This is a genomic window from Nocardia acididurans, from assembly GCF_016741815.1.
GTDB classification, from domain to species: Bacteria; Actinomycetota; Actinomycetes; order Mycobacteriales; family Mycobacteriaceae; genus Nocardia; species Nocardia acididurans.
In genome coordinates, this window is the sequence record NZ_JAERRJ010000009.1 from 1 (window position 1) to 114,665 (window position 114,665).

The 114,665-nt window shown below is 68.4% G+C and carries 110 protein-coding genes, 1 tRNA gene and 1 riboswitch (1 of these 112 running past the window's edge); of the genes, 73 read left to right on the plus strand and 38 right to left on the minus strand.

The features are described 5' to 3' along the window. A partial coding sequence (locus tag JK358_RS23135; protein WP_201950320.1) for an AMP-binding protein occupies nt 1-1,078 on the minus strand: 1,078 nt, incomplete at its 3' end. A gap of 375 nt (nt 1,079-1,453) precedes the next feature. Here JK358_RS23135 and JK358_RS23140 point away from each other — a divergent pair. The 5 genes from JK358_RS23140 to JK358_RS23160 all read left to right on the plus strand — a co-directional run bounded on the left by JK358_RS23140 (nt 1,454) and on the right by JK358_RS23160 (nt 7,703). Beyond that, on the plus strand, nt 1,454-2,965 hold the full coding sequence (locus JK358_RS23140; RefSeq protein WP_201951338.1) for a peptide ABC transporter substrate-binding protein: 1,512 nt from the start codon (nt 1,454-1,456) through the stop codon (nt 2,963-2,965). Between the two features lie 31 nt (nt 2,966-2,996). Beyond that, nucleotides 2,997-3,923: an ABC transporter permease gene (locus JK358_RS23145; RefSeq protein ID WP_201950323.1), complete on the plus strand. Its 927-nt coding sequence runs from the start codon at nt 2,997-2,999 to the stop codon at nt 3,921-3,923. A 13-nt stretch (nt 3,924-3,936) separates the two neighbouring features. Then, the gene (locus JK358_RS23150; protein ID WP_232851770.1) at nt 3,937-4,899 is read left to right on the plus strand and encodes an ABC transporter permease; all 963 of its coding nucleotides are present in this window, start codon (nt 3,937-3,939) and stop codon (nt 4,897-4,899) included. Next, nucleotides 4,896-6,569: a dipeptide ABC transporter ATP-binding protein gene (locus JK358_RS23155; RefSeq protein WP_201950331.1), complete on the plus strand. Its 1,674-nt coding sequence runs from the start codon at nt 4,896-4,898 to the stop codon at nt 6,567-6,569. The genes JK358_RS23150 and JK358_RS23155 overlap by 4 nt, the downstream gene beginning before the upstream one ends. 387 nt (nt 6,570-6,956) lie before the next feature. Next, a complete protein-coding gene (locus tag JK358_RS23160) occupies nt 6,957-7,703 on the plus strand; it encodes a Fic family protein (RefSeq protein WP_201950332.1) in 747 nt (248 codons plus the stop codon). A 774-nt stretch (nt 7,704-8,477) separates the two neighbouring features. Here the strand turns inward: JK358_RS23160 and JK358_RS23165 are convergent. Further along, nucleotides 8,478-9,395, minus strand: a complete 918-nt coding sequence (locus tag JK358_RS23165; protein WP_372440719.1) for an HAD family hydrolase — start codon at nt 9,393-9,395, stop codon at nt 8,478-8,480. Nucleotides 9,396-9,638: 243 nt separating this feature from the next. Here JK358_RS23165 and ssd point away from each other — a divergent pair, with 243 nt between their 5' ends. From ssd to JK358_RS23200, 7 genes are all read left to right on the plus strand, one after another. Next, nucleotides 9,639-10,856 carry a septum site-determining protein Ssd gene (gene ssd / locus JK358_RS23170; RefSeq protein WP_201950333.1) on the plus strand — a complete coding sequence of 406 codons (1,218 nt, stop codon included), beginning with the start codon at nt 9,639-9,641 and terminating at the stop codon, nt 10,854-10,856. Between the two features lie 175 nt (nt 10,857-11,031). Then, nucleotides 11,032-12,216, plus strand: a complete 1,185-nt coding sequence (locus JK358_RS23175) for a TadA family conjugal transfer-associated ATPase (RefSeq protein ID WP_201950341.1) — start codon at nt 11,032-11,034, stop codon at nt 12,214-12,216. Between the two features lie 978 nt (nt 12,217-13,194). Further along, nucleotides 13,195-14,145 (plus strand): hypothetical protein, encoded by a 951-nt coding sequence (locus JK358_RS23180; RefSeq protein ID WP_307817688.1) that lies wholly within the window; start codon nt 13,195-13,197, stop codon nt 14,143-14,145. Nucleotides 14,146-14,391: 246 nt separating this feature from the next. Beyond that, the gene (locus tag JK358_RS23185) at nt 14,392-14,994 is read left to right on the plus strand and encodes a type II secretion system F family protein (protein ID WP_201950350.1); all 603 of its coding nucleotides are present in this window, start codon (nt 14,392-14,394) and stop codon (nt 14,992-14,994) included. A 144-nt stretch (nt 14,995-15,138) separates the two neighbouring features. Continuing rightward, entirely contained in the window at nt 15,139-15,327 is a 189-nt protein-coding gene (locus JK358_RS23190) for a DUF4244 domain-containing protein (protein WP_201951348.1), read from the plus strand. A 35-nt stretch (nt 15,328-15,362) separates the two neighbouring features. Then, nucleotides 15,363-15,677, plus strand: a complete 315-nt coding sequence (locus tag JK358_RS23195; protein ID WP_201950352.1) for a TadE family type IV pilus minor pilin — start codon at nt 15,363-15,365, stop codon at nt 15,675-15,677. Next, the gene (locus JK358_RS23200) at nt 15,674-16,048 is read left to right on the plus strand and encodes an Rv3654c family TadE-like protein (protein WP_201950355.1); all 375 of its coding nucleotides are present in this window, start codon (nt 15,674-15,676) and stop codon (nt 16,046-16,048) included. The genes JK358_RS23195 and JK358_RS23200 overlap by 4 nt, the downstream gene beginning before the upstream one ends. A gap of 363 nt (nt 16,049-16,411) precedes the next feature. Here JK358_RS23200 and sftH read toward each other — a convergent pair whose 3' ends face one another. Next, nucleotides 16,412-18,808, minus strand: a complete 2,397-nt coding sequence (gene sftH, locus JK358_RS23205; RefSeq protein WP_201950358.1) for a DEAD/DEAH box helicase — start codon at nt 18,806-18,808, stop codon at nt 16,412-16,414. A 434-nt stretch (nt 18,809-19,242) separates the two neighbouring features. Between sftH and JK358_RS23210 the strand changes: the two genes are divergently transcribed. The 6 genes from JK358_RS23210 (at nt 19,243) to JK358_RS23235 (ending at nt 26,331) form a co-directional block, all read left to right on the plus strand. Next, nucleotides 19,243-19,446, plus strand: a complete 204-nt coding sequence (locus JK358_RS23210; RefSeq protein WP_033089373.1) for a cold-shock protein — start codon at nt 19,243-19,245, stop codon at nt 19,444-19,446. Nucleotides 19,447-19,687: 241 nt separating this feature from the next. Beyond that, complete coding sequence (gene topA / locus JK358_RS23215; protein WP_372440705.1) at nt 19,688-22,609, plus strand: type I DNA topoisomerase; 2,922 nt, start codon at nt 19,688-19,690, stop codon at nt 22,607-22,609. 83 nt (nt 22,610-22,692) lie between these two features. Continuing rightward, on the plus strand, nt 22,693-23,193 hold the full coding sequence (locus JK358_RS23220; RefSeq protein WP_201950361.1) for a DinB family protein: 501 nt from the start codon (nt 22,693-22,695) through the stop codon (nt 23,191-23,193). Nucleotides 23,194-23,262: 69 nt separating this feature from the next. Next, nucleotides 23,263-24,477: a DNA polymerase III subunit delta' gene (locus JK358_RS23225; protein WP_201950363.1), complete on the plus strand. Its 1,215-nt coding sequence runs from the start codon at nt 23,263-23,265 to the stop codon at nt 24,475-24,477. Between the two features lie 147 nt (nt 24,478-24,624). Beyond that, nucleotides 24,625-24,700, plus strand: a tRNA-Thr gene (locus JK358_RS23230). A 212-nt stretch (nt 24,701-24,912) separates the two neighbouring features. After that, nucleotides 24,913-26,331, plus strand: coding sequence for a pyridoxal-phosphate dependent enzyme (locus JK358_RS23235; protein ID WP_201950365.1), 1,419 nt, complete (start codon nt 24,913-24,915; stop codon nt 26,329-26,331). A 17-nt stretch (nt 26,332-26,348) separates the two neighbouring features. Here JK358_RS23235 and JK358_RS23240 read toward each other — a convergent pair whose 3' ends face one another. Beyond that, complete coding sequence (locus JK358_RS23240; RefSeq protein ID WP_201950368.1) at nt 26,349-27,137, minus strand: SDR family oxidoreductase; 789 nt, start codon at nt 27,135-27,137, stop codon at nt 26,349-26,351. Nucleotides 27,138-27,259: 122 nt separating this feature from the next. Here JK358_RS23240 and JK358_RS23245 point away from each other — a divergent pair, with 122 nt between their 5' ends. Continuing rightward, nucleotides 27,260-27,709, plus strand: a complete 450-nt coding sequence (locus JK358_RS23245) for a DUF2752 domain-containing protein (RefSeq protein ID WP_307817689.1) — start codon at nt 27,260-27,262, stop codon at nt 27,707-27,709. Nucleotides 27,710-27,764: 55 nt separating this feature from the next. Next, on the plus strand, nt 27,765-27,950 hold the full coding sequence (locus JK358_RS23250; RefSeq protein WP_201950370.1) for a hypothetical protein: 186 nt from the start codon (nt 27,765-27,767) through the stop codon (nt 27,948-27,950). A gap of 54 nt (nt 27,951-28,004) precedes the next feature. Here JK358_RS23250 and JK358_RS23255 read toward each other — a convergent pair whose 3' ends face one another. Next, the gene (locus tag JK358_RS23255; protein ID WP_201950371.1) at nt 28,005-29,318 is read right to left on the minus strand and encodes an aminotransferase class V-fold PLP-dependent enzyme; all 1,314 of its coding nucleotides are present in this window, start codon (nt 29,316-29,318) and stop codon (nt 28,005-28,007) included. A gap of 51 nt (nt 29,319-29,369) precedes the next feature. Next, a riboswitch (SAM riboswitch) is annotated at nt 29,370-29,484 on the minus strand. Nucleotides 29,485-29,663: 179 nt separating this feature from the next. Here JK358_RS23255 and JK358_RS23260 point away from each other — a divergent pair. Both JK358_RS23260 and JK358_RS23265 read left to right on the plus strand, forming a co-directional pair. Beyond that, nucleotides 29,664-30,341: a biliverdin-producing heme oxygenase gene (locus JK358_RS23260; protein WP_201950372.1), complete on the plus strand. Its 678-nt coding sequence runs from the start codon at nt 29,664-29,666 to the stop codon at nt 30,339-30,341. A 97-nt stretch (nt 30,342-30,438) separates the two neighbouring features. After that, nucleotides 30,439-31,074 carry a LysE family translocator gene (locus tag JK358_RS23265; RefSeq protein WP_201950373.1) on the plus strand — a complete coding sequence of 212 codons (636 nt, stop codon included), beginning with the start codon at nt 30,439-30,441 and terminating at the stop codon, nt 31,072-31,074. 19 nt (nt 31,075-31,093) lie between these two features. Here JK358_RS23265 and JK358_RS23270 read toward each other — a convergent pair whose 3' ends face one another. The 3 genes from JK358_RS23270 to JK358_RS23280 all read right to left on the minus strand — a co-directional run bounded on the left by JK358_RS23270 (nt 31,094) and on the right by JK358_RS23280 (nt 32,548). Further along, entirely contained in the window at nt 31,094-31,558 is a 465-nt protein-coding gene (locus JK358_RS23270) for a flavin reductase family protein (RefSeq protein ID WP_201951354.1), read from the minus strand. Between the two features lie 152 nt (nt 31,559-31,710). Then, nucleotides 31,711-32,187 (minus strand): YbaK/EbsC family protein, encoded by a 477-nt coding sequence (locus tag JK358_RS23275; protein ID WP_201950376.1) that lies wholly within the window; start codon nt 32,185-32,187, stop codon nt 31,711-31,713. A gap of 40 nt (nt 32,188-32,227) precedes the next feature. Beyond that, nucleotides 32,228-32,548 (minus strand): 2-oxo-4-hydroxy-4-carboxy-5-ureidoimidazoline decarboxylase, encoded by a 321-nt coding sequence (locus JK358_RS23280; protein WP_201950380.1) that lies wholly within the window; start codon nt 32,546-32,548, stop codon nt 32,228-32,230. Nucleotides 32,549-32,692: 144 nt separating this feature from the next. Here JK358_RS23280 and JK358_RS23285 point away from each other — a divergent pair, with 144 nt between their 5' ends. Together JK358_RS23285 and JK358_RS23290 are read left to right on the plus strand one after the other, a co-directional pair. After that, nucleotides 32,693-33,514, plus strand: coding sequence for a crotonase/enoyl-CoA hydratase family protein (locus JK358_RS23285; protein ID WP_201950383.1), 822 nt, complete (start codon nt 32,693-32,695; stop codon nt 33,512-33,514). Nucleotides 33,515-33,738: 224 nt separating this feature from the next. After that, nucleotides 33,739-35,307: an MDR family MFS transporter gene (locus tag JK358_RS23290; protein WP_201950386.1), complete on the plus strand. Its 1,569-nt coding sequence runs from the start codon at nt 33,739-33,741 to the stop codon at nt 35,305-35,307. Nucleotides 35,308-35,316: 9 nt separating this feature from the next. On the opposite strand, the gene ppa is transcribed toward JK358_RS23290, so the two are convergent. Continuing rightward, nucleotides 35,317-35,808, minus strand: coding sequence for an inorganic diphosphatase (ppa, locus tag JK358_RS23295; protein WP_201950389.1), 492 nt, complete (start codon nt 35,806-35,808; stop codon nt 35,317-35,319). A 154-nt stretch (nt 35,809-35,962) separates the two neighbouring features. Here ppa and dacB point away from each other — a divergent pair, with 154 nt between their 5' ends. The 6 genes from dacB (at nt 35,963) to JK358_RS23325 (ending at nt 41,530) form a co-directional block, all read left to right on the plus strand. Continuing rightward, nucleotides 35,963-37,399 carry a D-alanyl-D-alanine carboxypeptidase/D-alanyl-D-alanine endopeptidase gene (dacB, locus tag JK358_RS23300; RefSeq protein ID WP_201950398.1) on the plus strand — a complete coding sequence of 479 codons (1,437 nt, stop codon included), beginning with the start codon at nt 35,963-35,965 and terminating at the stop codon, nt 37,397-37,399. 13 nt (nt 37,400-37,412) lie between these two features. After that, the gene (locus tag JK358_RS23305) at nt 37,413-38,525 is read left to right on the plus strand and encodes an Rv3626c family coenzyme F420 biosynthesis-associated protein (RefSeq protein WP_201950400.1); all 1,113 of its coding nucleotides are present in this window, start codon (nt 37,413-37,415) and stop codon (nt 38,523-38,525) included. Between the two features lie 168 nt (nt 38,526-38,693). Then, nucleotides 38,694-39,656, plus strand: coding sequence for a tRNA lysidine(34) synthetase TilS (gene tilS, locus JK358_RS23310; RefSeq protein WP_201951363.1), 963 nt, complete (start codon nt 38,694-38,696; stop codon nt 39,654-39,656). A gap of 16 nt (nt 39,657-39,672) precedes the next feature. Beyond that, the gene (gene hpt / locus JK358_RS23315) at nt 39,673-40,230 is read left to right on the plus strand and encodes a hypoxanthine phosphoribosyltransferase (RefSeq protein ID WP_201951388.1); all 558 of its coding nucleotides are present in this window, start codon (nt 39,673-39,675) and stop codon (nt 40,228-40,230) included. A gap of 124 nt (nt 40,231-40,354) precedes the next feature. Further along, entirely contained in the window at nt 40,355-40,609 is a 255-nt protein-coding gene (locus tag JK358_RS23320; RefSeq protein WP_201950402.1) for a hypothetical protein, read from the plus strand. A 12-nt stretch (nt 40,610-40,621) separates the two neighbouring features. Further along, on the plus strand, nt 40,622-41,530 hold the full coding sequence (locus JK358_RS23325) for a LysR family transcriptional regulator (protein WP_201950405.1): 909 nt from the start codon (nt 40,622-40,624) through the stop codon (nt 41,528-41,530). Nucleotides 41,531-41,704: 174 nt separating this feature from the next. On the opposite strand, the gene JK358_RS23330 is transcribed toward JK358_RS23325, so the two are convergent. Beyond that, nucleotides 41,705-42,268 (minus strand): TetR/AcrR family transcriptional regulator, encoded by a 564-nt coding sequence (locus JK358_RS23330; protein WP_201950407.1) that lies wholly within the window; start codon nt 42,266-42,268, stop codon nt 41,705-41,707. A 110-nt stretch (nt 42,269-42,378) separates the two neighbouring features. On the opposite strand from JK358_RS23330, the gene JK358_RS23335 reads away from it, so the two are divergent. Continuing rightward, a complete protein-coding gene (locus JK358_RS23335; RefSeq protein WP_201950408.1) occupies nt 42,379-43,821 on the plus strand; it encodes an FAD-dependent monooxygenase in 1,443 nt (480 codons plus the stop codon). 110 nt (nt 43,822-43,931) lie between these two features. Here the strand turns inward: JK358_RS23335 and JK358_RS23340 are convergent, their stop codons facing one another. After that, nucleotides 43,932-45,455: an amidase gene (locus JK358_RS23340; protein ID WP_201950410.1), complete on the minus strand. Its 1,524-nt coding sequence runs from the start codon at nt 45,453-45,455 to the stop codon at nt 43,932-43,934. 729 nt (nt 45,456-46,184) lie between these two features. On the opposite strand from JK358_RS23340, the gene JK358_RS23345 reads away from it, so the two are divergent. Genes JK358_RS23345 through JK358_RS23355 form a run of 3 tightly spaced genes read left to right on the plus strand, consistent with a single transcriptional unit; the run spans nt 46,185 to nt 51,193 of the window. Next, on the plus strand, nt 46,185-48,323 hold the full coding sequence (locus JK358_RS23345) for a serine/threonine-protein kinase (protein WP_372440720.1): 2,139 nt from the start codon (nt 46,185-46,187) through the stop codon (nt 48,321-48,323). A gap of 3 nt (nt 48,324-48,326) precedes the next feature. After that, complete coding sequence (locus JK358_RS23350; RefSeq protein WP_307817690.1) at nt 48,327-50,519, plus strand: serine/threonine-protein kinase; 2,193 nt, start codon at nt 48,327-48,329, stop codon at nt 50,517-50,519. Then, nucleotides 50,516-51,193 carry a nucleoside/nucleotide kinase family protein gene (locus tag JK358_RS23355; RefSeq protein ID WP_307817691.1) on the plus strand — a complete coding sequence of 226 codons (678 nt, stop codon included), beginning with the start codon at nt 50,516-50,518 and terminating at the stop codon, nt 51,191-51,193. The genes JK358_RS23350 and JK358_RS23355 overlap by 4 nt, the downstream gene beginning before the upstream one ends. Nucleotides 51,194-51,228: 35 nt before the next feature. Here the strand turns inward: JK358_RS23355 and JK358_RS23360 are convergent, their stop codons facing one another. After that, nucleotides 51,229-52,176: a PfkB family carbohydrate kinase gene (locus JK358_RS23360; protein ID WP_201950423.1), complete on the minus strand. Its 948-nt coding sequence runs from the start codon at nt 52,174-52,176 to the stop codon at nt 51,229-51,231. Between the two features lie 63 nt (nt 52,177-52,239). Here JK358_RS23360 and JK358_RS23365 point away from each other — a divergent pair, with 63 nt between their 5' ends. Next, a complete protein-coding gene (locus JK358_RS23365) occupies nt 52,240-53,541 on the plus strand; it encodes a TerD family protein (RefSeq protein WP_201950425.1) in 1,302 nt (433 codons plus the stop codon). A 63-nt stretch (nt 53,542-53,604) separates the two neighbouring features. On the opposite strand, the gene JK358_RS23370 is transcribed toward JK358_RS23365, so the two are convergent. Beyond that, on the minus strand, nt 53,605-54,438 hold the full coding sequence (locus tag JK358_RS23370; protein ID WP_201950427.1) for an SDR family oxidoreductase: 834 nt from the start codon (nt 54,436-54,438) through the stop codon (nt 53,605-53,607). 2 nt (nt 54,439-54,440) lie between these two features. Beyond that, nucleotides 54,441-55,985: an aldehyde dehydrogenase family protein gene (locus JK358_RS23375; protein ID WP_307817723.1), complete on the minus strand. Its 1,545-nt coding sequence runs from the start codon at nt 55,983-55,985 to the stop codon at nt 54,441-54,443. A 308-nt stretch (nt 55,986-56,293) separates the two neighbouring features. Between JK358_RS23375 and JK358_RS23380 the strand changes: the two genes are divergently transcribed. Then, complete coding sequence (locus tag JK358_RS23380; RefSeq protein WP_201950429.1) at nt 56,294-57,550, plus strand: PucR family transcriptional regulator; 1,257 nt, start codon at nt 56,294-56,296, stop codon at nt 57,548-57,550. An 8-nt stretch (nt 57,551-57,558) separates the two neighbouring features. Here JK358_RS23380 and JK358_RS23385 read toward each other — a convergent pair whose 3' ends face one another. Beyond that, on the minus strand, nt 57,559-57,927 hold the full coding sequence (locus JK358_RS23385; RefSeq protein ID WP_307817692.1) for a DUF2277 domain-containing protein: 369 nt from the start codon (nt 57,925-57,927) through the stop codon (nt 57,559-57,561). Nucleotides 57,928-58,075: 148 nt separating this feature from the next. Here JK358_RS23385 and JK358_RS23390 point away from each other — a divergent pair, with 148 nt between their 5' ends. Further along, on the plus strand, nt 58,076-58,918 hold the full coding sequence (locus JK358_RS23390) for a DUF1266 domain-containing protein (RefSeq protein ID WP_201950431.1): 843 nt from the start codon (nt 58,076-58,078) through the stop codon (nt 58,916-58,918). A 129-nt stretch (nt 58,919-59,047) separates the two neighbouring features. Here the strand turns inward: JK358_RS23390 and JK358_RS23395 are convergent, their stop codons facing one another. After that, nucleotides 59,048-59,932: a hypothetical protein gene (locus JK358_RS23395; protein WP_307817693.1), complete on the minus strand. Its 885-nt coding sequence runs from the start codon at nt 59,930-59,932 to the stop codon at nt 59,048-59,050. A gap of 358 nt (nt 59,933-60,290) precedes the next feature. On the opposite strand from JK358_RS23395, the gene ftsH reads away from it, so the two are divergent. The 20 genes from ftsH to JK358_RS23495 all read left to right on the plus strand — a co-directional run bounded on the left by ftsH (nt 60,291) and on the right by JK358_RS23495 (nt 80,127). Then, nucleotides 60,291-62,669 (plus strand): ATP-dependent zinc metalloprotease FtsH, encoded by a 2,379-nt coding sequence (ftsH, locus tag JK358_RS23400; protein ID WP_201950436.1) that lies wholly within the window; start codon nt 60,291-60,293, stop codon nt 62,667-62,669. Between the two features lie 213 nt (nt 62,670-62,882). Next, a complete protein-coding gene (folE, locus tag JK358_RS23405) occupies nt 62,883-63,503 on the plus strand; it encodes a GTP cyclohydrolase I FolE (protein WP_201950437.1) in 621 nt (206 codons plus the stop codon). Nucleotides 63,504-63,705: 202 nt separating this feature from the next. Beyond that, nucleotides 63,706-64,566: a dihydropteroate synthase gene (gene folP / locus JK358_RS23410; protein ID WP_201951398.1), complete on the plus strand. Its 861-nt coding sequence runs from the start codon at nt 63,706-63,708 to the stop codon at nt 64,564-64,566. Then, entirely contained in the window at nt 64,563-64,937 is a 375-nt protein-coding gene (folB, locus tag JK358_RS23415; RefSeq protein WP_201950441.1) for a dihydroneopterin aldolase, read from the plus strand. The genes folP and folB overlap by 4 nt, the downstream gene beginning before the upstream one ends. Beyond that, a complete protein-coding gene (gene folK / locus JK358_RS23420; protein WP_201950444.1) occupies nt 64,938-65,471 on the plus strand; it encodes a 2-amino-4-hydroxy-6-hydroxymethyldihydropteridine diphosphokinase in 534 nt (177 codons plus the stop codon). After that, nucleotides 65,468-65,938 carry a DUF3180 domain-containing protein gene (locus JK358_RS23425; RefSeq protein WP_201950451.1) on the plus strand — a complete coding sequence of 157 codons (471 nt, stop codon included), beginning with the start codon at nt 65,468-65,470 and terminating at the stop codon, nt 65,936-65,938. Before folK ends, JK358_RS23425 begins: the two co-directional genes overlap by 4 nt. Nucleotides 65,939-66,007: 69 nt before the next feature. Further along, the gene (locus JK358_RS23430; protein ID WP_201950452.1) at nt 66,008-67,048 is read left to right on the plus strand and encodes a DUF6779 domain-containing protein; all 1,041 of its coding nucleotides are present in this window, start codon (nt 66,008-66,010) and stop codon (nt 67,046-67,048) included. Between the two features lie 166 nt (nt 67,049-67,214). Continuing rightward, a complete protein-coding gene (locus tag JK358_RS23435; protein ID WP_201950455.1) occupies nt 67,215-68,219 on the plus strand; it encodes a Rossmann-like and DUF2520 domain-containing protein in 1,005 nt (334 codons plus the stop codon). Beyond that, nucleotides 68,219-69,145: a pantoate--beta-alanine ligase gene (panC, locus tag JK358_RS23440; RefSeq protein WP_201950460.1), complete on the plus strand. Its 927-nt coding sequence runs from the start codon at nt 68,219-68,221 to the stop codon at nt 69,143-69,145. The genes JK358_RS23435 and panC overlap by 1 nt, the downstream gene beginning before the upstream one ends. 13 nt (nt 69,146-69,158) lie before the next feature. After that, the gene (panD, locus tag JK358_RS23445) at nt 69,159-69,578 is read left to right on the plus strand and encodes an aspartate 1-decarboxylase (RefSeq protein ID WP_201950467.1); all 420 of its coding nucleotides are present in this window, start codon (nt 69,159-69,161) and stop codon (nt 69,576-69,578) included. A 32-nt stretch (nt 69,579-69,610) separates the two neighbouring features. Further along, complete coding sequence (locus tag JK358_RS23450) at nt 69,611-70,405, plus strand: type III pantothenate kinase (RefSeq protein WP_201950469.1); 795 nt, start codon at nt 69,611-69,613, stop codon at nt 70,403-70,405. Between the two features lie 246 nt (nt 70,406-70,651). Continuing rightward, nucleotides 70,652-71,272, plus strand: a complete 621-nt coding sequence (locus tag JK358_RS23455; RefSeq protein ID WP_201950470.1) for a cupin domain-containing protein — start codon at nt 70,652-70,654, stop codon at nt 71,270-71,272. A gap of 5 nt (nt 71,273-71,277) precedes the next feature. After that, nucleotides 71,278-71,700: a rhodanese-like domain-containing protein gene (locus tag JK358_RS23460; RefSeq protein WP_201951400.1), complete on the plus strand. Its 423-nt coding sequence runs from the start codon at nt 71,278-71,280 to the stop codon at nt 71,698-71,700. 154 nt (nt 71,701-71,854) lie between these two features. Beyond that, on the plus strand, nt 71,855-73,321 hold the full coding sequence (lysS, locus tag JK358_RS23465) for a lysine--tRNA ligase (RefSeq protein WP_201951403.1): 1,467 nt from the start codon (nt 71,855-71,857) through the stop codon (nt 73,319-73,321). A 117-nt stretch (nt 73,322-73,438) separates the two neighbouring features. Next, nucleotides 73,439-73,801, plus strand: a complete 363-nt coding sequence (locus JK358_RS23470; protein WP_201950471.1) for a histone-like nucleoid-structuring protein Lsr2 — start codon at nt 73,439-73,441, stop codon at nt 73,799-73,801. A 197-nt stretch (nt 73,802-73,998) separates the two neighbouring features. Further along, nucleotides 73,999-74,622, plus strand: a complete 624-nt coding sequence (locus tag JK358_RS23475; protein WP_201950484.1) for an FHA domain-containing protein — start codon at nt 73,999-74,001, stop codon at nt 74,620-74,622. Between the two features lie 161 nt (nt 74,623-74,783). Then, the gene (locus tag JK358_RS23480) at nt 74,784-75,347 is read left to right on the plus strand and encodes an anthrone oxygenase family protein (protein ID WP_201950489.1); all 564 of its coding nucleotides are present in this window, start codon (nt 74,784-74,786) and stop codon (nt 75,345-75,347) included. Between the two features lie 79 nt (nt 75,348-75,426). Beyond that, a complete protein-coding gene (locus JK358_RS23485) occupies nt 75,427-76,386 on the plus strand; it encodes an esterase/lipase family protein (protein WP_201950495.1) in 960 nt (319 codons plus the stop codon). A gap of 241 nt (nt 76,387-76,627) precedes the next feature. Further along, nucleotides 76,628-79,180 carry an ATP-dependent Clp protease ATP-binding subunit gene (locus tag JK358_RS23490; RefSeq protein WP_201950497.1) on the plus strand — a complete coding sequence of 851 codons (2,553 nt, stop codon included), beginning with the start codon at nt 76,628-76,630 and terminating at the stop codon, nt 79,178-79,180. Nucleotides 79,181-79,335: 155 nt separating this feature from the next. Continuing rightward, nucleotides 79,336-80,127: a phytanoyl-CoA dioxygenase family protein gene (locus JK358_RS23495; protein ID WP_201950506.1), complete on the plus strand. Its 792-nt coding sequence runs from the start codon at nt 79,336-79,338 to the stop codon at nt 80,125-80,127. 52 nt (nt 80,128-80,179) lie between these two features. Here the strand turns inward: JK358_RS23495 and JK358_RS23500 are convergent, their stop codons facing one another. From JK358_RS23500 to JK358_RS23510, 3 genes are all read right to left on the minus strand, one after another. After that, entirely contained in the window at nt 80,180-80,920 is a 741-nt protein-coding gene (locus JK358_RS23500) for a nitroreductase family protein (protein WP_201950509.1), read from the minus strand. A gap of 96 nt (nt 80,921-81,016) precedes the next feature. Beyond that, nucleotides 81,017-81,292, minus strand: coding sequence for a hypothetical protein (locus JK358_RS23505; RefSeq protein WP_201950513.1), 276 nt, complete (start codon nt 81,290-81,292; stop codon nt 81,017-81,019). Between the two features lie 98 nt (nt 81,293-81,390). Further along, entirely contained in the window at nt 81,391-82,185 is a 795-nt protein-coding gene (locus JK358_RS23510) for an LLM class flavin-dependent oxidoreductase (protein WP_232851772.1), read from the minus strand. Nucleotides 82,186-82,364: 179 nt separating this feature from the next. On the opposite strand from JK358_RS23510, the gene JK358_RS23515 reads away from it, so the two are divergent. Further along, nucleotides 82,365-83,012: a vWA domain-containing protein gene (locus tag JK358_RS23515; protein ID WP_201950515.1), complete on the plus strand. Its 648-nt coding sequence runs from the start codon at nt 82,365-82,367 to the stop codon at nt 83,010-83,012. Nucleotides 83,013-83,022: 10 nt separating this feature from the next. Here JK358_RS23515 and JK358_RS23520 read toward each other — a convergent pair whose 3' ends face one another. From JK358_RS23520 to JK358_RS23530, 3 genes are all read right to left on the minus strand, one after another. Further along, nucleotides 83,023-83,493, minus strand: a complete 471-nt coding sequence (locus tag JK358_RS23520) for a YfbM family protein (RefSeq protein WP_201950517.1) — start codon at nt 83,491-83,493, stop codon at nt 83,023-83,025. Nucleotides 83,494-83,556: 63 nt separating this feature from the next. After that, nucleotides 83,557-84,219, minus strand: a complete 663-nt coding sequence (locus JK358_RS23525; protein ID WP_201950519.1) for a response regulator — start codon at nt 84,217-84,219, stop codon at nt 83,557-83,559. Between the two features lie 54 nt (nt 84,220-84,273). After that, entirely contained in the window at nt 84,274-85,494 is a 1,221-nt protein-coding gene (locus JK358_RS23530; RefSeq protein ID WP_201950521.1) for a sensor histidine kinase, read from the minus strand. A 126-nt stretch (nt 85,495-85,620) separates the two neighbouring features. On the opposite strand from JK358_RS23530, the gene JK358_RS23535 reads away from it, so the two are divergent. Together JK358_RS23535 and JK358_RS23540 are read left to right on the plus strand one after the other, a co-directional pair. Then, nucleotides 85,621-86,592 carry an ABC transporter ATP-binding protein gene (locus JK358_RS23535; protein WP_201950524.1) on the plus strand — a complete coding sequence of 324 codons (972 nt, stop codon included), beginning with the start codon at nt 85,621-85,623 and terminating at the stop codon, nt 86,590-86,592. Continuing rightward, on the plus strand, nt 86,589-87,437 hold the full coding sequence (locus JK358_RS23540) for a DUF2705 family protein (RefSeq protein WP_201950527.1): 849 nt from the start codon (nt 86,589-86,591) through the stop codon (nt 87,435-87,437). The genes JK358_RS23535 and JK358_RS23540 overlap by 4 nt, the downstream gene beginning before the upstream one ends. Here JK358_RS23540 and JK358_RS23545 read toward each other — a convergent pair. After that, nucleotides 87,434-88,039 carry a TetR/AcrR family transcriptional regulator gene (locus JK358_RS23545; RefSeq protein WP_201950529.1) on the minus strand — a complete coding sequence of 202 codons (606 nt, stop codon included), beginning with the start codon at nt 88,037-88,039 and terminating at the stop codon, nt 87,434-87,436. The genes JK358_RS23540 and JK358_RS23545 overlap by 4 nt on opposite strands. Nucleotides 88,040-88,147: 108 nt before the next feature. On the opposite strand from JK358_RS23545, the gene JK358_RS23550 reads away from it, so the two are divergent. The 6 genes from JK358_RS23550 (at nt 88,148) to JK358_RS23575 (ending at nt 92,970) form a co-directional block, all read left to right on the plus strand. Beyond that, on the plus strand, nt 88,148-88,795 hold the full coding sequence (locus JK358_RS23550) for an FMN-dependent NADH-azoreductase (protein WP_201950538.1): 648 nt from the start codon (nt 88,148-88,150) through the stop codon (nt 88,793-88,795). 1 nt (nt 88,796) lies between these two features. After that, complete coding sequence (locus JK358_RS23555; RefSeq protein WP_201950539.1) at nt 88,797-89,117, plus strand: DMT family transporter; 321 nt, start codon at nt 88,797-88,799, stop codon at nt 89,115-89,117. 30 nt (nt 89,118-89,147) lie between these two features. Then, a complete protein-coding gene (locus JK358_RS23560) occupies nt 89,148-89,597 on the plus strand; it encodes an SRPBCC family protein (RefSeq protein ID WP_232851773.1) in 450 nt (149 codons plus the stop codon). A gap of 48 nt (nt 89,598-89,645) precedes the next feature. Beyond that, on the plus strand, nt 89,646-90,089 hold the full coding sequence (locus tag JK358_RS23565) for an OsmC family peroxiredoxin (RefSeq protein ID WP_181582630.1): 444 nt from the start codon (nt 89,646-89,648) through the stop codon (nt 90,087-90,089). Between the two features lie 168 nt (nt 90,090-90,257). Further along, nucleotides 90,258-91,505 (plus strand): DUF418 domain-containing protein, encoded by a 1,248-nt coding sequence (locus JK358_RS23570; protein WP_201950541.1) that lies wholly within the window; start codon nt 90,258-90,260, stop codon nt 91,503-91,505. 196 nt (nt 91,506-91,701) lie between these two features. Further along, the gene (locus JK358_RS23575; RefSeq protein WP_201950543.1) at nt 91,702-92,970 is read left to right on the plus strand and encodes a heparan-alpha-glucosaminide N-acetyltransferase domain-containing protein; all 1,269 of its coding nucleotides are present in this window, start codon (nt 91,702-91,704) and stop codon (nt 92,968-92,970) included. On the opposite strand, the gene JK358_RS23580 is transcribed toward JK358_RS23575, so the two are convergent. The 3 genes from JK358_RS23580 to JK358_RS23590 all read right to left on the minus strand — a co-directional run bounded on the left by JK358_RS23580 (nt 92,939) and on the right by JK358_RS23590 (nt 94,442). Then, on the minus strand, nt 92,939-93,739 hold the full coding sequence (locus JK358_RS23580) for a CbtA family protein (protein WP_201950547.1): 801 nt from the start codon (nt 93,737-93,739) through the stop codon (nt 92,939-92,941). The two genes, JK358_RS23575 and JK358_RS23580, sit on opposite strands and share 32 nt — an antisense overlap. Next, on the minus strand, nt 93,730-93,924 hold the full coding sequence (locus JK358_RS23585; protein WP_201950549.1) for a CbtB domain-containing protein: 195 nt from the start codon (nt 93,922-93,924) through the stop codon (nt 93,730-93,732). The genes JK358_RS23580 and JK358_RS23585 overlap by 10 nt, the downstream gene beginning before the upstream one ends. 206 nt (nt 93,925-94,130) lie before the next feature. Next, nucleotides 94,131-94,442 (minus strand): antibiotic biosynthesis monooxygenase family protein, encoded by a 312-nt coding sequence (locus tag JK358_RS23590; protein ID WP_181582635.1) that lies wholly within the window; start codon nt 94,440-94,442, stop codon nt 94,131-94,133. Nucleotides 94,443-94,485: 43 nt separating this feature from the next. Here JK358_RS23590 and JK358_RS23595 point away from each other — a divergent pair, with 43 nt between their 5' ends. The 3 genes from JK358_RS23595 to JK358_RS23605 all read left to right on the plus strand — a co-directional run bounded on the left by JK358_RS23595 (nt 94,486) and on the right by JK358_RS23605 (nt 97,469). Next, nucleotides 94,486-95,229, plus strand: a complete 744-nt coding sequence (locus JK358_RS23595; protein ID WP_201950550.1) for an alpha/beta fold hydrolase — start codon at nt 94,486-94,488, stop codon at nt 95,227-95,229. Between the two features lie 78 nt (nt 95,230-95,307). After that, complete coding sequence (locus JK358_RS23600) at nt 95,308-96,477, plus strand: acyl-CoA dehydrogenase family protein (protein ID WP_201950558.1); 1,170 nt, start codon at nt 95,308-95,310, stop codon at nt 96,475-96,477. Nucleotides 96,478-96,659: 182 nt separating this feature from the next. Next, a complete protein-coding gene (locus tag JK358_RS23605) occupies nt 96,660-97,469 on the plus strand; it encodes an enoyl-CoA hydratase/isomerase family protein (protein WP_201950562.1) in 810 nt (269 codons plus the stop codon). 19 nt (nt 97,470-97,488) lie between these two features. Here JK358_RS23605 and JK358_RS23610 read toward each other — a convergent pair whose 3' ends face one another. The 6 genes from JK358_RS23610 to carD form a co-directional block, all read right to left on the minus strand. After that, nucleotides 97,489-97,761, minus strand: coding sequence for a DUF4190 domain-containing protein (locus JK358_RS23610; RefSeq protein ID WP_201950563.1), 273 nt, complete (start codon nt 97,759-97,761; stop codon nt 97,489-97,491). A gap of 172 nt (nt 97,762-97,933) precedes the next feature. Beyond that, on the minus strand, nt 97,934-98,917 hold the full coding sequence (gene rlmB / locus JK358_RS23615) for a 23S rRNA (guanosine(2251)-2'-O)-methyltransferase RlmB (RefSeq protein ID WP_201950577.1): 984 nt from the start codon (nt 98,915-98,917) through the stop codon (nt 97,934-97,936). A 276-nt stretch (nt 98,918-99,193) separates the two neighbouring features. Continuing rightward, nucleotides 99,194-100,588 carry a cysteine--tRNA ligase gene (gene cysS / locus JK358_RS23620; protein ID WP_201950578.1) on the minus strand — a complete coding sequence of 465 codons (1,395 nt, stop codon included), beginning with the start codon at nt 100,586-100,588 and terminating at the stop codon, nt 99,194-99,196. A gap of 100 nt (nt 100,589-100,688) precedes the next feature. Continuing rightward, nucleotides 100,689-101,156: a 2-C-methyl-D-erythritol 2,4-cyclodiphosphate synthase gene (gene ispF, locus JK358_RS23625; protein ID WP_201951412.1), complete on the minus strand. Its 468-nt coding sequence runs from the start codon at nt 101,154-101,156 to the stop codon at nt 100,689-100,691. A gap of 14 nt (nt 101,157-101,170) precedes the next feature. After that, nucleotides 101,171-101,896: a 2-C-methyl-D-erythritol 4-phosphate cytidylyltransferase gene (ispD, locus tag JK358_RS23630; RefSeq protein WP_307817694.1), complete on the minus strand. Its 726-nt coding sequence runs from the start codon at nt 101,894-101,896 to the stop codon at nt 101,171-101,173. A 2-nt stretch (nt 101,897-101,898) separates the two neighbouring features. Next, nucleotides 101,899-102,387 (minus strand): RNA polymerase-binding transcription factor CarD, encoded by a 489-nt coding sequence (gene carD, locus JK358_RS23635; protein ID WP_019931623.1) that lies wholly within the window; start codon nt 102,385-102,387, stop codon nt 101,899-101,901. Nucleotides 102,388-102,828: 441 nt separating this feature from the next. On the opposite strand from carD, the gene JK358_RS23640 reads away from it, so the two are divergent. The 3 genes from JK358_RS23640 to disA all read left to right on the plus strand — a co-directional run bounded on the left by JK358_RS23640 (nt 102,829) and on the right by disA (nt 106,415). Next, complete coding sequence (locus JK358_RS23640) at nt 102,829-103,527, plus strand: copper chaperone PCu(A)C domain-containing protein (protein WP_201950579.1); 699 nt, start codon at nt 102,829-102,831, stop codon at nt 103,525-103,527. Between the two features lie 136 nt (nt 103,528-103,663). Beyond that, on the plus strand, nt 103,664-105,067 hold the full coding sequence (radA, locus tag JK358_RS23645) for a DNA repair protein RadA (RefSeq protein ID WP_201950580.1): 1,404 nt from the start codon (nt 103,664-103,666) through the stop codon (nt 105,065-105,067). A 277-nt stretch (nt 105,068-105,344) separates the two neighbouring features. Then, nucleotides 105,345-106,415: a DNA integrity scanning diadenylate cyclase DisA gene (disA, locus tag JK358_RS23650; RefSeq protein ID WP_372440721.1), complete on the plus strand. Its 1,071-nt coding sequence runs from the start codon at nt 105,345-105,347 to the stop codon at nt 106,413-106,415. Nucleotides 106,416-106,438: 23 nt separating this feature from the next. Here disA and JK358_RS23655 read toward each other — a convergent pair whose 3' ends face one another. Both JK358_RS23655 and JK358_RS23660 read right to left on the minus strand, forming a co-directional pair. Further along, complete coding sequence (locus JK358_RS23655; RefSeq protein WP_201950581.1) at nt 106,439-107,104, minus strand: hypothetical protein; 666 nt, start codon at nt 107,102-107,104, stop codon at nt 106,439-106,441. Nucleotides 107,105-107,320: 216 nt separating this feature from the next. Beyond that, complete coding sequence (locus tag JK358_RS23660; RefSeq protein WP_201950583.1) at nt 107,321-107,944, minus strand: carbonic anhydrase; 624 nt, start codon at nt 107,942-107,944, stop codon at nt 107,321-107,323. A 366-nt stretch (nt 107,945-108,310) separates the two neighbouring features. Between JK358_RS23660 and JK358_RS23665 the strand changes: the two genes are divergently transcribed. Beyond that, nucleotides 108,311-109,096, plus strand: a complete 786-nt coding sequence (locus tag JK358_RS23665; protein ID WP_201950586.1) for an iron-sulfur binding domain-containing protein — start codon at nt 108,311-108,313, stop codon at nt 109,094-109,096. A gap of 150 nt (nt 109,097-109,246) precedes the next feature. Here the strand turns inward: JK358_RS23665 and JK358_RS23670 are convergent, their stop codons facing one another. The 4 genes from JK358_RS23670 to otsB form a co-directional block, all read right to left on the minus strand. Further along, nucleotides 109,247-110,125: a metal ABC transporter permease gene (locus tag JK358_RS23670; RefSeq protein ID WP_201950588.1), complete on the minus strand. Its 879-nt coding sequence runs from the start codon at nt 110,123-110,125 to the stop codon at nt 109,247-109,249. A 70-nt stretch (nt 110,126-110,195) separates the two neighbouring features. Then, nucleotides 110,196-111,089 (minus strand): metal ABC transporter ATP-binding protein, encoded by an 894-nt coding sequence (locus JK358_RS23675; RefSeq protein WP_201951421.1) that lies wholly within the window; start codon nt 111,087-111,089, stop codon nt 110,196-110,198. Nucleotides 111,090-111,179: 90 nt separating this feature from the next. Further along, on the minus strand, nt 111,180-112,115 hold the full coding sequence (locus JK358_RS23680) for a metal ABC transporter solute-binding protein, Zn/Mn family (RefSeq protein ID WP_201950594.1): 936 nt from the start codon (nt 112,113-112,115) through the stop codon (nt 111,180-111,182). 202 nt (nt 112,116-112,317) lie between these two features. Next, nucleotides 112,318-114,665: the 3' portion of a trehalose-phosphatase gene (gene otsB / locus JK358_RS23685; RefSeq protein ID WP_201950605.1), read on the minus strand. 223 nt of this gene lie beyond the right edge of the window; only the last 2,348 of its 2,571 coding nucleotides appear in the window; its start codon lies beyond the right edge, outside the window; it ends in the stop codon at nt 112,318-112,320.

A 114,665-nucleotide genomic window follows, 5' to 3' on the forward strand; every position in this document is an offset into this window, starting at 1 on the left:
CCAGCGTCGGCGCGGTGTAATAGATTGTGACACCGTACTTTTCGATGATCTCCCAGTGCCGGTGCTCGTTCGGGAAATTCGGGGTGCCCTCGTAGACCACCTGGGTCACGCGGTTCGACAGCGGTCCGTACACGATGTACGAATGCCCGGTCACCCAGCCGATATCGGCGGTGCACCAGTACACGTCCTGCCCGGCCTTGTGATCGAACACGTAGTGGTGTGTGTACGAGGTCTGGGTCAGATAGCCGCCGGAGGTGTGCAGGATGCCCTTGGGCTTCCCGGTGGTGCCGGAGGTGTAGAGGATGAACAGCGGATGCTCGGAGTCGAACGCCTGCGCCTCGTGCTCGGGCGATGCCAGGGAAACCGTTTCGTCCCACCAGATATCGCGGCCCTCGGTCCACGGCACGTCGAGGCCGGTGCGCCGTACGACCAGCACGTGCTCGACACTCTTCGCGCCGCCGTCGGCCGAGAGTGCCTCGTCCACAGCGGTTTTCAGCGGCGCCGCGGTGCCGCGCCGCCACTGCCCGTCGGTGGTGATGACGAGTTTGGCCTCGGCGTCGTCCACGCGCTGGCGCAGCGCGCTCGGCGAGAATCCGGCGAACACCACGGAGTGGGTGAGGCCCAGGCGCGCGCTGGCCAGGATGGCCACGATCGCTTCGGGCACCATCGGCATGTAGATGGCGACCCGGTCCCCGGCAACCAGCCCCAGCCCGGTCATGTAGTTGGCGGCGCGCGAAACCTCGGCCAGCAGTTCGGCATAGGTGATGTCGCGGGAGTCGCCGGGCTCGCCCTCCCAGTGGATGGCGACCTGGTCGCCGTATCCGTCCAGCACATGCCGGTCGACGCAGTTGTAGGCGACATTCAGTTTGCCGTCGACGAACCAGCGGGCGAAGGGCGCGTCGTCCCAGTCGAGGACGCGCGTCCACGGCTGCGCCCAGTGCAGGCGGCCGGCCTGCTCGGCCCAGAACGCCTCCCGATCCGTGGCGGCCCGATCGTAGAGAGACGCGTCGCCGTTGGCGGCGGCCGCGAACTCAGCGCTCGGTGGATACGCATCCAGGTGATCGGCTGTGTCGGTCATCTCGTCTCTTCTTCTCTCGCTTGCTCTGCTCGTTTGTCCGCAGGCTGGTCCGGCCCCGGGGTGACCGTGGCCACTTCGACACTAACGGACTGTGATCTGCACCGGGCCTGCCCTGCCCGATAGGTCCCACTCGCCGGATCGTGACGGGTTTCACCCGATCCGGCGCGGAACCCTGCGAGCAACCGTTCGGGTCGCTATCGTCGGCCTAGCGTTGCAGCACGTCTATGACCGAACCGTGAACGAAAATCGGGAGCGCCGGTGGACCACGGGAAAACATTCGCCCGGTCCGGCCGGGCCGCCGTAGCGGCGGTGGTCGCCGCGCTGCTCCTCGCGGGCGCGCTGACCGGATGCACCATCAAACCCGCCTACGGGGACATGATCGCCGTCAACGGATCCGAACCACAGAATCCGCTGGTGCCGTCCAACACCAACGAGAACGGCGGCGGGCGCGTCGTGGACCGGCTGTTCGCGGGCCTGCGCTACATCGACAACAAGGGCATGCTGCACGACGAGGTCGCGCAGTCCATCGAGACCACTGACCAGCAGCATTTCCTGATCCGGCTCAAGCCGGGATGGACCTTCAGCGACGGATCGAAGGTCACCGCACGGTCTTTCGTGGACGCCTGGAACTACGGGGCGCTCATCACCAACGCCCAGCTACAGAGCTACACCTACTCGCCCATCGTCGGATTCACCGACGTGCAGGCGGATCCGCCACGCGCACAGACCATGTCGGGTTTGCGAGTGATCGACGACCTCACCTTCACCGTCGACCTCGTCGCCCCCACCATCGACTTCCGCACCCGACTGGCGTACGCGCCGTTCTATCCGCTGCCGGAGGTCGCCTTCCGCGATATGGCGGCATTCGGGCAGCGGCCGATCGGCAACGGCCCCTACCGATTCGCCGACGGCAACGCCTGGCAGCACGACGTGCAGCTCACCGTCGTGCCCAACGAGAGCTACCGGGGCGGCCGCCCGCCCCGCAACAAGGGCCTGACCTTCGTCTTCTACTCCAGCTACGACTCCGCCTACTCGGATCTGCTGTCGGACAACCTGGATGTGCTCGACACCATCCCCGACAGCGCGCTGACCGTCTTCAAAGCGGATCTGGGGGACCGAGCCGTCCAGGCTCCCACCGCGCAGAACCAATGGATCGGCATCCAGCCCAATGTGCCGCACTTCAGCGGCGAGGAGGGGCGACTGCGCGCCTACGCCATCTCCATGGCCATCGACCGGGAAGCCATCGGGCAGAAGATCTTCCGGGGCAGCCGGGTGCCCGCCCGCGACTACACCTCGCGCGTGCTGCCCGGCTACAACGGCGACCTGCCGGGTTCGCAGGTACTCGACTTCAACCCCGACGAAGCCCGGCGAATGTGGGCGCGCGCCAACGAGATCGCACCGTGGAGCGGCAGGTTCGAGATCTCCTACAACGCCGACGGCGGGCACCAGGCCTGGGTCGACGCGCTGGCCAACAGCATTCGCAACACGCTCGGCATCGAAGCCGTCGGCGCACCGTATCCGACCTTCAAGCAACTGCGCGACAAGGTGGTGAGCCGCACCGTCGGCACGCCGTTCCGCTACGGCTGGCAGGGCGACTACCCGACCATGCTGCAGTTCCTGGAACCCGGCTTCCTGTCCACCTCGGAAACCAACGACGTGGAATACCGGAACCCGGAATACGACCGGCTCATCGCGGCGGCGGAAGCCGCTCCCACCGAACAGGACTCGTGGCGGCTGGTGGGTGAGGCGCAGTCGGTGCTGCTGCGCGACCTGCCCACCATCCCGATCTTCGACTACATCAACTCGGCCGGTTACTCCAAGCGGGTGGACAACGTCACCATCTGCTGGAACGGGCTCGCCGACTTCGAGAACCTCGAACTGAAATGAGCTGCGGCGCAGCACGATCGGAGGTGACGGCGTGGCCTGGTACATAGTGCGGCGGCTGCTGCAGATGATCCCGGTGTTCTTCGGCGCGACCCTGCTCATCTACTACCTGATCTACAAGGTGACCGGCGGCTCGGTGACCGCGCTGGCCGGGCAGCGCACCCTCACACCCGCGCTGGAAGCCCAGTTGAAAGCCAGATACGGGCTGGATCAAGGGTTCTGGGCGCAGTACTGGCACTATCTGAAGGGCATCTTCACCTTCGACCTCGGCACCTCGTACTCCGGGCGGCCGGTGAAAGACGTCCTGGCGCAGGCCTTTCCGATCACCCTGCGGCTCGCGCTGCTGGCCGTCTTCTTCGAATCCCTGTTCGGAATCGTGTTCGGCGTGATCGCCGGACTGCGCAAGGGCGGCTGGTTCGACTCGACCATGCTGGTGGCCAGCCTGATCGTGATCGCCATGCCCATCTTCGTGATCGGCTTCCTGGCACAGTTCCTGTTCGGCGTGAAATGGGGGATAGCGCCCGTCACCGTCGGCTCCGACGTCAGCATTCCGCGGCTCATCGTGCCCGCCCTGGTGCTCGCCTCGCTGTCGTTCGCCTACGTGCTGCGGCTGACGCGAAACTCGGTGGCGGAGAACAAGGACGCCGACTTCGTGCGCACCGCCACCGCCAAGGGGCTGTCGCGGCGGCGGGTGGTGGTCGTGCACATTCTGCGGAACTCGCTCATCCCGGTGATCACCTTCGTCGGCGCGGATCTGGGCGCGCTCATGGGCGGCGCCATCGTCACCGAGGGCATCTTCAACATCCCCGGCGTGGGCGGCACCCTCTACCAGGCCGTCGTCCGCGGCGAAGCGCCGACCGTGGTGTCCTTCGTGACCGCGCTCATCGTCGTCTTTCTCATCTCGAACCTGATCGTGGACCTGCTCTACGCCGTGCTCGACCCACGGATCCGCTATGCCTGACGAGGAGCGCGGAATGCTCGACAAACAAGCGCCGCAGGGGAACTCGCGGCCCGGACAGCAACGCTGGGTCGCCCCGCCCGACGAGGTCGAAGTGGTGGCCACCGACCGGGTGGACGTGCACGGCACACCCGCCGGATTCTGGGGCTCGGCCTGGCGGGAACTGCGGCGCAAACCACTGTTCCTCGTCGCCGCCGGGATCATCCTGCTGGTGGTGCTGGTGGCCGCGTTCCCCGGACTGTTCACCGGACAGGATCCGCGATACTGCTCCGTCGACTTCAGCCTCGCGCCGCCGAGCCGCGAACACTGGTTCGGCTACGACCTGCAGGGCTGCGACATCTACGCGCGCACCATCTACGGCGCGCGCGCCTCGGTGCTCACCGGAGTCGGGGCCACCCTGCTGTTCCTACTGGTCGGCGGAACACTGGGAGCGCTCGCGGGATTCTATGGGGGACCGCTGGATTCGATCATCTCCCGGATCGCGGAGGTGGTGTACGCGATCCCGCTCATGCTCGCCGCCATCGTGATCATGCAGCTGGCGGAGGACCGGACCATCTGGATGGTGATCCTGATCCTGGCGGCCTTCACCTGGCCGCAGGTGGCGCGCATCGCCCGCGGCGCGGTCATCTCCGCCAAGGGCAGCGACTACGTGCCCGCCGCCGAGGCGCTCGGCGTGTCCCGGTTCCGGATCCTGCTGCGGCACATCATCCCCAACGCCATCGGGCCGGTGATCGTGGTGACCACCATCTGGCTCGGAGTATTCATCGTCACCGAGGCGACACTGTCCTTCCTCGGCGTCGGACTGCCGCCCACCGAGGTGTCCTGGGGCGCGGATATCGCTGCGGGACAACGGCAATTGCGGGCGGGATCACTCATCCTGTTCTATCCGGCGACGGCGCTGGCGCTCACCGTGCTCGGCTTCATCATGCTCGGCGACGCACTGCGGGACGCGCTCGACCCGAAGGGAAGGCGGCGATGACCGAACCACTGCTCGAAATCCGGGACCTGAACGTGGCTTTCGGCACGGGGGAGCGGAGCGTGAACGCCGTGCGCGGGGTGGATCTCACCGTGTATCCGGGGCAGACCGTGGCCATCGTCGGCGAATCCGGGTCCGGGAAATCCACCACCGCGCACGCTGTCATCGGCCTGCTGCCCGGGGCGGGACGGATCGCGTCGGGACGAATCCTGTTCGACGGCAAGGATCTCGCGCGGGCCTCCGCCGCCGACCTGGTCGCGGTGCGCGGCAACGGCATCGGATTCGTGCCGCAGGACCCCATGTCCAACCTGGACCCGGTGTGGAAGGTCGGCTACCAGATCACCGAAACCCTGGCGGCCAACGGCATCGCACGCGGGCGAGCCGCCCGGCAGCGGGCCGTGGAACTGCTCGCGGAAGCCGGCATCCCCGACGCCGAACGACGGATCAACCAGTACCCGCACGAGTTCTCGGGCGGCATGCGGCAGCGGGCGCTCATCGCCATCGGACTGTCCGCGCGCCCGAAACTGCTCATCGCCGACGAACCCACCTCGGCGCTCGACGTCACCGTGCAGCGGCAGATCCTCGACCACATCGACGGGCTCACCGCCGAACTCGGCACCGCCGTCCTGCTCATCACCCACGACCTCGGACTGGCCGCCGAACGCGCCGAACACCTCGTGGTCATGTATCGCGGGCGCGTCGTGGAATCCGGTCCGGCCCTGGACATTCTGCGCGATCCACAGCACGAGTACACCCGCCGGCTGGTCGACGCCGCACCCTCGCTCGCCTCACAGCGACTGTCCGCCGTCCGCACCCGGGAACGCATCCGCGAACTCGCCGAAGACGTTGCCGCGGCAGAGGTTTCCAGCGACGTCCCCGACGACATCCTGGTGGCCGACGGACTCACCAAGCGCTACCGCATCCGCGGCTCGGTGCCCTGGAAGCACACCGAACTCGCCGCCGCCGAAGACGTCTCCTTCCGGCTGCGCCGCGGCACCACCACCGCCATCGTCGGCGAATCCGGTTCCGGCAAAACAACAGTCGCCCAGATGGTGCTCGGCCTGCTCGCCCCCACCTCCGGCTCGGTCACTTTCGACGGCCGCGAAGTCGCCCACCTCGCCCGCCACGACCGCATGCCCTTCCGCCGCCGCGTCCAGCCCATCTTCCAGAACCCCTACGGCTCCCTGGACCCCACCTACTCCATCCACCGCACCATCGCCGAACCCCTGCGCACCCACAAGATCGGCACCCGCCCCGAACAGGACACCCGCGTCCGCGAACTCCTCGACCTGGTGGCCCTGCCGTCGAGCGTCGCCGCCCGCTACCCGGGCGAACTCTCCGGCGGCCAACGCCAACGCGTCGCCATAGCCCGCGCCCTCGCCCTCTCACCCGAACTGGTCGTCTGCGACGAAGCCGTCTCCGCCCTCGACGTACTGGTCCAAGCCCAGATCCTGAACCTGCTCAACGAACTCCAGGCCGAACTGGGCCTCTCCTACCTCTTCATCACCCACGACCTGGCCGTAGTCCGCCAGATCGCCGACAACGTCGTCGTCATGCAACAGGGTCGAGTGGTCGAATCCGCCTCCACCACAGCCGTATTCGACTCCCCGCAGTCCGAATACACCCAGCGCCTCCTGGACGCCATTCCCGGCCGGGATCTGCTGGTGAGCTGAGGGCAGCACTCATGAACGGAACGAGCCGGCGCGGTGTCGCGCCGACCACGCCCGCACAACCGCGCCGGACCGCGGTCTGAGTTGCCGGGCACGCTCGCCGAGCCGCGCCGGACCGCGGTCTGAGTTGCCGACCACGCTCGCCGAGCCGCGCCGGACCGCGGTCTGAGTTGCCGACCACGCTCGCCGAGCCGCGCCGGACCGCGGTCTGGGTTGCCGGGCACGCTCGCTGAACCGAGCGGAGCGCTGGTCTGCGAAGACAGTGGCCGTAGCGTCGCCGTCGGTCCCCGGACCAGCGGTCGCAGTGGCGCGCGGTGCACGGCATTCTCGGCGTGGACGCGGCCGAGGCGCTGGCGGACGCGGTCCGGGGCGTCGGTAGCCTGGTCTTTCGTGACCGACCCGCTGCAGCCCCTCGTCGACCTACCCGGCGTGCGCGAAGCCGCCGACAAGGCCCGCGACGCACTCGCCGAAGTGCATCGCCACAAGACGAACCGCCGCGGCTGGCCCACCACCGCCGCCGAAGCCGCCGTTCGCGCGGCCCGCTCCTCCGCCGCCATCGAAGGCGGCACCATCGACCTCCCCGCCGACGGCAATGTCGAAGACCCCATCCTCGCGGGCGCCCTGCGCGTCGGCCAGGCGCTCGACGGTGAAGCCCTCACCAACCTGGTGGGCGTCTGGCAGCGCGCCCCCCTCCAGGCGCTGGCCCGCCTCCACCTCCTCGCCGCCGCCGACATGGTCGAAGACCATCAACTCCTCGGCCGCCCCCGCAACGTCCCCGGCGTAGCCGAACGCCTCGACCTGCTCACCCAGACCATCACCACCACCAAGGCCCCCGCCCCCGTGGTCGCCGCCGTAGTTCACGGAGAGCTATTGGCGCTCAAGCCATTCGGCACCGGTGACGGAATAGTCGCACGCGCCGCCTCCCGCCTCGTCGCGGTGTCCAGCGGCCTCGACCCCCACAGCCTCGGCGTCCCCGAAGTCTTCTGGCTCCGCCGCCGCCAGGCCTACCTCGACGCCTCCGCCTCCTTCGGCATGGGCACCCCCGAAGGCGTAGGCGGCTGGGTCATCTTCACCTGCGGCGCTCTGGAAGACGGCGCCCGAGAAGCCCGCTCCATCGCAGACGCCGCCGCCGGGTAAACACCTCTTAACACCCTGTGCGGCACAGGGTTCGGATACGAAGGCCTCAGCAGCCCGGGATCGGGAGTCCGGGAGCCGGTACCCCGGCGCACTGGAAGTTCGGGGCGGCCAGGGCCGAAGCCCCTGAGAGCGCGGGCTTTCGCGGTCGGGGTTCAGTGACGAAGGCCCTTGACGGCGTAGCGTTCCGGGATTGAGGAGTCGGGCCGAAGCCCCCTGACAGCGCAGCGCGTCCGTGGTTGGGATTCGGGGGCGAGCGCAGCGTCCGCGGGTGGGGGTTCGGGGCGAGCGCAGCGTCTGCGGGTGGGGGTTCGGGGGCGGAGCCCCTGAGGGGCAGGGGAGTCGTCCCCCGCACGTCAAAGCGGGCGGCGTTGTCGCTGATGCGACCTCACCGCCCGCTAGCACGGACTACCCGGTTACCAAGCGTGCTGTTCGGGTTGTGATTTTCGGCCTCGGCGAGCTCTCCGGGCTTCGTCGGTTCATCCCCGCATCTCGTGCGAGGCTCCCGCCGTCGAAACCGCGGATAACGCAGGCCCACAACACTCGTGCCCTTGTCGCGGCGTGCTCCGCGTGGGTGCCTGGTGTCCGTGCTGGGAAGGGTGGGATGGGAGAACGAACCTTCTCTTCCGATCCGATCTTGGCCTTCCGTCCTTCCGTGCAATCCATTGTTACTCTGTGAGCGCCCTCACATCAAGAGCTGGGGAAACTTTCAAATACTCGGCGTGTCGCGCTTTTCTGACACTCGGGCGTTTCGTGTTGTTCCGGCATTCCGCCCGGCTACCGTTTCCGCCGCAGCAGCCGATAACTCAGCGCACCCGCGGCCACCGCCCCGAGCCCCACCGCCACACTCGCCGCCACCGTCGTCGTCGACGGCGCCGGCAGCCGCGCCCACAGCGACACCGGGTTCTCGAACGTCAGCACCGGCCACCCGCGCGCGACGGCTTCCTTGCGCAACGCCCGATCCGGGTTCACCGCCGTCGGATGCCCGACCGCGCTCAGCATCGGCAGATCGGTGACCGAATCGGAGTACGCGTAGCACCGCTCCAGATCGTAACCATGTTCGGCCGCAAGCTTTTCCATGGCCTGGACTTTGCCCTCGCCATAGCAGTAGAACTCGACTTCGCCTGTGTACCTGTTGTTTTCGACGACCATGCGGGTGGCGGCCACATGATCCGCGCCCAGCGCCGCGGCGATCGGCCCCACCACCTCCTCGCCGGACGCGGACACGATGATCACCTCGTGTCCCCGAATCCGGTGGTCCGCAATGAGATCCGCGGCTTCGGCGTAGATGAGCGGGTCCACGATGTCGTGCAGCGTCTCGGCCACCACGGACCGCACCTGCTCCACATCCCAGCCCGCGCACATCCTGGTGAGGTGTTCGCGCATGCGCTCCATCTGATCGTGGTCCGCGCCGGAGAGCAGGAACAGGAAATGGGCGTAGCTGCTCTCCAGGACGGCGCGCCGGCTGAGCAGTCCCTGGTCGAGGAAGGGCTTGCTGAACACGAAGGCGCTCGACCTGGCGATCACCGTTTTGTCGAGATCGAAGAAGGCGGCGACTCGTCCGCGCTCGGCTGTCACGCAGTCCAGGATATGTTTCGCCGGCGTCCGGCGGGCATCGTGGCGCGTTTGCCCGGGTTTGCCGGACGGAAGCCGGGCCCTATCGGCGGGAAAAAGACTCGCCCGGCGGACTTGCAATCCTGGCGGGGCTTGGGTGTAGTATCGCAATTACCTGGACATGGTCCAGGCGCGTTCAGCCCGACCCCCCGGGGCTGAACCCGACGGCCCCAGCCTCCTCCCCCCCCGGCTGGGGCCGTCCTCTATTTCCGGACAGTTCGGTCCGACCTCTTTCGGCCCCGCAGTTGTGAACAGCCGATGGGTTATCCCCAATCGCCGAAGACCCTCTTCCGACACGCTTTCCGCAGGATCACTCTGACCTGCATGAACTTCGACGCCCCCGGCGCAGCTCCGGCTCTCGCCTCGCTCACCGACCCGCGCCTGCACGAGGAGGTCCGCCGCATCGCCGCGGCTGCCGACCGCTCGCTGGCCGAACACCCCGCACCCGTGGGCCGCCACACCTGGACCACCGCACCCGTCATAGTTCTCGACACCGCCGCCGCCCGGCAGTGCATTTCCGCCGACTGCCCGCGTCGCCCGGGAATTCTCCTGGTAACAGATACCGACCCGGGTTTGCTCGACTGGCAGACCGCCGCCGAAATCGGCGCGGAACAAGTCCTGTCCCTGCCCGCGTCGTCGGACGCCCTCATCGCGGCCTTCACCGCGCACGACCACCGCACTCGCGACGACGGCGTCGTGGTCGCGGTCGCCGGAGCTGTCGGCGGCTCCGGCGCATCCGTCCTGGCCGCCGCGGTGGCCCTCACCGCCGCCACCCGCTTCCGCGACCGCACCTTGTTGATGGACGCGGCCCCCTACGGCGGGGGCATCGACCTGCTGCTCGGCCTCGAATCCGCTCCGGGGCTCCGCTGGGCCGACCTCACCATCGAAGCGGGGCGCGTATCGGCCGACGCCCTGCACGAAGCCCTTCCCGCGGTATCGGGTGTGACGGTCCTCTCCTGCGGAAAAGGCTCCACCGCAACAGAACTCACTCCCACCGCGGTCCATTCGGTGCTGGAGGCCGGTCGCTCTGCGGGCGATCTGGTGGTCTGCGACCTTTCCGCCGAACGCGGCCCCCATGCCACCCAGATCCTCGACGCATCCGATCTGGTGATCCTCACCGTCTCTGCTCACCTGCGCGCCATAGCCGCCGCGGAGTCGGCGGCTTCCCGTCTCCGCTCCCGAAATACCAACGTCCGCTTGATAGTTCGCGGCCCGGCTCCGGGTGGCCTCCGTGCTTCCGAGATCGCTGATTCTCTCGGGCTTCCGCTCCTCGCGGCAGTGCGCCCCCAGCCCGGCCTCGCAGACCGCCTCGAACGCTGCGGTCTCACCGTCCGCCGCCGCGGCCCGTTGCGCACCGCCGCGGAGGCGGTTCTGAATGCCCTCGTATCCGCCGATTCCCTCCCGTCCAGCCCGTCCGCCGCGCGCCGTCCGCAGCGTCCTGCCCCGCATCGCCCGCAGTGGCACCCGGCTCATTCCGAGCCTCGAATCCCCTTGCGCCCCTTTGTCGCAGGCGCCGCCGACACCGCCGCAGGTGTGCGATGACCCGGCCGAACCCGATTCGCCAGATGCCTCTGATGGCTCAGCTGGTCGCTACTCCAGCGGATTCGGAATCCGATCCCGCCGTGGCAGTGCTCGCCATGTCCGGATCGCGGACGGACCGAGGCGGCGCGTGGCGGGCTTCGAGGCGAGTGGGGCACGAGTTCGGACGGGGGTTCCGGTGAGCGGCTTGGTCACGTCGGAGCTGCTGGATCGCGTGCGGGAGCGGCTTGCGGAAGGTGCGGGTGATCCGGATCCGGCGCAGGTGGCGGCGGCTATCCGGGCGGAGGCCGGCGGGGTGCTCGGTGATACCGATCTGCTGCGGGCATTGCGGCTGCTGCAGACGGAATTGACCGGCGCCGGGGTGCTGGAGCCACTGCTGCACGATCCGGAGGTCGCCGATGTGCTGGTGACCGCACCGGATGCGGTGTGGGTGGATCGTGGCCGCGGCCTGTTCCGCACGGCTGTCCGATTCGCGGACGAGGCCGCGGTGCGCCGGTTGGCGCAGCGTCTGGCACTGGCGGCGGGCCGCCGCCTCGACGACGCTCAGCCCTGGGTGGACGGCCGCCTCCCGGGAACCGAAGCAGCCCTGGGTGATTCGTTCGGCGTCCGATTGCACGCGATGCTCTCGCCGATCGCTCATGCCGGTACCTGCCTGTCCCTGCGGGTTCTCCGCCCGGCCTCCCAAGGCTTGGACGCGCTGGCAGCCGCCGGCGCCATCCCCGCCGAGGCGAAGGTCCTGCTCGAGCGCATCATCCGAGCTCGCCTCGCATTCCTGGTGGTGGGCGGCACGGGCGCGGGAAAAACTACGCTACTCGCCGCCCTGCTCGCGAAAGTTCCTGCCGCCGAACGCATCATCTGCGTGGAGGACGCCGCCGAACTGGCTCCGCCGCATCCTCATGTGGTCCGCCTGGTCGCCCGCCCCGCGAATGTCGAAGGCGCAGGCGAGGTCACGGTCCGCGACCTGGTTCGACAAGCCCTCCGCATGCGCCCCGATCGCATTGTCGTGGGCGAGGTCAGAGGTCCGGAAGTGGTCGACCTGCTGACCGCCCTGAACACCGGTCATGACGGCGGCGCGGGCACAGTCCACGCCAACTCCCCGCGCGAAGTCCCCGCCCGCCTGGAGGCATTGGCTGCCCTCGGCGGCATGTCCCGCACGGCCCTGCACAGCCAGCTGGCGGCCGCCATACAGGTGGTCCTCCACGTCCATCGCCGCCCCGACGGCACCCGCACCCTCCAGGAAATAGGCGTGGTCACCCGCGCCAACGGTGAGGTCGACATCGCTCCCGCCTGGTCCGCCAATTCCACCCCAACCCGGGGCGCGGCACTTCTCACCACTCTCCTCGACGAAAGGACCGACCGATGACACCCGGGCCGACCGCCCTCCGACTACGCCGATCGTCGCGTGCCGCGGTACCTGAATCACCGGTGAACCTCATACCTGCCCGGTACTTCGAATCAAAGCCGGGTACGCCGCACCTCGTGCATCGCGGTGGCTGCCGTGCCGACGCCTCTCCCGAGCGGGGTCGTCGAGACGCCGCCGCGGGTAGAGGCGACGCCACACCGCACTTCTTCTGTCCCGAAGTTGTAAGCCAGTTCGCTCATACGAAAGGACCTGTCGATGACCGTGCCCTCGCCCCGCCCAGAGCCGGGAGCTCCCGCCGCCCAGCCCGATTGCGCCCCAGCCGCACTCACTCCGACACCACCGGGCGTGACGCCGTTCCGCGGACCGCCTCCCCCGAGCATTGCTCCACCCGAAATAGCCTCCCCCACAAGCAGTCCTGGTGGCGGCACAGTCAACCGCCGGGTCTACAACACCGCTGGCGCCTCACCTGTCGAGCTCGGCATCACGCGGAAGGTGGGCGGCGCTCCGGGCCGGTGCCACCGGCAGAGTCGAAGCGAGTCAGCTTGGCGAAGACCTCCGATCCGGTTGCCGCACCGGCACATCCGTCCGGCGAAGTCTCCGGTGTGCGGGGCGGTTCCCCTCGTCCGGCGCATGGTTCGCGGCTGGGTCGTATCCCCGCACCGTCATCAGGACCTGCGTCCACAGCTGCTGGATCCTCGCCTTCATCACCTGGGACTCGTCCCGTACCAGTTGATCTCAGCAAGCAGGTGGTGGACGGATCAGGCTCCGCCCCTGGCTCCTGCGGTGTCAGACGATGCTCGGCACACGCTGACAGCCGGTCATCCAGCGCCAATTCCGCCGGGATCTGCTGTCCCCAGGATGGGAGCGGTGTGACGCGTGATCCGTCGAGCCTGCCCCGCACAAGGTCGGTGCCTGCGTGGCGGGCCGTTCAGCCATGCGATAGGGAGCGGTGGTGACGATCCGGTGAGGCTTGCGGGGGTGGCTGGTCATATCGAATTCGCGCTGGTCTGTACCGCACTCGCCCTGCTGGTGGCGCCGGTACCGGCCGCCCGCCGGCGGTTCACGCGAGTGTACGGCCGCAGCCGGGTGCGAAAGTGCCGGACCGCCTGGTTGATTCGTCTGGGGGTCGGGGCAGGTTTGCCGACTCTGCTCCTGCTGGGTGCGGGCCCGATGATCGCGGCGACTCTGGCGTCGGCGACGTTCGTGGTCCGGCGCGGGCGCGCTGCGCGAGAGGCCCGGCGCAAGGCCGAAAGTGTCCGGCTGCTGGAGGGATTGGAGACCGTGATCAGCGAGCTCCGAGTCGGCGCTCATCCGAGCGCGGCGGCCGAGGCGGCTGCCCGGGAGATCGCTGTCGCCGATGCCATGCGAGGGACACCCGATGGAAGCCCGGTCCCTGGAGAGCCGCTCAGGGTTGCCGGCGGTAGGGCTGCCGTGGGCGGGCTCCCCCATGGGGTCGGCGCGCGGATATCGCCCGGCGTGACTGCTGCCGGTGGCTCCGCCGGTGATGTCGCGCGCGCCTTCTCGGTGAGTGCCGCGCGAAGCCGACTCGGCGGCTCCGGCGCCGAGGCCCTGCGCCGCCCGGACAGCGTGGTGGCGGTGGAGCTCTCGCGACTCGCGGAGGCGTGGCAGGTTGCCGAGAGTCATGGTCTGGCGCTCGCGGAGTTGTTGGCGGCGGCACGAGCAGACCTGCAGGGGCGCAACAGGTTCCGTGAACGTACGCGCGCAGCCCTCGCGGGTGCGCGGGCGACCGCCGCGGTGTTGGCGGGCCTGCCGCTGCTCGGGGTGGGCTTGGGGCAACTGATGGGCGCCGCGCCACTGCTGGTGCTGTTCGATTCGGCGGCAGGCACCCTCCTGCTCCCCCTGGGGGTCGGTCTGGCCTGTGCCGGCCTGTTGTGGACGGACGCCATCACCGCCCGGGTACTGCGATGAGCACCGCCTCGCACCACCCGCATCGAACACCTCGGAGCGGCCGCCGTCAGCCACTGCGGCCCCGGCGGCAACAGGCCGTGAGACCCAGCCGACCAGGCGGTCAGGCTGGGGCGCTCGGCTTCGAGTCGATGGCTGCGGCATCGGCCGGATCTGCGGTGCTCCGGAGTTGTCGGCTCGTTTGACAGGTACTGCTGTGGGATTCCGGGCGGCTCGGGTCCGGCGGGCATGTCGGGGAAAGGCTTTGCGATGTACCACCTTTCGGTCGCTCTGGTGCTCGTGGCGGTGGCTGTTCTGCTGGCTCCCGGCCGCACCGGTGCGCTGCGGCGGTTGCGGGGAACCCACCGGGCGCGGCTCGGAAGTGTTCGCGGCGTGCGGGATTCGGGTGGGGCGGCCGATCCGATGGCGGCGGCGGGGGCGCTGGATCTGTTCGCCGCGTGCCTGCGTGCGGGTCTGCCCGCGGCTGCGGCGGCCGGTGCTGTCGCCGGTGGCGCGCCCGAACCGCTGGGCGCTGTGCTGCGCCGCGCCGCGGATCTGTTGTCGCTCGGGGCGGATCCGGTGACCGCGTGGGAGCAGGCGGCTTCCGGTTGCGCGGACGAGACGGTGGGAGCGCTGGTGCGGATGGTGCGGCGTTCGGCGCGGTCGGGGGCGGGCCTGGCGGGTGGTGTCACCGAGTTGGCCGAGCAGCGCCGGTCCGCGGTGGAGGATGCGGCGGCGGCTCGCGCCGAGCGGGCCGGGGTGCTGCTCGGCGGGCCGCTGGGTTTGTGTTTTCTGCCGGCGTTCGTGTGCCTCGGGATCGTGCCGGTGGTGATCGGCCTGGCCGGTCGTGTGCTCGGGGGTGGCCTGCTGTGAGCGGCCGGGGGTGGGCCGGCGCGGGTGTTCCGCGCCGGTGTGAGGACGGCGCGGGTGGTCCGTGCCGGTGTGACAGCGGCGCGGACCGTCTGTGCCGGAGTGTGGAGAGGAGTGACTGTGCGATCTGTGGTGCGGAATGTCGGAGTGGAACTGCGTGCGCGCGTGCTGCTGGCGGCGGCGGGGGAGGAGGGGATGAGTACGGCCGAGTACGCGATCGGCACGATTGCGGCGGCGGCCTTCGGTGCCGTGCTGTATTCGGTGGTGACCGGCGACAGCATCGTCAACGCGCTGACGCGGATCATCGACAAGGCGTTGTCGACCTCGGTCGGGTGAGGCCGAGCGGGTGTCACCCGGGTGGTGACCGGGGTATGGCGACCGTCGAGGCGGCCATCGCGCTGGTCGCATTGGTCGCGGTGCTGATCGCGTGTGTCGGGATGGTGCTGGCGGCGTCGGCACAGGTGCGCTGTGTCGACGCCGCTCGCGAGGCCGCACGGCTGGCCGCGCGGGGAGACGAGGCGCGGGCCGTATCGGTGGCGCGGCAGGTGGCACCGCCCGGGGCCGTGGTCACCGTGCGCGCCGAACATGAGCTGGTGGTCGCGGTGGTGACCGCTCGGACGCCACTGCTGCCGCTGTCACTGCGCGCGGAGGCGGTGGCTGCCCGGGAACCGGAGGGTGAGCCGTGACATCTCGCCGTACCCGCACCCGCACAGACGCGGGCGGTGTGACTCCGGCCGCATGTCTGGGGCTGCTGGCTCTGTTGGCCATGTCACTACTGATCGGACAGGTGGGGGTGGCGGCGGTGGGTCGTCACCACGCCCAGTCGGCGGCGGATCTGGCCGCACTGGCTGCGGCGGGTGCGCTCGATCAGGGTGCGGCGGCCGGGTGTGCCCGGGCCGGTGAGATCGCTCGCCGCATGGGTGTGCGGGTGGTCGATTGTGTGGTCGCCGAGTGGGATGTGACCGTCACCGTGGAGGCTCGGATGTCACTCGGTCTACTGGGCGAGCGACCGGTTCGTACGATGGCACGGGCAGGCCCGGCCGGAGATACCGACTAGCGAAGTCGGATACGACTAACTCGTACCGAGCGGTTGGTTAGAAATTCGATGGCGCACGCCACACCGCGTGTCGATCAATACCGAATTCCGATCAAAGTGGTAGGCGATTAGTTTGGCCGCCGATCACATTCCAATTCGTTCCTTAAGGTCGAATGGAATGAATGCACAGGTAAATGCGGTAGCGACATTATCGAACGGAGCAACCCTCCAGTTAACAGGATCACATCCCTTTTTAATCGGCTGAGCGGTTCACACCGCACGACTCGGGTGGCAGTGCCCGGCACCTCGCCCGATACCGCCCAGTTGCCGCGTGCCTACCAGTTGGTCGGGTGTCGCCGTGATGTCGCTCAGGAGACGGCGGCATCACGGTTCGGAAGCGCCCTCGTCATCATCGCCCAGCTCCGCCAGCACTTCGGCCAGCAGGCGTCCCGCACCGGCCTTGTCCAGCGGATTGTTGCCGTTCCCGCACTTCGGTGACTGTACGCAGGACGGGCACCCGCTCGCACATCCGCAGGATCGGATGGCCGCGAGCGTCGCCGTCAGCCAGTGCCGCAGCCGCGCGAATCCGCGCTCGGCGAAACCGGCTCCACCGGGATGCCCGTCGTAGACGAACACCGTGGGCAGCCCGGTGTCGGGATGTTCGGCGATGGACACTCCGCCGATATCCCATCGATCGCAGGTCGCCACCAGCGGAAGCATCCCGATGGCCGCGTGCTCGGCCGCATGCAGTGCCCCGGCCACGTGCTTGGCGTCGATTCCGGCCCGCCGCAACAACTCCGGCGTGACCGTGTAGAACACGGCCCGGGTGGGCAGGGTCTGGGCGGGCATGTCCAGCGACACCATGTCGAGCACTTCACCGCTGGGCAGCCTGCGCAGATACCCGATGACCTGCCGTGTCACGAACACCCGGCCCAGTGCCGTGGTGACCGTGCCGTGCACGCGCTCCTCGGTCACCTCCTCGATCTCGAGGGCGGTCACGGCTCGCGCGCTGGTCGTCCAACCAGGCGTTTCGGCGTGTACCAGCGCGATGCCCTCGTCCAGATCGAGTTCGTCGACCACATAGCTCTCGCCCTGGTGCAGGTGCACGGCCCCGGGATGCAGGGTGGCCGGCGCCCGCCCGGCGTCGGTGGTGCCGAGCATCCGGCCGGTCTCGCTCTCGACGATGGCGACGGCCGCGCCTATGCCTCCGCGCACGTCCACCGCATCGTGCGGGTGTGAGTCCGCAGTGACGAACCACCGCGCCGACCCGTCCCGCCCCGCACCCGGCCGCCGCCGGATCACGCCCTGGCGCGCGAGCCCCGAAAGCAGCTCCCACGCACCGTAATCCAGCACTTCGGCATCGGTGAGCGGCTGTTCCATGGCCGCGCACAGCAGGTGCGGACCGAGCACGTACGGGTTGTGCGGGTCGGTGATGCTGGCCTCCATAGGCCGCCCCAGCAGCGCTTCGGGATGGTGCACGAGATAGGTGTCGAGCGGGTCGTCCCGGGCGATGAGCAGCACCAACGATCCCTGGGTGCGCCGCCCGGCGCGCCCGGCCTGTTGCCAGAACGAGGCGACGGTCCCCGGGTACCCGGCCACCACGACGGCGTCCAGTCCGGCGATGTCCACGCCCAGTTCGAGGGCGTTCGTGGTGGCCGCACCCAGCAGCGATCCCTCCGACAGCGCGGTCTCCAGCGCCCGCCGATCCTCCGCGAGGTACCCCGATCGGTAGGCCGCGATGCGTTCCGGCAGTGCGGTATCCACCTCCGCGAGCAGTCGCCGGGTATCCATCGCGATGAGTTCCGCGCCCCGCCGCGACCGCACGAAGGTGAGTGTCCGCGCCCCCTCGGCCACGAGTTCGGCCATGACCTTCGCGGCCTCGGCCCCCGCGGATCGCCGGATCGCGGCACCGTTTTCGCCGGTCAGGCCCCCGCCGACCAGTGGCGGCTCCCACAGCGCCACGGTCCGCGCGCCCTGGGGCGACCCGTCCTCGGTGACCGCGGTGCACGGTGCGCCGATGAGTTTCGAGGCCGTATGCGCGGGGTCGCTCGTGGTGGCCGAGCACAGCACGAACACCGGGTCGGCTCCGTACCGCTGGGCCATGCGCCGGAGTCGGCGCAGCACCAGGGCCACGTGGGAGCCGAATACGCCCCGGTAGGTATGGCATTCGTCGACCACCACATAGCGCAGCTGTCGCAGCAGCCGGCCCCAGCGCTCGTGGGAGCGCAGCATGCCCAGGTGCAGCATGTCCGGATTGGTGAATACCCACCGGGAGTTGGCGCGTACCCACTGCCGTATCTCCTGCGGTGTGTCCCCGTCGTAGGGGGCGGGGTGAATCCCGCGCAACGGGTCGGCATCGGTGAGTTCGGTGGCCATCCGCAACTGGTCGGCACCCAGCGCTTTGGTGGGCGACAGGTACAGCGCGGTGGCCCGCGGATCCTGCTGCAGGGCTGTCAGCACCGGCATCTGGTAGGCCAGCGACTTCCCCGAAGCCGTCCCGGTGCTCAGCACAACATGCCCGCCACCTGCGGCGATGTCCGCAGCCCTGGTCTGGTGCGCCCAGGGTGCGTCGACCCCGATGCCCTGTACCGCGGCGCGCACGTCCGCGGATATCCATTCGGGCCATTCCGTGACCTGGGCGGCCCGTGGCGGTAGCTCTCGTACATGGGTGAGGCGCGGGTCACCGGCGTCGAAGCTGGTTAGGACACGATTCAGCAACGATTGACCGTAGCTGGGGTCGCAGGCTATTTCAGACCGGTCCGTATGGTCGGTGGCTTTCATCGAACCGACACCTCGACACGCACACGGGGTGCGAACGGTGTGTGCCTCCACAGGTCTACCTGCCATTTCACTACAGAGTAGCGACCTGGCTCACACCCGGTTTGCCAGATGCTCGCTCTGTTATTCGGAAGCAAACCAACTTCGAGTACGGATTTGGGCATTACGCCCCTCACCTGCACATTCGCAAGATCAACTTTTTTGCAAATTGTGGGTAACTCGGCTGTTGAATTGCGCGAAGACATGGTTCACTGGTTCCTGGTCGCAAGCTTCTGTGTTCGAGGGACGGATCCAAAGTCCAAACCATCAGCAGGATCGATGTTGCGAACGGTGTACTGGGTGCTTTCCTGCAGGGGGAACAGAGTACAGCGGTCTCAACGGACCCGGTGGACGAACCTACTTGTCCGCCGTTCCGGTATGGAAAGAGAAGGAACAGAATGGCACAGGGAACTGTGAAGTGGTTCAACGCGGAGAAGGGGTTCGGCTTCATCGCGCCCGAGGACGGCTCCGCTGACGTCTTCGTCCACTACTCCGAGATCCAGGGAACGGGCTTCCGCACCCTCGAGGAGAACCAGAAGGTCGAATTCGAGGTCGGCCAGGGCACCAAGGGCCCGCAGGCCACTGGTGTTCGCGCGCTCTGATAGCGGGCCTACCCCATAAGGTTCCGTCCCCCATCGCCACCCGGCGGTGGGGGACGACCCATATCTGGACCCATTACACTCGATCACAACCCGGGGCCACATCGCCGCTGCAGCCGAGACGCAGCCATTGAACAGGGTATAAACGTTGCTGGCAGCGATATCAGTAGTCGCCGCCGCTTGCCCCAGCCGCGTATCGCGCGCACCAGCGCCGCGCGGATCGACAGGAAAGGTGTGTTCGCCGGTGGCAACACGAGACCGCGGTGCAGCGCCGAATTCAGCACCCGACCAGGGCCGTAACCTGCGTCGTCTCGTGATCGTGGAGTCGCCGACGAAGGCCAAGAAGATCGCGCCCTATCTGGGCCGCGGCTATGTCGTCGAGGCGTCCGTCGGTCATATTCGCGACCTGCCGCGTGGTGCGGCGGATGTACCCGCGAAATATAAGGGACAGCAGTGGGCCCGCCTCGGCGTCGACGTCGACAACGACTTCGAGCCCATCTACGTGGTCAGCCCGGATAAGAAGGCCAAGGTCGGCGAGCTGAAGAGCCTGCTCGCCGATGCCGACGAGCTCTACCTCGCCACCGACCCCGACCGCGAGGGCGAGGCCATCGCGTGGCATCTGCTGGAGACGCTGAAGCCGAAGGTGCCGGTCCGGCGCATGGTGTTCCACGAGATCACCGAGTCCGCGATCCAGGCCGCCGCGGCCGACACGCGCGAACTGGACAAGGATCTGGTCGACGCGCAGGAGACGCGGCGCATCCTGGACCGGTTGTACGGCTACGAAGTGTCGCCGGTGCTGTGGAAGAAGGTCATGCCGCGGTTGTCGGCGGGCCGTGTGCAGTCCGTGGCGACTCGCGTCATCGTGCAGCGCGAGCGGGAGCGCATGGCGTTCCGGTCCGCGGAGTACTGGGATATCGCGGCCAAGCTCGACGCGGGCGATCAGGGCGAGGGAAACCCGCGGGTCTTCGGCGCGCGCCTGGTCACCGTCAACGGTTCCCGGGTGGCGAGCGGGCGCGACTTCGGATCCGACGGGCAGTTGAAGTCCGCGTCCGGCGTGGTCGTGCTGGATGCCGGCTATGCCCAGCGGCTCGCGGAATCGCTGAACGGGGTGGATTTCACCGTCAGCTCGGTCGAGTCCAAGCCGTACACGCGCAAGCCGTACGCGCCGTTCATGACCTCGACGTTGCAGCAGGAGGCGGCGCGCAAGCTGCGCTTCACCTCCGAGCGCACCATGCGGGTGGCGCAGCGACTGTACGAAAACGGCTACATCACCTACATGCGTACCGACTCGACCACGCTGTCGGATTCCGCGATCCAGGCGGCGCGGGCGCAGGCGACGCAGCTGTACGGCGCGGAGTACGTGAGCCCGACGCCGCGGCAGTACACCCGCAAGGTGAAGAACGCGCAGGAGGCACACGAGGCGATCCGCCCCTCCGGTGACGTGTTCATGACGCCGGGCCAGCTGCATTCGCGGGTCGACAATGACGAGTTCCGCCTGTACGAGCTGATCTGGCAGCGCACGGTGGCCTCGCAGATGCAGGACGCGCGCGGCACCACGCTGACGGTCCGGGTCACCGGTAACGCGACCTCCGGTGAGGAGTGCGTGTTCTCGGCGTCGGGCCGGACCATCACCTTCGCGGGCTTCCTGAAGGCGTACGTGGAGAGTGTCGACGAGGAGGCGGGCGGCCAGTCCGACGACGCCGAGTCGCGCCTGCCCGCGTTGACCGAGGGCCAGGGCGTGTCGGCGGTGGAGCTGGCGCCGGACGGGCACACCACCAATCCGCCGCCGCGATTCACCGAAGCGTCGCTGATCAAGACGTTGGAAGAGCTCGGCATCGGCCGCCCTTCCACGTACTCCTCGATCATCAAGACGATTCTCGATCGCGGGTACGTGTACAAGCGCGGTAGCGCGCTGGTGCCGTCGTGGGTGGCGTTCGCGGTGATCGGTCTGCTGGAGGCGCACTTCGGGCGGCTGGTGGACTTCGACTTCACCGCGGCCATGGAGGATGATCTCGACGCCATCGCAGGTGGCCGCGAGCAGCGCGGAAACTGGTTGTCCTCCTTCTATTTCGGTGGCGATCACGGTGCCGACGGTTCGGTGGCTCGCGAGGGCGGCCTCAAGCGCATGGTCGGGGATCGTCTCGACGGGATCGATGCGCGAGAAGTCAACTCCATCAAGCTTTTCAGCGATGACGAGGGCCGCGACGTGGTGGTCCGGGTCGGCAAGTTCGGCCCGTACCTGGAGCGTATGGTCGTCAATCCCGATGACCCGCAAGGGGATCCGGTGTCGCAGCGGGCGAACCTGCCCGATGAGCTGCCGCCGGACGAACTGACCCCGGAGGTCGCGGAGAAGCTGTTCGCGACGCCGCAGGAGGGTCGCTCGCTGGGTGTGGATCCGGCGACCGGGCACGAAATCGTCGCCAAGGAAGGACGTTTCGGTCCGTACGTGACCGAGATCCTGCCGGAGCCGGCGGAGGAGCCGGAGGCGAAGAAGTCCGCGAAGAAGGTGGCCGCGCCCAAGCCGCGCACCGGATCTCTGTTCAAATCCATGGATTTGGGCACGATCACGCTCGACGACGCGTTGAAGCTGCTGTCGCTGCCGCGTGTGGTGGGTGTGGATCCCGAGTCGAACGCGGAGATCACCGCGCAGAACGGGCGCTATGGCCCGTATCTGAAGAAGGGCACCGATTCGCGGTCGCTCACCGGTGAGGATCAGATCTTCACGGTGACGCTGGAGGAGGCGCTCAAGATCTACGCGGAGCCCAAGCGGCGCGGCGGGCAGTCGGCCAGTGCGCCGCCGCTGCGGGAGCTGGGTGTGGATCCGGTGTCGGAGAAGCCGATGGTGATCAAGGACGGCCGGTTCGGTCCGTATGTCACCGACGGCGAGACCAATGCCAGCCTGCGCAAGGGCGACGAGGTCGAGTCGATCACCGACGAGCGGGCTTCCGAGCTGCTGGCGGATCGGCGGGCACGCGGTCCGGTGAAGAAGACGGCCAAGAAGACCGCGAAGAAGGCGCCCGCGAAGAAGGCCGCGGCGTCGGCGACCAAGGTGGTCAAGAAGGCGGCGGCGAAGAAGGCGGCGGCCAAGACGGCCGACGGGTTGACGACGAAGAAGGCCGCGGCGAAGAAGACGGCCGCCAAGAAGACCGCTTCCGCCAAGTCCTGACCGTTTTCCGCCGAGGGGTCCTCTCCGTCGGTGCCTTCCCGTAGCTTGTCACCACGGGAAACGCACCAGCGGAAGGACTTTCGATGACCGATCGGGAGCGCGAGGACCTCATCACCCATATGGCCGATCAGCGCAGGCTGTTCCAGATCACCGTGCGCGGCATCGACGACGATCAGGCCCGGCAGCGCACCACGGTCAGTGAGCTGACCCTGGGCGGGTTGCTCCATCACATCATCGCCACCGAACGGCACTGGACGACCGTGCTCATCGAACGGGACGAGACCGCGGAATTCGATGTGTCCGAACTGGATTCGGCGCATCGCATGGCTCCGGAGGAGACGGTTTCGGGTCTGCTCGCGGAGTGGGACGCGCTCGCCGATCAGACCGAGAAGCTGATCCGCGAGCTCGACAGCTTCGACGCCCGGGTTCCGATTCCGACCGCGCCGTGGGCGCCGGAGCGGCAGTACTGGCCGGTGCGGCATGTGCTGTACAACCTCTTCCGTGAGTTCGCCCACCACAGCGGTCATGCCGACATCATCCGGGAGGCGCTGGACGGCGCGAACACCACGCAGCAGCGGGTCTGATCCGGCGCGTCGGAGGGTCGGGCCGGAGCGTCGGTCCGGCTGTCGGTGCCGGCCGCTAGGGTGTACGACGTGGCGGGTGTCTTCGATCGACTGGTCGGCCAGGATGCGGTCGAGTCCGAACTGACCGCTGCCGCGGTGGCCGCGCGGGGCGGGGCGGGTTCGTCCTCGGCAATGACGCATTCGTGGCTGTTCACCGGGCCGCCCGGTTCGGGGCGTTCGGTGGCCGCGGTGTGTTTCGCGGCGGCGCTGCAGTGCACCGATCCGGAGCAGCCGGGTTGCGGGCGCTGTCACGCGTGCACCACCGTCATGGCCGGAACGCACGGTGACGTGCGCCGCGTAGTCCCCGAGGGCCTGAGTATCGGCACCAAGGAGATGCGCGAGATCGTGCAGGTGGCCTCGCGCCGCCCGAGTACCGGCCGCTGGCAGGTCGTCGTCGTGGAAGATGCCGACCGCCTCACCGAAGCCGCCGGCAATGTGCTGCTCAAGGTGGTCGAAGAGCCCCCGGAGCGCACCGTCTTCCTGCTGTGCGCCCCCTCGGTCGACCCCGAGGACATCTCGATCACCCTCCGATCCCGCTGCCGCCACGTGCATTTGGCGTCCCCGTCGGTCGAGGCCGTGGCGCGTGTCCTGCACGAGACCCACGGTTTGGACGCGAAAACCGCCCAGTGGGCCGCCTCCATCAGCGGCGGCCACGTCGGCCGCGCCCGCCGCCTCGCCACCGACGACGACGCCCGCGCCCGCCGCAAGAAGGCCCTGGCCCTGGTGGCCGCCACCGCCCGCCCCGCGGCCGCCTACGCCGCCGCCGACGACCTGGTGAAATCCGCCGACGACGAGGCCAAACAGGTCAGCGCCGAACGAGACGAGAAGGAACGCGACGAACTCGCGGTCGCCCTCGGCGCGGGCGGCACCGGCAAGGGCGCGGCCTCCGCGACCCGCGGTTCGGCGGGCGCTCTCAAGGAACTCGAGAAACGCCAGAAGTCCCGCGCCACCCGCACCGGCCGTGACGCGCTGGACCGCGCGCTGATCGACGTCGCCGGCCTCTATCGTGACGCCCTGGCCGTCCGCTTCGGCGCCGCGACCGCCGACTCCAAGTCCGGCGTGGCCCTCACCCACCCCGACATGGCCGACCAGATCCGCGAACTCGCCGAGGACATCCGCCCCGAGGGCCTGCTCCGCTCGATCGAGGCCGTCCTGGACTGCCGCGAAGCCCTCGACACCAACGTCAAACCCCGCTTCGCCGTCGCGGCCATGGTCGCAACCCTCATGGCCGCCCGCTCCTCCTGACCCGTGGACCCTTTCATTACGAGTGAACTGCTCCACGGACCGGCCACCGCGGTCGTCCGGGCAGGCAGGAGGACCGTCGGCGTGATCACGACCACGCGTTTTCGCGATCCGGGCGCGAGACGATAGACTCGCACCGCCGGAAGGCACGCCGCCTTAGCTCAGTCGGTAGAGCGCTTCACTCGTAATGAAAAGGTCGGGGGTTCGATTCCCCCAGGCGGCTCCACTCCCTTCATGGATCAGGCTCGGCTTTGTGCCGGGCCTTTTTCTTTGCGCGGGGGTGCGGGAAGTTGGGTTCGGGGTGAGGGGAACCCTGGGCGGGGATAATGGGATTTGCGAGTCTGACTGTGTGGGAACCGGTGCGGGGCTTGGGTGTTCGGATGTCTCGTGCGGGTGGGCTGGAGTTTTCCGTTTTCCGAGACCAGGGCAGGGTGCCGCATGACCGCTGTTTCCGTGCACGCCGGGGGCGTGTTCGATTCTGTTGCCGAGGCTGTCGGTAATACGCCGCTGGTGCGGTTGAACCGGGTGGTGGATGACATTCGGGCGACGGTGTACGTGAAGCTCGAGTATCTGAATCCTGGTGGGAGCGTGAAGGATCGGGCTGCTCGGGGGATGCTGCTGGCGGCCGAGGAGGCGGGCGCGCTACGGGCGGGCGGGACGGTGGTGGAGGCCAGTTCGGGGAATACCGGGCTGGGGCTGGCGGCGTTGGCGGCCGCGCGCGGGTATCGCAGCGTGGTGGTGGTGCCGGACCGGGTGAGTCCGGAGAAGATCGCGCTGCTGCGGGCCTACGGGGCGGAGGTGCATCTCACGCCGGGGTTGCGGCCGGTGGGGCATCCCGAGCATCTGCGGAGTGTGGCGCTGCGGCTCACGGAGGAGATTCCGGGGGCCTGGTTCGCGGGGCAGTACGACAATCCTGCCAATCCGGCGGCGCACCGGGTTACCACCGGGCCGGAGATCTGGGCTCAAACCGGTGGGCGCATAACGCATTTCGTGGCGGGGGTCGGCACCGGGGGGACGATTACGGGTACCGGGTCCTATTTGAAGGAGGCATCCGGCGGGGCGGTTCGGGTGATCGGCGCGGATCCGGAGACTTCGGTGTACGGCGGTGGCGACGGGCGGATCTGGTACGTCGAGGCGGTCGGGCACTTCCGGCATCCGGAGACCGAGCCGGATCTGTGGCCGGAGTCGTACGACCCGGAGGTGGTGGACGGGGTCGAGAGCATTCCGGACGCGGAGGCCATCGCGCTGCTGCACCGCATCGCACGGGAGGAGGGGCTGCTGCTGGGCGGGTCGTCGGGGACGGCCGTCGCGGCGGCGCTGCGCACCGCGCGGGAACTCGGGCCGGACGATGTGGTGGTCGTCATCGCACCGGATTCCGGCCGGGCCTACCTGTCGAAGTACTACAACGATGAATGGCTGGGCGCGTTGGGATTTCCGCTCACCGCGCCCGGAGCGGAACACACTGTCGGAGCGGCGCTGGGTGACCCGGCCCGGTTGCCGCCGCCGGTGGTGGTGCCGTCCGGAGCGACGGTCGGCGAGGCGCGGGAGCAGCTCCGACGGTTCCCCGTGCTGCCGGTGTTGTTGCAGCGCAAGGCAACCGGTCCCGTGGTGGCGGCCGAGCTCCTCGGTGCGGTGAGCGCGTCCGGCCTGGCGGACGCGCCCGCCGCCGATCCGGTGACGGCGCACCTCGCCCCCGCCCTACCTGTGGTGGGAACGACCGAACCCCTGGCACGTGCGGTGGCGCGCACAGCCGGGCACACCGGTCCGATCCTCCTGGCGGACCGAGGGCAGGTCGTCGCCGTCATCGATACCTTGGCTGTGCCCGCGGAGCAGCCTGCTGGTCCAGCCGTCGGCTGACGATCCGCCGCAAGGGATTACAGGTCCGGGATGGGGAGGTCCAGGTTGGGGCGTTCGATGCCGCCGTCGACCTCGATGACCTTGCCGGTGATGTAGCCGCCGGCGCGGGAGCTGAGGTAGACGATGGCGGCGGCGATTTCCCAGGGTTCGCCGAGGCGGCCGAGCGGAGTGACCGATTCCATCGAAGCCTTGATTTCCGGTTGCTGGGCAACGACATCCAGGGCGGAGGTGAGGACCGAGCCGACGGCGATGGCGTTCACGCGGATGCGGGGGGAGAGGTCGGTGGCGGCGAGGCGGGTCCAGTGGGCGAGAGCGGCTTTGGCGGTGCCGTAGGCGAGGAAGCCGCGGCCCGCGGTGCGGCCCATCATGGAGGTGATGTTGACGACCGAGCCGCCGCCGGATTTCAGCAGGTGCGGGACGGCCGCGCGAGTGAGGGCGTGGGCGGTGGAGACGTTGAAACGAAAAGCCTCTTCGAGGAATTCGGGGGTGGTGGTGAGGAAGGTGTTGGGCATGGTGCCGCCGACATTGTTGACGACGATGTCGATGCGGCCGAGTTCGGCGGCGGCCGTTTCGGCGAAGGCGGTGACGGCGGAGAGGTCGGACAGGTCGCAGGGGACGGTGACGGCGCGGCGGCCGAGCGCGCGGATCTTGCCCGCGACCTCGTCGAGCTGGGTGGCGGTGCGGGCGGCGAGGGCCACGTCGGCGCCCGCTTCGGCGAGGGCCAGGGCGGTGGCGGCGCCGATGCCGCGGCCGGCTCCGGTGACGAGGGCGACGCGGCCGTCCAGGCGGAAGGTGTCGAGGATCATCAGGGGTGTTCTCCTTCGAGCGACTGGTCGTGACGGTGGTCACAAGCAGTTTTTAGAACACGTTCCTATCACTCGGGGCGATGAACTGGAAGCGCCGGTCCCACGCGGCTACCGTTGAGCGCGTGGACACCGCGTCAGCTCCCGTGAGCCAACCTCCAGCCCGGTCTCGGTGGCTCACCGCCGGGCTGCCGTTGCTCACCGGCGGCGCGGTGGCCGGAGTGCTGGCGGTGCTGCACTTCCGGGACCCACATGAGCAGGGCTCGTACGGGGTGTGCCCGTTCTATGAGCTGACCGGCTGGTGGTGCCCGGGCTGTGGCGGCCTGCGGGGGCTGCACAATCTCACCGACGGCCGGATCATCGATGCCGTGCACAGCAATATCCTGCTGGTGCCGCTGCTGCTGGGATTCCTTGCGTGGTGGGGGAATTGGACGATCAAGGGCTGGCGCGGGCAGTCGCTGCCGCCGCTGCCCAGGATCCTGCCGAGGTCGGCGCTGTGGATCACCGCGATCCTGCTGGTGGCCTTCACGGTGGTGCGGAACACGCCCTACGGGACCTGGCTCGCACCGGTCTGAGCAGCGGCGGCGTGGCTGTCGGAGTGAGCACGCCGCGCGGGGGCATGCTCTTCCTATGAGTGATTCCCTGAAGGAACGAGTACGCGCGAAGCTACTGCGGCAGCTGGCCGAGGACGGGCCGGACCCGGAGCAGGATGATGTGCGGCATGTTTCGGTCCAGGACGATCTGGACATCTTGAACGCCGTCGCGGACGACGATCCCTTGATCGAGGAACTCGCCGCCCGCTATCTCGTGCCGTAACCCGAGTCTCAGTGTTCTCAGGGCTTTGCCCCGAACCCCACCGCAGTCGAGAAGTCAGAACGCGCAGGGCGCGCCGCCCTCGCTGCCCCTGCCGAACGGGCGGGTTTCCGGCACCGGGTTCCAATGCCCTTCGGTGCGTGCGTAATCCCAGCCCGGCCCCTTCTCCACCAGTGTGGAGATCGCGTCGATGAGCCGGTCCACGTCGGCGGCGGTGGTGCCGAGGCCGATGCTGGCTCGCAGGGCCGCGTCCACGCCGAGGCGCGACAGCAGCGGGTGCGCGCAGAAGCGGCCGTCGCGGACGCCGATGCCGTGTTCGGCGGAGAGATACGCGGCGACCTGGCCGGGTTCGAATCCGTCGACGGTGAAGGCGACGATGCCGACGGCGTCGGTGCTGTCGCGCCAGATGCGCAGGAAGTTCACGCCGGGAACGGTTTTCAGGCCGTAGCGCAGGCGATGGGTGAGGTACTGCTCGTGCTCGGTGACGGTGGTCGCGTCGAGTTCGGTGAGTGCGTCGCAGGCGGCGGCCAGCGCGGCGACGCCGAGGACGTTCGGGGAGCCGGCCTCGTGCCGCTGCGGCGCGGGCGCCCATTCGACGCTGTCGGCGGTGACGGAGCGGACCGCGCCGCCGCCCGCCAGGTACGGTTCGGCGGCGTCGAGCCAGTCGCGGCGGCCGACGAGTACGCCCGCGCCGAACGGCGCGTACGCCTTGTGGCCGGAGAAGGCCAGGTAGTCGATGCCGGTGGTGCGCAGGTCGATGCGGCGGTGCGGGGCCAGTTGGGCGGCGTCGACGAGGACGCGGGTGCCGCACTGGTGCGCGATCCAGGCCAGGCGCTCCAATGGGAGCAGTTCGCCGGTCACATTGGATGCGCCCGTAATCGCAAGCAGTGCAGCGGGTTTCGAGCAGAGTTCGGCGACGAGCCGCTGGATGGTCTCCTCGATGGTGTCGGCGACCGGGACCACGCGGCGGCCGTGCCGCTGCCAGGGCAGGAAGTTGGCGTGGTGTTCCACGTCGAGGACCACGGTGTCGCCGGGTACGCAGGAGGCGAGCAGGTTGAGCGAGTCGGTGGTGTTGCGGGTGAACACGACGACCTGGTCGTCGGCGGCGTTCAGGAAGCGGGCGACCGAACCGCGGGCGGATTCGTAGCAGTCGGTGGACACGCGGGAGGCGTAGCCCGCGCCGCGGTGCACGCTGGCGTAGAACGGCAGCAACTCCTGTACGCGGTCGGTGACCTGCGCCAATGCCGGTGCGCTGGCGGCATAGTCGAAGTTGGCGTAGGTGGTGGTGCCGCCCTGGACGAGGGGCACCTGGAGATCACAACCGGAAACCTCGGCGAGGGGGGCACAGGTCTGGTCGGCGAAAGCGGTCATCACGAAATCCCGTCGGCTCATGGGACGCGCGATCAGAAAGGGGTGATCGAGTGTCCGCGCTTGCCGCGCCCAAGTCGGGCTACGGCCTGGTCGTCACCCGGAGCACCCCACCGCGGAGGAGGGTTGCCGACCAGCGAGCCGGGGCTTTGCGCTGGCACTCATGACCTGGTTGCCGAGATTTGCAGATGTGTCGGGCTCTTGTCAACCCCGCCGCGAAAATCCATCGAAAGTTGGATCCGGTGGGTCGCAAAGTTCGTTTCGCGGGAACGTTGCTGTAGCTAACCTTGGTAATTGAGGTTAGGGTAGCCAAAGTAGGGCGCCCGAGAGGTGAAAGAGGTTGCTCCCATGCCGTTGAAGACTGACACCGTGGACACCAAGACGCCGTTCTCGACGCTCATCCGGACCGCCACCGAGCAGCAGCACAATGAGGCCGAGCACTCCACCTTCATGCGTGACATGCTCACCGGAAACCTTGGTGTGCAGGCTTTTTACCGCTACACCGCGCAGCTGTGGTTCGTCTACGACGCGCTGGAGAAGCACTCCGCGGCCCTCGCCGCCGACCCGGTCGCCGGGCCGTTCGTGCGCTCGGAGCTGGACCGGCTGGCGGCCATCGAACTCGATCTCGCCTACCTCGGCGGCCCGAACTGGCGCGACGAGCTCGTCGCGCTGCCATCGACCGCCGCCTACGCCGCCCGCGTCGAGGAGTGCGCGCGCACCTGGCCGGCCGGGTACGTGGTGCATCACTACACCCGCTACCTGGGCGATCTCTCGGGCGGACAGGTGATTCGCGGAACCGCCGAGAAGCTGTGGGATCTGCCCAAGAAGGGCGACGGCGTGCGGTTCTACGTCTTCGACGCGATCACGAATCCCGCCGCGTTCAAACGGGATTACCGCGAGAACCTGGACCGGATGCCCATCGACGGGCCCGAGGTCGATCGGGTGCTCGACGAGGCGCGGCTGGCATTCACCATGAACACCACGATGTTCCAGGAACTGGGCGCGGAATTCAGCGCGCGAAACTGAATTCCGGTCGCGCCCAGGGGGCCGTCGGCCGGTATTCATCATCAGGGCCGGTCGGCGGGCTCTCCCCCTTGTCGGTGGACTGTGTTCTCATGGGTGGGTGAGCCTGCCGCTGCTGTTGAGTTTCATCGGGCTGTGCGTACTGCTGTCCATCACGCCCGGCCCGGATTCCTTTCTGGTGCTGCGGTTTTCGATGTCCGGGCCGCGTCCGGCCATCGCCGCGGCGATGGGGTCCGCGCTCGGGGGCATCGTGTGGGCGGTGGTGGTCGCGGCGGGGGTGGCGGCGCTGCTCGAGCAGTCGGCCACGGCCTATCGGGCGTTGAAGGTGATCGGCGGGCTCTACCTGGTGTATCTGGGGGTGCGGGCGCTGCTCGCGCATCGGCGCGGAAAGGCTTCGGCCGCAGTCGAATCGGATGCTCCCGGCGCGCGGGCGAAGGGTGATTCGGTTCGCTCGGCATTCGCTGCCGGATTGCTGTCGTGCATGTTCAATCCCAAGGTGGGTTTGTTCTATCTCGCGGTGCTGCCGCAGTTCCTGACCGAGGTCACCTTCGCGAACACGCTCACCCTCGGGGCGATCGAATCCGCCATCGCCGCAATCGAAATGGTGCTGCTAGCCATGGCCGCTTCCCGCGCGGTGGCGCTGTTGAAGCGGCCGAAGGTGCGCGATCGGCTGGAGCAGGCGAGCGCGGCCATCCTGGCGGCGCTGGGCATCGGCACCGCCACCTCCGCGGCCTGACCGGAGCGCGCCGGGAGAATCAGTCCGCGATCTCGGCGCGGTGGTAGACGCCGTTGTAGTAGACCAGCGGGCCGACCGCCGGAGCGTCCTGCGTGTTGTCGTGCACCCGGGTGACCAGCCCGACCACCAGCGTGTGATCGCCGATCGGCAGCAACTGGTAGACGGTGGCGCGCACCCAGATGGGCGTGCCGTGCAGGATCGGCTCGCCGGTGTCCAGGGTGGTCCACAGCGAGCGATCGGTGAAGCGCTCGGCGGCGTCCCGGCTGAAGCGCTGGGCCAGATGCTTCTGATGCTGGCCGAGGAAGTGCACGACCAGCGAATCGGCGCGCAGCATGGCGTCGCGGCTGGAGGAGGTCTCGGCGATATTGAACGAGATGAGCGGCGGATCGGCGGACAGCGACGCGAAGGAGGTGGCGGTGAAACCGACGGGCCCGTTCTCGGAGTTCAGCGTGACGATGGTGACGCCCGCCGGATAGTGCCGCATGGCGGAGCGATACTGCTGCGCGGTGATGCCGCTCAGGTCATCGGGCACATGTAGCTCGGCGCCGGATGTCTCGGAATCAGTCACGCAACGAACCTACGTCGTTCGCTGCCCGAATATTCCGGGCTGTGCGAAATCGCTCAGCGATCCGACACTCAATCGACATCGATGGCCAGGCCCGCCGTGATGCGGACCAGCTCGCCGAAGGTGGTGCGGAACAGGGTGTTCGGGTGGCCGCCCGCCGCCCACAGCTCCGGATGATGCGACAGCGCGTTGTCGACGAAGGTGGGCAGGTTGGTGGGATGGCCCAGTGGAGCCACCCCGCCGATGGGTTGCCCGGTGACCTCGCGGACCATGGCCGCGGGTGCGCGGGTGAGAGTGCCCTCCAGCCGCTTCCCGGTATCGGCCAGGTTCACCTGGTGCGCGCCGGACACCAATAGCAGGACGGGATCCTCGTCGAGCAGGAAGACCAGGGACTTGGTGATGGCTCCGACATCCACGCCGAGCGCCTGAGCTGCTGCTTCGGCGGTGTGCGTGGGATTGGGTTGCGTGACGATCACCCCGTGGTGGCCGCGCTGGATCAAGGTGTCGGAAACCTTCGTCGCGATCGGCGGCAGCAGGGACCTGCGCATGCCACCAAGAGTAGAGCGATTGCGGATCATGTGCCGGGTTTCAATACTCTGGATAACCCTCCTCCGGACCGAGCATCTGCGCGATCCGGGCACGGGTGATCCGTGACAGTTCGGCGATCGTGTGCTCCGAAACGTTGTCGTGGGCACAGGAATCGAAGGTTCGCGCCAGATCCACCGCCGACAGGGCGTGCAGTTCGGCCGCCGCGGCGGTGTGCAGGGAGGCGTGGCCGGGGTAGGGCCTGCCGTCCGCGATCTTGGATGCCCAGGTGACATTGCAGCAGCATTCGTACAGGGCGTGGATCGCGCGGGCGCGGGAGAGGGAATTGAAGCGGTCGAGGCCGATTCCGTGGTGCATCAACATCGGAACCCCCACACGGGAGAAGCATCTTGTGGACGCAATAATCGTCCGTCCCGCGGCCTGCTGGAAACCAGTGGGGGACAGCAGATTTAGCACAGCGTTTACACCCGGGTACGGAACCGCGCAAACCGCCGATACGCTGGACCGATGACCGATTGGAAGGCTTTCGAAGTCGAGAGCAAGGACCACGTCGCGACGGTGACGCTGACCGGCCCGGGCAAGGGCAATGCCATGGGACCGGACTTCTGGCGCGAGCTGCCGCTCATCTTCGGCGAACTCGACGCCGACCCGGAGGTGCGGGCCATCGTGCTCACCGGCGCGGGCAAGCACTTCTCCTACGGGCTGGACCTGCCCGCCATGAGCCCGCTGTTCGGGCCGCTGCTGCGTGACAAGGCCCTGGCCGCGCCGCGCACCACCTTCCTCAAGGGCGTGCGGGATATGCAGGCTTCGGTCACCGCGGTCGCCGACTGCACCAAGCCGGTGATCGCGGCGGTGTCCGGCTGGTGCATCGGCGGTGGGCTGGATCTGATCGCGGCCGCCGATATCCGGCTGGCCAGCGCGGACGCCAAGTTCAGCCTGCGCGAGGCGAAGGTCGCGATCGTCGCCGACATCGGGTCGCTGCACCGGCTGCCGGGGATCATCGGCGAGGGGCACCTGCGTGAGCTCGCCTACACGGGCAAGGACATCGACGCCGCCCGCGCCGAGAAGATCGGCCTGGTCAATGACGTGTACGCGGATCAGCAGGCGGTGCTGGACGCGGCGTACGCGCTGGCGCGCGAGATCGCCGAGAACCCGCCGCTGGTGGTGCAGGGCATCAAGGATGTGCTGGATCAGCCCAAGGCCGGCAAGGTGGCGGACGGACTGCGCTATGTGTCGGCGTGGAACGCGGCCTTCCTGCCGTCGGAGGATCTGACCGAGGCGATCCAGGCGGTCTTCGAGAAGCGTCCGCCGCGTTTCCAGGGGAAGTAGTAACAACTCTTGTAGCTCTCAGGGGCTTCGCCCCCCGAACCCCAACCGCGGAGCGTTGTGCTCTCCGGCTTCGCCCCCGAACCCCCAACCGCGGAGTGCTGTGCTCTCGGGCTTCGTCCCGAACCCTGGACAGCGAAGGGCCGCGTTTCGGGGGCGGGGGCGAAAATCCGTTGCGGGCTTCGGGTTCCGGCCTATCGTGAGGCGGGGGACCTGGAGGTTCGGCGATGGCTACATCAGAGGTGACCGAATCCACCGGTGAGGGTGGTTTCACGCACCGGCAGATCATGGTGATTCTCAGTGGTCTGCTGCTCGGCATTCTGCTCGCGGCCCTCGATCAGACCATTGTGTCGACGGCCATCCGCACCATCGCCGATGATCTCGACGGTTACGCGCTACAGGCTTGGGCCACAACGGCTTACCTGATCACCGCGACGCTGGCGACGCCGTTGTACGGGAAGCTCTCGGATATGTACGGGCGCAAGCCCTTCTATCTGGCGGCCATTTCGATATTCCTGGCGGGTTCGCTGCTGTGCACGTTCGCGCAATCCATGTACGAGCTGGCGGCCTGTCGCGCGGTGCAGGGGCTGGGCGCGGGCGGGCTCATGTCGCTGGCGCTCACGATTGTTGGCGATATCGTGAGCCCCCGCGAAAGGGCCAGGTATCAGGGCTATTTCCTGGCCGTGTTCGGCACCTCGAGTGTGCTCGGGCCGCTGCTGGGCGGTCTGTTCGCCGGGCAGGACAGCATTCTCGGGATTTCCGGGTGGCGCTGGGTGTTCCTGGTGAACGTGCCGCTGGGCCTGTTCGCGCTGCTGGTGGTCTCGCGGGTGCTGCGACTGCCGAGACCGGTGAGATCCCGTGACCGCGTGGACTATTGGGGTGCGCTGGTGTTGGCGCTGGGCATCACGCCGCTGCTGATCGTCGCCGAGCAGGGTCGTGAATGGGGCTGGGGGAGTGCGCGTTCGGTGTGCTGCTACCTCATCGGCGGGGTCGCGGTGCCGGCGTTCCTCGCGATCGAGGCGAAACTCGGTGACGCGGCGTTGATTCCATTGCGCATCTTCCGGAACAGAACCTTCGCGCTGGGTGTGGTGATCTCGTTCGTGGTGGGCGCGGGCATGTTCGGTGGAATCCTGTTGATGCCACAGTATTTGCAGGTGGTGCGGGGTGCGAGCCCTGTGCTGGGCGGTTTGCAGATGATTCCGATGGTGCTCGGCATCATGATCGGCTCGATCATTTCCGGCCAATTGATCTCGCGCACCGGGCATTACCGCGTCTATACGATTCTCGGTGCGGCCATGATCACCCTCGGCCTGTTCCTGATGCACTATCTGCGCGCCGACACCGCGTTCTGGATCGTGGCCGCGTTCATGCTGTGCGTGGGATTCGGGCTCGGGAATCTCATGCAGCCGCTCATTCTCGCGCTGCAGAATACGTTGCCGCCCAAGGATATGGGTGTCTCCACCGGTGCCGCGACCTTCTTCCGGCAGATCGGCGGCACGCTGGGCGCAGCGGTGTTCCTGTCGATCCTGTTCACCCGGCTCGCACCCGAGATCGAGTCGGAACTCGTTGCGGCGGGGCAGAATCCGGACGGCGCGGAGCGGGTGCTCGTCGACAGCTCGGTGATCCAGCAGTTGAATCCGGCGCTGGCACAGCCGTTCCGGGCAGGTTTCGCGAACTCGCTGTCCACGGTGTTCCTGACCAGTTCGGCGGTGACCGCGGTGGCGCTGCTGCTGGTGCTCTTCTGGAAAGAGGTGCCGCTGCGCACCACCGCGGGACTCACCGCGCCGCGGGAGTAGCGGGGGCTGTCAGTGGCCGCCCTGCTCCTTCAGCCGGGCGTACGCCTCGGTGACCAGGGTTTCGGCCTTCTCGCGGCCTTCCCAGCCCTCGACCTTGACCCACTTGCCGGGCTCCAGGTCCTTGTAGCGCTCGAAGAAGTGCGCGATCTCCTTGCGCTGGAACTCCGGGATGTCCTCGACGTCCTGGATGTGATCCCAGCGCTTGTCCTTGTTCGGGACCGCGACCAGCTTCTCGTCGGTGCCGGCCTCGTCGCTCATGATCAGCACGCCGACGGGACGGGCCTCGACCAGCACGCCCGGGAACACGGGCTCGGGCAGCAGGACCATGCAGTCCAGCGGATCGCCGTCGCCGCCCAGGGTGTTCTCGATGTATCCGTAGTCGGCCGGGTACATCATCGGGGTGTAGAGGTAGCGGTCCAGCCGCACCCGCCCGGTCTCGTGATCGACCTCGTACTTGTTGCGCTGACCCCGGGGGATCTCGATGGTGACGTCGAACTCCACGTCATCTCCTTCTTCGTTGGCCTATGGCTGCCGACTCGCCAGCTCGTTCTGAGGAACGACTGCGCAACGAGGATAGTGTGGACGGCGGGCGCATGGGTTCGGCAGGGACGCCCGGGGCATTCCCCTGCCACAGGTATCAGGGAGACAGCTGCACGTGGCAGGCGGGAACAAGCAGAACATCGGGGGTCTGGAAGCCAAGCGACGGCGGCGCACCTGGATTGTCGTGACATCCGCGCTGGTCGTGGTGGCGGTCGCGGCCACCGCCGTGGTGCTCACCGTGAAACCGTGGACCGAGGAGTTCAAGCACGGGGGATTGACCGTCGCCGCGCCGCCCTCGCCGGTGAAGGCCCTGCCGCAGGTGCAGCCCGCGCCCTCGACCGCGCCGGTGCCCAGTAAGGCGGGGCTCGCGGCCGCGCTGGCCGGGGTCGCCGCCAATCCCGATCTCGGGGTGTTCGCGGCCTCGGTGTCCGACGGCGAGACCGGCGAGGTGCTGTGGACCCTCGATGCCGACAAGCCGCAGATTCCGGCATCCAATGCGAAGGTCGTGCTCACCGCGGCCGCGCTGCTCGCCCTGCCGCCGGACCACCGGGTGACCACGAAGGTGGTGACCGGGTCCGCGCCCGGCGAGCTGGTGCTCGTGGGTGGTGGCGACCCGACCATCACCAATCAGCCGGACGGCAAGGGCTACTACCCGGACGGGCCGCGGCTGTCGGATCTGGTGGCGCAGATCAAGAATTCGGGTAGGCCGGTCGACAGCATCGTGGTCGACACCTCGCTGTACTCGGGCTCGAATATGGCGCAGGGCTGGGACTTCCGGGATGTCGCGGGCGGTTCCATCGCGCCCATCGACCCGGTGATGATCGACGGCGGGCGGCTCGAACCACTGGTCGAGTATTCGCCGCGCACCGAGACTCCCGCGGTGGACGCCGGTCGGCAGCTGGCGGTGGCCCTGGGCATCGATCCGGCCCGCGTGCGGCTGGGGAACGCGCCGCAGGGTTCCACGCAGGTGGCGGCCGTGCGGTCCGCGCCGCTGAAGGATCGGCTGCGCGACATGATGGTGCACTCCGACGATGTGCTCGCCGAGACCATCGCCCGCGAGATCGCGCAGGCCACCGGCAACGAGCTGTCCTTCGCGGGCGCGGTGACCGGCATCGTCGCCACCCTGCGGGCCGCCGGATTCGATATGACCGGTGTCACCCTGCTGGACGGCAGCGGGCTCTCGGTGGACGATCTGCTGCCGCCGCGGCTGCTCGACCACATCGTGGCCGTCGCCGCCCTGCCCAACACCACTGTGGGACAGGGTGATTCGCATGCCCCGGACCCGCTAGCCGACCTGCTCGACTACCTGCCCGTGGCCGGGGCGACCGGTTCGCTGGCAGGCCGCTACACGGTGCGCGATCGTGACGGTGCGGGCTGGGTTCGCGCCAAGACCGGAACTCTCGATGTGGCAAGCTCGTTGGTGGGATATGTGCTGGATCGCGATGGGCGCGTACTCACTTTCGCGTTGATGTCGAACCAGCGGCTCCCGGAGGCGAGCCGCCCCGCGTTGGACGCCATCGCCGCCACACTGCGCAATTGCGGATGCTCCTGACGGGTGGATGAACATGACCGGACCCGAACACCATTCGGCCCACGCGGATCAGCCGGGCGGCGGTGAATTGCTGGTGAGCGAGCCGCGTAAGAAGGGGCCCGGCCTCACCGGATCCGTCGACTGGAATCTCGCCGCCCGCACCGGTGCGGCGCTGGTGCCCGCCGGGCCGCGCGTCACCCGGTATTCGGCCGAGCAGGCGGTCCTCGAGCTGGCCGAGGCGTCCAAGCGGGCCGAGGGGCCGGTGCGTGAGGTCAGCCGGTTGATCGATGATTCCCCGGTGCCCGATGCCCGGGTCGTGGACCGGCCGGGCTGGATTCAGGCCGCCGCGGACTCCATGGCGCAGCTCACCGGCACCGGCGCGGAGTCGGGGCAGGGAAGGTTCGTCGGGAAGCCGGCGGGCGTGCAGGCGGGCGCGATGCTGGCCTTCCTGTCGACGGCGATCCTCGGGCAGTACGACCCGTTCAGCGGTCCCGACGGCACGTTGCTGCTGGTCGCGCCCAACATCATGGCGGTGGAACGCGCACTCGGCGTGCCGCCCAGCGACTTTCGACTATGGGTGTGCCTGCACGAGGTCACCCATCGCGTGCAGTTCTCCTCCGCGCCGTGGCTGGCGGAGTACATGCGCACCAATGTCGACACCCTCGGCGAGGTCGGCGACGAGCCGCTGGCCGATATGCTCGGCCGCCTGGTCGAGGCGGTGCGTGACCGCCGACGCGGTATCGAGGATCCGGCGGGCGGCGTGATCGGCCTGCTGCGCGCCACCCAGCCCGAGGCCCAGCGCGACGCCCTGGACCGGCTGCTCATGCTCGGCACGCTGCTCGAAGGCCACGCCGACCACATCATGGACGCGGTCGGCCCCGCCGTCGTGCCCTCGGTGACCCGCATCCGCGCCGCCTTCGACCAGCGTCGCAAGCGCCCCGCCAACCCGGTGCAGCGACTGCTGCGCGCGCTGCTCGGCATGGACGCGAAGATCGCGCAGTACGTGCGCGGCAAGAAGTTCGTGGACGAAGTGGTGGCGACGGTCGGCATGGACGCGTTCAACACGGTCTGGACCGACAGCGAAACCCTGCCCCGCACAGACGAAATCAACGATCCGCAACGCTGGGTGACGCGCGTCCTGGGCTGAGCGCTCACGAACCCGTCGAAGCCGGGCACGCTGAGAGCGGAATCCACTGCTGCCAATCAACTGGGAGCGCGATGTCGCGCTGGGAGCGCGGTGCCCGCCGCCGCCGCGTGACACGATCGGGGGGTGAACGATCGACCCCGGCTGCCGGAGACGCGCGCCGCGCTGGAGATGCGGCGTGCCGTGCGCGCGTGGCTGGGCCGCTACGCACCCGGCGGTGTGGTGGCGGTGGCGCTGTCCGGTGGGGCCGATTCGCTGGCGTTGACCGCGACGGCCGTCGTCGAGGCCGAGGTGGTGGATGCGCTCGTCGTGGATCACGGGTTGCAGGAGGGGTCCGCGGCGGTCGCGGCCGCGGCGGCTGCCGCGGCTCTGCGGCTGGGGTGTCGTTCGGCGCGGGTGCTGACGGTGGCGGTCGGCCGCGCGGGTGGTCTCGAAGCGGCGGCGCGGCGGGCGCGGTACGCGGCGCTGGACGCCGCGCGCGGGGGCGTGCCGGTTCTGCTCGGCCACACCCTCGACGATCAGGCCGAAACAGTGCTGCTCGGTTTGGGGCGGGGTTCCGGTGGCAGGTCGATCCAGGGCATGGCCGAGTTCGCCGAGCCGTGGGGTCGCCCGCTGCTCGGTGTGCGGCGGAGCGTGGCCCGGCAGCTGTGCGCGGATCTGGGTGTCGAGCCGTGGGAGGACCCGCACAACAGTGCGCCCGAGTTCACCCGGGTGCGCCTGCGGTCGGAGGTGCTGCCGCTGCTGGAGGAGGTGCTCGGTGGCGGGGTCGCCGGCGCGCTGGCTCGTACCGCCGCGCAGCTGCGCGAGGACGGCGTCCTCCTCGATGCGCTCGCCGGAAAGTTGCTGGCTGCCGCCCGCGATGGCAGCGCGCTGGATCTCGAGACGCTCGCCACTGCGGACCCGGCGCTGCGGCGGCGCGTCATTCGCGCGTGGTTGCTCGAGGGTGGCGCAAAATCATTGACGGACAGCAACTTACGGGCCGTCGAAGCGCTGGTCACGGATTGGCGGGGGCAGGGCGGGGTGGCCGTGGGTGGTTCGGCCGGTGGGAGCAGGTTGGTTGCCGCGCGGGAACATGGCAGGCTCATACTGGGTCCGGAGCAGTCCGCGCCCGGGTTGGATGGACACCATCACTGAAGGGAAACCCACGCACGTGTACGGGGACGACATCGCGTCGGTGCTGATCAGCGAAGACCAGATCGCGGAAAAGATCGACGAGATCGCGGACTTGGTTGCCAAGCGGTATCCGGCCGGGGCTCCCGAGGGCGACCTGCTGCTGGTGGGCGTGCTCAAGGGCGCCATCTTCTTCATGACGGATCTGGCCAAGCGGCTCACCATTCCGACCCAGATGGAGTTCATGGCGGTCTCCTCCTACGGGTCCTCGACGTCCTCCTCGGGCGTCGTGCGGATCATGAAGGATCTCGACAAGGACATCGCGGGCCGCAATGTGCTGATCGTCGAGGACATCATCGACTCCGGTCTCACGCTGTCGTGGCTGCTGCGCAACCTGAAGAGCCGCAATCCCGCGTCGCTCGAGGTCGTGACCCTGCTGCGCAAGCCCGACGCGCTGCGCACCCAGGTGGATGTCATGCACGTGGGCTTCGACATCCCGAACGAGTTCGTGGTCGGCTACGGCCTGGACTACGCCGAGCGCTACCGCGATCTGCCGTACATCGGCACTCTCGACCCGAAGGTCTACGGGGGTAAGTAGCACCCGCCCGGGCCGCGTCCCGAGGGCGTTCTCGAAGCCGTCTGCCGAGTCCGGCGGGCGGCTTTCGGCTTGTGTGTGACGAAACTCACTGATGCTGTTCAGTCCTTCGTGCGAAGGTTGCCGGGTGCTGTTGCTGGAAATCCGCGCGGCCGCCGGGCGGCATCCGGCCGGTCAGGGGCGTGGTCTGGGTTACTGCTGGTCAGCTGACCTTATGAGTCCGGCGTGGGCGGTTCACGGCATTGGCCAGGAATTCGCGGATCCGGTTACAGGAATGTTTCCGGGAAGCCCTATGCTGTCTGCAACAAACCTGACGGCTGTTTTAAACCCGGATAGCAAACTTTCGGGTCGGATACGGCTGGAAATTCAAGACCGATTCTGATAGCAAGGGGCTATGGACCCGCATTTGCGCGACCTGCGGTATTTCGTCGCCGTCGCTGAGGAACTTCATTTCACGAACGCCGCCCAGCGGCTGCACATCGCACAACCCACCCTGTCACGGCAGATCCGCCAGCTGGAGCGTCAGCTGGATGTCGTGCTGTTCGACCGCAACCAGCGCAGTGTGGCTCTGACCGTCGCGGGCAAGGAACTGCTCGAGGGCGCCCGCAAGATCCTGGAACTCTGGGAGGTCACCAATGTGGCCCTCCAGGAGGCGGGCGAGGTGCTGCGCGTCGGCATCCAGTCCTCCATCGGGCGCGGGCTGATCACCGACCTGGAGTCGGCCAGCGGGCATCGGCTCGCCCTGCACTCCGCGTCCTGGACCGACCCGTCCTCCGGCCTGGCCGGGCGGCAGGCGGACCTGGCCCTCATGTGGCTGCCGGTACCCGACACCAGCCGCTACCGCTGGCAGGTGCTGCGCACCGAGCCGCGCTGGGTGCTGCTGCCGGAGAACCACGCCCTGGCCAACCAGGAGACCATCGACTTCGCGGACCTCGCGGACGAGCCGTTCATCGCCATGCCCGCCGAAGCCGGTGCGGCCCGCGACTTCTGGCTCGGCGCGGACTCCCGTTCCGGCCGGCAGGCCAAGATCGGCGCGGAAGCGGCCACGGCCGAAGAGCGCCTCGAAGCCGTCAGCCTCGGCCTGGGCGTCTGCCTCCTCGCGGAGAACAACGTGCCCATGTACCGCTGGCCCGGTCTCACCGCCCGCCCCGTCACCGGCCTCGCCCCGTGCGAGCTGGCCGTGGCCTGGCGCGCGGACGACGACCGCCCGACCATCCTCGAATTCGCGGCCCGCGTGCTCGACGGTGGATTCGCGGACAACCGGGAGCTCCCTCGCGTCTCCGAGGCCGCGGCGCACGTCTGAGTGCCGTGAGCGGCGGCACCGTGTCGGAGGTGGTGCCGCCACGCGATGAGCGCGCGTGCGCGCGAAGACCGGAAAACGATGCCGCCCGGCCTGTTTCGACAGGCCGGGCGGCATCGCTGTTTTTCCAGGGCGTGCGCGTCGTTCCAGCCCGCTGAGTCGGAATCCGCCGCGGTGTCAGCGCTGCCCGAGGAGATAGCGCTGCACGGTGGGGCCGAGCCAGGCGATGACCTCCTCGGGGGTCATCGCGGCCACGGGTGGCAGGGCGAGGATGTAGCGGCACAGGGCCAGGCCGAGCATCTGGGTGCCGACCAGTCCCGCGCGGGTCGCGGCCTCGGCCGGATCGACGCTGCGTGACAGCAGCATCGGCATCACCTGGCCGCTGAAGATGGCGCGCATCTTGTCGGCCGCGCCCTCGTTGGTGACGGCCGCGCGCAGCAGGGCGGGCAGGGTTTCGTCGGATTCCCAGCGGTGGACCGCGAAGGTCACCAGGGCCGTGCCCAGTTCGGCTTCCGGGGTGGCGTCGAAATTCGGTAGCTGCAGATCGAATTCGGCGGCGAGGGCGAAGAGTTTGTCCTTGGAGCCGAAGTAGCGCATGACCATGGCCGGGTCGATCTCCGCGTCGGCGGCGATGGCCCGGATGGTGGCGCGGTCGTAGCCGTCGCGGGCGAAGCGTTCCCGGGCGGCGGCGAGGATCGCGGCGCGCGTGGTATCGGACCTCCGGGTTCGTTCCGTCGTCATGTCAACGAGTGTAGGCCAACAAGTGTTGACCAACCGGCGGGGTGGGCTTACGCTTGTCAACAAGCGTTGGCCAACACATGTTGGCAATCTTGAAAGCGTTGGAGGACATGATGATTCCCTCGACAACCGATGTCCTGATCGTCGGCGGCGGCCCCACCGGCCTGCTGCTCGCGGGCGACCTCGCCCGCGCCGGAGTCGCCGCGACCCTGGTGGAGAAGCACGCGCACGGCTCGGACCTCACCCGCGCCTTCGCCGTGCACGCCCGCACCCTGGAGCAGTTCGACGCCCGCGGCATCGCCGAGCAGGTGCTCGACGGCGGCGCCACCATCGACAAGCTGCGCCTGTTCGGCCGCGTCGACATCGACCTCGGCGCACAGCTCGACGGCCGCTTCCCCTACCTGCTGATCACGCCGCAAACCCACGTCGAGGACGTCCTGCGCAAGCGCGCGACCGAACTCGGCGCGAACCTGGTGACCGGAGCCGAGCTGATCGACTTCACCGATACCGGCGACGGCGTCGAAGCCGTTGTGCGATACCAGGATTCGCAGCGGACGGTGCGGTCGCGGTACCTGGTCGGCGCGGACGGCTACCGCAGCCGCGTGCGCGAGGTGCTGGGCCTGGAGTTCCCGGGCAGATCGGTGCTGAAGTCCATCATGCTCGCCGATGTGCGGCTCAGCGCACCACCGCAGAATGTACTGACGGTCAACGGCGTCGGTGACGCCTTCGCGTTCATCGCGCCGTTCGGTGACGGCTGGTACCGGATCTTCGCGTGGAACCGCGCCAACCAGCTGCCCGACACCGAACCGGTCGATCTCGAGGAACTGCGCGACGTCACGACCCGGGCTCTCGGCACCGATTTCGGGATGCACGACCCGCGCTGGATGTCGCGCTTCCACAGTGACGAACGGCAGGTGGAGCACTACCGGACGGGCCGGGTGTTCCTGGCCGGAGACGCCGCGCACGTGCATTCGCCCGCGGGCGGCCAGGGCATGAACACCGGTCTGCAGGACGCGGCCAATCTGGGCTGGAAGCTGGCGGCCGCGGTCCAGGGCTGGGCGCCGGACAGCCTGCTCGACACCTACCACGCCGAGCGGCACCCGGTGGGGCGGGAGGTGCTGCGCAGCAGCGGCGCGATCATTCGCGGGGCCATGCTCGAATCGAAGGTCGGTCGCCTGGTGCGCAATGTCCTTGCCGGGGGCGCGCTTTCGCTGCCTCCCGTCGCGCACAAGGCCGCGGGGACCATCTCCGGCATCGGCTTCGCCTACCCCCGCCCGAGCGGCGCGGACCATCTGGTCGGCACCCGCGCCGCGGACATCCCCCTCATCGGGGAGACTCCGCGCCTCTACGAAGCGCTGCGCGAGGGCGAACTCGTCCTGGTGACACCCGGCCCGGTGCGTGAGGACGGGCAGCCGGGGCACGTCGTGGTCGTCGCCGCCGCGGATCCGGAACAGCGTCCGATGCTGATCCGGCCCGATGGCTACATCGCCTGGGTCGGCGCACCCGGAGACACCGATGCCGAAGCAGCCCTTGCGGAGTGGCTCCGAACGGTCTGACCGCACCCGCATCCGGGTATGCCGTCCCCCGTCATTCCGCTGGGATGACGAGGGACGGCTGCTGGGGTGAAGCCGGGGTGATGGGGGACGGTCGCCGGGCGAGGGGTGGGTCAGGGGGCGGTGCGGCGCCAGGGGTGGGCGGATTCGAGTTGGGCTGCCAGGCGCAGGAGGGTGGATTCGCTGCCCGGGGGGCCGACGAGTTGGGCGGCGAGCGGGGTGCCGGTGCGGGTGTGGGTGCCCATGGGGACGGTGAGGGCGGGCCAGCCGACCAGATTCCAGAGCGGGGTGAAGGGCGAATAGCTGGCGTTGGCAACGACATTCGCGAGCCAGGGGAGGTTGTGCCAGGCGCGGGCGCGCGGCGGCGGGGTGGCCAGGGTGGGGGTGATGACCACGTCGTGGTGGTCGAAGTAGTCGAGCAGGCGGGCTTCGATGCGGTCCACCTGGGAGGCGCGGATCAGGCCCGCTTTGCGGACGAGGTTGCCTGCGGTGATGTGGGCGCGGGTGCGGCGTTGCAGGCGGTCCGGGTGGGGGACGCTGCCCGCTTCGCGGGCGGCATTGGCGACCCAGCGCAGCAGCAGGGCGGAAGTCGCGCCCTGGTAGGGGAGTTCGGCGATGTCGACCGTGTGCCCGGCGGCGGCGAAGGCGGTGGCGGCCCGGCGGGCGGCGGCGCTCCAGGCGCGGTCCACCCGGGCGAGCGGGGTGGGCGGTGCGGTGGCCACGCCGATGCGCAGGGTGGGCGGGGTTTCCAGATCCGCGAGGGCGGGTTGGTCGGCGAGGACCGAGAGCATGAGGGCGGCGTCGGCGACTGTCGTTGCCAGGACGCCGTTTTCGGCCATCCCGCCCCAGTCGTCGAGGCCGACTTCGGCAGGCACCAGGCCCCGTCCGGGTTTGACGCCGACCACGCCGCAGCAGGCGGCGGGGATGCGCACCGAGCCGAGTCCGTCGTTGCCGTGTGCGATGGGCACCATGCCGGAGCCGACGGCGGCGCCGGAGCCGCCGGAGGAGCCGCCGGCGCTGTAGCGAGTGTTCCAGGGACTGCGGGTGATTCGCCCGGGCTCGTCGGTGACGCCCCAGAGGCCGAATTCGGGAACCGTGGTCAGGCCGACGACGACCGCGCCGGCCGAGCGTAGTCGTCGTACCACCGGATGGTCGGCCGCGGCGGGAGTGTCCGGGCCCGCGAGCGATCCGGCCCGCGTCACCTCACCGGCCACATCGATATTGTTCTTCACCGCGATCGGCACGCCGGCCAGCGGCAGTACGTCCAGATCCGGGCGGTCGGCGAGCGCGCGGGCCTCGGTTCGCGCGGCGTCCGCGCGAACCTTGCTGAACGCGTTCACTTTCCGATCGAGGGTCTGGATCCGGTCGAGTACGGCGTCCACCACCTGCTCGGGGGTGAGTACGCCGTTCTGTACGGCGGCCGCGATTCCGATCGCGGTGCTGGTATCGGCCGGCGGGCGCGCTTCGCCCGAAATGTCGGAATCGGCCGCATAGCTTGCCACCGCTACCTCCTCGGTGGGTCGAACATCGACAGCCGATGCGGTGGGAAGCTCGGCCGGACCGGGCGTGATCGGGTGGGCGCTGGGCTCCACCACGGGTGCGGTGCCATCGGCCAGCGCGGTGCCCTCGTCGTACATGCTGGTGTTTCCCCCGTCGCCTCGTGTCGAAATCGGGTGATCCGCTCGTGAGCCGCAAGTTATCATTCCCGCTGTTGCTCGGGGATGATGGTTGTCGGGTGTGGCGGATTTTATCTGCGGCATTCATGGATCGACAGTGCGGATTCGGATGTATCCGCGCCGGGCCGGATGGGTGCGGACATGACTTCTGGTTCCTACCACCGTTCCGGCCGTGATTCGGCCGGAAGGGAATTCGGTGCGGTCGCCGCCTTCGCGGCGGCCTGGGACGCGGGCACGGACCCGCCCCGGATCGCCGACTATCTGCCCGATGCCACCACCCTGCGCCGCGATGCGCTGATCGAGCTCGTCCGCGTCGATATGCGGCATCGCTGGCTGCGGCGGCCCGGTGTGCCGCCGGGGGAGCGAACCCGCAAACGGCTGAGCGAATACTGTTCCGAATTCCCCGAACTCGCACCGGGTGATCTGCCCGCCGGGCTGGTGTACGAGGAATTCGTCATCCGCCGCCACAGCGGTGAACGCGTCGACCCCCGCGACTGCCTGCGCGAATACCCGCAGCAGGCCGAGGCGCTGCGCGAACTGCTGAACGCCGACGACGAGGACCAGAGCACCCGCCGCGCCGCGCTCGACGAATCCACCCTGGGGCGGACCGCACTCGGCGACTCGACCCGCGTGGGTCCGCCGCTCGACGAATCGACCTGGTTCGGGGCCGCGCCGGACGAGCTCACCCGGCTGGGCGGACCGGCCGATGAGTCGACGCGCGCGGGCACACCGCCGGACGACTCGACGCATCCGGGGGGCACACCGGACGATTCGACGCATCCGGGGGGCACACCGGACGATTCGACGCATCCGGGGGGCACACCGGACGACTCGACGCGGGCGGGCCTGCCCGGCAGTGACACCACCCGGGTGCCGGATCCCAGTGATCTCACCCAGCACGTCGATCCCACCGGCGTCACCGCGCCCGATCCGACTCGCGCCACCGGGGGCGGGCTGTCCACTCCCGATACCGGCACGCTGCTGGACCGTATCGAAATCGGCCAGCGCATCGATGATTTCGATCTGCTGACCAGTCTGGGCAGCGGGGCCTTCGCCAGGGTGTTCCTGGCGCGGCAGCGGTCGCTGCAGCGGCTGGTGGCGGTGAAGATCTCCGCGGATCACGGGACCGAGCCGCAGACGCTGGCGCAACTGGATCACGACTACATCGTGCGGGTTTTCGATCAGCGGCTGATGTCGGGGGTGCGCACCGAGAGCGGGCGGCGACTGCGCCTGCTGTACATGCAGTTCCTGCCGGGCGGGACGCTGCTCGGGGTGCTGCGGTGGGTGCGCGCCACGCCCGCCGCCGACCGCAGCGGGCAACTGCTGCTCGACGCCGTGGACGCCGCCATGGAGGAGAAGGGCGAGATCCGGCCCACCGACTCCAGCGTGCGCGCGGAGATCGCGGGTCTGAGCTGGCCGGAAACCGTTGCCTGGCTGGGTCGCCGGCTCGCCGAGGCGCTCGATTACGCGGACGGGCACGGCGTCCTGCACCGCGATGTGAAACCGGCGAACGTCCTGCTCACCGCCGAAGCCGTTCCGAAGCTGGCTGATTTCAATATCAGTTTCAGCCGGAACCTGGACGGCGCCAGCCCCGTCTCCTACTTCGGCGGCTCGCTGTCCTACATGTCGCCCGAACAGCTCGAAGCCTGCCATCCGGCCACCGCCCGCACCGCCGCCGACCTCGACACCCGCGCCGACATCTTCTCCCTCGGCGTGGTGCTGTGGGAACTGCTCACCGGCGCAAAACCTTTCGACGACAGCACCGCCGGACCGGGCGACCACGGCGACCGCACCACCCTGGAAGCCATGCTGGCCCGCCGCCGCACCGGCGTCGAGACCGCCGCCCTCGACCGCGTCCCGCCCGACTGCCCGGCCGCCCTGCGCCGTGTCCTGCTCACCTGCCTCGCGCCCGATCGCGAGCAGCGCTGGAGCAGCGGCAACGCCCTCGCCAAACAGCTCGAACTGTGCCTGGACGAACGCGCCCGCGACCTGGTCGACCCGCCGCCGGACAGCTGGCGGATCAGATTGCGGCGCTGGATGATCCCGCTGGTCACCGCCTTCGTCGCGATCCCCAGCGGACTGAGCTCGCTGTACAACATCGCGCACAACGACCAGCTCATCGTGAGCCGCCTGTCCGAGGAGGCGATGCGCACCTTCACCCTGGTCACCCTGGTGGTGAACGGCCTGTTCTTCCCCATCGGCACCGCGGCCATCGCCTACCTGTGCCGGTACGTGATCCTGGTGCCGCGCGGACTACGCAAGGGCCGCGACTTCTCGCCGGAGATGCTGCGCCGCGCCCGCGCCGACGTCCTACTGTGCGGGGAACGCATTGCGTTCGTGGTGTTCTCGCTGTGGGTGCTGGCCGGGCTCACCTTCCCGGTCGCCATGCAGCTCACGGCCGGGGATCTGCCGACCCGCAGCATGGTGCACTTCCTGGCGTCCATGGTGGTGTGCGGGGCCATCGCCGTCGCCTACCCGTTCTTCCTGGTCACCTTCTACCTGGTGCGCTGCATCTATCCGATGTTCCTGCGGCACGGGGAAATCAGTGCCGAGGACTACGTCTGGCTGCACCGGCTCGGCAACCGCTGCATCACCTACCTCGCCATCGCGGCCTCGGTGCCGCTGCTCGCGGTGGCCAGCGTGACCTTCCTGCCGCCCGCCGACATTCCGCTGGTGATCGGGGCCGTGCGCGTGCTCAGCGTGGGCGGGATCCTCGCCTTCGTCGGCGTGTACGCGCTGTTCCGCGCGCTGGAGGCGGATCTGCACGCGCTGGAACGGGTGGTCGCGCCCGGAAACACCGTGCGGGACAACGGGAAAAGTCTCGGGTAGCCGGTGGTCAGCGAACTATCCGCGGCCCGATTCGGCGCCGAATGGGAATCCGCCCTGCGCGGGGCCGCCGAGCCGCCCACGCTCGCGCACTATCTGCCCGACGGGCCGGAACTCCGGCTGGCGGTACTGGTGGACCTGCTGCGGATCGATCTGCGACAGCGGCGACTGCGGCGCGGTATGGACAAGCGGATCGCCGAATACCGTGCGGAGTTTCCCGAACTCGCGCACAGTCCGCACTACGCGGATCTGGTGTGCGACGAGTACCTGGTGCGCAGCCGGTACCGGCCGGTCGACCTCGAGGCATTCACCGCCGAGTACCCGGAGGTCGCCACCGAGATCCGGCAGCGCCTCACCGCGGCGAACCAGCAGCCGCCGGAGCCGCCCAGCCTGCCCGACAGCATCGAAACCGGCCGTCGCCTGGACGATTTCGACCTGTTCACCGATCTCGGCGGCACCGCGGCCAGCCGCATGTTCCTGGCCCGGCAGCGCTCCATGCAGCGCCTGGTCGCGGTGCGCGTGGAGGCCGACACCGGCGGCGACTCCGTCACCGTCGCACAGCTGGACCATCCGTACATCGTGCGCGTCTTCGACCAGCGCCGGCTCGACGACGAGACCGGCGGAAATCCGTTGCGGCTGCTGTCCATGCAGTTCATCGCGGGCGGAACGCTGCGGGATGTGCTGCGGCGGGTCCGGGCCACACCTGTCGCACAGCGCGACGGGCAACTGCTGCTGGACGCCGTGGACGCGGCCGTGGAGGACAAGGGCGAGGTCCGGCCCACCGACTCCCGCATCCGGGCGGAGGTGGCCGGACTGAGCTGGCCGGAAGCCATCGCGTGGCTGGGCCGCCGCCTCGCCGAAGCCCTCGAGTACGCCGACGGGCACGGCATGCTGCATCAGGACGTGCGGCCCGACAATGTGCTGCTCACCGCGGAAGCCGTGCCGAAGCTCGCCGACTTCGGCATCGGATTGCGGCGGAACCGGGAATGGAACGGCCTCCCGTCGTCGAATGCCTACGCCTCGCCCGAACAGCTCGAACTCTGGCATCCCGACCGCGGCCGCAGCGCCGCCGATCTCGACATCCGTTCCGACATCTTCTCCCTCGGCGTGGTGCTGTGGGAATTGCTCACCGGCGCACTGCCTTTCGACGAGACCGCCGATGCGAACGGGGAATCGGGGGACCTCGACAGCAGGCTCGCCCGCCGCCGCGCCGGCGTCGGCGTGCGCGCACGCGACCGGGTGCCGCCGGACTGCCCCGCCGCACTGCTCCGGGTCCTGCTCACCTGCCTGGAGGCCGATCGCGATCGCCGCTGGGACAACCCCGCCCGGCTCGCCGAACAGTTCGAACTGTGCCTGGACGAGCACGCACGGGCGCTGGTGGATCCGCCGCCGGACAGTCTGCGGGTGCGGTTGCGGCGCTGGAGCGTACTGCTGGTGGCCCTCGCCGTGCTGATCCCGAACGGGGTGGTGGCGGTCTACAACGTGCACGTCAATCGGGTGCTCATCGCCGACCGGCTGCCGGACAACGCGCAGCGGGCGTTCGAGGCCATGATCGGGCTGGTGAATTCGGTGCTGTTCCCACTCGGCGCGGCGGTTCTGGTGTTTTTGTGCCGCTATACGATTCGGGTATTCCTGGGTCTGCCGCGCGGCCGCGAATACGATCTGGCGACATTTCGCCGGGCCCGCGCCGATACGCTCCGAATGGGCGACCGGGTGGTCGCGGTGGTGCTGCCGCTGTGGGTGCTGGCCGGGCTCACGGCGTCGATAGTGTTGAACGTGTTGTCCGGCGGGCTGCCGGTGTCGGTCTCGGTGCACTTCGCCATATCGCAGACGGTGTGCGGGGCGATCGCGGTCGTGTATCCGTTCTTCCTGGTCGTGTTCTATCTGCTGCGCTGTGTTTATCCGATGTTCCTGCGGCACGGTGAGATCAGTGAATCGGATGCGGTGTGGCTGCGCCGGTTGGAGCGGCGCAGCGGCGTCTATCTGGCGGTGGCGGCGTGCATTCCGCTGTTCGCGGTGCTCGGCGTGACGTTCCTGCCGCCCGCGGATCTGGCGCTGGTGGTGGTGGACGTCCGGATCATGGCTATCGGGAGCATCGTGGCATTTCTGGTGTCCTATGGACTTTTTCGCGCGATCGTGGCCGATGTGCGCGCGCTGCGACGGGTGGTGGCTCCGGAATTCAGTAGGGTTGGTGCGTGATCCGACCCCATCGTGTCGAAACCTCGTTGGCGGAATTGGCGGCGCGTATTCGACGGCGTGCTGACGGACAGTCCGGTCGGTTCGTGCTCGGTGTGGCAGGCCCGCCCGGAGCCGGAAAATCCACCCTCGCCAGAGGAATTCGCGACGAACTCAATATCGCCGCCGGACACGCCCGCGCCGAAGTCGCGCCCATGGACGGATTCCACCTCACCAACGCGCAATTGCGCGCCATGGGCGACCTCGCCCGCAAAGGCGAACCCGACACCTTCGACACCGCCGGATACGTCGAATCACTACGGCTGCTGCGCGAAAGCCCCCTCGGCGTCACCGTGCCCTGGCCCACCTACTCCCGTGAACTCCACGAACCCGTCCCCGGCGGCGCGGTGTTCGACCGGCAGACCATCGTCGTCACCGAGGGCAACTACCTGCTCCTCGACGAAGGCAAATGGGCCGACGTGCGACCGCTGCTGGACGAAGCCTGGTACCTCGACGTGCCCCGGCCCATCATCGAGAAACGCTTGCTGCGCAGGCATATTCGCGGCGGGCGCACGGCGGGGGACGCGCGGGCCAAGGTCGAGAACAGCGACATGCTGAACGCGCGGCTGGTCGAGCACACGCGATCACGGGCCGACCTGGTGCTGCGCAAATACGGCACCGGGTACCGGATCGACTGACGGGCAACGGCTTTCGGAGGTGCTGGACGACTCCGCTAGGCGTCACCGGTAGCGGCGCGCCAGTGCCGCATCCACTCGCGCGTTCCGAGGTAACGGCAGGAGAAGGTGGCGACCTCGGCCGCGTGGCGTAGCGCGGTGGGGAAATCCTCGCCCCGCTCGTGGAAGTGGCAGAACGCGCCGTGCAGGATGTCGCCCGCGCCGAGCGTGTCCACGATGTGCGCGTCCGTGTCCAGGACGCCCGCGTGCGCGTCCGTGTCCACGGCGTCCGCGCCGGTGTTCGAGACCGGTATCGCGCCGCGTGCGTCGGTGGTGGCCCAGCGGATGGGCCGAGCGCCATCGGTCACCGCCACCGCACGCGGGCCGCAGGCGAGCACGAAGTCGAGCAGCGCCCCGACGTCGCCGGGCGGCAGTTCCGGTGGCGTGAACGAACTCGAGCAGAGAGCGAAGTCGATCAGCGGCAACAGCTTCCGGTGCTCCGGCCGCCAGCGGCCGCCGTCCAGCACCACGGGAACTCCGGAATCTTTCGCCATCCCGGCGGCCTGCACGGCCAACTCCGGATAGTGCCCGTCCACCAGCAGCACACGGGCTCCGGCGAGGAGACGGCCCTCGGCCAGCTCCCGGTGGCCGCTGGTGCGCGAATCATCCAGGGACACGATCGTTCTGCTCCCCGACTCCCGCGCGACCACGATCGACGACACCGGCGGCCGCTGCTCCGGATCCAGCGCCTGATCCCACACCTCGATGCCGAACTCCCGCAGATCGGCGCGAATCGGCTGGGTCAGCGGATGCGTGCCGAGCACAGTGGCCAGCTTCGCGCCGCCGCGCGCCAGGAAGGCGTACGCCACAGCCGCATTCGCGGCCGGACCGCCCGCCGCCATGAACATGTCCGCGGCTCGGGTCTTGCTGTCCTCGGCCGGATAGATCTCGACCGCGTACGCGATATCGAGCGTGGTCAAACCGACGAAAGTGGCACCGGTACCCATTCGGAGAACATACCGGGGGTTCGGCGCCCGGTTAGGCTGAGGAAGGCAGTCGGGAGGAACGCTATGGAATTGGCCAAAGGGGCGAACGCGCCGCTCGCGGTGAGCGACGTACTCGTGGAGATCACCGCGGGCGTGACGGTGGATGTGGCGGCACTGCTGCTCACCGTCGATGGAAAAGTCCGCTCCGACAACGACTTCATCTTCTACAACCAGCCGCAGGGGCCGGGGGTCACGGCGCAACCGCCCAACCGGATCCGCGTGGTCCCCGCCCAGGTGCCCGCTGATATCGAAAAGATTGCTGTCACAGCGAGTCTCGATGCGGGCGTGAACTGGGGGCAGGCCGGTCCGCCGCGCGTCGCCGTGCTCGACGCGGCCACCGGAAACACCCTCGCCACCTTCACCCCCACCGGCCTGAGCACCGAAACCGCCCTGGTAGCCGCCGAAATCTATCGCCGCCAGGGCACCTGGAAGGTCCGCGCCGTCGGCCAGGGCTACACCAACGGATTAGCAGGCATCGCAACCGATTTCGGCATCAGCGTCGACGACGCCCCCGCCGCCCCACCCCAGTCGGCGCAAGGCTTCCCGCCGCCGTCCCCATACCCATCCTCACCTCCCCCGCCGCCGGGCTATGCGCCTCCCCCACAGCCGGGTTACGCGTCTCCGGCTCAGCCCGGCTACGCGCCTCCGCCGTCCCCACCGGGTTACGCGCAGCCGGGGTATGCGCCGCCCCCTTCGCCGCCCGGTGCCGAGCCGGTGCAGACGGCCAAGTTCGGGCAGCCGACGGTGAGTTTGGACAAGGGGCGGGTTTCGTTGCGTAAGAACGAGACCGTGTCGCTGACCAAGCAGGGGACGCCGCCGCTGACCCGGGTGCGGATGGCGCTGGGCTGGGATCCCACGCCGGGCGGTCCGCGCATCGACCTGGACGCCTCGGTGATCGCCTACGACGCGAACGGGAAGAAGCTGGCCAATGTGTACTTCCTGAAGCAGTCGGCCTTCCACGGGGCGATCTCGCACTCCGGGGACAATCTCACCGGGCGCGGGGAGGGCGACGACGAGATCATCTCGGTCGATCTCATGGCATTGCCGCCGGAGGTGTACGCGCTTGTCTTCACGGTGAATTCGTTCTCCGAGCACAAGTTCGACCGGGTGTCCCGGGCGTTCTGCCGGTTGGTCGACGACACCACCAATGCGGAGCTGGTGCGGTTCGAGCTGTCCCAGGGTGAACCGCGCACCGGCGTCTTCCTGAGCATGCTCACGCGCGGCCCGGCGGGCTGGAACATGACCGGTCTCGGCGAATACGAGAACGGCGCGACCGTCAAGAAGATGGTCGATCCGGGTAAGCGGTTCGTGCTGGCCGCTCGCTAGCGGGACGCGAACGGGGCCGCGGCCGAAGGGATTTCGGCTGCGGCCCCGCTCATTGCCAGGATGTTATTCGCCGCGCACCCGCGACTCGTACGCCTTGCGGCTGTCGCTGTCGACATCGTCGAGGAACGCCCGCTGCGAGCCCAGCGCCCGGCCCAGCGCATCCCCGACCGCCTCCGGCAGCAGCCTGACCACCTGCGCCAGCAGCCCGGCCACCGCGGTCACCCGCACCTTGGACTTCGGCTCCACGATCAGCTTGGCGATGGCGTCCGCGATCTCCTCCGGCTCGGCCGGCTTGAGCAGCGACGGCAGCGAAACCCCGGATCCCAGTTCGGTTTTCGTCAGCGTCGGCAGCACCGACGAGAAGCGCAGCCCGGTGCCCCGGTACTCCTCGCGCAGCGTGTCGGTGAACCCGAGCACGGCGTGCTTGCTGGCGTTGTAGGTGGCCAGGCCCGGAATATGCGATTCACCCGCCAGTGACGCGATATTGATGACCTGCCCGCGCCCGCGCGGCAGCATGCGCGCGATGGCCAGCTTCGACCCGAGGATCACGCCGTACACATTGATGTCGAGAATGCGCCGGGTGATGGCGTCCGGCTCGTCCACCAGCCGCCCGGTCGGCATGATCCCGGCATTGTTGATGAGCACGTCGATCGGCCCGAGCCGGCGCTCCACCTCGTCCAGGAACGCCTCGAACGACTGCTGATCGGTGACATCGAGCCGGTCGTACAGGTCGAAGCCCCTGGCCGTGCCGGACTCCTTCACCGTCGTCTCGTCGATATCGCCGATGGCGATCTTCGCGCCCAGCGCCTGCAGCGCGGTGGCGGTGGCCAGGCCGATGCCGCGGGCGCCGCCCGTGATCACCACGACCTTGCCGGAAATCGCACTGAAGTCGGTCATATTCACTTACCCCCGGTAATGGTCTTGTACACGTCCTGGAACCCGAGCCGCCGCATACCGCGCGCACCCGCCGCCCGCATGGCCGACATGGCGAAGGTCAGCTTGGCGGGGGAGTACGGGAACCACAGCATTTCCTTGGTCTGCGTGGGCAGCAGCGGCTTGGTGATGGCCTGCTGACGGCAGTACTTGCGCACCCCGTTCGGACCGCCCCACCGCGCGCCGACACCCGACAGCCCCCAGCCGCCCATGGGCAGCGCGAAGCTGAACATGTTGGAGAACACGTCGTTGATGTTCACCGCGCCCGCATTCAGCTGGCGCGCAATGCGTTCCGCGCGATCCTTGTCGCCGGACCACACCGACGCGGACAGGCCGTAGATCGAATCATTGGCCAGCCGAACGGCTTCCGCCTCATCGGCCACCTTCATCACCGGCAGCGTCGGACCGAAGGTCTCCTCGGTCATACAGGTCATGGAGTGATCCACGTCCGCCAGCACGGTCGGCTGGAACAGCGTGCCCACACCCGTGCGCTTACCGCCGGTGAGCAAGCGCGCGCCCGCCTCGATGGCCTGCTCCACATGCTCGGCCACGATGCGGGCCTGGTTCTCGTTGGCCATCGCGCCGACCTCGTTGCGCGGTTCGCGGCCGTCCACGCCCTGCCGGATCTCGTTCACGGCGGCGGTCAGCTTCTTCAGGAACTCTTCGTAGACAGGCGCCTCCACGTAGACGCGCTCCACGGAGATGCACACCTGACCCGCGTTGAACATGCCGCCGAAGGCGATACCGTGCGCGGCGCGGTCCAGGTCGGCGTCGGCCAGCACGATGGCCGGATCCTTGCCGCCGAGCTCCAGGCTGTACGGGATCATGCGTTCCACGCAGGCCGCGGCGATGCGGCGGCCGGTGGCGGTGGAACCGGTGAACTGCACGTAGTCGACATTGTTCACCACGGCCGCGCCGGTCTCACCCGCGCCGGTGACGACCGCGAACACCGGCGGCGCGCCGATCTCACGCCAGCCGCGCGCCAGTTCGAGGGCCGAAAGCGGGGTCACCTCGGAGGGTTTCAGCAGTACGGCCGCACCCGCCGCCAGCGCCGGGATCACATCGATGACCGGCATGGCCAGCGGGAAGTTCCACGGCGTGATCACACCCACCACCGGGTACGGGCGGAACACGGTGGTCAGCGTCTTCACCCGGGCGAGCGGGCTGTGCGGCGAAGGATGGTCGTCCGCAAGGAATTTCGCGGCGCGGCGCGCGTAGTAGCCGGTGAGGTCCACCGAGAACGCGGGGTCGATCAGCGAGTCGACGCGCGACTTGCCGGTCTCGGACTGGAGGACGTCGGCCAGGTGATCGGTGTTGTCGATCAGCCAGTCCTGCAGCTTGAGCAGCCACTCCTTGCGGCCCTCGGGACCGATGGCCTCCCACTCCGGCTGGAACAGGCGCAGCTCGCGCACCTTCGCCGCGACCTCGTCGGCCGAATCGATCGGCACCGTGGCGGTGAGCGCACCCGTCGCGGGATTGCGGACCTCGAACTCGGTGGGCGGCGCGGCCACGGCGACCTTGGCCGGTGCGGCCTCGACGGTCTCGGCGGGCGCTGCCTCCGCTGCCTTCGCAGGCGCGGCCTTGGCGGCTGCCGGGGTGGTCTTGCGCTTCGGTGCGGTCTTCCGGGCAGGGGCCTTCCGGGCGGGCCCGGGTTCGGTATTCGTCACGATTGCTCTCCCACGTGCGCTACGTTGCGGCCGTGAGCTGTGTGACAGCTCACGAACTATGATCGTGGCACAAGATTTCGTGACATTCTTGGCTCAATAATTCAAGTATTCCGGACGGTTTTGTGCTCCCGGAACAAATTGAGGACGACGCCATGACACTTTCCGCGAATTCTACGGAGGTTCGGCAGTGGATCGCCGATTTCGTCGCGGAAACCCTGCGCACCGACAGCCTCGAAGACGTGGTAACCACCCTCGACAACGCCATCATCGCCCGCGTCCCCGAACTCGCCGACCGCGATATGCGCCGTGATCTGGAAGCCAGCACCCGCGCCCACGCCCTCGAAATGCTCGGCGGCCTCAACCAGGACCACATGGCCTACCCGGTCCCCGAGGAAGCGCACGCCTTCGCCCGCACCATCGCCCGGCGCGGCTACGACCTGCGCGTGCTGCTGCGCATCTACAGCCTCGGGCACGAGGCCGTCATCGACTACATGAGCGCCGTCATCGATCAGCGCCGCCTGCCGCAGGAGGTCGAAAAGGCCGTCCTGCTCCGGCTTTTCGACCGCTCGACCCGCTGGGTCGGCACCTCGGTGGAGGCGCTCACCGGCACCTACATGGAGGAGCGCGAACGCGGCCTGCGCGCCGCCCTCAACCGCCGCAGCGAAATCGTGCGCGCCCTGCTGGACGGCAGCGACCTCGATATCGAGGAAGCCTCCGCCCGGCTCGGCTACCGGTTGAGCGGACGACATCTCGCCCTCGTCCTGTGGACCGACGAGGATCAGGCCTGGCCCGGCGGCATCACCACGCGCGCCGACGGCGACACCGCCGACATGTTCGAACGCGTCGTCACCCGCATCGCGAGCGCCGTCGACGGTGACGGCATCCTGACGGTGGCCTCCGGCGCCAGCTCGCTGTGGGCCTGGATCGCCGTCTCCGACGACACCGTGCCCCCGCCCGCCGCCGACTGGCCCGTCGACGCGCCCGTCCGCATCACCGCGGGCATACCCGCCCCCGGCCTCACCGGTTTCCGGCGCGGCCACCGCGAGGCCGTGGCCGCCCGCCAGGTGGCCGAACGCGCACAGCCGAATTCGGCCCGCGTCCTGCACTACCCCGATGTCGAGGTGGCCTACCTGGCCGGCGCCGACGAGGACGCCATGCGCGCCCTCGTCGAACGCGAACTGGGTCCCCTCGCGGACCCCGGCCCGCAGGCCGCCCGCCTGCGGGAAACCCTGCACGCCTATCTGCGCGCCAATCGCAGTCCGGACACCGCCGCGAAAACCCTAGGCGTCCACAAGAACACCGTGCGATACCGAATTCAGCGCATAGAAGAACTACTCGATCACTCCATCGACCACCGCGGCGCCCGCCTGGAAATCGCGCTCGACTGTGTGGCCGTCTACGGCGTGTAGGCCGTAACTCAGCTCGCGTCCGGAACTTCCCTGATCCCCCGCCGCTCCGGCGGCTCGGGCGGCGCGGGCAGTCCGCGCTGCGGCAACTCCGCCAGTAATTCCGTGGTCGCGGCCGCGATAACGGCCACCGCCTTGTCCACCGCCGCCTTCGTGTTCGTGGTCAGCCCCGACACTCCACCGATCGTCCGCACGTATTCCTGTGCGGCCGCAAAGATTTCCTGCTCTGTAGCCGGAGGATTCAACCCCCGCAGAACATGGATGTTCCTACCCATGCCAGCAGAGGGTAGCGTCCAGTTTCCTTGCGTGACAGGGCGAAAATCCGCCACCGCCCCGAGAGCCCCCCAGTACCACCCCAGCAACCCATAAATCCCCGACATTCAAGTTCGCAGCCCGCCTCGATTCTGGACTGACGGAGCGGGGGAGCGAAGCGGAGGAGCGGAGGAGGGAAGAATCGAGGTAACAGGGCTGCGAACCCGCCGGAGCGAAGCGGAGGCAAATTAAACAGAGTTGGGACACAATCGTGGTATGCCAGCCCGCGACGTTCCGACGCTGACGACCTTCCCCTACCCGGAGCTCGACCAACGCGAGGACGACCACTGGTCCGGCGCGCAGGTTTCCGATGAAGAGCTGCGCGCGCTATCGCTCGGCGGTTTCTATTCCGCGCGGTGGGATGCCTTCCACGACGCGCTGCTGCTCGGGCCGGAGCGGGAGCATCCGCTCGGGGATCGCCGTGAGCTCGCCATCGATACGCTGACCGGGGCGTGGGGGATCACCGACGGCACCGAGGCCATGGCATCCATGGAGCAATTGCTGGAGGGCATGCACGGGCCGCTGTACGCGCTGGTGCACCCGCTCGTCATGGCGGCCATCAACTCCCCTGAACGGGATCGGTTCGGCGAACGCGCCGACCGGCACCGGGCGTTCCTGCGTCAGGTCGGGTCGTTCCGCGGTATGGAGAATCCCGAAGCGCTGGTGCGTGATTACGACATCTGGTCGCAGGCCATCAAGCTGGGGCTCACCGAACATCTGGTGCGTCCGCTGCCCACCGACATCCAGGCGTGGGATCTCGCCCGCGTGGTCGCGGTGGCCCGCATGGCCTATACCGCCGGATACCTCGAGGCCGATGTGGCCTGGGACTACCTCATGCGGGCCCTGCCGCCCGCGCAGCGCAAGTACCGCAATTGGCGGCAGTTCGGTGACGCCTACCTCGCCGGCTGGACCTACTGGCAGGCCTGCGAGGACCTCGCCGAACTCAAGTCCGGCGGCGTCGATCGGCGGATGGAACTGCTGCGCCTGTGGACTCGGCCGACCAGTCCGTGGCGTCGAATCGACCTGCAGCCCAAAGAAGAGGAACCGGCCGAGGGCTGAATCTCTCGCCGCGGGCATCGAAAACGACGGGCATCGAAAACTCGTCTCCGGCGGGCACCGGCAAACCGGTCCTGCCGGGGGTACGGGGGCTGCGCGCCCCTGACCTCGGTCCGGTCCGCGCCGCTGACCTCAGTCCGGCAGGGACCGGAGAATTCCGCGCCCGTACCGCTGGAATTGCGCGTCGTCGACCATGCCGAGTGAATGCCGCTCGACGAGCAGTTCCCACTCCGCGTAGAGCTTCGCCACGCCCGGATCCGCGGGACCGGCCGCGCCATCGGCGGATTCGCGTTGAATGGCGAAATTCAGTCCGCCCGCGATCCGGTCGATATCGGTGCGATCCTCACCGGTGAAGTACCAGGTCTGATTACCGTCGTTGACCTCGACGCCGTATTCGCCCGGGGCCAAACCGGATTCGTCGGTGGTGCGGGCCCACAGCAGCGCCGCCACGGGTAGCTCGTGTGCGAAACGCTTGGTCGAACCCAGCGACACGAAGATCAACCGCGTGGTGGTGACGGCCAGTACGCCCGTGCCCTTGGCGGCCGGGGGCCGCGCGGTGACCACCGCGGTCTCCAGCACGTACTCCTCCGGCGTGACATACCGATGCAGTGCCGCCACAGCCGTTTTCGAATCCCGGCGCGGGGTCATCCGCCGCAGGGCCCGATCCACGTCGGCGCGGGTGGGACCGGTACGACCCCAGGACGGGGTGGGCGGGGTCAGATCCGGGGATGCGACATCGAGCCGCTGCGTGGCCAGGATCTGGCTGTTGATCCGCTCGACGATGACCGTCGCGGCGGGCACGTCGTGCTCGGCGATCAGGACGGGCAGCGGGGTCCGGTCGGCGGGAACGCCGGTGAGCACCGGGGTGGGATAGCGGAGATAGATCTCGATGACGACCGCGTCATCGGCGCGCCGGTTCAACCGCACCTTGAGAAGCTCGGCGACCGGCACGTCGAGTACGCGCTCGCCGTCCGTTCCGGGCCGCAGCACCGTCAACCGCCCGTTGCCATGACGCACAATCGCTGTGGGTGTCCGTAGCTCGACTATGTCCATACCCCCTGCGCTCTGTTGTGTCGTCCCTCACGATGGAACGACCATGCCATGATTGTGACCACTCGGTCCGACACCAGGGGGTGATCGTCCCGACGTGTTGCCGCAGATGGTCGGGGAACCACCCGCGTTCTCCAGCCGTTTACCTGTCGAACTGCATTAACTGCTGAACTGCGCGATGTAACGACTCGACCCTACGGGGTAACGTGGCTTGTCCGCATCCGTTCGCCGGAACGGGCGCGCCACCAAGCATCGCAGGCATGCTCTGCTGTTGAAGGACCCGGACACACCCCCCGGAAAGGACTGGCCCGCCGGCCGACGCTCTATGAACCGCAAGACTGTGTTCCGCAACCTGGCGATAGTCGCGGGGTTCCTCCTCGTGATCTATCTGGTCAGCATCTTCAGTGATGACACGCGCGGCTGGCAGAAGGTCGACACGTCGGTGGCGCTCTCCCAGCTCCAGGACAAGTCCAATGTCAAGTCTGTTCAGATCGACGACAAAGAACAGCAGCTGCGTATCACCCTGAACAACGGGAACGACGCAACCGACGGCAAAACTCAGATCCTGGCCAAATACCCCGGGGGCGGCGAGATCTCGCAGGAGATCTTCAATGCCGCGAACGCCACCGGCGCGAAGGTCAACACCAGCGTGAAACAGGATTCCTGGCTCAGCCAGATCCTGCTCTTCATGCTGCCCATGATCATTCTGCTGGGTCTGTTCATCTTCGTCATGGCCCGCATGCAGGGCGGCGGCCGCGGCGGCATGATGGGCTTCGGCAAGTCGAAGGCCAAGCAGCTGTCCAAGGACATGCCCAAGACCACCTTCGCCGATGTGGCGGGCGCGGACGAGGCCGTCGAAGAGCTGTACGAGATCAAGGACTTCCTCCAGAACCCTTCGCGCTACCAGCAATTGGGCGCGAAGATCCCGAAGGGCGTTCTCCTGTACGGCCCGCCCGGCACCGGTAAGACGCTGCTCGCGCGTGCCGTCGCCGGTGAGGCCGGGGTGCCGTTCTTCACCATCTCCGGTTCCGACTTCGTCGAGATGTTCGTGGGTGTCGGCGCGTCCCGCGTCCGCGACCTGTTCGACCAGGCCAAGCAGAACAGCCCCTGCATCATCTTCGTGGACGAGATCGACGCGGTCGGCCGCCAGCGCGGCGCGGGCCTCGGCGGCGGCCACGACGAGCGTGAGCAGACGCTGAACCAGCTGCTCGTCGAGATGGACGGCTTCGGTGAGCGCACCGGCGTCATCATCATCGCGGCCACCAACCGGCCCGACATCCTCGATCCCGCGCTGCTGCGCCCGGGTCGTTTCGACCGGCAGATCCCCGTGGGCAACCCGGATCTCGCGGGTCGCCGCTCGATCCTGCAGGTGCACTCCAAGGGCAAGCCGATCGCGCCCGACGCCGACCTCGAGGGTCTGGCCAAGCGCACCGTCGGCATGTCCGGCGCGGACCTCGCCAATGTCATCAACGAGGCCGCACTGCTCACCGCGCGTGAGCACGGCACCGTGATTACCGGTGCGGCCCTTGAAGAGTCGGTCGACCGCGTCATCGGCGGCCCCCGGCGCAAGTCCCGCATCATCAGCGAGCACGAGAAGAAGATCACCGCCTATCACGAGGCCGGCCACACCCTGGCCGCCTGGGCGATGCCGGATATCGAGCCCGTCTACAAGGTCACCATCCTGGCGCGCGGCCGCACCGGCGGTCACGCCATGACCGTGCCCGAGGACGACAAGGGCCTGATGACGCGCTCGGAAATGATTGCGCGCCTGGTCTTCGCGATGGGCGGCCGTGCCGCCGAGGAGCTCGTCTTCCACGAGCCCACCACCGGCGCGTCCTCCGATATCGACCAGGCCACCAAGACCGCGCGCGCCATGGTCACCGAATACGGCATGAGCGCCCGCCTCGGCGCGGTGCGCTACGGCCAGGAGCAGGGCGACCCGTTCCTGGGCCGCTCCATGGGCATGAGCTCGGACTACTCGCACGAGGTCGCCCGCGAGATCGACGAGGAGGTGCGCAACCTCATCGAGGCCGCGCACACCGAGGCGTGGTCGGTGCTCAACGAGTACCGCGACGAACTCGACGCCCTCGCCACCGCGCTGCTCGAGAAGGAGACCCTGCACCGCAAGGAACTCGAGCAGGTTCTCGCGACCGTCGAAAAGCGCCCGCGCATCACGGCTTTCAACGATTTCGGTGATCGCGTGCCGTCCGACCGCCCGCCGGTGAAGACGCCGCGCGAACTGGCCGCCGAACGCGGTGAGCCGTGGCCGGAGGAGCCGGTGCGTCCGGTGCGCGCCGCGCAGCCCGCACCCGCCAACGGCGGCTACGGCAGCCCGGATCCCGGTTACGCCGCCCCGCAGCCCGGCTACGGCTACCCGGCGCCCGCGCCCGCGGGCTACCCGGTGCCGTCCTCGGGCGGCGGTTACCCGCAGCGCGGGGGCACGCACGGTTCGCGTCCCGACTACGGCGCTCCCGCCGGCTGGTCCGCTCCGGGCTGGCCGCCGCAGGACGACGAGCAGCCCGCCCCCACCCAGGGTGGTCAGCGTCCGGCGTACGGCGGGTGGGCTCCCGGTGGCGGTTCCCGCTACCAGCAGCCGCCGGAGTACGGCCAGCAGCCGGACTACGGTCAGCCCGCCCAGCAGCCCGACCCGGCGCACGGCGACGACGACAAGAACGACTGGGACGGACCGAACGGTCGCCGCTGACCACGGTCCGGATACCCTCATAGGGTTCGCGATCCGAGCCATTCGGGCCAGTGGACCGTGACGGTTCCACCGTCGCGACAGCAAGACGGTTCGCGGCCCGGCTCGGTCCGGCTCGACCTCGGGATGCCTGAGCGTTTCGAGGCCGGGCGGACCGGGTTTTCGGCGGCCGCGAATGCCGCCCGACGGTGCGGCAATTCAACAAGGAGGTGTCGCTTGTCGGCCAACAACCGTGTCGTCTCCGGCCCGATCGCGCTCGACACCGGTCGGCCGTTCGATCAGGAGCGTGCCGAAGCCGCCGTGCGGGAACTGCTGCTCGCGGTCGGCGAGAACCCGGATCGTCCCGGGCTCGCCGATACCCCGGCCCGCGTCGCGCGGGCCTACAAGGAAATGTTCGCGGGTCTCTACACCGACCCCTCGGAGGTGCTCAACACCACCTTCGACGAGGGGCATCAGGAACTCGTCCTGGTCCGCGACATCCCGATGTACTCCACCTGTGAACACCACCTGGTGGCCTTCCACGGCGTCGCGCACGTCGGCTACATCCCCGGCCCGCACGGCCGCGTCACCGGCCTGTCCAAACTGGCCCGCCTGGTCGACCTCTACGCCAAGCGCCCGCAGGTGCAGGAACGCCTCACCTCGCAGATCGCCGACGCCGTCATGAAGAAGCTCGACCCGCGCGGCGCCATCGTCGTCGTCGAGGCCGAACATCTATGCATGGCCATGCGCGGCATCCGCAAGCCCGGCGCGAGCACCACCACCTCGGCGGTGCGCGGCCTGCTGCAGACGAACGCCGCCTCGCGCGCCGAGGCCCTGGACCTCATCCTCCGGAAGTGACTGTGTTCAATTTGTCCTCCGCTTCGCTCCGGACGGGTTCGCGGCCCTGTTACCCCGATTCTTCCCTCCTCCGCTCCTCCGCTTCGCTCCCCCGCTCCGTCAGTCCAGAATCGGGGCGGGCCGCGAACCTGCGGGGGCTGGGTCGGGGGGAGCGGTGACTTCACGCCTGCTGCAGCCGCGCGGGGGGCGCTCCTGCGTGGTGATGGGGGTTGTGAACGTCACCAGTGACTCGTTTTCCGACGGGGGGCGGTATCTGGATCCGAGTCTGGCGGTGGCGCACGGGTTGGAGCTGTACGCCATGGGCGCGGATATCGTCGATGTGGGCGGTGAGTCCACGCGGCCCGGTGCGGCGCGGGTGGACCCGGAAATCGAAGCGGCGCGGGTGGTTCCGGTGATCCGGGAGCTCGCGGCGGCGGGCGTGCCGACCAGTGTGGACACCATGCGGGCGAGCGTCGCCGAGGCGGCGCTGGCGGCGGGCGTGACCATGGTCAACGACGTGTCCGGCGGCCGCGCCGACGCCGATATGGTGAAAGTTGTTGCCGCGGCACGGGTTCCGTGGATTCTCATGCACTGGCGCGCGGACGCCGACTTCCGGCACCTGGGCGCGGCCGAAAACTACGACGATGTCGTGGATGAGGTGTGGGCCGAGCTGCGCGTGCAGGTGGAGCTGGCCATGGCGGGCGGTGTCGAATACGACAACCTGATCCTCGATCCCGGGCTCGGCTTCGCCAAGAACGCCGAGCACAACTGGGAGCTGCTGGCCGGACTGTTCTACGGCGACTCCGCGCTGCGGAACGCGGGGCTGCCCATCCTGATCGGGGCCTCGCGCAAGCGGTTCCTGGGGTCGCTGCTGAGCGACGCCGACGGTCCGCGCCCGCCCGGCGGCCGCGAGACCGCCACGGCCACCATCTCCGCGCTCGCCGCCGAGCACGGCGCCTGGGGTGTCCGCGTGCACGATGTGCGCGCCTCCCTGGACGCCATCGCCGTGGCCGATGCGAGCCTGCGGGCCGCCGCGCGCCGGCGCGAGAAGTCCTCGGACGATCGACAGGGAGCCCGCCGATGAGCACCGACCGCATCGAACTGCGCGGCCTGCGCATCTTCGGCCATCACGGCGTCTTCGACTTCGAGAAACGCGACGGCCAGGAATTCGTGGTCGACGTGACGCTGTGGACGAACTTCGCCGCGGCCGCGAAATCCGATGACATCGCCGACACCGTCCACTACGGCGAGCTGGCCGACGAGGTCGTGCGCATCGTGTCCGGGGAACCGCGGAATCTGATCGAGACCGTGGTGTCCGAGATCGCCGACGAGATCATGACCGACCTGCGGGTCGACGCCGTGGAAGTGGTGCTGCACAAGCCTTCCGCGCCGATTCCGCATACCTTCGAAGATGTCCGCGTGGTCACGTCCCGTCGTCGCGAACCGGAGGAGTAGGTGAGTCGGGTAGTCCTGTCGATCGGATCCAATCTCGGCGATCGGCTCGCACATCTGCGCAGTGTGGTGCAGGCGCTGGGTCCGCGCCTGCGGGCGGTGTCGTCGGTGTATTCGACGCCGCCGTGGGGTGGCGTGCCGCAGCAGGACTACCTGAACGCGGTCCTCGTCGCCGACGATCCGGGCCTGGAGCCCAGCGACTGGCTGAAACTCGGTCAGCAGCTGGAGCAGGCCGCCGAGCGGGTGCGGGAAATTCGCTGGGGCGCAAGAACTCTCGATGTCGACGTGGTGCAGGCGATGCAGGCGCGCGGTACCGGGCGGGTGGCGGTGCGCAGTGCCGATCCGACCCTGACGCTGCCGCATCCGCAGGCGCACAACCGGGCGTTCGTGCTGGTGCCGTGGCTGGAGGTGGAGCCGGACGCGGTCCTCGAGGTGGCCGGTGCGAGCCGCCCGATCGGCGAATTCCTGGCCGCGCTGGATGCCGCCGAGGTGGCGGGCGTGCGGCGCACCGAGTTCACCCTGGGCTGGGTGTCGTGAAGCCGACCCGGGTGCTGGACCTGTGCCTGAACGTGCTGCTGGCCGCGTTCGTGGCGTGGGTCGCCACCAATGCGGCGTATTCGAGTTTCCCGCCGATCTCGGTGTTCTCCGGGGCGTCGCTGCTGCCGGTGGCGGTGCTGGAGGTGGTGCTCGCCTTCGTGATTCGCGCGCGCGTGGAGAACCGGGGGATCGGGGACAGCTCCCGGCAGTTGCATCCGATCACGGCCGCGCGGGCGGTGGCGCTGGCCAAGGCGTCGGCGCAGGTGGGGTCGCTGGTCGGCGGTATCTGGCTGGGGTTCCTGGTGTGGCTGCTGCCGCGGCGCTCGGATCTGAGTGCGGCGGCCGCGGATACGCCGGGTGCGGTGGTGGGGTTGATCGCGGGGCTGGCGTTGGTGGCGGCGGCATTGTGGCTGGAATATTGCTGCCGGGCGCCGATTGATCCGCCCGATGAGGCAGCTACTTCCTAGCTAACGGATTCGCCGTGATCACTCCCAAGGTGAAGGCCATAGTCCGGAGATCACGCTACGCTGGCTGACATGGTTTCACCCTCCCGTAGCAGTGCTTCCCGTCGACGGCGGGAGGACGCGGGAAAGTTCTTCACCGGCGTGCTGCTTCTTCTCGGTCTGGTAGCCAGTATTTTTCTGGTCTTCAGCGACAACGTGCAAATGGTGCGCGTCGGGCTGGTGGCGGCGCTGTGGGCGGCCGTTATCGGAGCCCTGGCCGCGACCCGTTTTCGCAGGGAGTCGGCCATAGACAAAGCGAAAGTGGGCGACCTGCAAAAGGTCTACCAACTCCAGCTGGAACGCGAGGTTGCTGCCCGCCGCGAATACGAACTCGGCGTGGAAGCGCGCGTCCGCAAGGAAATCGGCGCCGACGCCGAGGAAATGGCGGCCCTGCGCGCCGAACTCACCGTCCTCCGCGAAAGCCTGCAGCGACTCTTCGACGGCGACCTGCCGTTCGACCGCCCCGCCCTGCACGCGGATGCCGTTCGCGTCCAAGAACTTCCGGCCCGCGACATCCCCGCCGCCGCCCGCGCGGCGAACGGTAACTGGCCCGACGCCGACTCCGGCGAACCCTGGGATCCCTGGGCTTCCCCGTCCCACGACGAGGTCCGCAGCCGGGTGACCCCCGTCTTCGATGACGGCCACCCCGAGCCCCCCGTCTTCGCCACCCCCTATGACGACCCGGTCACCGCCGAAACCGCCATCGTCGTGACGGAGATCGTCGAGAAGACCGAACGCGTCGAAGTCCGCCACGAATATCGCGCCGACCCCGAGCCGGCCGCCACCCAGGAACCCCTCACCGAGGTCCCCTGGTTCGAATCGGAGATCCCCGCCGGCAACACCCCCACCGAACCCGAGGTCCCCCGCACCCCCGCCGCCAACGGCAACAGCGCGAACGGCAACGGCAAGCCCCACCCCGAGGCGACCCCGAGCCCAGTGCCGGGCACGTCCACCCCCATGGGCACCGCCAGCGCCCGCCGGCGCCGCCGCGCCGACGAGGACACCGACGCCTCGGCGCCCCGCCTCTCGGTGGCCGAGATCATGGCCAACCTCCGCTCGGAGTCCGGCAACTGAGCTGAGCGGGGAGCTCGAACTCGCGTCGTCTCGGCGTGCGGTGCGGTGCACGCCGCGAGTGGTTCATCCCACAGAGCGTGGCCCAGGCGAATCGGGCCGGATATTCTCGGGCGGTAACGTCCGGTACCCGCCACGCGGGACTGGAACGACTTTCGAGAGGACAAGGGTGACCTCGGACAAGGATGTCTGCGGAACCGACCCTGCGCCTGCACGACTGACGGTGGGAATCGTCTCGGCGGGACGCGTCGGATCCGCTCTGGGTGTGGCACTCGAACGTGCCGGGCATGTCGTATTCGGCGTTTCCGCGATTTCGGACGCGTCGGTGCGCCGTGCCGAGACCCGGCTTCCCGATTCGCGAATCCTGCCCGCCGAAGAGGTGGCCGCGCGCAGCGAGCTGCTGATCCTCGCGGTGCCGGACAGCGAACTGGCCGGGCTGATCTCGGGTCTGGCCTCCTCGGGCGCGGTGCGTCCGGGCACGATCGTGGCGCACACCTCGGGCGCGAACGGCGTCGGCGTTCTCGCGCCGCTCACCGAACTCGGCGTGCTGCCGCTGGCGATCCATCCGGCCATGACGTTCACCGGCCACGACGAGGATGTGGCCCGCCTGGCGAACGCCTGCTTCGGCATCACCGCCGCCGACGAGATCGGTTACGCCATCGCGCAATCGCTGGTGATCGAGATGGGCGGCGAACCGGTGAAGGTGACCGAGGAGCATCGCACCCTCTACCACGCGGCCCTCGCGCACGGCAGCAATCACCTGGTCACGCTGATCGTGGACGCGGTGGAAGCCCTGCGCGCCGCCCTCGCCGGCCCGGGTCTGATGGGTCAGCAGGTGGTGGACGATCAGCCCAACGGCCTGGCCGAACGCATGCTGGCCCCGCTCGCCTCGGCCGCCCTCGACAATGCCCTGCGCCGCGGCCCGGCCGCGCTGACCGGTCCGGTGGCGCGCGGCGATGTGGCCGCCGTTGCCGCGCATCTGAATTCGCTCGAATCCCTCGATCCGAAACTGGCCGCCGGATACCGCGCGCTCTCCCTGCGCAGCGCCGAGCGGGCTCGCACCAATCCTGATCTGATCCACCTCCTGGAAGGACCCGGGGTGAGCGGTCAGGTCCGGAGGCGGCAGCGGAGCGTAACCACGGAGGACCCCGATCAGCCCGAGAAAGGACACTGATGGACCCGAAGCTTCGTGGCACCTACAAGCGCGGTGAGTTGACGGTGCTGCACGATCCGGCCGTGGTCACCAAGGTCGTGGACGCCCTGCGCGCGGTCGGCCGCAAGGTCGCGCTGGTGCCCACCATGGGCGCCCTGCACGAGGGCCATCTGCAGCTGGTGCGGGAGGCCAAGCGCCACAATCAGGTCATCGTGGTCTCGATCTTCGTGAACCCGCTGCAGTTCGGCGCGAACGAGGATCTGGACAAGTACCCCCGCACCCTCGACGCCGATGTGGAACTGCTGCGCGCCGAGGGCGTGGAGCTGGTCTTCGCGCCGAGCGCCAACGACATGTACCCGGACGGCCCCCGCACCACCGTGCAGCCCGGCCCGCTCGGCGACGAACTCGAAGGCGCGGTCCGCCCCGGCCATTTCGCGGGCGTGCTCACCGTGGTGGCGAAGCTGTTCCAGATCTGCCGCCCGCACGAGGCGTTCTTCGGCGAGAAGGACTACCAGCAGCTGACCCTCATCCGGCAGATGGTCCGCGACCTGAACTTCGATCTGAGGATCGTCCCGGTCGCCACCGTCCGCGAGCCGGACGGCCTGGCCCTGTCCTCGCGCAACCGCTTCCTGGACGCGGAGCAGCGCGAGCTGGCCGCCACCCTGTCGGCGGCGCTCGTCGCGGGCCGCCATGTCGCCGGGCTCGGCCCGGACGCGGTGCTGAACGCCGCGCACGAGGTGCTGCGGACCGCGCCCGCCATCGAACTCGACTATGTGGCCCTGCGCCGCTCCGATCTCGGTGAGGTGGAGGCGAGCGGCAATGCCCGCCTGCTGGTCGCCGCCCGCGTGGGCACGACCCGCCTCATCGACAACATGCCCGTCGTCATCGGAGTCCCGATGGACGGCCACCCGACCACCCCCGACCAGCCCGCCCAGGCATCTGTTTAAGGAGGCGACGACGATGTTGCGCACCATGATGAAGTCGAAGATCCACCGCGCCACGGTGACTCACGCCGACCTGCACTATGTGGGCTCGGTGACGGTCGATCAGGATCTGCTGGACGCCGCCGATCTGCTCGAGGGCGAGCAGGTCTGCATCGTCGACATCGACAACGGCGCCCGCCTGGAAACCTATGTGATCGCGGGCGAGCGCGGTTCCGGCGTCATCGGAATCAACGGCGCCGCAGCGCATCTCGTGCATCCCGGTGATCTGGTCATTCTCATCGCCTACGGCATGATGGACGAGGCGGAGCTGAAGGAGTACAGCCCGCGCGTGGTGTTCGTCGACGAACGCAACCGGCAGGTGGAGCTGGGTTCGGACCCCGCGCACGCCCCCGAGGGTTCCGGTCTGACCTCCCCGCGCTCGCTGTCCTTCGCCTAGATCCTTCGCCTCGATCGGAGGGTGGTGCGGCAATGCTGCTGACCATCGACGTTCGCAACACCAGTATCGAACTGGGCCTGTTCACCGGTTCCGGCGATCACGCCAAACTGGCGAAACAGTGGCGAATGCACACGAATCCGCTGATGACGGCGGATGAGTTCGCCATGCAGGTGCGCGGTCTCATCGGCGCGGACGCCGAGCAGGTGACGGGTGTGGCGGCGCTGTCCACGGTGCCGCCGGTGCTGCGTGAACTGCGCGAGATGCTGTCCCGCTACTGGGGTCACGTCTCGCATGTGGTGGTGGAACCCGGTGTGCGCACCGGCATTCCGCTGCTGGTCGACAATCCGAAGGAGGTCGGCGCGGACCGCATCGTGAATTGCCTTGCGGCATATCACCGTTTCAAGAATCCGTCGATCGTGGTGGATTTCGGCAGCGCCATCTGCGTGGATCTGGTGTCGGCCAAGGGCGAGTTCCTGGGCGGCATCATCGCGCCCGGGGTGGAGATCTCGATGGAGGCGCTGGTGGAGCGCACGGCCCTGCGCCGCGCCGAGCTCGCCCGCCCGCGTTCGGTGATCGGCAAGAACAGCGCGGAGTGCATGCAGTCGGGCGCGATCTTCGGGTTCGCGGGGCTGGTGGACGGTCTCATCGACCGGATCCGCGACGAGTTCGACGCGTTCTCCGGTGAAGATGTGTCCATCGTGGCCACGGGTGCGAGTGCGCCGCTGATCGTGCCGGAGTCGGAGACCATCGACCATCACGAACCGCATCTGACCTTGGATGGCCTGCGTCTGGTCTATGAGCGCAACCAGTTGCGCCGCACTCGTTGATAGGGGTGGGCGGCCCGGAGGGTCTCGGTTGAAGGGTGGCGGTGGGCGACGGGTGGGCGAGACCGTCAGGTTTGTGATCCAGTCGTCGCCGGGGGCCTCTGTTGCTCCGTGGCGAACCACTGTTAAACTCGCGCTCGTGTATTTCCGCATGAGCACCCAGGAGTGTTGTCGAGGCTGATTCGCCTCGACGGTCGTCGAGGCTTCGTATAGCCCCCGACCATTTACACAATTCCTGGAGTTTCGCTCATGCGTTCCTCTTTACTTTCCCTTTCTGTCGATGATGCGGCCCATGCCCGCGGTGCCTCCCGGCTGCTGCCCGAGGTGACCGAGCGGGCCACCGCCTCGGCTCTCCCGACCCGGCTGCGCCCCGCCGACCTGCTGCGTCTCACCGATGAGGGCGCCGAGGACGTACTGGCCGGCCGCTACGATCACCTGCTCCCGCCGGACGGGCTGTGGCCCACCGAAAAGCGCTGGGCCGCACGGCTCATCGCCGACGAAGAGGTGGATCTGTGGCTCATCTCCTGGGTGCCGGAGAAATCCACCGAACTGCACGACCACGCCGGTTCGCTGGGCGCGCTGACCGTTCTCTCCGGCGCGCTCAACGAATTCCGCTGGAACGGCACCGAATTGCGGCGGCGCACCCTCGCCGCCGGTGATCAGGCTTCTTTCCCGCTCGGCTGGGTGCACGACGTGGTGCGCGCCCCCGCCGAGGAGGCCGGCCTCGTCGGCCCGCTCGACCCCACCCTCAGCGTGCACGCGTATTCCCCGCCGCTCACCGCCATGTCCTATTACGAGGTCACCGGCCACGGCACGCTGCGGCGCACCCGTTCCGTCCTGACCGATCAGCCCGAAGGCGAACTCGAATGACCCACATGACGATCGACGGCATGCTCACCCAGGCGCGTTCGGCGCTGCGCCGCCTGCTGCCGGTGGAATTGCCGCAGGCCATCGCCCAGGGCGCGATTCTGGTGGATATTCGCCCGCAGGCGCAGCGCCAGCGCGAAGGCACCATTCCGGGCGCGCTCGTGATCGAGCGAAATGTCCTGGAATGGCGGTTGGATCCGACCAGTTCGGCGCGTTTGGCGCTGGCCTCGGACCATGATGTGGAATGGATCATCGTGTGCTCCGAGGGTTACACCTCGAGTCTTGCGGCCGCCTCGCTGCAGCAGTTGGGACTGCATCGCGCCACCGATCTGATCGGCGGTTACCACGCGTTGAAAGCGGCCGGTTTGTTGACTGTCGCCGCGACGGCTCCGCACTTCGAGCGGGAAGTCGCCACCCTCGCCTGGGTGTAGGTTCGTTTCCCCGGGCGGCGGAAAAATAGGTTTCCGCCGCCCAGTAGGCTAGAACCCCGTGAGCACCCCAACCCCCTCTTCTACCGGTGGCAACAAGGCATCTGCAGGGCAAACGCGCGCGGCCGCGCCCGTCGAGCAGGATGTCCCGGAGCAGATGCGGATTCGCCGGGAGAAGCGGGAGCGGTTGCTGGCGGAGGGCCGTGAGGCCTATCCGGTGGTGGTGCCGCGAACCCATACCCTGGCCGAAATTCGCGCCCAGTACCCCGATCTGGAGCCGGGTACCGAGACGGGCGTACAGGCCGGTGTCGCCGGTCGCGTCATTTTCATGCGCAATACCGGCAAGCTCTGCTTCGCCACGCTGCAGGAGGGCGACGGCACCAAGTTGCAGGCGATGATCAGCCTGAACGGTGTCGGCGCGGATTCCCTGGCGGCCTGGAAGGCCGATGTGGACCTCGGTGACTTCGTTTTCGTGCACGGTGAGGTGATCTCCTCCCGCACCGGCGAATTGAGCGTCATGGCCGATTCCTGGGACATGGCGGCCAAGTCGCTGCGTCCGCTGCCGGTGGCGCACAAGGAGATGAGCGAGGAGTCGCGCGTCCGCCAGCGCTATGTCGACCTGGTGGTGAACGAGGACGCCCGCACCATGGCGCGCACCCGCGTTAAGGTCATGCGCGCGCTGCGAAATGCCTTGGAGCGCAGGGACTTCCTGGAGATCGAGACGCCGATGCTGCAGACCCTGCACGGTGGCGCCGCGGCCCGTCCGTTCGTGACGCACTCCAACGCCCTCGACATGGAGTTGTTCCTGCGCATCGCGCCGGAGCTGTTCCTCAAGCGCGCGGTGGTCGGCGGTATCGAGAAGGTCTTCGAGATCAACCGGAACTTCCGTAACGAGGGTTCGGACTCCACGCATTCGCCGGAGTTCGCAATGCTGGAAACCTACGAGGCGTACGGCACCTACGATGATTCCGCGAAGATGACTCGGGAATTGATCCAGGAAGTCGCGCAGGAGGTGTTCGGTACTCAGGTGGTGACGCTCGCCGACGGCACCGAATACGATCTGTCGGGCGAGTGGGCGACCGTCGAGATGTACCCCTCGCTGTCGGAGTCGATCGGTGTGGAGGTCACTCCGGAAACGACCGTCCAGGAATTGCTGGCGCTCGCTGATCGCGTGGGTCTGGAAATTCCGCAGGACAAGGGCTACGGTCACGGCAAACTCGTAGAGGAACTTTGGGAGCATGTGTACGGCGACAAGCTGTACGCACCGACTTTCGTCCGCGACTTCCCGGTGGAGACGTCGCCGCTCACGCGCCAGCATCGGAGCAAGCCCGGGGTTACCGAGAAGTGGGACCTCTACGTGCGCGGCTTCGAACTCGCCACGGGCTATTCGGAACTCGTGGATCCGGTGATCCAGCGGGAACGCTTCGTGGATCAGGCGCGTTTGGCCGCGGCCGGTGATGACGAGGCCATGCGCCTGGACGAGGACTTCCTCGCCGCGATGGAGCACGGTATGCCGCCTACGACCGGAACCGGTATGGGTATGGATCGTTTGCTGATGGCCCTGACTGGCTTGGGAATCCGGGAAACGATACTCTTTCCAATTGTGCGTCCAACGGCTCGTTGAGTTCGCTGGATTGCATTGCCGATCCCCGTTCTGGGACTATCGGAATTCGCGGTATTCTGGCGTCGGGTAATCGGCCTGACTATGCGGGTCGCACGATTTCGAGAGGACGTTCATCTCATGGCAAAGAAGGTCACCGTTAGCTTGATCGACGATGTCGACGGTGAGTCCATCGCGGACGAGACCATCGAGTTCGCTATCGATGGCGTCTCGTACGAGATCGACTTGTCGACGGACAATGCGGCCAGGCTGCGGGAAGGGCTCGAGCCCTGGGTTTCCAACGCGCGCCGGGTCAGCGGTCGCCGGCGTGTCAAGGCCGCTCCGGCCGGGGCTGCCGGGCCCAAGAGCCGGGTCTCGATCGATCGTGAACAAAGCGCGGCGATTCGCGAATGGGCTCGCCGTAATGGCCACAAGGTTTCGGCTCGTGGACGTATCTCGGCGGACATCACCGAGGCTTACAACAAGGCTGCGGCGAAGAACTAGTGCTCTTTGCGACTGCCGCTCGGGTGTTTCGTGCGTGCCCGGGCGGCAGTGGTTTATTCATACGCTTTGCGTATAACTGTCATGGGTAGTGCATGCCCATCTGTAAGGTGCGATCTTGCTCGTGCCCGAAGCGCCAGGCACCATTAAAGTGTGCGAACGATGTCACTGGCTGGGTCTAGGGAAGAGGTATCGGCGCAGTGACCGCATTCAACACTTCGTTCTTGCGAGTCAAAGACCATGAGGGGCGTCAGCACGAGCTGATGCTGACCTCCGATCAGCCCCGCATCACCATCGGCCGTTCGCCGCAGGCCGACCTGTCGCTGTTCTGGGATGTCGAGGTCTCGCGGCTGCACGCGACGGCCGAATATCTGGGCGCACACTGGACCATCGTCGACGACGGGCTCTCGCGCAACGGCACCTTCGTGAACGGTGACAGGCTGGTCGGCCGTCACCGCCTGCAGCCCGGCGACGTGATCCGCATGGGCACCTCGCGGGTCACCTTCCACGACTTCTCCAATGTCCCAGGCGATATCACGCAGACCTCCACGGGCGGCCTGCCCACACTGCGCTCGCTCACCGAAACCCAGCGCTCGGTGCTGATCGCCCTGTGCCGCCCGCTGCGCGGCAACGACGGCTTCGCCTCGCCCGCTTCGAATCAGCAGATCGCGGCCGAACTCTTCCTGAGCGTGGACGCCATCAAGACCCATCTGCGTGCCCTGTTCGCCAAGTTCGGCGTCGAGGATCTGCCGCAGAACCAGAAGCGGGTCCGCCTGGCCAATCTGGCCCTGCAGTCCGGCGTCATCTCCGAACGCGATCTCTGATCCGAGTCTTTCATCGCGCAAGCCCCGAATCTCCGGGGCTCGTGGACGCTCGCTGATGTGCGTAAGCGTTTCAGCGATGGAGACTCCCGGCCCCGGGCGGTTGACTGTATTCAGTTGATCGCCACGGGATTCGGGCGACAAAGCCAGTCAAGGAGATCGATATGTTCGCGCTTCGCATTGCCGCTCTGGTGGCGGCGACCCTGTCCACGGGTCTGATCGCGGGGTTGTTCTACGGCTACGCCAACTCGGTCATGCCCGCGCTGAACCGCACCGACGACCGCGTGCTGATCGACGTGATGCAGAAGATCAACGTGGTGATCATCAACCCGGTGTTCATGATCGGGTTCCTGGGCACGGTCGGTTTCAGCGTGCTGGCCGCGGCTCTGCATCTGGGCAAGGACGTCCGCGCCACGCTGATCTGGATCATCGTGGCCCTGGTGATCAATGTGATCGCCTTCGGCGTCACCTCGGGTCTGAACGTCCCGCTCAACAACCAGTTGGAGGCGGCCGGTGACGTGAGCGGGATCGCCGATCTGGCGGCTGTGCGCGCCCAGTTCGAGGCCGACTGGGTGAAGTGGAACATCCTGCGCGCGGTGCTGCACACGGCCGCCTTCCTGGTGCTGTGCGGTGCGCTGTTCGTGGCGGGCATGCAGCGCGGCGAGGAGAAGTCGGCGGCCCCGCAGGCGACCTACGGCACGCAGCAGAATTTCAGTAACACGTTGTAATAGTTACCCACCGGTACACCCTCTACCTGGAACGCGTTCCGGCTACATTGCCGGAACGCGTTCTATTTTTGGAGGGGTCATGCCACGTGCGCCGCAGCGCCGCGCGCCCGGGTTCCTACTGCTCACGACGGTTCTCGCCGTCCTGTGCACGGCGTTGGGCGGCACCGCCCGCGCCGAGTATCCGGTCGACTACAACTTCTTCGCGGGCATCCCGTACGAGCTCGCCGACCCCGGCGGCTCCCTGCCCGGATCCAACGACTGGTCCTGCCGCCCCTCCGCCGCGCACCCGAATCCCGTGGTCCTGCTGCACGGCACCGCCGGTGGCGCACAGACCAATTGGGGCGCGTACGTCCCGCTGCTGGCCAACGAGGGCTACTGCGTCTACGCCCTCAACTACGGCGCGCTGGACGTGCCGTGGCCGCTGAAAGCGATGGGCGGTATGCGCCCGGTGCCCGAAAGTGCCCAGGAGGTGGCGGTTTTCGTGGACCGCGTGCTCGCGGCCACCGGCGCGGCCAAGGTGGATTTCATCGGCCACTCCCAGGGCAGCCTGGTCGGCAACTACTTCGTCAAGCGCCTCGGCGGCGCCGACCTGGTGGAGAAATTCGTCTCCATCGCCGGACCCTGGCTCGGCGCGTACGGCGAACAGATGAACCTGTGGCGCACCATCGGGCAGCGCCTGGGCGTCGACGCCGACACCCTGGACGCCGGCGTCTCCGGCGGCATCTGCTTCGGCTGCTCGCAGATCATCGGCGGCTCCACCTTCCTCGCGGCGCTCAACGGCGACGGCGTCTATGCCCCGAACGTGGCCTACACCAATATCGCCACCGTCTACGACGAGATCGCCTACCCGTACACCAGCGGTCTGGTCGAGGCGCCCAACGCGGTGAACATCGTGGTGCAGGACGGTTGCCCGTCCGACTTCTCCGAGCATCTGGCCATTGCCGGCAGCCCGCGCGCGGCCGCCTACGCGCTCAACGCCCTCGACCCGGCGCACCCGCGACCGGTCCCCTGCGAGTTCATCCCGCCCTTCACCGGGTAGAACATCTCCTGTTCGCTGTGGGCGTAGCCGGGTGGGAAACGATCCCGGCTACAGGCCCGTTATGGATGAATGAGTCATGTTGTCGCCTGTTCGCAATAGGGTGGACGGACGACGTGCGTGACCCCTGCCAACTAGAGTGGAGGCGGGGGATGCAACCCCAGGGCTTCATGGCAGGCTGGCGTCAGTCATAGGCACTGAAGCGCCGGATGCCGTTGATAGCGGAGCAGGAAGTGAGGGAGCGATGTTCGAGAGGTTCACCGACCGTGCACGGCGGGTCGTTGTCCTGGCCCAAGAAGAAGCCCGGATGCTCAACCACAACTACATCGGCACCGAGCACATCCTGCTTGGCCTCATCCACGAGGGTGAGGGTGTCGCCGCGAAGTCGCTGGAGTCTCTGGGGATTTCGCTGGAGGGTGTGCGTTCGCAGGTAGAGGAGATCATCGGTCAGGGCCAGCAGGCTCCGTCCGGTCACATCCCCTTCACGCCGCGGGCCAAGAAGGTGCTGGAGCTGTCGCTGCGCGAGGCGCTGCAGCTCGGCCACAACTACATCGGCACCGAGCACATTCTGCTCGGCCTGATCCGCGAGGGTGAGGGCGTCGCGGCGCAGGTGCTGGTCAAGCTGGGCGCGGATCTGAACCGCGTGCGCCAGCAGGTCATCCAGCTGCTGTCCGGATACCAGGGCAAGGAGCCGGTCGAATCCGGCACCCGTGGCGAGACGGGCACCCCGTCCACCTCGCTGGTGCTGGACCAGTTCGGCCGCAACCTGACCCAGGCCGCCCTCGAGGGCAAGCTCGACCCGGTCATCGGCCGCTCGAAGGAAATCGAGCGCGTGATGCAGGTGCTGAGCCGCCGCACCAAGAACAACCCGGTCCTGATCGGTGAGCCCGGCGTCGGTAAGACCGCCGTCGTGGAGGGTCTCGCTCAGGCCATCGTCAACGGCGAGGTGCCGGAGACGCTCAAGGACAAGCAGCTCTACACCCTCGACCTGGGTTCCCTGGTCGCGGGCAGCCGCTACCGCGGTGATTTCGAGGAGCGCCTGAAGAAGGTGCTCAAGGAGATCAACACCCGCGGCGACATCATCCTGTTCATCGACGAGCTGCACACCCTGGTGGGTGCGGGCGCGGCCGAGGGCGCGATCGACGCGGCCTCCATCCTGAAGCCCAAGCTGGCGCGCGGTGAGCTGCAGACCATCGGCGCCACCACCCTCGACGAGTACCGCAAGTACATCGAGAAGGACGCCGCGCTGGAGCGTCGTTTCCAGCCGGTGCAGGTCGGCGAGCCCACGGTCGAGCACACCATCAACATCCTGAAGGGTCTGCGCGACCGGTACGAGGCGCATCACCGCGTCTCGATCACCGACGCCGCGCTGGTCGCGGCGGCCACCCTGGCCGACCGCTACATCAACGACCGCTTCCTGCCGGACAAGGCCATCGACCTGATCGACGAGGCCGGCGCCCGCATGCGCATCCGCCGCATGACCGCGCCGCCGGACCTGCGCGAGTTCGACGACAAGATCGCCGACGCCCGCCGCGAGAAGGAAAGCGCCATCGACGCGCAGGACTTCGAGAAGGCCGCGCGCCTGCGCGACAAGGAGAAGCAGCTCGTCGCGAAGCGTCAGGAACGCGAAAAGCAGTGGCGCTCCGGTGATCTGGACGTCGTGGCCGAGGTCGACGACGAGCAGATCGCAGAGGTGCTGGCCAACTGGACCGGTATCCCGGTGTTCAAGCTCACCGAGGAGGAGACCACCCGTCTGCTCCGCATGGAGGAGGAGCTGCACAAGCGGATCATCGGCCAGGAGGACGCGGTCAAGGCCGTCTCCAAGGCCATCCGCCGCACGCGTGCCGGTCTGAAGGATCCGAAGCGTCCCTCGGGCTCGTTCATCTTCGCCGGTCCGTCCGGTGTCGGTAAGACCGAGCTGTCGAAGGCGCTGGCCAACTTCCTGTTCGGCGACGACGACGCGCTCATCCAGATCGATATGGGCGAGTTCCACGACCGCTTCACCGCCTCGCGGCTGTTCGGTGCCCCTCCGGGCTACGTCGGCTACGAGGAGGGCGGCCAGCTCACCGAGAAGGTGCGCCGCAAGCCGTTCTCGGTGGTGCTGTTCGACGAGATCGAGAAGGCCCACCAGGAGATCTACAACACCCTGTTGCAGGTCCTCGAGGACGGTCGCCTCACCGACGGCCAGGGCCGCACGGTCGACTTCAAGAACACGGTGCTGATCTTCACCTCGAACCTCGGCACGCAGGACATCTCGAAGGCGGTCGGCCTGGGCTTCACCCAGTCGAACAACGAGGGCTCGAACTACGAGCGGATGAAGCTCAAGGTCAACGACGAGCTGAAGAAGCACTTCCGCCCCGAGTTCCTCAACCGCATCGACGACGTGATCGTCTTCCACCAGCTCACCCAGGATCAGATCATCCAGATGGTGGACCTGATGATCGGCCGCGTCGCCAAGCAGCTGAAGAACAAGGACATGGAGATCGAGCTGGCTCCGCAGGCGAAGAGCCTGCTGGCCAAGCGTGGCTTCGATCCGGTGCTCGGCGCGCGCCCGCTGCGTCGCACCATCCAGCGCGAGATCGAGGACCAGCTGTCGGAGAAGATCCTCTTCGGCGAGCTCGGCGCCGGTCAGGTCGTCGTGGTGGATGTCGAGAACTGGGACGGCGAAGGCCAGGGCGAGGCGGCGAAGTTCACCTTCACGCCCAAGGCCAAGCTGACCAAGAAGGAGAACCCGGTCGAGGACAAGCCGGTCGTCGCCGCGGTCGGTGACGCCCCGGCCGCCGCCTCCGGCGAGTAATCCGGAACGGTCCGCGAGACAACGGAAGCCCCGCTCACCTGCCGAGGTGGGCGGGGCTTCCGGCTGTTCGCGCGACAATATCGGACCGAAAATGAATGGCGCCCGGTCCGGGTCCGCGCGGATGCTCGAACGAGTCATCCGACGAAAGGGGCCATATGCTCACCGACAGTCAGATAGCGGATTTCATTACCGGCGGATTCGTGAAGCTGGAGAACGCCTTTCCCGCCGACATGGCCGCGGCCGGACTCGAAATCCTGTGGAAGGCAACCGGATGCGATCCGGACGATCCGGCCACGTGGACCCAGCCGGTCCACCGTTTCCCCGATTTCGCCATGCCCCCGTTCGTGCGGGCCGCGAATACGCCCGTGCTGCGTGCGGCTTTCGATCAGCTGGTGGGTAAGGGCCGCTGGTTCCCGCGGAACAGTCTCGGCGGTTTCGTGATCCGCTTCCCCAGCGATGCCGCGCCCGGCGACGACGGTTGGCATGTCGACGCCAGCTTCCCCAGCGACGATCCCGATGCCGAGCCGTTCGACTACCTGCGGTGGCGGGTCAATCTGTATTCCAGGGGCCGAGGCCTGCTGATGCTTTTCCTGTTCTCGGATGTGGCCGAAGGCGATGCCCCGACCCGCATCCGGGTGGGTTCCCATCTGCGCGTAGCGAAGTCCTTGCAGCCGTTGGGCGACCGCGGTGCGGCGGTCGCTTCCGCACTCATGATCGAGGCGTACGACGCGACGGCGGATCTGCCCGAGGTCTACGCCACCGGTGCGGCCGGCACCGTCTACCTCTGCCATCCCTTCCTGGTGCACGCGGGTCAGGCGCATCACGGCCGCAATCCGCGCTTCCTGGCGCAGCCGCCGCTGCAGGTGCCGGAGCCGGCCGTCCTGGATCGCCCGGATGGCGCGTATTCGCCTGTGGAGCAGGCTATTCGGCTGGGCCTGGCGGGCTGATGCTCAGCCACCGGCTGATGCTCGCTGGCTGAGGTTTACCGGTGACCCGGGTTCACCAGTGGTCGCGGTGGATCACCTCGGCGGCGGGCCGCCGCGAGGTGGGTCCGAGCTTCCCGCGAGGCCAGCCCACCGGAATGATCGCGTAGGTTTGCACTGCCTTCGGAATGTCCAGGGCCGCTTTGAATTCCGATTCGAGCATGAGGTGCCAGGTGGTGATGGTCGCGCCGAGCCCCAGGGTGCGTGCGGCCAGCAGCAGGTTCTGTACGGCCGGATAGGTGCTGGCCGCCCCGCCGAGCCGGGTCGCGTTCGGCATATTGCGCAGGACGGTCAGCGCGCGGCGCGGGCCCAGCCGCAGCAGGGTGGCCATGATGTGGCGGGCCTGTTCGCGGAAGGCGGCCGCGTGTTCGGACGGGTCGTAGCAGGCGACGATGAGTGCGGGCGTCTCATGGAAGTGATCGCGCTGATAGAGCAGTGCGGCCCCGAGCCGCTCCTGCATCTCCGCCGTCGTGCCGGGCGGCCGGATCCCCCCGAAGGCCTCGATGTAGAAGGTGCTGATCTCGCGCCACAGCTCCGCCACTTTCGAGATTCGCGCCCGGTCGGTGACAACCACGAAGCGGAAGCTCTGCGCGTTCCCGCCGCTGGGCGCCCAGGTGGCGGCTTCGATGAGCTGGGTGAGCACATCCTCGGGCACGGGATCGGGCCGGAGTCGTCGCATCGCGCGCATGGTGCGCATGATCTCGAAGACGGGCGCGTCCGCGCCCAGGGCGACGGGGGACCGTTCGGGCTTCGCCATGGCGTGCTCCCGCGAAAATCGTTGGTGCGCAGAAGAATACCGACCGTCAGCGGATCGATTGCCGGAAACGGCCGGTGCTGCCGCTGACCGGGATTGTCAGTGGCGGGAGTCGCTCAGCGACCGAACGGGTTTCATGACGAATCCCAGCGCCCCCAGCACCGCGAAGGCGTGCCCGAACAGGAGGCCGTAGTAGCCGCCGGGCAGCACCGGATCGGCGAGCCAGGCGATGAGCGCCCCGGCGGCGAATCCGGCCCACGCGCCGATCACGCCGCCGAGCACCGACCGTGGCGCGGGCCCGTGTTGCAGGATCACCCCGGTGACGACTCCGACCGCCAGGCCGATCATCGTGATCGTCAACCCGGGCACCAGCATGTCCGTTCTCCGTTCCGTGAGCGTGCGTGTCCACACTCGACCCTGCCGCAGCGGTGCCGTCCGAGGCATCGGGGAGCAACCGGAGACGCACCCTGATTTCAGCGGAACCGGGCCAGTACGGGAGCGAAGGCCGCGGCCAGGTCGCCCGGCACGAGCAACTCGTCGATGCCGTACTTCTCGCGGCGGTGCTCGAGGAGTTCGGCCGCCGCGCCGGGGTCGCCGGGCAGGATGGCCGCCGCGTTCGCCTCGCGCAGTCCGTCGAGGGTGACGCCCATGAACTTGCTCATGTAGACCGGCAATTGGTCACCGACGGCGACGAGCTGCAGGCTGAACCCGACGGGCCGGTCGGTGTGGGCGCGCACGGTGGCGACGATCTCGGCGAGCTCGTTCTCGGTGGCGACCGGCTGGACGGCGAGGTGGACGCGATCGGCGAGTTCGGCGGCGGTGGCGAGCATCCGGGGGCCGGAAGCCGCGATCACGATGGGCGGCACCGGTTTCGCGGCGGCGCGGACGGCCACGATGGTGTCCACCATCCGCTGTCGCCGCTGCCCGGCCGAGCCCCACTGCTCGCCGAGCGCCTCGGCCTCCCGCTGCGCGTCGGGCCGCCCGGTGCCGATGCCGAGTTCGAACCGCCCATCCGAAAGCAGCTGCAGCGCCGCCGTTTCGCGTGCGGTGGCGGCGGGGTGCCGCAGCGGCGCGGCAATGACATTGGGGCGCAGCCGCAGTGTTGTGGTGACGGCGGCGGCCGCCGCGAGTGCGGGGAAGGGTGAGGTCGTGTGCAGGGTGTCGGGCAGCAGTACGGTTCGGTACCCCTGCTCTTCGGCCCGCTGGACGTCGCGCACCCAGTCGGAGCCGGAGCGGGGCGTGAGGACGATTCCGAAGTTCATGCTCATGCTTCGAGCATCCGCCGCCCGGATTGTCGCCGAATCGGCTTCGAGTCTCTGATCCGGCTACGCCTGTATACGTATGTCCGCGGGGAGCCGCCTGGATTGCAAGGTTTTCTCCCGGTCCGTCATAAGCGCCGGAGCGTAGCGTCGGAAGTGCTCATGACTACCGCTCGGGGGTTCGCGCAGTGACAAATCCAGATCTCACACTCATAGCGGTCCTGGTGGACCGCTCCGGCTCGATGCAGCACATCAAGTCGGACACCGAGGGCGGTTTCGCCGCCTACATGGACCAGCAGCGTCAGGTCCCGAAACGTATCGAGGTGACCCTCGCCCAGTTCGACACCGAATACGACCTCCGCTACGCCAACCGCCCCCTCGATCAGGTCCCCCCGCTCGAGCTGCTGCCGCGTGGCATGACCGCCCTCTACGATGCGGTGGGCCGCCTGGTCACCGACGTGGGCGCGGAACTGGCCGCCCGCCCCGACGACGCCCGCCCCGGCACGGTGGTCGTCGTGGTCCTCACCGACGGTCACGAGAACTCCAGCAGGGAGTGGTCGCACGCGGCGGTGAAATCCCTGATCACCCAGCAGCAGGACGTCTACAACTGGAACTTCCTGTTCCTCGGCGCCAATATGGACGCCGTGGCGATCGGCACCGGCATGGGCGTCGCCCCGGGCAGTTCCATCACCTATTCCGCAGGCGCCAAAGGCGTTTCCGGCGTCTTCCGCGCCGCCTCCGCCTACACCGCCCGCCTTCAGGCCGCCGCGCCCGGCGCCCGCCTCGTGGACGGCTTCACCGACGAGGAACGCGAACAATCCAACCCCGGCCACTGAGCCGGCGTCGTCAGCCCAGGTAGCTGACCGCGCCCGAACCCCTGGCGGTGGCGAATTCGAAGAACTCCACCAGGCTTTCGTACGCCTCACGCACGTAATCGAAGGCGAAATCGGTGTCGGTCCAGATACCGGGGTAGACGTCTGCCTCCTCCATGCGGTCCGGATCGTAGTGTGCGGCGAGCTGTTCGAACGAGATGGCGCGTAGCTTCGCGGCGGTGGACGAGACCAGCACGAGCGGCCAGGGGATCGGCGTGCCCTCCGCGTAGTCGTCGTCGATGCCGTACAGCAGGTCGATATCCGTTCCGGCGGCTTCGAGGAGATAGCGCAGGCCGTCCCAGGCCTTGTCCAGGTCACCGCCGGGTTCGCCGGCGCGGTCCAGACTCATCAGAAAGTCGTTCTGCTGCTGTGGGTCTCGCTGCAAACCCAGTACCTCTTGCAGTTCTTCCGGGGAGACCCGGGTGAAACTGAGATACATGCCCATGTGGACGCCCCCTCTTCGGCACCATGACCTTCGACCGTCAATGTAGCCGGGCGGGCCGACAGGTCACTGCCAGCCGGGGCGGACCAGACCGGATTCGTAGGCCATGACCACCAGTTGAGTGCGGTCGCGGGCGTTGAGTTTCACCAGGATTCGGCTCACGTGGGTGCGGGCCGTGGCGGGACTCATATAGAGCCGCTCGGCTATTTCGGCATTGGTGAGGCCCTCGGCGACGAGGGTCATCACCTCGCGCTCACGGTCGGTGAGGCCCGAGAGTTCGGCTACCGGAGCGGGTTTGGCGTGCGTGGCGAATTCGGCGACCAGACGCCTGGTGACGCCGGGGGAGAGCAGGGCGTCACCGGCCGCGACCACACGGACGGCTTTCACCAGGTCCGCGGGTTCGGTGTGTTTCACGAGGAAACCCGTTGCGCCGGAACGCATGGCCTCGAAGACGTATTCGTCGAGCTCGAACGTGGTGAGGACGACCACCCGCACCTCGGCCAGGGCGGGGTCGGCGGCGATGGCGCGGGTGGCGGCGAGGCCGTCGAGCAGGGGCATACGGATATCCATGAGCACCACATCGGGGGTCAGCTCCCGGGCCAGCGCCACCGCCTGTTCCCCGTTGTCGGCTTCACCCACTACCTCGATATCGTCCTGCGCGTCGAGCAGGGCGACGAAGCCCGCGCGGACCAGCGCCTGATCGTCGGCGATGACAACTCGTACTGTCACTGGGCCTCCCGTTCTCGGCCTCGGTTTTCGAAGCCGCGCGTTCGGATCTCGAAGTTACGCAGCGGGTTCCGGATGTGCCAGGTGGACCGGCAGCCGCGCCTCCACATGGAAGCCGCCGTCCGGTTTGGGTTCGGCGAGCAGGCGGCCGCCCAGCGCGGCGGCGCGTTCGCTCATGCCGACGATGCCGTGCCCGCCGCCCGCGGGGACCACGGCGGGAGTTGCGGCCGGGCGCGTGTTGTCGATGGCGAGGAACAACCGCTCCGGTGAATAGCGCACGGTGACAAGCACACTCGCGCCGGGCGCGTGCCGCACCACGTTGGTGAGCGATTCCTGCACGATGCGCGCCGCCGCCACATCCACCACCGAGGGCAGCCGCTGGGGCACCCCGGTGACGATGGTGCGCACCTCGAGCCCGGCGCGGCGGGCGGGCAGGATCAGTCCCTCGATCTCGCTGATGCGCACTGTCGGCGCGGTCGGGGCGGGGACCGTGGCGGTGCCGGAGCGGATGGATCGCAGCAGCGCGTTGACCTCGCCGAGCGCGTCCTTGCTGGCGGATTTGATGGCGGCCAGCGAGGTCGCGGCCTGTTCCGGCCTGCGGTCGATGAGTTCCAGCGCCACCGAGGACTGCACATTGATGAGCGAGAGACTGTGCGCGAGCACATCGTGCAACTCGCGCGCGATGGCGAGCCGCTCCTCACTGGCCCGGTGCTCGCGTTCGGCGAGCTCGCGGGCGCGTTCGGCCTGTTCGCGTTCCCGTTCGGCCTGTTCGTTGCGCCGGGCCTCCGTCTCGCGTTCCCGCCGCGCCGCGATGGCGAGCCGGCGCTGCCGGATGCCCTCCGCGATGGCGATCAGCACGATCAGCCAGGCCAGCAGCCCGAACTGCTGCCACACATTGCCCTCGTAGCCGCGCAGGCCCGGCACCGGCCACACCATGAGCAGATAGCCGACGCCGACCAAAGGGTAAGTGCGCCAGCGGGATCCGACGACCCCGGCGGTGAGGAAGGCGATCACCAGCGAGATGAACATCGGCCCGTACCCGTAGCCGATGAGCAGGTAGGCGGCGCAGGCGGCCAGCACGCCGTAGAACACCTCGTACGGGTAGCGCCGTCGCACCACGAGCAGGATCGGCCCGGCCACGAGCAGCGCGTATCCCAGCCAGTCCAGACTGCGCAGACCCGTCTGATGCTGGTTGGCCATCGTCCCGCCGCCGAGCTGTATCACGGCGACCACCAGTGCCAACAGCGCATCCCACCGCTGTGCGGCCTTCAACCCCATAGCTGCACGGTAGCGCCGTACACCCTCGCACGGGAGCACGTCGGCCCGAAATACGTCCAGATACGTACGACTGTTCACGCGCCGGGACGGATGTTCCCGACCAGGTCGAAGCGGATTCTTGAACCCATGAACGAAGCAGCGTCCACCAGCGACGATCGCGAGCCCGCCGTGGTTACGCGGCCTGCCGGCTCCGGGCTCGACGCACTCGCCACAGTTGTCACGACCGACCGGTTGACCAAACGCTACGGCCCCCACATCGCCGTGGATGCCGTGAGCATGAGCGTCCGGCGCGGTGAGATCTACGGATTCCTCGGCCCGAACGGGGCGGGCAAGACCACCACGCTGCGCATGCTGGTCGGTTTGATTCGCCCGTCCGAGGGCACGGCGACGGTGCTCGGCAAGCGGCCCGGCGACCCGGAAGCGTTGCGCCGCATGGGGGTTCTCATCGAGGGGCCGGGTTTCTACCCCTACCTGTCCGGCCGCGACAACCTGCGGGTGATGGCCCGCTATCGCGGCGTCGCGGACACCGGTGTGGAGCAGGCCCTGCATCGGGTCGCCCTCGATGCCCGTGGCGATGACAGATTCCGCACCTACTCCCTCGGCATGAAGCAGCGCCTCGGTGTCGCCGCGGCCCTGCTCGGTCACCCCGACCTGCTGATTCTCGACGAACCCACGAACGGCCTGGATCCGGCGGGGATGGCCGAGATGCGGGAGCTCATCACCGGTTTGGCCGCCGACGGGCACACCGTCGTGCTGTCCAGTCACCTGCTCAGCGAAGTGCAGGAGATCTGCGACCGCGTCGGCGTCATCTCCGGCGGCGTCCTGCTCGCCGAATCCACGGTGCGTGAATTGCGCGGCGCCGCATCGCTTTTCCTGCGCGCCGAACCCCTCGAACTGGCCTTCCCCGCAGTGCGCCGCGTGGTGGGGGACCGGTCCGCGCTGCTGACCGCCACCGGCATCAGAGTCGATGCCGGCGTGGCAAAGGCGCCCGCGGTGGCGCGCGCGGTGATCGAGGCGGGCGCGGATCTGCTGGAACTGCGCACCGATGAGAAGTCCCTGGAAGAAGTGTTTTTCGAGATGACGGAGACGGCGAAATGACCGATCTGCTGGCAAGCACCCGCGCGGAACTGCTGCGCCTGCGCAAGTGGCCCGCGTTCTGGATCGTCCTCGGTACGTGGATCCTGCTGAACCTGACGTTCGCGTACCTGTTCAACTACCTGGCCTACACGACCGGCGACAGTTCCCGCATGTCCGACGGTCAGCCGCGAGAAGTGCTGCTGCAGTTGATGCTTCCGTCCGCCGTGCCCGAGGTCTTCACGCAGGGCATGGCCATGTTCGGCGGTGCGCTGATGCTGGTGCTGGGTGCGCTCGCGGTGGGCAGCGGCTACGGCTGGGGCAGTTGGAAAACCGTGCTCACGCAAGGCCCTTCGCGAGCTGCCGCCATCGGCGGTGTGGTGATCAGCCTGGCGCTGACCGTGATCGCCCTGGTGGCAGTGGCTTTCGTTATCGACACCGGGGTCGCGGCCCTGATCGCCTCGACCGAGGGGCAGCCCCTGACCCTCCCGGCGGTGAGCAGAATCCTGCTCGGAATCCTCACGGGCTCGGTCATTCTCGGTATGTGGACCCTCGCCGGTGCGGTGATCGGCGCGATCGCCCGCAGCCCCGCCCTCGCCGTGGGCCTGGGCCTGGTGTGGGTGCTGGTGGTGGAGAACCTGCTGCGCGGAGTGGCCGGAATCTTCTCTCCCATAAAGACTCTCACCGACTACATGCCGGGTACGGCTGCCGGATCCCTGGCCGGGTCGCTGCGCACCACGGGCGGCCCTGCCACCCCGGGAGTACTGGATGTGCTGACCCGCACCGAGTCGCTGATCGTGCTGGCGGCCTACATCGCGGCCTTCGCGGCGGGCACGGTGCTTCTGATCCGCCGCCGGGACATGGTCTAACCCAGCACGCCGTAGGCCAGCCTGCCGAGCGCGGTCTTGATCTCCTCCGAGGTCAGGCCGCGCTCGCGCTGTTGCCGGTACACCTCGGCCGCGAGTGGTGCGAGGAGCGGATCCACGAGTGAATCGGGTTCCGGCACACCGGCTTCGGTGAGCAGGGTGCGCACGTGCACGACCCAGAACCGGTATGCCCCGGTGGCGAAGCGCGCCCCGCCGGTCTCCGCGCCGAGGACGAGATTCGCGTGGGTGTCGAGTAGGTCGATCATGGCGGCGTAGAACGCGGCCAGCCGTTGAGCGGGCGGTGCGCCCGGCCCGAGCGGGGGTTCGCCCCGCAGCAGTTGTTCCTGGAGCGCGCGCTCGTGTTCGTCGAGCAGTGCGACGGCGATGGAGCCCACGTCGGGATACCGGCGGTAGAGCGTGCCGCGTCCGACGCCCGCGGCCTTGGCGATGTCGTCCATGGTGACCGTGCGCGGGTCGCGGGTGGCGAACAGTCCGGCGGCGGCGTCCAGGATCTTGGCCCGGTTGCGGGCGGCGTCCGCGCGTTCCGCGGGTGCTGTCCCGGGTGCCGGCGGTTGGCCGAGCAGCGGCAGATCGGCGGATTTCATGAGGTCACTGTAGCCCGGAAAACTATAAGTGGACAAACTGTCCACTTGTTCTCTACCGTGGCGATCAGCAAAACGGACACAATGTCCACTTGATTGGAGAGCTTGATCATGACCACCCTGCTGCACCTCGACGCGAGCGCCCGCCGCAACTCCCTCAGCCGTGAGGTGGGCGCCGCCTTCGCCACCGCCTGGCGCGCACAGCATCCCGAGGGCGGCTACCTCCACCGCGATCTCGCCGCCGACCCGATCCCGTTCATCGGCGAAGGCTGGGCGCAACTGTGCGACCGCGTCCTGGCGCAGCCGGTCACCGACCTGGATCGGCTCGCGGAACTGGTCGACTCGCCGGAGCAGGCGCGCGCGTGGGCGATCATCGAACCCCTGCTGGCCGAGGTCCGCGCCGCCGACGTGGTGCTCATCGGCACCCCCATGTACAACTACTCGATCCCGGCCGGTCTCAAGGCGTGGCTGGATCAGATCACCTTCCCGCGAATGTCGCTGGCCCCCAGGCGCTTCGTGGTCGCCACGGCCCGCGGCGGCGCGTACTCGCCCGGCACGCCCAAGGCGGGCTACGACTACCAGGAGCGCTACCTGCGCGACTTCTTCGTCGGTCACTTCGCCGTCGAGGACACCGTGTTCATCAATGCGGAGCTGGCCAATTCCCGGCAGGATCCGGCGCTGGCGCACCTGCGCGCCAAGCACGACGAATCCTTCGCCGCCGCCCTCGCCGCCGCCCGCGCACTCGGCAAGGAGTACTGAAATGCCCTGGCTCATCCTGGGTTTGGCCGGTCTGGTGGAGATCGCCTGGTCGCAATCCATCAAACCGACACAGAATTTCACCAAACCGCTGGCCACCCTGATCTGCCTGGCGCTCATGGCGGGCGCGGTGTTCCTGCTCTCGGTGGCCATGCAGTCGCTGCCGGTCGGCACCGCCTACGCCGTGTTCACCGGCATCGGCGCGGTCGGCGCGATCACCATCGGCATCGTCGTGCAGAAGGATCCGTTCTCGGCCGGGCGCGTGCTCGCCCTGGCCATGATCATCGGCGGCATCGTGCTCGCTCACGCCACCAATCCCGAATGACGGGCCGGACGGCCGGTATCGTCCACGCGCATGGACGTCGCACCTGTTCGGCCTCCCGATCTTTCCCAGCGGCCCTTCTTCCTGGCCGTGGAGCGGATCATGGCGGCCTCGCCGGACGAGCTCTACCGCATGTGCACCCGCGAACTCGGACTCTGGTTCGCCGATCCGGGTTCGGTGCTCATGCACAAGCCCGCGGTGAACGAGCCCTTCTTCTTCACCGCGGGCGGCGGGCACCCGCACTACGGCCGCTACCTGCGCCTACTACCCGAGCGCCTCATGGAGGTCACCTGGGTGACCGGCGAAGGCGGCACCGAGGGCGCGGAAACCGTTCTCACCATTGAATTCTCGGCGCACGGCGCGGGCACGGCCCTGCTGCTCACACACGCCGGATTCCCGAACGCCGCCGCTCGCGACCGCCACGAGAAGGCCTGGCCGAAAGTGCTGGAGCAGCTGGACCAGCGCGCCACCGCCGTCGTGTGAAGCGGGGTAGGTTCGTGCCGTACAGCTTCCGAAGTCGAAAGGACGAAGATGCCCACACGTAGCGCACGCACCGCTTGGACCGGTGGCCTGCAGGACGGTTCGGGTCAGGTCGAACTGGTCAGCTCGGGCGTCGGCAAGTACGACGTGTCGTTCCCGAAGCGCTCGGCCGACAATGCCGACGGCACCACCAGCCCGGAAGAGCTGATCGCCGCTGCGCACTCCTCCTGCTACTCGATGGCCCTGTCGGCGCAGATCGGCAATGCCGGCGGCACCCCGCAGAGCCTGGATGTCACCGCCGACGTCACCCTCGGCCCGGATCCGGCCGGCGGTTTTCGCATCTCCAAGATCAAGCTGACCGTGGTCGGCCGCGCCGCGGGCATCGACGAGGCGGGCTTCCTGGCCGCCGCCGAGGCCGCCAAGGCGGGCTGCCCGGTGTCCAAGGCTCTCACCGGTGTCGACGACATCGAACTGGACGCCACCTTCGAGGCGTAGCCCCACGCTCGGGAGGGCTCTCAGGGGCTTCGCCCCGACCCCGGTCCCATCGTGGTGGTCCCCGGCTGATTCTTTGGTTAGCCGGGGACTAACTCTTTCGTCTACTTCTTGCCCGGATAGGGGAAATAGGCTGGCTTCGAACCTGTTTCCGCAGTTAGTTTCGAGATCGTGGTCGAAACCCTGGCTGAGAAGACGGAAACCGGAAATTCGCTGCCGCGTGTGCTCGCACTCGATGCGGCCCGTGGGCTCGCGGTGCTCGGCATGTTCGCCGTACACGTCGGCCCGCAGGGCGATATGCCCGGCGCATCCTGGCTGACCGTTTTCGCGGGCCGCTCGGCCGCCCTGTTCGCGGTGCTCGCGGGCGTCTCGCTCGCACTGCTGTCCGGTGGCGACCGCCCCTATACGGGAATCGCCGCCCGCCGCAGCGTCGTTCGCATCGCCTCGCGCGCGGTCCTCATCGCGCTGCTGGGCCTCGCGCTGGCGCAACTGCATTCCGGCATCGGGATCATGCTCATCCTGGCCTACTACGGCCTCTACTTCCTGCTCGCGCTGCCGCTGCTGCGCCTGTCCGCCCGGACGCTCGCGATCCTGGCCGCGGCGTGGGCGGTCGCGGGCCCCGTCGCGTCGTACCTGATCCGAAGCCACATGGACCAGAACAGTTTCGGCGGCAACCCGACCTTCGAGATGCTCACCTCGTGGTCCGGCGTCCGCGAGGCCGTCGAGATGCTGGTGCTCACCGGCGGGTACCCCGCGATCACCTGGATGCCGTTCGTGCTCGCCGGTATGGCATTGGGCCGCTGGGGAATCCGCGCCGCCCGTCCGCTGCCGCTCGCGGCCACGGGCGCGGGCCTGGCGCTGCTCGGCTACGGCGGATCATGGTTGCTGCAGCATCCCTTCGGCGGCCGCGCCCACCTGATCGACATGCTCACCGGCGTGCTGGCCGGGAACGACATACCGGATCTCGATCCGGGCAAGCTCGTCGACGCGGGCAGTTTCGGCGCACCGCCCACCACGAGCTGGTGGTGGCTGACGGTCGACACCCCGCACAGCGGCACCCCGTTCGAGATCGTGGGGGCGATCGGCGTGGCCTTCCTGGTGATCGGCGTCCTGCTGGCCGTGGTCCCGCGCGCCGGAATCCTGTTGCGGCCCTTGATCGCCGCGGGCTCGTGCGCGCTGAGCCTCTACATCCTGCAGGCGATGGCGGTCAGCGTCCTGGTGCCGATCCCCGACGAGGAGGCGATCGAACTGCCGACCGGCATCCACGCCCCCGGCTGGCCCCTGCTGGCTCTCCTGGCGCTCGGCTCCTTGACCCTGGCGACGCTGTGGCGCAGCGTCTTCCGCCGCGGCCCGGCGGAATGGCTGCTGCACCGGATCACCCTCGGAATCACGAACCGGGTTGTGCCCGTTGACCGGTAGCGAACTCGGCCGGCGCGGGTGCGGCACCGCCGTTCCCGTCCGGACCGGATAACTCGCGCGCTCTCCGAAAATCCTTCTCGACCTGCGTTTTTCGGTCGTTGATCGACCGGATCGGGTCGATCGCCCCCTGGTTCGCCGACCTCGGATCCCTACGCTCGGATCAGCACCGAACAGGTGGATCCAGAGGGGGAATGTCATGGGGGCAACGGCGACCGTAGGCGTGCCGGAAAAAGCGCGGCAGGCCGATTCACTACCGCGGGTACTCGCACTGGACGCGGCACGCGGTATCGCGGTGCTCGGCATGTTCGTGGTTCACACGGGGCCGAACGCGAGCTTCTCGGACCAGGCATCGTGGCTGCGATTTTTCGAAGGCCGATCCTCGGCGCTGTTCGCCGTGCTCGCCGGAGTATCGGTGGCACTGCTGTCCGGCGGCGACCGGCCCACCCACGACCGCACCCGGCGGGGCGCGCTCCGCATCGCCGTGCGCGCGGTGCTCCTCGTGCTGCTGGGACTCGCACTGGCGCACCTGCGTTCGGGTATCGGCGTCATGATCATCCTGGCCTACTACGGCCTCTACTTTCTGTGCACGCTGCCGCTGCTGCGATTGCGGGCGCGGAGCCTGGCGCTGATCGCGCTGGTGTGGGCGATCGCCGGACCCATCGCATCATTTCTGATCCGCGAGCGGATAGCGGAAAGCTATCTCGGAAATCCGGCCTTCGACATGTTCGGGACGCTCGAGGGACTGCGGAATCTGGCCGTGGAATTGCTGCTCACCGGTGTCTACCCGGTCCTGACCTGGATGCCGTTCGTCCTCGCCGGAATGGCCCTGGGCCGCATCGGAATCCGCACGGTACGACCGATCGCGGTACTCGCGGCGGGCGCCGTGCTCGCCCTCCTCGGACACGGCGGATCCTGGGTGGCGCAGCAGCTGCTGGGTGGCCGCGCGCACCTGATCGCGGCGCTCGTGCCCGAGTACGCCGAGTACGGGTTCACCGACGCCGACCTGGACGCCATGCTCTCCATCGGCAGTCTCGGAACCGTGTCCACCGACAGCTGGTGGTGGCTGACGATCGACGCGCCACACAGCGGGACGCCATTCGACATTTTCGCCGTGACCGGTGCGGCCCTCCTGGTGACGGGCGTGCTGCTGCTGATCACTCCCCGCGCGGGAGTCGTGCTGCGGCCCTTGATCAGTGCCGGATCCTGCGCGCTGTCGCTCTACATCCTGCACCTGGTGGCGCTCTGGGCGCTGGTGCCGGTGCCGGACTACAGCGATCTCGAGAACCTGCCCCCGCTGCCCGGCGGCATCCACGCGCCCGGGTGGTCGCTGCTGGCCCTGGTGGCGATCGGCGCGCTGGTCCTGGCGACCCTGTGGCGCAACGTATTCCGGCGGGGTCCGGCGGAATGGCTGCTCCACAGGGTCAGCCTGGGTATTACGAAACGGGCTGTGCCTGCTTCCGAGTAGCGAACTCGGTCAGCGCCGCGAAGGCCAGACCGAGCGAGATCCACAGCGTGGCGGTTTCGGCCAGCGAGGCCACCCGGAACTCCCACAGCAGGCTCGGCGGGAAGTCGGACTTCACCTCGTTGATCCCCGGCAGCAGGATGTAGCCGATCGCCGTGATGAGTACGAAGGCCGCCACACCGGCGATCAAACGCACTGTGTCCGGCTGCTTTTCGAGCAGCCTGTACACGTACACGCCGATGCCGACCGCCGCGAAACCGAGCAGCACGGCGGCCACCCACAACCAGGTGCGGTCGTTGATGGTCTCCGGATCGCCGACGGCGGGCGGATTGGCCGGATACTTGAAGAACGGCACCAGCACGATGGCCAGCCAGCCGCCGAGAGCCAGGCCCAGGACGAGCTTCGGCCCCGACAGCGTGGTGAACCGGCGTGCCCAACCGGCGGCGGTCGCCAGGAGCGCGCCGAAGGCGAGACCCGCCAGGGCGAGCGCCAGGAACTGGCCGCGCTTCTGGTCGGGACGGCTCACCGTGGCTTCGTCTTCCTCACCGTGCGAATGACCGGCGGCTTCCGCGGCGCCGTCCGAATGCCCCTCACCGGCAGTCGGCGCAGCGGCCTGAGCCTCTTCGATGGCGATGGCGGCGTCGATCTTCGGCTCGCCGACGAAGTATCCGACGGTGGCGGCGAGCAGGCCGGCGATGAGGCCGGCCAGCAAGCCACGCAGCAACAGGGTTTTGAGCGAACCTGTCAGTTCAGCCGTGTCACTCAGTGGCACGGCACACCCAGCAGGTGTCGTCCGTCGTGCATGAGCTCGTGCATGAACATGCCGCTGCGCGAGATCGCACCCTGATCGAAGCCGACCAGGTACAGCGTGAGCAAGGCGAAGAGCACGACAGCCGCGGAAACGAGCAGCGCCTTGAGGGCGTCGCCTTCCCGGCTGGGGGAGTGGACGGTAGCCATTCGAGCCTCCTTGCGGGATTTCGCGTCCCGCCGAGATGGGTGCGACGGTGGCCGGTGTCTGGCTCTCCGGGCACCCGACCTGACTCGAAATGCTTGGATCACAGTGGCGCGACCGCCCCGGATTCCCACCGGGTTACACGTCACCGTCGCTTACTTCACTCCGAAGAGTGACATCCAGGCTGGCTCGACGTCAATATGAGGCCCTATCAGGCGTTCTTGGCCGCCACGTCGAGGACGACCTCGAATTCCAGCAGGGATGCGCCGGTGGAGACCGGCTTGCGATCCGAGCCCGCGTGCGCGGCGCGGGCGGGGCCGTCGCGCCAGGCCGCGAAGGAATCCTCGGAATCCCACTGCGTCACCACGAAGTAGCGGTTGTCGCCCGCGACGGGACGCAGGAGCTGGAAGCCGAGGAACCCGGGCGAGTTCTCCACGGCGTGAGCGCGCGCGGCGAACCGGCTCTCCAACTCGGGGCCCGCACCCTCGGGAACCTCGATTGCATTGATCTTGACGACTGCCATGCGCACGAATGTACTCCCCGGAAGTAGACGTATCGTCGGGGTGATGTTGTACGACGAAGGCGGCACGGGCGCACCGATTCTGCTGCTGCACGGGTTGATGGGCAGTGCCCGCACCTGGCGGTCGCAGCTGGACTGGCTGCGTGAATTCGGGCATATCTACACGTTCGACGCGGCGGGGCACGGTAGGCCCGTGCCCGCCGAACTCACCACCGAGGCCTTCGTGGCCGATCTCGCCGAGGCCACCTCGGTGATCTCGGAACCCATGATCGTGATCGGTCACTCGATGGGTGCGCTGCACGGATGGGTCTATGCCGCAACGCATCCCGAACGGGTGCGGGCCCTCGTGGTGGAGGACATCGCCCCGGATTTCCAAGGCCGGACCGCCGCGAACTGGGCGGCCATGATCGAAGCCTGGCCGCAGCCGTTTCCGGACGAGCAGGCGATGCTGGACTTCTTCGGACCGGTCGCCGGACGCTATTTCCTCGACTCCTTCGCGCACGGTCCCGACGGCTATCGCCTGCACGGCGAGGTCCCGACCTTCCGCGATATCTCCGAGGAGTGGGGCACGCGCGATTTCTGGGGGCAGTGGAAGTCGATCACGGTTCCGGCGCTGCTCATCGAGGGCGAGCACACCATCACCCCGCCGGGGCAGATGGCCGAGATGGCCGCGGTCCACCCGGACGCCCGGCACGTCGTGATCCCGGATGCCGGGCATCTCGTGCACGACGATCAACCCGTCGCCTACCGGGCCGAAGTCGAGAATTTTCTGCGCCGCGTCCTCATTTGAGGGCGGGTGCCTTCAGTCGGTCGGGGGTGGCGTCGTATGCTCGGCTCGAACGCCAGCCCCGAACGAATGGGACCAACGATGATCGACTTCGCGATTCCTGCCGACCTCGCCGCCGAACGTGATCGGGTCAGGCAGTTCGTCATCGACAAGATCGTTCCCTTCGAGCGCGATCCACGCCTCACCGCGCACGGCCCGAACGACGAACTGCGCCAGGAACTGGTCGAATTGGCGCGCGCCGAGAACCTGCTCACCGTGCAGGCCCCGAAGGAACTGGGCGGCCGCGGCCTCACCCACGTCGAGCAGGCCGTGCTGTACGAGGCGTCGGGCTGGTCCACCCTCGGCCCGGTCGCCATGAACTGCGCCGCCCCGGACGAGGGCAATATGTTCCTGCTCTCCAAGATCGCCAACGCCGAGCAGACCAAGCAGTACCTGCAGCCGGTCATCGACGGCCACCAGCGTTCCGTCTTCGCCATGACCGAACCCGGCGGCGCGGGCTCCGACCCCAACCAGCTCGCCACCGAAGCCACCTTCGACGGCGAGAACTTCACCGTCAACGGCCGCAAATGGCTGATCACCGGCGCGGACGGCGCGAAGACCTGGATCATCATGGCCCGGCTGGCGGCCAACCCGCACCTGCCCGAGGGCCCGACCCTGTTCATCACCGACGGCGACCAGCCCGGCATCGTCATCGAGCGAATCATGAACACCATGGACCGCAACTACGTCGGCGGCCACGCGGTGGTGAACTTCGACAACCTGGTGCTGCCCAAGGAATCCGTGCTCGGCGAGACCGGCCAGGCCCTGCGCTACGCCCAGCTGCGCCTGGCCCCCGCCCGCCTCACCCACTGCATGCGCTGGCTCGGCGCGGCCGAACGCGCGCAGTCCATCGCCATCGACTACGCCAAGACCCGCACCGCCTTCGGCAAGCCCATCGGCGAACACCAGGGCGTCTCGTTCATGCTGGCCGACAATGAGATCGCCCTGCACCAGTGCCGCCTCACCATCTGGCACGCCTGCTGGCTCATGGACCAGGGCGAGAAGGCCCGCCACGAATCCTCCATCGCCAAGTCCTACGTCTCCGAGGAACTGTTCAAGGTCACCGACCGCTGCGTCCAGGTGCTCGGCGGCATCGGCATCTCCGACGAGACCGTCGTAGAAATGATCTTCCGCGACATGCGCGCCTTCCGCCTCTACGACGGCCCCACCGAGGTCCACAAGTACGCCATCGGCCGCCAACTGCTGCGCTGAGAAAATCCGAACTCTCCGGGCTACGTTTGGTGACGACTGATTTCGAAAGGTCCGGGTAACTCGTCGGGTACGTCCGAAATTGGGTTCGTACCCGACCGCCGGCACGCGAAAGTAACGGTCAACGGCATTCAGCTGGGCGCAGAAGGCCCGGGGAGGCGGGGGAGTGACTAGGATTCGTGCGCATGAGTTCGGAATTGCACGTGGACGTCTCCGGGGGAGTCGCCGTGCTCACGCTCAATCGGCCCGCCCAGCAGAACGCGCTCACTCCGGCGATGGCGTCGGAACTCGGTGCGGCGCTACGGCGTTGCGACAACGACGACGCGATCGGGGCGGTCGTCATCACCGGGACGCCGCCGGCGTTCTGTGCGGGGGCGGATCTTTCGTTGAAGGTGGGCGAGGTCAACGGCCTCATCGATCCGCCGCCGTTCCGCATCCGGAAACCGGTCATCGCGGCCGTGAACGGACATGCCGTGGGGATCGGGCTGGAGATCGCCCTGCAGTGCGATCTGCGGTATTTCGCCGAGGACGCCGTCTACGGCCTGAACCAGGTGCGCCGCGGCGCACTGGCCGACGGCTACGCGCACTGGACCCTGCCCCGCCTGATCGGCAGCGCCAATGCCGCCGACCTGCTGCTCACCGGCCGCACCTTCGACGGGTACGAGGCCAGGGCGCTCGGCCTGGCCAACAGCTCCCTGGACGCGAGTGAGGTGCTGCCCACGGCACTCGCGGTGGCCCACGACATCGCGCACGGCTCCGCGCCGCTGCCCGTCGCCCTGTCCAAGCGGCTGCTTTGGGAAGCCCCCACCATGACCCCGGAAACGGTGGGCCGCTTGGAAACCGAGCTCAACGACTACGTCGCCAAGAGCTCCGACGGCGGCGAGGGCGTGGCCGCGCTCAAGGACCGCCGCCAGCCCAAGTGGACCGGCAGCGTCAGCGCCGAATGGCCCGCCTGGGATGCCGTCACCGACGGCAAACGCCCCGGCCTGGACTGACCGCACCGTGCTCCGGCGGTCACTCGCCGATGAGCACCAGCACGTACAGGAACGCGGTGAAGATCATCAGGAAGGTCCCCGCGATCCCCGCGATATAGCCCACCATCACCTGGGTCCGCCCGCCGAGCGCACCCCCGGACGCGTCGATCTCGTTGAGCGCCCGCCGCCCCAGCACCCAGGCGATCGGCCCGGTGATCCCACAGCAGAACAAACTCAACACCCCGAGCAGCAACACGGTTGTCGCATAGCCGTGTTCGACCGGAGACCCGATGGGCTGCGCAGGTATGACCACAGGCCGATTTTACGATCGCAACCCGCCTGCGAGCAGGGTGACGCGCGGATTTTGCTGGGGCACTTCATTCATCGTGCGCCATCGCCTACCGGTCGCCACCCGCCGCGCGGAGTTTCACCACGTCGGCGGGTGTCAGGCAACTTCGTTGGCGCGCAACCGTATTCGTCCCGGATCAGCTGCGGCGCTGACGCGCCGCCTCGGCGAGTACGACGCCCGCGGCGACCGAGGCGTTCAGCGATTCGACCGGGCCCGCCATCGGGATGCTCAGGATGGTGTCGCAGGTTTCGCGAACGAGACGGGACAGGCCCTTGCCCTCGGACCCGACGACGATGACAGTCGGTGCGCTGCCGTCGAATTCGTCGAGGGTGGTGTCGCCGCCCGCGTCCAGGCCCACGATCTGGTAGCCGCGATTGGCCCAATCCTTCAGCGTGCGAGTGAGATTCGTGGCGCGCGCGACAGGCAGCCGGGCGGCCGCACCCGCACTGGTGCGCCATGCGACGGCGGTGACGCCCGCGCTGCGGCGCTGCGGGATGACCACGCCCTGCCCGCCGAACGCGGCGACCGACCGCACGACCGCGCCGAGGTTGCGCGGGTCGGTGATGTTGTCGAGCGCGACCAGCAGACCGGGCTCGCCGCCCGCGCGGGCACGCTCCACCAGATCATCGGGGTGCGCGTAGCGGTACGGCGGCACCTGCAGGGCCAGGCCCTGGTGCATGCCGTTGTGGCTCAGCTTGTCCAGATCGGTGCGCGGCACCTCGAGGATGGAGATGCCGGTGTCGGCGGCGATCTTCACGGCCTCGGTGAGCCGGTCGTCGTTCTCCGTGCCGACGGCAACGTACAGCGCGGTCGCGGGCACACCGGCGCGCAGGCACTCGACGACCGGGTTGCGGCCGAGTACCAGCTCCGGCCCCTCGCCGTCCTTCCGGTTGACCGCGGGCCGCGCGGCATTGCGGCTGCGCGTGGTGGCGGTCTTCGCCTCCGCCTTGGCTTTCGCCCGCGCCCGCTTGGCCGCCGGGTGGTAGGTGCGGTCCTCCGCCTTGGGCGTATTGCCCTTGCCTTCCAGCCCGCGTCGCCGCACGCCGCCCGATCCGACGGTCTGCCCCTTCTTGCTGCCCGCCTTGCGGGTCGCGCCGCGTCGCTGCGAATTGCCTGCCATTACTTCGCCTTCCGTATCACGCGGTCATCCCGCATCGAGTCCGGTCGCGGGAGAACCCGCGCACCATCGATCATGCGGGAAACCTGCATCCGGTCGGCGCAGCAACCGGCTGCGCCCCTGTCATCTGTCGCGCCACGAGGTGACGCCACGCCCGGCACTGGGCCGGATCGCACTCCTTCGCACCGCCGCTCGGCGGGGCCGCGCCCGCACCGCCGTGCGAGCGAAACCCCGCTGCGGCGCGGATGGGTGTGATTCCGCCGGGGCGGAATCACACCGTCAATCCTTGGCGAGCGACCATTCCGCTCCCTTGGCAGTATCGGTCACTTCGATGCCCGCTGCCTTCAGCCGGTCGCGGACCGCGTCGGCGGTGGCCCAGTCCTTGGTGGCGCGGGCCTCCTGACGGCGCAGCAACTCGGCGTTGATGAGCACGTCGAGGGCTTCCAGCGCGGATGAGGAATCGGCGGGGGTCACCCAGTGCGCGTCGAGCGGATCCACGCCGAGGATGCCGAGCATGGCCCGGACCTGACCGGCCAGGGTGCGGGCCTGCTCGAGCTGACCGCCTTCGACGGCCCGGTTGCCCTCGTGCACGAGCCGGTGGATCTCGGCCAGCGCCTTGGGCACCGCGAGATCATCGTCGATCGCGTCGGCGAACGCCGGAGTCCAGTCGCCGACCGGCACCTCACCCGCCCGCTCGGCCACGCGCAGCACGAACGCCTCGATCCGCTGGTACGCGGCGGCCGCCTCGGTGAGCGCCTGATCCGAGTACTCCAGCATGGACCGGTAGTGCGCGCTGCCCAGGTAGTAGCGCAGCTCGACCGCCCGCACACCCACCCGCTCCAGCACATTGCGGATGGTCAGCACATTGCCCAGCGACTTGGACATCTTCTCGCCGCTCATGGTCACCCAGCCGTTGTGCAGCCAGTAGCGGGCGAACCCGTCCCCGGCGGCCTTGGACTGCGCGATCTCGTTCTCGTGATGCGGGAAGACCAGATCCATTCCACCGCAATGGATATCGAATTCCGGTCCGAGATAGAACTCGGCCATGGCGGAGCATTCCAGATGCCAGCCCGGCCGCCCCGGACCCCACGGCGACGGCCAGCTCGGCTCACCCGGTTTGGCGGCCTTCCACAGCGTGAAGTCGCGCTGATCCTTCTTGCCGGTGCCCGCGCTCTCACCCTGGTGCACGTCGTCGAGCTTGTGGCCGGACAGCTGCCCGTAGTCCGGGTAGCTCAGCACGTCGAAGTACACGTTCCCCTCGGACGGGTACGCGTGTCCCTTGTCGATGAGCCGCTGCATCATGTCCACCATCTGCGTGATGTGCCCGGTGGCCCGCGGTTCCGCGGACGGCGGCAGCACGCCGAGGGTGTCGTAGGCGCGGTCGAACGCCCGCTCGTGGGTGGCGGCCCACTCCCACCACGGCCGGCCGTGCTCGACGGCCTTGTTCAGGATCTTGTCGTCGATATCGGTGACATTGCGGATGAAGGCCACATCGAAACCGTTGGCGGCCAGCCACCGTCGCAGCACGTCGAAGGCGACGCCGGAGCGCACATGGCCGATGTGGGGTTCACCCTGCACGGTCGCGCCACACAGGTACACCGAAGCGTGGCCGGGGACCAGCGGAGTGAACTCACGCAGGGTCCGCGTCTCGGTGTCGAAAAGGCGCAGAGTCACGACAGGGCATCCTAGCTTGTGGGAAATGGCGGTTTACGGGCGGATACGGCTTTTCTCACAGCCGCGGGCCGTATTCGTCGAAGAGTTATCGCGGGATGGTTCAGGAGCGACAACACAGTAGGGCTGTGGCAACCGCTGCCACGCCCTCCCCGCGGCCGGTGAGACCCAGGCCGTCGGTGGTGGTGCCGGAGACCGACACCGGTGCGCCGAGCAATTCGCCCAGCACTTCCTGCGCTTCGGCGCGGCGCGGGCCGATTTTGGGCCGATTGCCGATCACCTGTACAGAGGCATTGACGGTTGTATAGCCCTCTTGCTCTATGAGCCGTCGCACTTCTTTCAGCATGGCCGCGCCGGAAACACCTTCCCATTCCGGGCGACCGGTACCGAATACCGCGCCGACATCACCGAGACCGGCAGCCGACAAGAGCGCGTCGCAGAGCGCGTGCGCGGCGACATCGCCATCGGAATGTCCGGCGCAGCCGCTGTCACCGTCGAAGAGGAGTCCGGCCATCCAGCAGGGGCGTCCGGGTTCGATCGGATGCACATCGCTGCCGATGCCGACACGCAGGGCGGTGGGGTCGATCATCGCGTCGCCACCGCCTCCCGGGAATCGGCGGAATTCCCGCCCTGTGCCACAAGTGTATTGGCGAGCACAAGGTCCAGGGGAGTCGTGATTTTGAAAGCCATCGCAGCACCGGTCACCGTGTGCACGGTAGTGCCCAGCAATTCCACCAGGCCCGCATCGTCGGTCGCCTGGGTGCCGGTGGCGTAGGCCGCGCGCAGCACCTGCGCGTCGAAACCCTGCGGAGTCTGGACGGCCCGCAGTCCGGAGCGATCCGGTGTTCCGGTCACCGCGCCCGCGGCGTCCACGGATTTGATGGTGTCGGTGACCGGCAGGGCCGGCACCACGGCCCGTGCACCCGCGCGCAGCGCGTCGACCACCCGGGTGACGAGCTCGGGCGGGGTGAGGGCGCGGGCGGCATCGTGCACGAGCACGTAGGAGGCGTCCGGCGCGGCGTCGAGCCCGGCGCGGACGGAATCGGTGCGCTCGGCTCCACCGGGAACCACATGCACCGGAAGATCGGTCACCGGCAGCAGGGCGCGGGTCTCGTCGACGAGTTCGGCGGGCACCATAACCACAACCTCGTCGACGGACCCGGAATCGATGAGTCCCTGTACTGCCAGTGCGAGCATGGGACTGCCGCCGACGTGGACGAAGGCCTTCGGCTTGTTTTCACCCAGGCGAACACCCATACCGGCGGCAGGTACCAGCGCTACGACACGACTGCTGTCGTGCGTGTTGCTCACGGTCAGGAAGCCGCGGCGAGAACCTCGTCGAGCAGGGTCTCGGCTTTCACGTCGTCGGTGCCCTCGGCGAGCGCGAGCTCACCGACGAGAATCTGGCGAGCCTTGGCGAGCATGCGCTTCTCACCGGCGGACAGGCCACGATCCTGCTCACGACGCCACAGGTCGCGGACGACCTCGGCCACCTTGTTCACATCGCCGGAGGCGAGCTTCTCGAGGTTGGCCTTGTAGCGGCGAGACCAGTTGGTCGGCTCCTCGGTGTGGGGAGCGCGCAGCACCTGGAAGACTCGGTCCAAGCCCTCCTGGCCGACGACGTCGCGGACGCCCACGTACTCGGCGTTCTCCGCGGGAACCCGAACGGTCAGGTCGCCTTGAGCGACCTTCAGGACCAGATACTCCTTTTGTACACCCTTGATGGTGCGGGTTTCGATAGCTTCGATCAGCGCCGCTCCGTGGTGGGGGTAAACGACGGTGTCTCCGACCTTAAAAATCATGTGTCCCGTGCCCCTTTCGATGTTCACAGTTTAACATGCGACTCGGTAACGGCGCGATCAACGGCGCAGGTCAGGGCCACAACGAGCCAGCGGCGGGGGTTGACAGAACGCGAATCGTGTGCATCTTGTTGTGGCATAACGGGATAGCGTTCTCTAAGCTTCGCGCGCATATGTGAAGGGGCTCAACGCATAAGCAATCAGGCTGTGCCCAATTTGTCCTCCGCTTCGCTACGGACGGGTTCGCGGCCCTAATGTCTCGTTCTTCCCTCCTCCGCTCCTCCGCTGCGCTCCCCCGCTCCGTCAGTCCAGAACGAGACGGCCGCGAACCTCGAGTGCGCGCTGCGATACCGCCCCGGCGGCGGGCGTGGGAACCGACGCATTACTCTCATTGACTACTACTCTCCATAGTGGAGTTAGCCCGGTCGACATGGAGGACAACCCGTGACTGCCCTGAAAGCCACCACTGCGTCGAAAGCGCGCCGGCATGCCGTGACAGTTGCCGCACTCGCCGCGGGCGCGGTGCTCACCCTGTCGGGTTGTGGCGCCGGACAGATCTCGCAGACCGCCGACCAGGTGGCCGCCGTCAACGGCAACAACGCCAACGTCGGCCAGGTGGATCTGCGCGATGTGCGCTTCCTGCTGCCGCAGACCGAGGAGTACCGCAACGCCAAGGGCGGCAAGGCCGTTCTCGCGTTCAGCGCCGTCAACTTCAGTGAGGGCACCACCGACAAGCTGGTCCGCATCGAGTCCGAACTGGGCACGGTCACGCTCAACGGCGAAACCTCGATCAAGCCGCAGACCACCCTCGTCTCCGACCTCTCCACCGGCGCGGCGGAGCAGGCCGAGGAGCACGGCACCGATACGCACGGGGCCGACTCGCACGGCGCGACCACCACCTCCCCGGCCGCCCCGGCCACCCCCGCCGCCGATCAGGGCGCGGACCCGGACAAGAAGCCGCTGCTCGTCGAGGTCACCGGCCTGACCAAGGATGTCACCCCCGGCCTCACCTATCCGGTCACGTTCATCTTCGAGAAGGCCGGCACCGTGGTCGTGAACGTCCCGGTCGACGCCGGCCCGGACCTCGAGCGCAAGGAATCCCCGAACGCCGGCGCCGAGGCCCCCAAGGGCGGCGGCCACTGAGCCGAGCTCGAAACCCTCTCTCCCGCACCCGCTTCGGTCCACCGAGGCGGGTGCGGCGTTTTCGCACACTGCCGCGAACACGCCCGCGGCGAAGCGGAAGGCAAAAACGTCAGTGCGCGTGGTTAGGCTGCCGGGCGTGGCCAAGGTGAAATCGCTGTACCGGTGCGCGGATTGCACGCACGAGGTCGCCAAGTGGGTGGGGCGGTGTCCCTCGTGCGGCGGGTGGGGAACGATCGAGGAGGCGGCGGTGTCGTCGACGGCGGTGGCCGTCGGGCGGCGGGCCATGCTGCCGAGCACGGCGGCCACGCCGATCTCGAGTATCGATTCGAAGAAAACCCAGGCGCGGTCCACGGGCGTGTCCGAACTCGACCGGGTGCTGGGCGGCGGCATCGTGCCGGGTTCGGTGGTGCTGCTGTCGGGCGAGCCGGGTGTCGGCAAGTCGACGCTGTTGCTCGAGGTGGCGCATCGGTGGGCGCGGGCGCGTGACGAGATCGCGCTGTACGTGACGGCCGAGGAGTCGGCGGGCCAGGTGCGGTTGCGCGCCGATCGTACGGGCGCGGTGCACGAGAAGGTCTATCTCGCGGCCGAATCCGATCTGGCCACGATCCTCGGGCATGTCGAGCAGGTGCGGCCGACCCTGTTGGTGGTCGACTCGGTGCAGACCATGCTGGCCGGTGACGCGGACGGCGTGATCGGCGGCGTCACCCAGGTGCGCACGGTGACGGCCGCGCTCACCTCTTTGGCCAAGGCGAGCGGCGTGTCCGTCCTGCTGGTCGGTCATGTCACCAAGGACGGCGCGGTCGCGGGCCCGCGCACGCTCGAGCACCTGGTCGACGTGGTGCTGCAGTTCGAGGGCGACAAGCATTCCGCGTTGCGCATGGTGCGCGGCATCAAGAACCGTTTCGGCAGCACCGACGAGGTGGGCTGTTTCGAGATGCAGGAGCACGGCATCGTCTGCGTCGACGATCCCTCGGGTCTGTTCCTGCACCACCGTGGCGCGGCGGTGCCGGGCACCGCGGTCACGGTCGCCATGGACGGCAAACGTCCCATGCTGGGCGAGGTCCAGGGCCTCACCGTTGACACCCAGGCCCCGGCGCCCCGCCGCGCGGTCAGCGGCCTCGATTTCAACCGGGTGGCCATGGTGCTCGCGGTTCTGCAGAGCCGCGGCGGCGTCTATGTCGGCAAGCAGGACGTCTACGCCGCCACCGTCGGCGGCATGCGCCTCACCGAGCCCGCCGCGGATCTGGCCGTCGCTCTGGCCATCGCGAGCGCCAGCATGGACCGCGCGCTACCCAGCGGCATGATCGTCCTCGGCGAGGTGGGCCTCGCGGGCGAGGTCCGTCAGGTCACCGGCCTGACCCGCCGCCTCGCCGAAGCCGAACGCCTCGGCTTCACCGAAGCCCTGGTGCCACCCGGTGTCGAGCGCGCGGGTCGCAAGATGACACTGCGGGAGGTCTCGGATCTCGGTGCGGCTCTTGCCGTTACGGGCCTGCGTGCGCGGCGGCGGCCGCGCGCCGAGCCCGCCGAGATGGCGGAGTGAGGTGGGCGGCTGTTCGTGCCGCGTCGCACTGGTGGAGAGTATGGGGCGTGAGGACCGGGGGGTCGGCTTCGTTCGCGGTGGCGGGCGGGCCGCACGCGGGTCGGGGAAACGACAGGAGGCCGCTGCGGCGGCATGACGCGAAGGTGGGTCTGATGACGGTCGGGGGATCGCGTGGACTGAGGTGCCGGATCGGAGCGCGGGCGTAATGGCCGGGCGCTGGATGAGCGGGCTGCTGGGCCGCTCGGGGACCGTGGTGCCACGGGACGGGGATTCCGGTGTGGTGCAGGAGCGTTCCGGGGAGGCGGAGCGCGATGTGATCGCGCGGCTGGTGCCCGGGACGCAGCTGCGCGACGGCGTCGACCGGATCCTGCTGGCGGGTACCGGCGGGCTGGTGGTGCTCGGCTACGACGAGCGGGTGGAGCGGATCTGCGACGGCGGGTTCGAGCTGGACGCCGAGTTCGCGCCGACGCGGCTGCGGGAACTGTCGAAAATGGATGGGGCCGTGGTGCTCTCGGCCGACGGATCGCGGATCGTGCGGGCCAATGTGCATCTGGTGCCCGATCCCGCGCTGCCGACGGTGGAGTCCGGCACCCGGCACAAGGCAGCCGAGCGGACAGCCGCGCTGACCGGATATCCGGTGGTGTCGGTGAGTGCCTCGACCGGCCTGGTGACCGTATACGTGGGCGGCGCACGGCATCTCGTGCAGCCGTCGGCGGTGATTCTGACGCGGGCCAATCAGGCCATGGCCACGCTGCAGCGCTACCGCTCCCGCCTGGACGAGGTGACGCGTCGCCTGTCGGCGCTCGAGGTGGAGGATCTGGCCGCCCTGCGCGATGTGCTCACGGTGGTGCACTGCCTGGAGCTCATGCGCCGCACGGCCGGTGAGATCGAACAGGATGTGCTGGAACTGGGTGTGGACGGCCGCCAGCTCGCCCTGCAGTTGAGCGAATTGGTCGCCGACACCGAGAATCTGCGCCGTCTGCTGGCACGCGACTATCTGGTCGGCGAGGCCGCGGGGGAGGCCCAGGCGGATCGCGCTCTGACCCGCCTGGATGCCCTGGCCGAGCCGGATCTGCTCGAATTGGCGAATCTGGCTCCGCCGCTGGGCTATCCGGCCACCATCGAGGCGTTGGACACGGCGGTCGGCCCGCGCGGTTACCGGCTCATCGCCCAGATCCCGCGGGTGCCCTTCCGTAAGGTCGAACCTCTGGTGGCCGCGTTCGGGACACTACGCGCCCTCCTGGAGGCCGCACAGGCCGATCTGGAGGGCGTGGACGGCGTGAACGCCCAACTGGCGCGCCGTATTCGCGAGGGCCTCACCCGCCTGGGCGAGCACGGCTACGCCTGACCGGCGCGACCGGTCGGGCACGCTCACGAGATGTTGAACGGCTCCGGATTGCTGCGGACCGAACCCAGCTGTGCGGTAACGACATACGCGCCCGGCGGTACCGGCACGCGCTCGCCCGCGCAGCTCGGCTGCGACGAGGTGCCGGTCCAGGTGACCCGGAAGAACGCCTGCTGTCCCGCGGTGAGCGTGCGCAGATCGGACGGTCCCTCCGGGTAGCAGTCGGTGCTGGCCCACATGCGGCGCTGCCCGTCCAGGGATTGCACGGTCACCTGCTGCAGCGCGCTGCCCATATCGCGTTCGCAGGTGGCGCTGGAGATGTTGGTGATGACGATGCCGAATACCGGCTGCTCCCCGGCCTTGTAGGTGGGCTGCTCCGGATTCACCTTCACCGCCAGTGACTGGTCCGGGCACTGCTTGCCCTGCCCGGCCGGCGCGGCGCTCGGGCTCGCGCTGCTGCCCGACGGATTGGCTCCGCTCGATTCCGGTGCTCCCGACGAGCTTCCGGCCGCCTTGTGCGTGGCGGACGTGCTCGCCGCCCCGTCGGCCTTCTTCTCGTCCCCGCCACCGCCGCGCAGCACCGCGACGGCCACCCAGATCACCAGTACGAGCGCGACCGTCAGCACGCCGATCGCGAGCAGGCGTCGGCGCCAGTAGATTTCCGGCGGCAGTGGTCCAGTCGGTTCCAGCACGCTGACAACGGTAAGGGCACGGTCCGGCGCATCCGGCGCAGGGTCTCGGCGTGTCGGAGGTGAAACAGCCGACCCGCCAGGTACATTTCCCCGCTCTGCCGCGCCCACCGGCGCGAACCCCGCGAACCCTCTACGGCCCCAACATCTTCGGGACTTGCTCCGCCTCGTGCCCACCCCGTCCGGGGTGGGCACGAGCGCTACGGGAGTTTCCCGGAACTAGACGATCTCGCCGATATTGCCGATGACGCGGTTGAGTTTGATCTGTCCTTCGCCGAGGTTGTAGGTGACGCAGGCGATGGCGCATTCGCCGGTGGCGACGCGCTGGGAGATGATCATCGACCGCTGCATGAGCAGGCGCGCGGTCTCCTCAACGTGGCGGGCCTCGAGCTCGTCGACGGAGGTGAGCCCCTCGCGGCGGCCGAGCAGGATGGACGGGGTGACCCGCTCGACCACGCTGCGGATGAACCCGCCGGGCACATTCCCGTTGTCGAGGGCGTCGATGGTCGCGCCGACCGCGCCGCAGCTGTCGTGGCCGAGCACCACGATCAGCGGCACGTTGAGCACGTGCACGCCGTATTCGATGGATCCGAGCACCGAGGAGTCGATGACATGCCCCGCGGTGCGGACCACGAACATCTCGCCGAGCCCCTGGTCGAAGATGATCTCCGCGGCGACGCGGGAGTCGCCGCAGCCGAACAGGATTGCCGAGGGCTGCTGCCCCTTCACGAGTTTCGCCCGGTCGGCGGCCCCCTGGCTAGGGTGCTGCAACGTGCCGTTGACGAAGCGCTCGTTACCTTCACGCAGGGATTTCCAGGCACTGATCGGGTTGGATTGCGGCATGCGTCCCATTTTCCATACGAGGTCGGTTACCGGCGAGTCCGTGAAGTTACGGTCCGGCAAAGACCCGCTGGCCGGCCATCCCGACCTGCGGTGAGCAACCAGGCGGAACGACCACCTGGACCCCGTCCACTGTTCCGTATAGTGACAGCTGATTTCGTGGGGGCCGGGTAACTCGTCGGGAACGTCCACAATCGCAGGCGAACCCGACTGCCGGCACGCACATGGGACTGGCGACGGCTCTGCGCCGGGCGCAGGAGGCACGGGGAGGCGGGACCGCTGGACAGCGACACCCTCATCGATTGGTATGGCGAGACGGCCCGCGACCTGCCCTGGCGGCGGCCGGGAGTCACCGCCTGGCAGATCTTGATGAGCGAGATCATGCTCCAGCAGACCCCCGTCGTCCGCGTCGAACCGATCTGGCGCGAATGGGTGGCCCGCTGGCCCGTGCCGTCCGCGATGGCGGCCGCCCCGCAGGGTGATGTGCTGCGCGCCTGGGGCAAGCTCGGCTACCCGCGGCGCGCGCTCCGCCTGCACGAGTGCGCGCAGGTGCTGGCCCGCGACCACGGTGACGAGGTCCCCGCCGATGTCGAGGTCCTGCTGAGTCTCCCCGGCATCGGCGCCTACACCGCCCGCGCCGTGGCCTGTTTCGCCTACGGCCAGCGAGTTCCCGTGGTGGACACCAATGTCCGCCGCGTGGTGGCCCGCGCCGTGCACGGCAAGGCCGAAGCGGGCAACCCCGCCGCCCGCGACCTGGTGGAAACCGAGGCCCTGCTCCCGGCTCAGATCAAGCGCGCGGCGGTCTTCTCCGCCGCCCTCATGGAACTGGGCGCGACGGTCTGCACCGCCCGCAACCCCGACTGCGCCCGCTGCCCGCTCCCGTCCTGCGCCTGGGTGACGGCGGGCCGCCCGGCCTCGGAAGTGGTTCGCCGCGTGCAGAAGTACGAGGGCACCGACCGCCAGGCGCGCGGTCGTCTGCTGGACGTCCTGCGCGACGCGCACGGCCCCGTCGAGCGAATCCGCCTGGACCTGGCCTGGACTCGCGATCCGGGCCAGCGCGACCGCGCCCTCGACTCGCTTCTCGTCGACGGTCTGATCGAGCAGACCGCGGAAGGGCTCTTCGCGCTCGCCGGTGAAGGCGGCGCGGGGGTCTGAGTTCCGGAATGGCGGGCGGCTGTCCGGCAGGTGCCGCAGCGCACCCCGTCGAGGCAGGACGAGGGGGCGTCGCCTCGGACGGGATGCGCGCGGATGCGATCTGCCGCCCCTCATGCGACAGATCGTGGACCTCCCCGGTGGGGGTGGTGGTCAGGCGGCGACGAGTACCCGGCGCCGGTTCCGGGTGCGCGAGCCGATTACCCGGCACACCAGGTAGATGGCGAACGAGATGGTGGTGACGAAGGTCGAGATCGGCACGCCGGGCGCGAGCGACAGCAGGATGCCGCCCACCGCGGCGGTTTCCGCGAAGACGATCGCGAGTACGGTGGCGCGCACCGGATTCGCGGTGAGCTGCGCCGCCGCGGCGGCGGGCGTGATCAGCAGTGACAGCACCAGCAGCGCGCCGACGATCTGCACGCCGAAGGCAGCGGTCACGCCGAGCAGCACGGCGAACACGATGGACAGCGCGCGCACCGGAACCCCGCGCGCCACCGCCACTTCCGGGTCGGTGCTGGCGAACAGCAGCGGCCGGTAGACGGCGGCGAGCACCACGAGGACGGCGGCGGTGCAGGTGGCCAGCATGCCGAGCCCGTTGTAGCCGACGCTCGCGACCTGCCCGGTGAGCAGCGAGAACTTCGATCCCGCGCGTTCGGGGCCGAGCCACAGGAACAGCACCGAGAGCCCGAGCCCGAAGGACAGCACCACGGCGATCACCGAATCACGTTCGCGGGCACGGGATCCCAGCACGCCGAAGAGTACGGCCGCCACGACCGACCCGGCGATGGCCCCGAATCCGACCCCGATCCCCGCGAGCAGCGCCGCGGCGGCTCCGGTGAGCGACAGTTCGCTGGTGCCGTGCACGGCGAACGACATCTGCCTGCTGACGATGAGCGGCCCGATGGCCCCGGCCAGCAGCCCGAGCAGGGCGGCGGCGATCACCGCCTGCTGGACGAAGTCGTACCCCAAAAGGTGTGCGGTCGTGGAGAAGTCGAGCATCTTGCCGAATACATCGGCGAGCTTGTCGTTCATGCGGTGTCCTTTCGGGCATGCACGGGGCGCTGCGTGGTGACGCTCCGCTGCCGCCTCCGCGCCTGACCGTTCATGCCCGCACCTCGTCGTCGCCGTGGCAGTGCCCGCCGGCGGTGCCGAGCGCGTCCATGACGTCCCCGGTGCCGACGACGACCAGTCGTCCGCGCACGCGCAGGACGTCGACCTCGGTGCCGTAGAGCCGCGACAGCACCTCGGAGGTCATGACCTCGTCCGGCGTGCCGATCTCGAACTTCCCGTCGACCAGGTACAGCACCCGATCCACCAGCGGCAGAATCGGATTGATCTCGTGGGTCACGAACAGCACCGCGGTGCCGTGCGACCGCCGCCGCTTGTCGATGAGTTCGGACACCAGTCGCTGGTTGGCGAGGTCGAGGCTGAGCAGCGGTTCGTCGCACAGCAGGACGCGCGGATCGCCGACGAGGGCCTGTGCGACGCGCAGCCGCTGCTGTTCCCCGCCGGACATGACATCCACCGGCGAGTGCGCGAATTTCTCCGCGCCGACGGCCGCGATGGCTTCCGCCACTTTGCGTTTGCGTTCCTTGCGTCCGCGCAGTCCGAGTCCCCACCGGTGCCCGTCGACGCCGAGTCCGACGAGATCGACTCCGCGCAATTGCACGCCGGCTTCGAATGTCTTCTGCTGCGGCACATATCCGATATCGGGATTTCCCGCGCGCGCGGGTTTTCCGGCGATTTCCGCGGTGCCGCCGCTGAGCGAATTCTGGCCGAGCAGAACTTTCAGCATCGATGTCTTGCCGGACCCGTTGGGCCCCAATACCGCAATGAATTCACCGGGCTGGATTTCCAGATCCAGTCCCTGCCACAGGGTTCGGTCGCCGAATGCCAGCCCGGCGTCGGATAGTCGCACCACCGGTGCGCGGGTGTCCGGGCGCACCGGTTCCGGGATGTCGTCCGTGGCTGCTGGGATCACGCTGTGCACAGGCATGTTCATGTCGTCGGCGGTCGCGCGAATTCCCGGCGCGAGGGTCGGCTTCGGGTTCATGATGGTGCTCCCGGGGGCTGGCATGGTGTGGTGTTATCCCAGTGCCTTGGCGAGCGCCGTAGCGTTGGCGGTCATCCACTGCACGTAGGTCTGGCCCTCGGGGAGGGTTTCGGTGACGTTCACGACGGGGATCCCGTTGGCCTCGGCGGTCTTGCGGAGGTCTTCGGTGATCTTGCTCTCGGTCTGGATGTTGTAGACGAGGGCGCGAACCTGCTTGCCGTTCAACAGGTCTCGCACGGCCGCGACGTCGGCGGGGGCGGGGTCGGTCTCCTGTTCGACGGCTTCCTGGAAGCCGTGCGGGGTGCGGTCGTCGGCCTTGGCGGCGACGAGCATGTAGTAGGCGAGCGGCTCGGTCTGCAGGACCGGCTGGTTCGGGTGTTCGGCGGCGATCGTCGCGGTGACGGCCTCGATGCCCGCGAGCTGTGCGGTGAAGTCGGCGGCGCGCCTGCTGTAGTCGTCCTTGTGCGCGGGGTCGATCTCGCCGAGCTGTTCGGCGATGTGCTCGGCGACCTCACCGGCGACGTGCGCGTCGTACCAGACGTGTTCGTTGCCGTGCGCGTGATCGTGGCCGCCGGTGGCGGGGGCCGCGGTGATGGTCGCGCCGCCGTGTGAGTGCTCGTCGGCGAGTTCGACGGCGTTGACGGTCTTCTTGTTCTTGCCCGCGATGGCCTTGTCGATGAATTCGTCGTAGCCGCCGCCGTTGTAGACGACGAGCCCGGCGTCGCTGATCTTGGCGGCGTCGACGGGGGACAGCTCGAAGGAGTGCGGGTCGACGGTCGGGTCGTTGATGATCGACTCGACCTTCACGCCGGAGCCCGCGACCGTCTTGGCGATATCGCCCCACACGTTGGTGGATGCCACGACCGTCAGCTCATCGGATCCATTGTTTCCCCCGCACGCGGTGAGCGTGGCGACGGCGGCTAGCCCTGCGGCGAAGCAGGCGAATCCTCGAGCAGTTCTGGCGGTCACGCGGGTTACTCCTGAACAAGAACAAGCCAAACGAAAACGATTGCCATTTGAATGTAGCGCACGTGTCCAGGAGCTTCCGAATCCCGACCGCTCGGTTGTGAGGCGGGCCACCCTGCCGCGAATTCGTGACCGAAACAGCGAGCGGCCCCCGCGAACGTTCAGTTCGCGGGGGCCGCAAGACTTTTCGGTCCGGGGTGCGGACCTACGTCAGGGCCGCGACCGGCTGGCTGAGCAATTGCGCGCAGCGCAGCAGGCCGAGGTGGCTGTAGGCCTGGGGATGGTTGCCCAGGGAGCGTTCGGCGACGGGGTCGTACTCCTCGCTCAGCAGGCCGGTCGGGCCCGCGGCGGCGACGAGCTGGGTGAAGAGCGCTTCCGCGTCCTCACGCCGCCCGATCAACAGGTAGGCCTCGACGAGCCAGGCGGCACACAGGTGGAAGCCGCCTTCCCCGCCGGGCAGGCCGTCGTCGTGGTGGTACCGGTAGACGGTGGCGCCGCTGCGCAGTTCGGCCTCGGTGGCCACGACGGTGGCGGCGAACCGCGGATCGGACGGGTCGATCAGACCGCTCAGGCCGATGTGCAGGGTGGCGGCGTCCAGGTCGGTGCCGTCGTAGGCCGCGGTGTAGGACTGGACCTCGTCGTTCCAGCCTTCGGCCTTCACCTCCTCCGCGATGGTGTCGCGCAGTTTCTCCCAGTCCGGGTCGACGCCGCGACCGAACTGACGGGCCAGGGTGATCGCCCGGTCGGCGGTCAGCCAGCCCATGACCTTCGAGTACACGTGGTGGCGCGGATTGCCGCGGATCTCCCAGATGCCGTGGTCGGGTTCGCGCCAGCGCCGCTGCACGGCGGAGACCATGGCGTGCACGAGCTCCCAATCCGCGTCCGGCAGCGCCTTCTTCGCATCGGTGATGCCCTTGCGCTCGCGGGCGTGCGCGAGCTGGGAGATGAGGTCCACGATGGGACCGAACACGTCCAGCTGCACCTGCATGTTCGCCGCGTTGCCGACGCGCACCGGCCGCGATCCGGCGTAGCCGGGCAGCTGGTCGATGACGGCCTCGGGCGGCAGGGTTTCGCCGTAGAGGGTGTAGAGCGGATGCAGCCGCTCGGGTCCGGGCAGGGTTTCCAGCACCCGGTGCACCCAGGCCAGCAGGTCTTCGGCTTCGCCGAGCGAGCCGAGCGACACCAGCGCGGACGCGGTGAGTGAGGCGTCGCGCAGCCAGCAGTAGCGGTAGTCCCAGTTGCGCACGCCGCCGATGTCCTCGGGCAGCGAGGTGGTGGCCGCCGCCAGGATGGATCCGGAGGGTGCGTGCACGAGTCCGCGCAGGGTGAGTGCGGACCGCTTCATGAGGTCGGGTTTGAGCGGCGGCAGTTCGAGCGAGCGCGCCCACCCGGCCCAGTACCGTTCGGCTTCGCGCCGCCGGTCCGCCTCGGGGGTCATGGCGGGGGCGAGATCGGAGGTGCCGCAGCGCAATTCGAGGACGATGGGGCCCTGTCGCGGATCCACGACGGCGCGGGCGGTGTGATGGTTGCCCTCGTCGACGATCTCCCATTCGACGCCGGGGGAGCGCAGCACCATGGGGTCGTTGGTGCCCTGCACGATGAGCCCGGACGGGTCGCGCACGATGCGCACCGGAACCTGCCCGAATTCGGGCCGGGGTGCGAAGGTGACGACCGCTTTGGCGTCGCCGGTGATGACGCGGGTGAGGTCGGTGCGTTCGGGCACCACGTCGTGCGGCAGGTAATCGACGACCTGCAGGCTGGCCCACCGGGTTTCGGCGGTCATGGTGCCGTCGACATACCGCTGGGACAGCGGCAGGCCGGCGCGTTCGGGCTGGATGGTGAAGTGCCCGGCTCCCGGCCCGCCCAGCAGGTGGGCGAAGACGGCGGCGGAGTCGGGTTCCGGATGGCACAGCCAGGTGACCGTTCCGTCCGGTGTGACAAGGGCTTTGGAGCGCGGGCTGGCCAGCATGGTCAGCCGTTCGATGCGCGGGGCGGACGCGCCGGCGAGCCAGGTGCGTCGTTCCTCGAGCAGGTAGGCGAGGGCGCGCGAGACGTCCTCGGTGCTGGCGACGCGGTATTTGGCGAGTGATTCGCCGTCGCCGACCTTGATGCCGACATCGGGGCCGGACAGACGTGTGAACGCCTTTTCGTCGGTGACGTCGTCGCCGATGAAGACGGCGGCCGACGCGCCCTGCTGATGCCGGACGATATCGAGCGCCGCGCCCTTGTCGGTTTCCACGACCGCGAGTTCGATGACCTCTTTACCTTCGGTCACCTGTACGCCGACCCAGCTCGCCGGACCTTGACGCACCTGAACCAGTGCGCGGCGGCCGATCTCGGGGCTGGCGTTGCGGACATGCAGGGCAACGGAAGCCGGTTTCACCTCGACGGTCGCACCCGGATTGTCCTGTGCGATCTGCGTGAGCGTCGACTGGACTTCCTGATGCAACTGCTTGGCGTCGTTGTCGATGGCGTGCACGAAGCCGACATCGAATTCCGAACCGTGACTTCCGATCAGCTGCACCTCGACGGGCAGCCGGGAGAGTGCCGCGA

Coding starts and splice junctions, on each gene's coding strand:
- JK358_RS23575 (WP_201950543.1), top strand. CDS start 91,702: ATGGGGGCAACGGCGACCGTAGGCGTGCCGGAAAAAGCGCGGCAGGCC.
- carD (WP_019931623.1), bottom strand. CDS start 102,387: ATGATTTTTAAGGTCGGAGACACCGTCGTTTACCCCCACCACGGAGCG.
- ssd (WP_201950333.1), top strand. CDS start 9,639: ATGAACTTCGACGCCCCCGGCGCAGCTCCGGCTCTCGCCTCGCTCACC.
- folP (WP_201951398.1), top strand. CDS start 63,706: ATGGGGGTTGTGAACGTCACCAGTGACTCGTTTTCCGACGGGGGGCGG.
- JK358_RS23595 (WP_201950550.1), top strand. CDS start 94,486: ATGTTGTACGACGAAGGCGGCACGGGCGCACCGATTCTGCTGCTGCAC.
- JK358_RS23480 (WP_201950489.1), top strand. CDS start 74,784: ATGTTCGCGCTTCGCATTGCCGCTCTGGTGGCGGCGACCCTGTCCACG.
- JK358_RS23540 (WP_201950527.1), top strand. CDS start 86,589: ATGACCGATCTGCTGGCAAGCACCCGCGCGGAACTGCTGCGCCTGCGC.
- JK358_RS23660 (WP_201950583.1), bottom strand. CDS start 107,944: ATGCCGCAATCCAACCCGATCAGTGCCTGGAAATCCCTGCGTGAAGGT.
- panC (WP_201950460.1), top strand. CDS start 68,219: ATGGACCCGAAGCTTCGTGGCACCTACAAGCGCGGTGAGTTGACGGTG.
- JK358_RS23450 (WP_201950469.1), top strand. CDS start 69,611: ATGCTGCTGACCATCGACGTTCGCAACACCAGTATCGAACTGGGCCTG.
- JK358_RS23305 (WP_201950400.1), top strand. CDS start 37,413: ATGACCGGACCCGAACACCATTCGGCCCACGCGGATCAGCCGGGCGGC.
- JK358_RS23195 (WP_201950352.1), top strand. CDS start 15,363: ATGGCGACCGTCGAGGCGGCCATCGCGCTGGTCGCATTGGTCGCGGTG.
- JK358_RS23365 (WP_201950425.1), top strand. CDS start 52,240: ATGGAATTGGCCAAAGGGGCGAACGCGCCGCTCGCGGTGAGCGACGTA.
- JK358_RS23255 (WP_201950371.1), bottom strand. CDS start 29,318: ATGACCGCTTTCGCCGACCAGACCTGTGCCCCCCTCGCCGAGGTTTCC.
- rlmB (WP_201950577.1), bottom strand. CDS start 98,917: ATGGCAGGCAATTCGCAGCGACGCGGCGCGACCCGCAAGGCGGGCAGC.
- JK358_RS23545 (WP_201950529.1), bottom strand. CDS start 88,039: ATGAAATCCGCCGATCTGCCGCTGCTCGGCCAACCGCCGGCACCCGGG.
- JK358_RS23385 (WP_307817692.1), bottom strand. CDS start 57,927: ATGTCGGGGATTTATGGGTTGCTGGGGTGGTACTGGGGGGCTCTCGGG.
- JK358_RS23675 (WP_201951421.1), bottom strand. CDS start 111,089: ATGCCTGTGCACAGCGTGATCCCAGCAGCCACGGACGACATCCCGGAA.
- JK358_RS23285 (WP_201950383.1), top strand. CDS start 32,693: ATGACCGATTGGAAGGCTTTCGAAGTCGAGAGCAAGGACCACGTCGCG.
- JK358_RS23535 (WP_201950524.1), top strand. CDS start 85,621: ATGAACGAAGCAGCGTCCACCAGCGACGATCGCGAGCCCGCCGTGGTT.
- JK358_RS23325 (WP_201950405.1), top strand. CDS start 40,622: ATGGACCCGCATTTGCGCGACCTGCGGTATTTCGTCGCCGTCGCTGAG.
- JK358_RS23155 (WP_201950331.1), top strand. CDS start 4,896: ATGACCGAACCACTGCTCGAAATCCGGGACCTGAACGTGGCTTTCGGC.
- sftH (WP_201950358.1), bottom strand. CDS start 18,808: ATGAAAGCCACCGACCATACGGACCGGTCTGAAATAGCCTGCGACCCC.
- JK358_RS23470 (WP_201950471.1), top strand. CDS start 73,439: ATGGCAAAGAAGGTCACCGTTAGCTTGATCGACGATGTCGACGGTGAG.
- JK358_RS23340 (WP_201950410.1), bottom strand. CDS start 45,455: ATGTACGACGAGGGCACCGCGCTGGCCGATGGCACCGCACCCGTGGTG.
- JK358_RS23500 (WP_201950509.1), bottom strand. CDS start 80,920: ATGGCGAAGCCCGAACGGTCCCCCGTCGCCCTGGGCGCGGACGCGCCC.
- ftsH (WP_201950436.1), top strand. CDS start 60,291: ATGAACCGCAAGACTGTGTTCCGCAACCTGGCGATAGTCGCGGGGTTC.
- JK358_RS23520 (WP_201950517.1), bottom strand. CDS start 83,493: ATGGGCATGTATCTCAGTTTCACCCGGGTCTCCCCGGAAGAACTGCAA.
- folB (WP_201950441.1), top strand. CDS start 64,563: ATGAGCACCGACCGCATCGAACTGCGCGGCCTGCGCATCTTCGGCCAT.
- JK358_RS23495 (WP_201950506.1), top strand. CDS start 79,336: ATGCTCACCGACAGTCAGATAGCGGATTTCATTACCGGCGGATTCGTG.
- JK358_RS23550 (WP_201950538.1), top strand. CDS start 88,148: ATGACCACCCTGCTGCACCTCGACGCGAGCGCCCGCCGCAACTCCCTC.
- JK358_RS23490 (WP_201950497.1), top strand. CDS start 76,628: ATGTTCGAGAGGTTCACCGACCGTGCACGGCGGGTCGTTGTCCTGGCC.
- JK358_RS23370 (WP_201950427.1), bottom strand. CDS start 54,438: ATGACCGACTTCAGTGCGATTTCCGGCAAGGTCGTGGTGATCACGGGC.
- JK358_RS23590 (WP_181582635.1), bottom strand. CDS start 94,442: ATGGCAGTCGTCAAGATCAATGCAATCGAGGTTCCCGAGGGTGCGGGC.
- JK358_RS23670 (WP_201950588.1), bottom strand. CDS start 110,125: ATGAACGACAAGCTCGCCGATGTATTCGGCAAGATGCTCGACTTCTCC.
- JK358_RS23240 (WP_201950368.1), bottom strand. CDS start 27,137: ATGATCCTCGACACCTTCCGCCTGGACGGCCGCGTCGCCCTCGTCACC.
- lysS (WP_201951403.1), top strand. CDS start 71,855: ATGCGGATTCGCCGGGAGAAGCGGGAGCGGTTGCTGGCGGAGGGCCGT.
- JK358_RS23485 (WP_201950495.1), top strand. CDS start 75,427: ATGCCACGTGCGCCGCAGCGCCGCGCGCCCGGGTTCCTACTGCTCACG.
- JK358_RS23290 (WP_201950386.1), top strand. CDS start 33,739: ATGGCTACATCAGAGGTGACCGAATCCACCGGTGAGGGTGGTTTCACG.
- JK358_RS23555 (WP_201950539.1), top strand. CDS start 88,797: ATGCCCTGGCTCATCCTGGGTTTGGCCGGTCTGGTGGAGATCGCCTGG.
- JK358_RS23360 (WP_201950423.1), bottom strand. CDS start 52,176: ATGGGTACCGGTGCCACTTTCGTCGGTTTGACCACGCTCGATATCGCG.
- JK358_RS23330 (WP_201950407.1), bottom strand. CDS start 42,268: ATGACGACGGAACGAACCCGGAGGTCCGATACCACGCGCGCCGCGATC.
- JK358_RS23455 (WP_201950470.1), top strand. CDS start 70,652: ATGCGTTCCTCTTTACTTTCCCTTTCTGTCGATGATGCGGCCCATGCC.
- JK358_RS23565 (WP_181582630.1), top strand. CDS start 89,646: ATGCCCACACGTAGCGCACGCACCGCTTGGACCGGTGGCCTGCAGGAC.
- JK358_RS23270 (WP_201951354.1), bottom strand. CDS start 31,558: ATGCGGCACTATCCGGCGGGCGTCACCATCGTCACGCTGAACTCCGAG.
- JK358_RS23220 (WP_201950361.1), top strand. CDS start 22,693: ATGACCGATCGGGAGCGCGAGGACCTCATCACCCATATGGCCGATCAG.
- JK358_RS23185 (WP_201950350.1), top strand. CDS start 14,392: ATGTACCACCTTTCGGTCGCTCTGGTGCTCGTGGCGGTGGCTGTTCTG.
- JK358_RS23380 (WP_201950429.1), top strand. CDS start 56,294: ATGACACTTTCCGCGAATTCTACGGAGGTTCGGCAGTGGATCGCCGAT.
- JK358_RS23250 (WP_201950370.1), top strand. CDS start 27,765: ATGAGTGATTCCCTGAAGGAACGAGTACGCGCGAAGCTACTGCGGCAG.
- JK358_RS23335 (WP_201950408.1), top strand. CDS start 42,379: ATGATTCCCTCGACAACCGATGTCCTGATCGTCGGCGGCGGCCCCACC.
- JK358_RS23210 (WP_033089373.1), top strand. CDS start 19,243: ATGGCACAGGGAACTGTGAAGTGGTTCAACGCGGAGAAGGGGTTCGGC.
- JK358_RS23430 (WP_201950452.1), top strand. CDS start 66,008: ATGGTTTCACCCTCCCGTAGCAGTGCTTCCCGTCGACGGCGGGAGGAC.
- JK358_RS23280 (WP_201950380.1), bottom strand. CDS start 32,548: ATGTTGATGCACCACGGAATCGGCCTCGACCGCTTCAATTCCCTCTCC.
- JK358_RS23560 (WP_232851773.1), top strand. CDS start 89,148: ATGGACGTCGCACCTGTTCGGCCTCCCGATCTTTCCCAGCGGCCCTTC.
- JK358_RS23460 (WP_201951400.1), top strand. CDS start 71,278: ATGACGATCGACGGCATGCTCACCCAGGCGCGTTCGGCGCTGCGCCGC.
- JK358_RS23605 (WP_201950562.1), top strand. CDS start 96,660: ATGAGTTCGGAATTGCACGTGGACGTCTCCGGGGGAGTCGCCGTGCTC.
- JK358_RS23235 (WP_201950365.1), top strand. CDS start 24,913: ATGACCGCTGTTTCCGTGCACGCCGGGGGCGTGTTCGATTCTGTTGCC.
- JK358_RS23600 (WP_201950558.1), top strand. CDS start 95,308: ATGATCGACTTCGCGATTCCTGCCGACCTCGCCGCCGAACGTGATCGG.
- JK358_RS23150 (WP_232851770.1), top strand. CDS start 3,937: ATGCTCGACAAACAAGCGCCGCAGGGGAACTCGCGGCCCGGACAGCAA.
- JK358_RS23260 (WP_201950372.1), top strand. CDS start 29,664: ATGCCGTTGAAGACTGACACCGTGGACACCAAGACGCCGTTCTCGACG.
- panD (WP_201950467.1), top strand. CDS start 69,159: ATGTTGCGCACCATGATGAAGTCGAAGATCCACCGCGCCACGGTGACT.
- JK358_RS23505 (WP_201950513.1), bottom strand. CDS start 81,292: ATGCTGGTGCCCGGGTTGACGATCACGATGATCGGCCTGGCGGTCGGA.
- JK358_RS23390 (WP_201950431.1), top strand. CDS start 58,076: ATGCCAGCCCGCGACGTTCCGACGCTGACGACCTTCCCCTACCCGGAG.
- tilS (WP_201951363.1), top strand. CDS start 38,694: ATGCGGCGTGCCGTGCGCGCGTGGCTGGGCCGCTACGCACCCGGCGGT.
- JK358_RS23665 (WP_201950586.1), top strand. CDS start 108,311: ATGAGCGAGATCATGCTCCAGCAGACCCCCGTCGTCCGCGTCGAACCG.
- JK358_RS23510 (WP_232851772.1), bottom strand. CDS start 82,185: ATGAGCATGAACTTCGGAATCGTCCTCACGCCCCGCTCCGGCTCCGAC.
- JK358_RS23140 (WP_201951338.1), top strand. CDS start 1,454: ATGATCGCCGTCAACGGATCCGAACCACAGAATCCGCTGGTGCCGTCC.
- JK358_RS23275 (WP_201950376.1), bottom strand. CDS start 32,187: ATGCGCAGGTCCCTGCTGCCGCCGATCGCGACGAAGGTTTCCGACACC.
- JK358_RS23585 (WP_201950549.1), bottom strand. CDS start 93,924: ATGGCTACCGTCCACTCCCCCAGCCGGGAAGGCGACGCCCTCAAGGCG.
- JK358_RS23530 (WP_201950521.1), bottom strand. CDS start 85,494: ATGGGGTTGAAGGCCGCACAGCGGTGGGATGCGCTGTTGGCACTGGTG.